This window comes from Nonomuraea marmarensis (genome assembly GCF_043197025.1).
GTDB classification, from domain to species: domain Bacteria; phylum Actinomycetota; class Actinomycetes; order Streptosporangiales; family Streptosporangiaceae; genus Nonomuraea; species Nonomuraea marmarensis.
In genome coordinates this window covers 1-114,059 of sequence record NZ_JBICRM010000015.1, presented here as the reverse complement: position 1 = coordinate 114,059, position 114,059 = coordinate 1, and the positions used below count along the sequence as shown (strand labels likewise).

103 protein-coding genes, 1 tRNA gene and 1 riboswitch (1 of these 105 running past the window's edge) are annotated in these 114,059 nt (G+C 68.6%); of the genes, 55 read left to right on the top strand and 49 right to left on the bottom strand.

From position 1 onward, the window contains the following. From ACFLIM_RS24760 to ACFLIM_RS24715, 10 genes are all read left to right on the top strand, one after another. Positions 1-955: the 3' portion of a substrate-binding domain-containing protein gene (locus ACFLIM_RS24760; RefSeq protein WP_393169239.1), read on the top strand. The gene continues 815 nt to the left of window position 1, outside the view; only the last 955 of its 1,770 coding nucleotides appear in the window; its start codon lies off the left edge, out of view; the stop codon is at positions 953-955. Between the two features lie 108 nt (positions 956-1,063). Beyond that, on the top strand, positions 1,064-2,626 hold the full coding sequence (locus ACFLIM_RS24755; protein WP_393169238.1) for an RNA polymerase sigma factor: 1,563 nt from the start codon (positions 1,064-1,066) through the stop codon (positions 2,624-2,626). Between the two features lie 286 nt (positions 2,627-2,912). Then, the gene (locus ACFLIM_RS24750) at positions 2,913-3,281 is read left to right on the top strand and encodes a hypothetical protein (protein WP_393169236.1); all 369 of its coding nucleotides are present in this window, start codon (positions 2,913-2,915) and stop codon (positions 3,279-3,281) included. 119 nt (positions 3,282-3,400) lie between these two features. Beyond that, the gene (locus ACFLIM_RS24745; protein ID WP_393169234.1) at positions 3,401-4,408 is read left to right on the top strand and encodes a GNAT family N-acetyltransferase; all 1,008 of its coding nucleotides are present in this window, start codon (positions 3,401-3,403) and stop codon (positions 4,406-4,408) included. Positions 4,409-4,550: 142 nt separating this feature from the next. Then, positions 4,551-5,384, top strand: a complete 834-nt coding sequence (locus ACFLIM_RS24740) for a glycosyltransferase family 2 protein (RefSeq protein WP_393169232.1) — start codon at positions 4,551-4,553, stop codon at positions 5,382-5,384. 13 nt (positions 5,385-5,397) lie between these two features. Further along, positions 5,398-6,339 (top strand): glycosyltransferase family 2 protein, encoded by a 942-nt coding sequence (locus ACFLIM_RS24735; protein ID WP_393169230.1) that lies wholly within the window; start codon positions 5,398-5,400, stop codon positions 6,337-6,339. Then, positions 6,336-7,139, top strand: coding sequence for a polysaccharide deacetylase family protein (locus ACFLIM_RS24730; protein WP_393169228.1), 804 nt, complete (start codon positions 6,336-6,338; stop codon positions 7,137-7,139). The genes ACFLIM_RS24735 and ACFLIM_RS24730 overlap by 4 nt, the downstream gene beginning before the upstream one ends. After that, positions 7,132-8,448: a lipopolysaccharide biosynthesis protein gene (locus ACFLIM_RS24725; RefSeq protein ID WP_393169226.1), complete on the top strand. Its 1,317-nt coding sequence runs from the start codon at positions 7,132-7,134 to the stop codon at positions 8,446-8,448. The genes ACFLIM_RS24730 and ACFLIM_RS24725 overlap by 8 nt, the downstream gene beginning before the upstream one ends. Positions 8,449-9,386: 938 nt before the next feature. Next, complete coding sequence (locus tag ACFLIM_RS24720; RefSeq protein WP_393169224.1) at positions 9,387-11,483, top strand: hypothetical protein; 2,097 nt, start codon at positions 9,387-9,389, stop codon at positions 11,481-11,483. Between the two features lie 44 nt (positions 11,484-11,527). Then, positions 11,528-12,745, top strand: coding sequence for a DUF418 domain-containing protein (locus ACFLIM_RS24715; RefSeq protein WP_393169222.1), 1,218 nt, complete (start codon positions 11,528-11,530; stop codon positions 12,743-12,745). 13 nt (positions 12,746-12,758) lie between these two features. Here ACFLIM_RS24715 and ACFLIM_RS24710 read toward each other — a convergent pair whose 3' ends face one another. From ACFLIM_RS24710 to ACFLIM_RS24700, 3 genes are all read right to left on the bottom strand, one after another. Beyond that, positions 12,759-13,013 carry a hypothetical protein gene (locus ACFLIM_RS24710; RefSeq protein WP_393169220.1) on the bottom strand — a complete coding sequence of 85 codons (255 nt, stop codon included), beginning with the start codon at positions 13,011-13,013 and terminating at the stop codon, positions 12,759-12,761. Between the two features lie 131 nt (positions 13,014-13,144). Further along, positions 13,145-13,801: a response regulator transcription factor gene (locus ACFLIM_RS24705; protein ID WP_393169218.1), complete on the bottom strand. Its 657-nt coding sequence runs from the start codon at positions 13,799-13,801 to the stop codon at positions 13,145-13,147. Then, positions 13,798-14,952 carry a sensor histidine kinase gene (locus tag ACFLIM_RS24700; protein WP_393169216.1) on the bottom strand — a complete coding sequence of 385 codons (1,155 nt, stop codon included), beginning with the start codon at positions 14,950-14,952 and terminating at the stop codon, positions 13,798-13,800. The genes ACFLIM_RS24705 and ACFLIM_RS24700 overlap by 4 nt, the downstream gene beginning before the upstream one ends. A gap of 112 nt (positions 14,953-15,064) precedes the next feature. Here ACFLIM_RS24700 and ACFLIM_RS24695 point away from each other — a divergent pair, with 112 nt between their 5' ends. From ACFLIM_RS24695 to ACFLIM_RS24685, 3 genes are read left to right on the top strand one after another with little or no spacing between them, the layout of a single operon-like run. Next, positions 15,065-15,991: an ABC transporter ATP-binding protein gene (locus ACFLIM_RS24695; protein WP_393169215.1), complete on the top strand. Its 927-nt coding sequence runs from the start codon at positions 15,065-15,067 to the stop codon at positions 15,989-15,991. Next, a complete protein-coding gene (locus tag ACFLIM_RS24690; protein WP_393169213.1) occupies positions 15,988-17,505 on the top strand; it encodes a hypothetical protein in 1,518 nt (505 codons plus the stop codon). Before ACFLIM_RS24695 ends, ACFLIM_RS24690 begins: the two co-directional genes overlap by 4 nt. A gap of 46 nt (positions 17,506-17,551) precedes the next feature. Next, complete coding sequence (locus ACFLIM_RS24685; RefSeq protein ID WP_393169211.1) at positions 17,552-18,310, top strand: ABC transporter permease subunit; 759 nt, start codon at positions 17,552-17,554, stop codon at positions 18,308-18,310. Here the strand turns inward: ACFLIM_RS24685 and ACFLIM_RS24680 are convergent. After that, the gene (locus tag ACFLIM_RS24680) at positions 18,269-18,745 is read right to left on the bottom strand and encodes an ATP-binding protein (RefSeq protein ID WP_393169209.1); all 477 of its coding nucleotides are present in this window, start codon (positions 18,743-18,745) and stop codon (positions 18,269-18,271) included. The two genes, ACFLIM_RS24685 and ACFLIM_RS24680, sit on opposite strands and share 42 nt — an antisense overlap. A 198-nt stretch (positions 18,746-18,943) precedes the next feature. On the opposite strand from ACFLIM_RS24680, the gene ACFLIM_RS24675 reads away from it, so the two are divergent. The 3 genes from ACFLIM_RS24675 (at position 18,944) to ACFLIM_RS24665 (ending at position 20,427) form a co-directional block, all read left to right on the top strand. After that, complete coding sequence (locus ACFLIM_RS24675) at positions 18,944-19,771, top strand: helix-turn-helix domain-containing protein (protein WP_393169433.1); 828 nt, start codon at positions 18,944-18,946, stop codon at positions 19,769-19,771. After that, positions 19,761-19,973, top strand: coding sequence for a DUF397 domain-containing protein (locus tag ACFLIM_RS24670; protein ID WP_393169207.1), 213 nt, complete (start codon positions 19,761-19,763; stop codon positions 19,971-19,973). The genes ACFLIM_RS24675 and ACFLIM_RS24670 overlap by 11 nt, the downstream gene beginning before the upstream one ends. A gap of 169 nt (positions 19,974-20,142) precedes the next feature. Beyond that, positions 20,143-20,427, top strand: a complete 285-nt coding sequence (locus tag ACFLIM_RS24665) for a hypothetical protein (RefSeq protein ID WP_393169205.1) — start codon at positions 20,143-20,145, stop codon at positions 20,425-20,427. Positions 20,428-20,509: 82 nt separating this feature from the next. Here the strand turns inward: ACFLIM_RS24665 and ACFLIM_RS24660 are convergent, their stop codons facing one another. Then, on the bottom strand, positions 20,510-22,111 hold the full coding sequence (locus ACFLIM_RS24660) for an FAD-dependent monooxygenase (RefSeq protein ID WP_393169203.1): 1,602 nt from the start codon (positions 22,109-22,111) through the stop codon (positions 20,510-20,512). Between the two features lie 108 nt (positions 22,112-22,219). On the opposite strand from ACFLIM_RS24660, the gene ACFLIM_RS24655 reads away from it, so the two are divergent. Then, the gene (locus ACFLIM_RS24655) at positions 22,220-22,519 is read left to right on the top strand and encodes an NUDIX domain-containing protein (protein WP_393169201.1); all 300 of its coding nucleotides are present in this window, start codon (positions 22,220-22,222) and stop codon (positions 22,517-22,519) included. Positions 22,520-22,832: 313 nt separating this feature from the next. On the opposite strand, the gene ACFLIM_RS24650 is transcribed toward ACFLIM_RS24655, so the two are convergent. Further along, on the bottom strand, positions 22,833-23,330 hold the full coding sequence (locus tag ACFLIM_RS24650) for a hypothetical protein (RefSeq protein ID WP_393169199.1): 498 nt from the start codon (positions 23,328-23,330) through the stop codon (positions 22,833-22,835). A gap of 1,270 nt (positions 23,331-24,600) precedes the next feature. Here ACFLIM_RS24650 and ACFLIM_RS24645 point away from each other — a divergent pair. Continuing rightward, on the top strand, positions 24,601-24,750 hold the full coding sequence (locus ACFLIM_RS24645) for a hypothetical protein (protein WP_393169197.1): 150 nt from the start codon (positions 24,601-24,603) through the stop codon (positions 24,748-24,750). Between the two features lie 23 nt (positions 24,751-24,773). Here ACFLIM_RS24645 and ACFLIM_RS24640 read toward each other — a convergent pair whose 3' ends face one another. From ACFLIM_RS24640 to ACFLIM_RS24615, 6 genes are all read right to left on the bottom strand, one after another. Beyond that, positions 24,774-25,178 (bottom strand): hypothetical protein, encoded by a 405-nt coding sequence (locus ACFLIM_RS24640; RefSeq protein WP_393169195.1) that lies wholly within the window; start codon positions 25,176-25,178, stop codon positions 24,774-24,776. 8 nt (positions 25,179-25,186) lie between these two features. Continuing rightward, a complete protein-coding gene (locus ACFLIM_RS24635; RefSeq protein WP_393169193.1) occupies positions 25,187-34,543 on the bottom strand; it encodes a DNRLRE domain-containing protein in 9,357 nt (3,118 codons plus the stop codon). Between the two features lie 386 nt (positions 34,544-34,929). Beyond that, positions 34,930-35,733: a hypothetical protein gene (locus ACFLIM_RS24630; RefSeq protein ID WP_393169191.1), complete on the bottom strand. Its 804-nt coding sequence runs from the start codon at positions 35,731-35,733 to the stop codon at positions 34,930-34,932. Between the two features lie 1,032 nt (positions 35,734-36,765). Next, the gene (locus ACFLIM_RS24625) at positions 36,766-38,154 is read right to left on the bottom strand and encodes a GH39 family glycosyl hydrolase (RefSeq protein WP_393169189.1); all 1,389 of its coding nucleotides are present in this window, start codon (positions 38,152-38,154) and stop codon (positions 36,766-36,768) included. 147 nt (positions 38,155-38,301) lie between these two features. Continuing rightward, the gene (locus ACFLIM_RS24620; protein ID WP_393169187.1) at positions 38,302-39,054 is read right to left on the bottom strand and encodes an SDR family oxidoreductase; all 753 of its coding nucleotides are present in this window, start codon (positions 39,052-39,054) and stop codon (positions 38,302-38,304) included. Between the two features lie 17 nt (positions 39,055-39,071). Next, positions 39,072-40,097 (bottom strand): phosphotransferase family protein, encoded by a 1,026-nt coding sequence (locus ACFLIM_RS24615; protein WP_393169186.1) that lies wholly within the window; start codon positions 40,095-40,097, stop codon positions 39,072-39,074. 157 nt (positions 40,098-40,254) lie between these two features. Here ACFLIM_RS24615 and ACFLIM_RS24610 point away from each other — a divergent pair, with 157 nt between their 5' ends. Further along, positions 40,255-41,337: a GNAT family N-acetyltransferase gene (locus ACFLIM_RS24610; RefSeq protein ID WP_393169184.1), complete on the top strand. Its 1,083-nt coding sequence runs from the start codon at positions 40,255-40,257 to the stop codon at positions 41,335-41,337. Continuing rightward, positions 41,334-42,455: a DegT/DnrJ/EryC1/StrS family aminotransferase gene (locus tag ACFLIM_RS24605; RefSeq protein ID WP_393169182.1), complete on the top strand. Its 1,122-nt coding sequence runs from the start codon at positions 41,334-41,336 to the stop codon at positions 42,453-42,455. Before ACFLIM_RS24610 ends, ACFLIM_RS24605 begins: the two co-directional genes overlap by 4 nt. Here the strand turns inward: ACFLIM_RS24605 and ACFLIM_RS24600 are convergent. Continuing rightward, complete coding sequence (locus ACFLIM_RS24600; RefSeq protein ID WP_393169180.1) at positions 42,436-43,155, bottom strand: hypothetical protein; 720 nt, start codon at positions 43,153-43,155, stop codon at positions 42,436-42,438. The two genes, ACFLIM_RS24605 and ACFLIM_RS24600, sit on opposite strands and share 20 nt — an antisense overlap. Before the next feature lie 45 nt (positions 43,156-43,200). Beyond that, positions 43,201-44,586: a MocR-like pyridoxine biosynthesis transcription factor PdxR gene (gene pdxR / locus ACFLIM_RS24595; protein ID WP_393169178.1), complete on the bottom strand. Its 1,386-nt coding sequence runs from the start codon at positions 44,584-44,586 to the stop codon at positions 43,201-43,203. A 71-nt stretch (positions 44,587-44,657) separates the two neighbouring features. On the opposite strand from pdxR, the gene ACFLIM_RS24590 reads away from it, so the two are divergent. The 8 genes from ACFLIM_RS24590 (at position 44,658) to ACFLIM_RS24555 (ending at position 53,135) form a co-directional block, all read left to right on the top strand. Further along, the gene (locus tag ACFLIM_RS24590) at positions 44,658-45,296 is read left to right on the top strand and encodes a pyridoxamine 5'-phosphate oxidase family protein (RefSeq protein ID WP_393169176.1); all 639 of its coding nucleotides are present in this window, start codon (positions 44,658-44,660) and stop codon (positions 45,294-45,296) included. 85 nt (positions 45,297-45,381) lie between these two features. Further along, a complete protein-coding gene (locus ACFLIM_RS24585; RefSeq protein ID WP_393169174.1) occupies positions 45,382-47,718 on the top strand; it encodes a serine/threonine-protein kinase in 2,337 nt (778 codons plus the stop codon). A gap of 107 nt (positions 47,719-47,825) precedes the next feature. Beyond that, complete coding sequence (locus ACFLIM_RS24580) at positions 47,826-49,445, top strand: serine/threonine-protein kinase (RefSeq protein ID WP_393169172.1); 1,620 nt, start codon at positions 47,826-47,828, stop codon at positions 49,443-49,445. 22 nt (positions 49,446-49,467) lie between these two features. Beyond that, positions 49,468-50,823 carry a hypothetical protein gene (locus ACFLIM_RS24575; RefSeq protein ID WP_393169170.1) on the top strand — a complete coding sequence of 452 codons (1,356 nt, stop codon included), beginning with the start codon at positions 49,468-49,470 and terminating at the stop codon, positions 50,821-50,823. 49 nt (positions 50,824-50,872) lie between these two features. Continuing rightward, entirely contained in the window at positions 50,873-51,952 is a 1,080-nt protein-coding gene (locus tag ACFLIM_RS24570) for a DUF2510 domain-containing protein (RefSeq protein ID WP_393169168.1), read from the top strand. Positions 51,953-52,021: 69 nt separating this feature from the next. Next, complete coding sequence (orn, locus tag ACFLIM_RS24565; RefSeq protein ID WP_393169166.1) at positions 52,022-52,615, top strand: oligoribonuclease; 594 nt, start codon at positions 52,022-52,024, stop codon at positions 52,613-52,615. A 67-nt stretch (positions 52,616-52,682) separates the two neighbouring features. Next, positions 52,683-52,758 (top strand) — tRNA-His (locus tag ACFLIM_RS24560). Between the two features lie 152 nt (positions 52,759-52,910). Then, positions 52,911-53,135, top strand: a complete 225-nt coding sequence (locus tag ACFLIM_RS24555) for a helix-turn-helix domain-containing protein (protein WP_393169164.1) — start codon at positions 52,911-52,913, stop codon at positions 53,133-53,135. Between the two features lie 45 nt (positions 53,136-53,180). Here ACFLIM_RS24555 and ACFLIM_RS24550 read toward each other — a convergent pair whose 3' ends face one another. Then, a complete protein-coding gene (locus ACFLIM_RS24550) occupies positions 53,181-53,834 on the bottom strand; it encodes a helix-turn-helix domain-containing protein (protein ID WP_393169163.1) in 654 nt (217 codons plus the stop codon). Between the two features lie 151 nt (positions 53,835-53,985). On the opposite strand from ACFLIM_RS24550, the gene ACFLIM_RS24545 reads away from it, so the two are divergent. Further along, on the top strand, positions 53,986-55,206 hold the full coding sequence (locus ACFLIM_RS24545; protein ID WP_393169161.1) for an NAD(P)/FAD-dependent oxidoreductase: 1,221 nt from the start codon (positions 53,986-53,988) through the stop codon (positions 55,204-55,206). Here the strand turns inward: ACFLIM_RS24545 and lat are convergent. The 4 genes from lat to ACFLIM_RS24525 all read right to left on the bottom strand — a co-directional run bounded on the left by lat (position 55,196) and on the right by ACFLIM_RS24525 (position 59,174). Continuing rightward, positions 55,196-56,470: an L-lysine 6-transaminase gene (lat, locus tag ACFLIM_RS24540; RefSeq protein ID WP_393169159.1), complete on the bottom strand. Its 1,275-nt coding sequence runs from the start codon at positions 56,468-56,470 to the stop codon at positions 55,196-55,198. The genes ACFLIM_RS24545 and lat overlap by 11 nt on opposite strands. Positions 56,471-56,677: 207 nt before the next feature. Then, complete coding sequence (locus ACFLIM_RS24535) at positions 56,678-57,043, bottom strand: PPOX class F420-dependent oxidoreductase (protein ID WP_393169158.1); 366 nt, start codon at positions 57,041-57,043, stop codon at positions 56,678-56,680. Beyond that, on the bottom strand, positions 57,043-57,690 hold the full coding sequence (trhA, locus tag ACFLIM_RS24530) for a PAQR family membrane homeostasis protein TrhA (RefSeq protein WP_393169156.1): 648 nt from the start codon (positions 57,688-57,690) through the stop codon (positions 57,043-57,045). The genes ACFLIM_RS24535 and trhA overlap by 1 nt, the downstream gene beginning before the upstream one ends. Before the next feature lie 20 nt (positions 57,691-57,710). Then, entirely contained in the window at positions 57,711-59,174 is a 1,464-nt protein-coding gene (locus ACFLIM_RS24525) for a penicillin-binding transpeptidase domain-containing protein (RefSeq protein WP_393169155.1), read from the bottom strand. Positions 59,175-59,272: 98 nt separating this feature from the next. Here ACFLIM_RS24525 and ACFLIM_RS24520 point away from each other — a divergent pair, with 98 nt between their 5' ends. Then, positions 59,273-60,118: a spermidine synthase gene (locus tag ACFLIM_RS24520; protein WP_393169154.1), complete on the top strand. Its 846-nt coding sequence runs from the start codon at positions 59,273-59,275 to the stop codon at positions 60,116-60,118. A gap of 324 nt (positions 60,119-60,442) precedes the next feature. Here ACFLIM_RS24520 and ACFLIM_RS24515 read toward each other — a convergent pair whose 3' ends face one another. After that, on the bottom strand, positions 60,443-61,300 hold the full coding sequence (locus ACFLIM_RS24515) for an alpha/beta fold hydrolase (protein ID WP_393169431.1): 858 nt from the start codon (positions 61,298-61,300) through the stop codon (positions 60,443-60,445). A 97-nt stretch (positions 61,301-61,397) separates the two neighbouring features. On the opposite strand from ACFLIM_RS24515, the gene ACFLIM_RS24510 reads away from it, so the two are divergent. The 7 genes from ACFLIM_RS24510 to ACFLIM_RS24480 all read left to right on the top strand — a co-directional run bounded on the left by ACFLIM_RS24510 (position 61,398) and on the right by ACFLIM_RS24480 (position 67,054). Further along, a complete protein-coding gene (locus tag ACFLIM_RS24510; protein ID WP_393169153.1) occupies positions 61,398-61,919 on the top strand; it encodes a CGNR zinc finger domain-containing protein in 522 nt (173 codons plus the stop codon). 53 nt (positions 61,920-61,972) lie between these two features. Continuing rightward, on the top strand, positions 61,973-62,152 hold the full coding sequence (locus ACFLIM_RS24505; protein WP_393169151.1) for a hypothetical protein: 180 nt from the start codon (positions 61,973-61,975) through the stop codon (positions 62,150-62,152). Between the two features lie 85 nt (positions 62,153-62,237). Next, positions 62,238-63,188: an SPFH domain-containing protein gene (locus ACFLIM_RS24500; protein ID WP_393169149.1), complete on the top strand. Its 951-nt coding sequence runs from the start codon at positions 62,238-62,240 to the stop codon at positions 63,186-63,188. A 5-nt stretch (positions 63,189-63,193) separates the two neighbouring features. Continuing rightward, on the top strand, positions 63,194-63,472 hold the full coding sequence (locus ACFLIM_RS24495) for a hypothetical protein (RefSeq protein ID WP_393169147.1): 279 nt from the start codon (positions 63,194-63,196) through the stop codon (positions 63,470-63,472). After that, complete coding sequence (locus ACFLIM_RS24490; protein WP_393169145.1) at positions 63,441-64,097, top strand: GPP34 family phosphoprotein; 657 nt, start codon at positions 63,441-63,443, stop codon at positions 64,095-64,097. The genes ACFLIM_RS24495 and ACFLIM_RS24490 overlap by 32 nt, the downstream gene beginning before the upstream one ends. 123 nt (positions 64,098-64,220) lie before the next feature. Further along, positions 64,221-64,745: a hypothetical protein gene (locus ACFLIM_RS24485; protein ID WP_393169143.1), complete on the top strand. Its 525-nt coding sequence runs from the start codon at positions 64,221-64,223 to the stop codon at positions 64,743-64,745. A gap of 113 nt (positions 64,746-64,858) precedes the next feature. Beyond that, positions 64,859-67,054 (top strand): bifunctional polysaccharide deacetylase/glycosyltransferase family 2 protein, encoded by a 2,196-nt coding sequence (locus tag ACFLIM_RS24480; protein ID WP_393169141.1) that lies wholly within the window; start codon positions 64,859-64,861, stop codon positions 67,052-67,054. 180 nt (positions 67,055-67,234) lie between these two features. Here the strand turns inward: ACFLIM_RS24480 and ACFLIM_RS24475 are convergent, their stop codons facing one another. From ACFLIM_RS24475 to ACFLIM_RS24460, 4 genes are all read right to left on the bottom strand, one after another. Continuing rightward, positions 67,235-67,894, bottom strand: coding sequence for a hypothetical protein (locus ACFLIM_RS24475; RefSeq protein WP_393169139.1), 660 nt, complete (start codon positions 67,892-67,894; stop codon positions 67,235-67,237). A gap of 97 nt (positions 67,895-67,991) precedes the next feature. After that, on the bottom strand, positions 67,992-68,717 hold the full coding sequence (locus ACFLIM_RS24470; RefSeq protein WP_393169137.1) for a helix-turn-helix domain-containing protein: 726 nt from the start codon (positions 68,715-68,717) through the stop codon (positions 67,992-67,994). A gap of 347 nt (positions 68,718-69,064) precedes the next feature. Next, positions 69,065-69,736 (bottom strand): response regulator transcription factor, encoded by a 672-nt coding sequence (locus tag ACFLIM_RS24465; protein ID WP_393169135.1) that lies wholly within the window; start codon positions 69,734-69,736, stop codon positions 69,065-69,067. Continuing rightward, a complete protein-coding gene (locus ACFLIM_RS24460; protein ID WP_393169133.1) occupies positions 69,729-71,444 on the bottom strand; it encodes a sensor histidine kinase in 1,716 nt (571 codons plus the stop codon). The genes ACFLIM_RS24465 and ACFLIM_RS24460 overlap by 8 nt, the downstream gene beginning before the upstream one ends. Positions 71,445-71,606: 162 nt before the next feature. Between ACFLIM_RS24460 and ACFLIM_RS24455 the strand changes: the two genes are divergently transcribed. The 5 genes from ACFLIM_RS24455 (at position 71,607) to ACFLIM_RS24435 (ending at position 76,500) form a co-directional block, all read left to right on the top strand. Continuing rightward, positions 71,607-72,953: a serine hydrolase gene (locus ACFLIM_RS24455; RefSeq protein WP_393169131.1), complete on the top strand. Its 1,347-nt coding sequence runs from the start codon at positions 71,607-71,609 to the stop codon at positions 72,951-72,953. A gap of 57 nt (positions 72,954-73,010) precedes the next feature. Next, positions 73,011-74,480 (top strand): AAA family ATPase, encoded by a 1,470-nt coding sequence (locus ACFLIM_RS24450; protein ID WP_393169129.1) that lies wholly within the window; start codon positions 73,011-73,013, stop codon positions 74,478-74,480. A gap of 65 nt (positions 74,481-74,545) precedes the next feature. Continuing rightward, positions 74,546-75,511 carry a pirin family protein gene (locus tag ACFLIM_RS24445; RefSeq protein WP_393169128.1) on the top strand — a complete coding sequence of 322 codons (966 nt, stop codon included), beginning with the start codon at positions 74,546-74,548 and terminating at the stop codon, positions 75,509-75,511. Positions 75,512-75,601: 90 nt separating this feature from the next. Then, positions 75,602-76,144: a MarR family winged helix-turn-helix transcriptional regulator gene (locus tag ACFLIM_RS24440; RefSeq protein ID WP_393169126.1), complete on the top strand. Its 543-nt coding sequence runs from the start codon at positions 75,602-75,604 to the stop codon at positions 76,142-76,144. Next, positions 76,141-76,500, top strand: a complete 360-nt coding sequence (locus tag ACFLIM_RS24435) for a nuclear transport factor 2 family protein (RefSeq protein ID WP_393169124.1) — start codon at positions 76,141-76,143, stop codon at positions 76,498-76,500. Before ACFLIM_RS24440 ends, ACFLIM_RS24435 begins: the two co-directional genes overlap by 4 nt. Here ACFLIM_RS24435 and ACFLIM_RS24430 read toward each other — a convergent pair. From ACFLIM_RS24430 to ngcE, 7 genes are all read right to left on the bottom strand, one after another. Further along, entirely contained in the window at positions 76,493-76,822 is a 330-nt protein-coding gene (locus ACFLIM_RS24430; RefSeq protein WP_393169122.1) for a nuclear transport factor 2 family protein, read from the bottom strand. The genes ACFLIM_RS24435 and ACFLIM_RS24430 overlap by 8 nt on opposite strands. Beyond that, positions 76,819-77,925 carry a low temperature requirement protein A gene (locus tag ACFLIM_RS24425; RefSeq protein WP_393169120.1) on the bottom strand — a complete coding sequence of 369 codons (1,107 nt, stop codon included), beginning with the start codon at positions 77,923-77,925 and terminating at the stop codon, positions 76,819-76,821. Before ACFLIM_RS24425 ends, ACFLIM_RS24430 begins: the two co-directional genes overlap by 4 nt. A gap of 56 nt (positions 77,926-77,981) precedes the next feature. Further along, on the bottom strand, positions 77,982-78,566 hold the full coding sequence (locus ACFLIM_RS24420) for a superoxide dismutase family protein (RefSeq protein ID WP_393169118.1): 585 nt from the start codon (positions 78,564-78,566) through the stop codon (positions 77,982-77,984). A gap of 76 nt (positions 78,567-78,642) precedes the next feature. Continuing rightward, positions 78,643-78,918 (bottom strand): 4a-hydroxytetrahydrobiopterin dehydratase, encoded by a 276-nt coding sequence (locus ACFLIM_RS24415; RefSeq protein WP_393169117.1) that lies wholly within the window; start codon positions 78,916-78,918, stop codon positions 78,643-78,645. 9 nt (positions 78,919-78,927) lie between these two features. Continuing rightward, a complete protein-coding gene (locus ACFLIM_RS24410) occupies positions 78,928-79,725 on the bottom strand; it encodes a carbohydrate ABC transporter permease (protein WP_393169115.1) in 798 nt (265 codons plus the stop codon). A 59-nt stretch (positions 79,726-79,784) separates the two neighbouring features. Continuing rightward, a complete protein-coding gene (locus tag ACFLIM_RS24405; RefSeq protein ID WP_393169113.1) occupies positions 79,785-80,699 on the bottom strand; it encodes a carbohydrate ABC transporter permease in 915 nt (304 codons plus the stop codon). A 4-nt stretch (positions 80,700-80,703) separates the two neighbouring features. Further along, positions 80,704-82,149: an N-acetylglucosamine/diacetylchitobiose ABC transporter substrate-binding protein gene (gene ngcE / locus ACFLIM_RS24400; RefSeq protein WP_393169111.1), complete on the bottom strand. Its 1,446-nt coding sequence runs from the start codon at positions 82,147-82,149 to the stop codon at positions 80,704-80,706. A 149-nt stretch (positions 82,150-82,298) separates the two neighbouring features. Here ngcE and ACFLIM_RS24395 point away from each other — a divergent pair, with 149 nt between their 5' ends. After that, entirely contained in the window at positions 82,299-83,531 is a 1,233-nt protein-coding gene (locus ACFLIM_RS24395) for an alkyl sulfatase dimerization domain-containing protein (RefSeq protein WP_393169109.1), read from the top strand. 3 nt (positions 83,532-83,534) lie between these two features. On the opposite strand, the gene ACFLIM_RS24390 is transcribed toward ACFLIM_RS24395, so the two are convergent. Continuing rightward, entirely contained in the window at positions 83,535-84,749 is a 1,215-nt protein-coding gene (locus ACFLIM_RS24390; protein ID WP_393169107.1) for an aminotransferase class III-fold pyridoxal phosphate-dependent enzyme, read from the bottom strand. Further along, the gene (locus ACFLIM_RS24385; protein ID WP_393169105.1) at positions 84,746-85,663 is read right to left on the bottom strand and encodes a carbohydrate kinase family protein; all 918 of its coding nucleotides are present in this window, start codon (positions 85,661-85,663) and stop codon (positions 84,746-84,748) included. Before ACFLIM_RS24385 ends, ACFLIM_RS24390 begins: the two co-directional genes overlap by 4 nt. Positions 85,664-85,711: 48 nt before the next feature. Here ACFLIM_RS24385 and ACFLIM_RS24380 point away from each other — a divergent pair, with 48 nt between their 5' ends. Together ACFLIM_RS24380 and ACFLIM_RS24375 are read left to right on the top strand one after the other, a co-directional pair. Next, positions 85,712-86,323: a TetR/AcrR family transcriptional regulator gene (locus tag ACFLIM_RS24380; protein ID WP_393169103.1), complete on the top strand. Its 612-nt coding sequence runs from the start codon at positions 85,712-85,714 to the stop codon at positions 86,321-86,323. Between the two features lie 10 nt (positions 86,324-86,333). Then, complete coding sequence (locus ACFLIM_RS24375) at positions 86,334-86,966, top strand: class II aldolase/adducin family protein (protein WP_393169101.1); 633 nt, start codon at positions 86,334-86,336, stop codon at positions 86,964-86,966. On the opposite strand, the gene ACFLIM_RS24370 is transcribed toward ACFLIM_RS24375, so the two are convergent. Next, the gene (locus ACFLIM_RS24370; protein WP_393169099.1) at positions 86,961-88,529 is read right to left on the bottom strand and encodes a DUF885 domain-containing protein; all 1,569 of its coding nucleotides are present in this window, start codon (positions 88,527-88,529) and stop codon (positions 86,961-86,963) included. The two genes, ACFLIM_RS24375 and ACFLIM_RS24370, sit on opposite strands and share 6 nt — an antisense overlap. Positions 88,530-88,551: 22 nt before the next feature. On the opposite strand from ACFLIM_RS24370, the gene ACFLIM_RS24365 reads away from it, so the two are divergent. Continuing rightward, on the top strand, positions 88,552-89,760 hold the full coding sequence (locus ACFLIM_RS24365; protein ID WP_393169097.1) for a DUF4032 domain-containing protein: 1,209 nt from the start codon (positions 88,552-88,554) through the stop codon (positions 89,758-89,760). A gap of 4 nt (positions 89,761-89,764) precedes the next feature. Here the strand turns inward: ACFLIM_RS24365 and ACFLIM_RS24360 are convergent, their stop codons facing one another. From ACFLIM_RS24360 to ACFLIM_RS24345, 4 genes are all read right to left on the bottom strand, one after another. After that, complete coding sequence (locus ACFLIM_RS24360; protein ID WP_393169095.1) at positions 89,765-90,610, bottom strand: alpha/beta fold hydrolase; 846 nt, start codon at positions 90,608-90,610, stop codon at positions 89,765-89,767. Positions 90,611-90,665: 55 nt separating this feature from the next. Further along, positions 90,666-91,205, bottom strand: a complete 540-nt coding sequence (locus tag ACFLIM_RS24355) for a hypothetical protein (protein WP_393169094.1) — start codon at positions 91,203-91,205, stop codon at positions 90,666-90,668. Between the two features lie 181 nt (positions 91,206-91,386). After that, positions 91,387-91,523, bottom strand: a riboswitch (cyclic di-AMP (ydaO/yuaA leader). 161 nt (positions 91,524-91,684) lie between these two features. Beyond that, a complete protein-coding gene (locus ACFLIM_RS24350; protein ID WP_160150423.1) occupies positions 91,685-91,837 on the bottom strand; it encodes a DUF5302 domain-containing protein in 153 nt (50 codons plus the stop codon). Positions 91,838-91,935: 98 nt separating this feature from the next. Beyond that, positions 91,936-93,387: an MDR family MFS transporter gene (locus ACFLIM_RS24345; protein WP_393169092.1), complete on the bottom strand. Its 1,452-nt coding sequence runs from the start codon at positions 93,385-93,387 to the stop codon at positions 91,936-91,938. 56 nt (positions 93,388-93,443) lie between these two features. Here ACFLIM_RS24345 and ACFLIM_RS24340 point away from each other — a divergent pair, with 56 nt between their 5' ends. The 3 genes from ACFLIM_RS24340 to ACFLIM_RS24330 all read left to right on the top strand — a co-directional run bounded on the left by ACFLIM_RS24340 (position 93,444) and on the right by ACFLIM_RS24330 (position 95,570). Next, on the top strand, positions 93,444-93,941 hold the full coding sequence (locus tag ACFLIM_RS24340; protein ID WP_393169090.1) for a PadR family transcriptional regulator: 498 nt from the start codon (positions 93,444-93,446) through the stop codon (positions 93,939-93,941). A 109-nt stretch (positions 93,942-94,050) separates the two neighbouring features. Continuing rightward, positions 94,051-95,046 carry a rod shape-determining protein gene (locus ACFLIM_RS24335; RefSeq protein WP_393169089.1) on the top strand — a complete coding sequence of 332 codons (996 nt, stop codon included), beginning with the start codon at positions 94,051-94,053 and terminating at the stop codon, positions 95,044-95,046. 83 nt (positions 95,047-95,129) lie between these two features. Beyond that, on the top strand, positions 95,130-95,570 hold the full coding sequence (locus ACFLIM_RS24330; protein ID WP_393169087.1) for a hypothetical protein: 441 nt from the start codon (positions 95,130-95,132) through the stop codon (positions 95,568-95,570). 5 nt (positions 95,571-95,575) lie between these two features. Here the strand turns inward: ACFLIM_RS24330 and ACFLIM_RS24325 are convergent, their stop codons facing one another. From ACFLIM_RS24325 to ACFLIM_RS24310, 4 genes are read right to left on the bottom strand one after another with little or no spacing between them, the layout of a single operon-like run. Further along, positions 95,576-96,796: an ABC transporter permease gene (locus ACFLIM_RS24325; protein WP_393169085.1), complete on the bottom strand. Its 1,221-nt coding sequence runs from the start codon at positions 96,794-96,796 to the stop codon at positions 95,576-95,578. Further along, the gene (locus tag ACFLIM_RS24320) at positions 96,796-97,518 is read right to left on the bottom strand and encodes an ABC transporter ATP-binding protein (protein WP_393169084.1); all 723 of its coding nucleotides are present in this window, start codon (positions 97,516-97,518) and stop codon (positions 96,796-96,798) included. The genes ACFLIM_RS24325 and ACFLIM_RS24320 overlap by 1 nt, the downstream gene beginning before the upstream one ends. Continuing rightward, on the bottom strand, positions 97,515-98,636 hold the full coding sequence (locus ACFLIM_RS24315) for an efflux RND transporter periplasmic adaptor subunit (protein ID WP_393169082.1): 1,122 nt from the start codon (positions 98,634-98,636) through the stop codon (positions 97,515-97,517). Before ACFLIM_RS24315 ends, ACFLIM_RS24320 begins: the two co-directional genes overlap by 4 nt. 5 nt (positions 98,637-98,641) lie before the next feature. After that, positions 98,642-99,154: a hypothetical protein gene (locus tag ACFLIM_RS24310; RefSeq protein ID WP_393169080.1), complete on the bottom strand. Its 513-nt coding sequence runs from the start codon at positions 99,152-99,154 to the stop codon at positions 98,642-98,644. A gap of 152 nt (positions 99,155-99,306) precedes the next feature. Here ACFLIM_RS24310 and ACFLIM_RS24305 point away from each other — a divergent pair, with 152 nt between their 5' ends. The 3 genes from ACFLIM_RS24305 (at position 99,307) to ACFLIM_RS24295 (ending at position 102,125) form a co-directional block, all read left to right on the top strand. Then, positions 99,307-99,963, top strand: coding sequence for a response regulator transcription factor (locus ACFLIM_RS24305; protein ID WP_393169078.1), 657 nt, complete (start codon positions 99,307-99,309; stop codon positions 99,961-99,963). Continuing rightward, positions 99,960-101,162: a sensor histidine kinase gene (locus ACFLIM_RS24300; protein ID WP_393169076.1), complete on the top strand. Its 1,203-nt coding sequence runs from the start codon at positions 99,960-99,962 to the stop codon at positions 101,160-101,162. Before ACFLIM_RS24305 ends, ACFLIM_RS24300 begins: the two co-directional genes overlap by 4 nt. A gap of 129 nt (positions 101,163-101,291) precedes the next feature. Then, entirely contained in the window at positions 101,292-102,125 is an 834-nt protein-coding gene (locus tag ACFLIM_RS24295; protein WP_393169074.1) for an NAD(P)H-binding protein, read from the top strand. Positions 102,126-102,152: 27 nt separating this feature from the next. On the opposite strand, the gene ACFLIM_RS24290 is transcribed toward ACFLIM_RS24295, so the two are convergent. The 3 genes from ACFLIM_RS24290 to ACFLIM_RS24280 form a co-directional block, all read right to left on the bottom strand. After that, positions 102,153-103,475: an MFS transporter gene (locus tag ACFLIM_RS24290; protein WP_393169072.1), complete on the bottom strand. Its 1,323-nt coding sequence runs from the start codon at positions 103,473-103,475 to the stop codon at positions 102,153-102,155. A 352-nt stretch (positions 103,476-103,827) separates the two neighbouring features. After that, on the bottom strand, positions 103,828-103,995 hold the full coding sequence (locus tag ACFLIM_RS24285) for an SEC-C metal-binding domain-containing protein (protein WP_393169429.1): 168 nt from the start codon (positions 103,993-103,995) through the stop codon (positions 103,828-103,830). A 699-nt stretch (positions 103,996-104,694) separates the two neighbouring features. After that, complete coding sequence (locus ACFLIM_RS24280) at positions 104,695-105,873, bottom strand: RNA-guided endonuclease InsQ/TnpB family protein (protein ID WP_393169070.1); 1,179 nt, start codon at positions 105,871-105,873, stop codon at positions 104,695-104,697. Positions 105,874-105,910: 37 nt separating this feature from the next. On the opposite strand from ACFLIM_RS24280, the gene ACFLIM_RS24275 reads away from it, so the two are divergent. Together ACFLIM_RS24275 and ACFLIM_RS24270 are read left to right on the top strand one after the other, a co-directional pair. Then, positions 105,911-107,614: a protein kinase domain-containing protein gene (locus tag ACFLIM_RS24275; RefSeq protein ID WP_393169427.1), complete on the top strand. Its 1,704-nt coding sequence runs from the start codon at positions 105,911-105,913 to the stop codon at positions 107,612-107,614. After that, positions 107,611-109,098 (top strand): serine/threonine protein kinase, encoded by a 1,488-nt coding sequence (locus ACFLIM_RS24270; protein ID WP_393169068.1) that lies wholly within the window; start codon positions 107,611-107,613, stop codon positions 109,096-109,098. Before ACFLIM_RS24275 ends, ACFLIM_RS24270 begins: the two co-directional genes overlap by 4 nt. A 1-nt stretch (position 109,099) precedes the next feature. Here ACFLIM_RS24270 and ACFLIM_RS24265 read toward each other — a convergent pair whose 3' ends face one another. Continuing rightward, positions 109,100-110,578 (bottom strand): IS1096 element passenger TnpR family protein, encoded by a 1,479-nt coding sequence (locus ACFLIM_RS24265; RefSeq protein WP_393169066.1) that lies wholly within the window; start codon positions 110,576-110,578, stop codon positions 109,100-109,102. Between the two features lie 120 nt (positions 110,579-110,698). On the opposite strand from ACFLIM_RS24265, the gene ACFLIM_RS24260 reads away from it, so the two are divergent. Then, the gene (locus tag ACFLIM_RS24260) at positions 110,699-111,118 is read left to right on the top strand and encodes a VOC family protein (protein ID WP_393169064.1); all 420 of its coding nucleotides are present in this window, start codon (positions 110,699-110,701) and stop codon (positions 111,116-111,118) included. Positions 111,119-111,185: 67 nt separating this feature from the next. Here the strand turns inward: ACFLIM_RS24260 and ACFLIM_RS24255 are convergent, their stop codons facing one another. The 3 genes from ACFLIM_RS24255 to ACFLIM_RS24245 form a co-directional block, all read right to left on the bottom strand. After that, on the bottom strand, positions 111,186-112,019 hold the full coding sequence (locus ACFLIM_RS24255) for an SDR family oxidoreductase (protein ID WP_393169062.1): 834 nt from the start codon (positions 112,017-112,019) through the stop codon (positions 111,186-111,188). A 54-nt stretch (positions 112,020-112,073) separates the two neighbouring features. Next, positions 112,074-112,706 carry a hypothetical protein gene (locus ACFLIM_RS24250; protein ID WP_393169060.1) on the bottom strand — a complete coding sequence of 211 codons (633 nt, stop codon included), beginning with the start codon at positions 112,704-112,706 and terminating at the stop codon, positions 112,074-112,076. Positions 112,707-112,785: 79 nt separating this feature from the next. Further along, positions 112,786-113,916 (bottom strand): MFS transporter, encoded by a 1,131-nt coding sequence (locus ACFLIM_RS24245; protein ID WP_393169425.1) that lies wholly within the window; start codon positions 113,914-113,916, stop codon positions 112,786-112,788. Between the last annotated feature and the right edge of the window lie 143 nt (positions 113,917-114,059).

Here is a 114,059-nt window from a genome sequence, read left to right as displayed (position 1 = left end):
GAAGCCGGAAGCGCCGGTGGTCGCGCTCTATCCGAAGGAAGGCACGCTGAGCCTGGACTACCCGGTCACGATCCTGGCCAAGGATCCGGCGGTGCTCAAGGCGGCGGCGGACTTCAAGCAGGACCTCACGACGGAGTCGGCCAAGAAGACGCTGCGCGACGCCGGTTTCCGCAGCTCGGACGGCAAGGCGGGCGACGCGTTGTCCAAGGACAAGGGGTTCACGCCCGAGACGCCGCAGGCGCTGCCGCCGCCCGACGGCGCGACCGTGGCCAGGATGGTGCAGACCTGGTCCAGGCTGAACCTCGGCAGCCGGCTGCTCACCCTGCTCGACGTCTCGGGCACGATGGCGCTGCCCGTGCCGGGCACGAACATGACCCGCATCCAGGCCATCAACAAGATCGCCACCGAGGGTCTCGGGCTCTTCCCCGCCGACTCCGAGCTCGGTTTGTGGACGTTCTCCACGCATCTGGACGGCAAGGGCAAGGACTGGAAGGAGCTGGTCTCCGTCGGGCCGGCCAGTGAGTCCATCAACGGGGTGCTCCGCAAGGAGCAACTGGTCCGGACGTTCGCCCAGATCCAGGCCAAGGCCACCGGCGACACCGGGCTGAACGACACGGTCAAGGCGGCCTACACGGAGCTGACCAAGACGTACCAGGAAGACAAGATCAACACCCTGTTGATCCTCACGGACGGCGCGGGCAACGACGACCCCGACGGCGGCGTCAAGAACGCCGAGATCCTGCAGTTCCTGAAGAAGACGTACAACCCGAAGCGGCCCATCAGCATCCTGCTGATCGCGTTCGGCCCGGAGGCCGAGAAGGGCAAGCAGCAGATGGACGCGCTGGCCAAGTCCACGGGCGGCGAGGCGTACATCGCCAAGAACATCCTCCAGGTACGCGACTTCTTCCTGCAGGGCATGGAGCGCCGCCTCTGCTCGCCCAACTGCGACGGGTGAGCCGCGCCCCCATGCCTGTTCGGCATGGGGGGCGAACCTGCCTGAATGAGGCGGCGTCCTCTCCGCGTGGGGCTTGAGTGCCTTGTCCTACCTGCGGGGAGGGAATCCGTGCCTGGATGGCCGACGGTCGGTCGCGCCGACGATCACGAGCTCGTTGAGGCTCTGCGGCGCGCGGATACCGACGCTCCCGCCAAGCTGTACGACTCCTACGCCGAGCGGTTGCACGACTACGCCTATTCCCTCTCCGGCGGAGAGGGAGACGTGGCGGCGGACGCCGTACACGATGCCCTGGTCACCGCGCAGGGGTGCGTGGACCGGCTGAAGGAGCCGGGCCGGCTGCGGGCCTGGTTGTACGCGCTGGCCAGGTTCCAGGTGCGGGCCAGAATGGCGCACAGGAGCGGGACCCCCGCCGACGGCCTGCCGCTGCCGGCGCTGGAGGAGCAGGACGACCCCGAGCTGGCCGACCTCGTCCACGAGACGCTGGGCGAGCTGAGCGAGAACGAGCGCGAGGTGCTGGAGCTCTCGCTGCGCCACGGCCTGATCCCTTCCGAGGTGGCCGCGGTGCTCGGGCTGACCTCGCGACAGGCGGCGGCCCGACTCGGCAGGGCGCGCGACCACCTGGAGAACGCCGCCGCGGCCGTGGTGCTGGCCAGGACAGGGCGGGCGCACTGCCCCGACCTGTCGGCGATGGTGGACTCGTGGGAGGGGCCGCTCACCCCGCTGCTGCGGCGGCGGTTGTCCGGGCACATCGGCGGATGCGAGGTGTGCACCGAGGGGCGGCACCGGCAGGTCTCGGCCGGGCGGCTGCTGGACATGGTGCCGGTCGCGTTCCCGGCGATCTCGTTGCGCCGCCGGATGATCGACACGTGCGTCAGCCCCGAACGCGACCAGACCCGTACGCTGATCATGGACCGGGGGGACAACTTCGACCGGGCGGGGTTCCCTGTGGCCGTCGAGCGCCGCTCGCGCCGGCGCCGGCCACGTCGCCTGGCGCCGGTGGTGCTGGCGGGCGCGTGCGTGCTGGCCGCGACCGGCGCCATGGTCGTGATCAACGGCCGCGGCGCCTCCAACAGCACCGCCCTGCGGCTCGCCCCCTCCCCCACGCTCTCCCTGGAGGAGGAAAGTCCGACGCCTGAGCCGGCGGTCGAGTCGGACGACCTCACGCCGTCGCCGACGCCGACCCCGAGCCTCACCCCACCCGGCAGGGTCACGCCGACCGGGCGGCCGGCCGCCGGACGGCCGAGCACCAGGCCCGCCGCCGAGCCCACGGCCTCCCGCCGCAGGCCCGCGCCGGGCGCCCGGCTCGGCACTGCGTGCCCGCAGGCGATCGACGGCGTGGCCAGGATCGGGCTCAGCGCCCGCAACGCCTCCGTCTCCTGGGTCGCGACCGCCTCGCAGGGGCTGGACGTGTACCCGGCGAGCGGGTCGATCAAGTCCGGCGGCTCCGTGCAGATCTGGGTGACGGTCCTCGACCCGAACGGCTCCGGCAGCGGCCGCGTCTCCTTCACCTCGAACGGCGGCACCGCCACCTGCTCGCTGTCCTGGCACGGCGGCACTCCCCAGACGTCCGAGCCGCCCGGCGACGAGCCCACGGCCTCCCCTGAGCCGACCGCGCCGCCCAGCGACGCGCCGCAGACCTCATCCGTGGACAGCGAGCCCCTGAACGAGTAAAGCTCGCCTCAACTCACAGTCGATCCACAGATTGAGACGACAAACAGGGATAAATAGGATCCTGGCTCGAAGAGACTAGGCCACATAGGGCATTCTGGTGTGCTTGGGGGCCGCATCGGGGCCGGAGACCACTTGACCGTGTGTTGGAACTCACACGAGAAATCTCTGCCTACCGGTAAACCGGAGCGCGCCGCCAAGCGTCGGCATTGACGTGTCCAGGCGGGATTGGTCCCATGAACTGCGATCAATCGCGCTTTTACCAGGAAGAGCAGGAGAGAAACAGGAGATGCTCAAGCACCGCAGAGCGCTGGCATGGTTGCTGGCGCTCGCCTGCATAGCGGGAGCGGCGGTCGCGTTGTTCGACATAGAGACGCCGCTGCGCCCGTTCTTGATCTCTCTGTTCCTTCTGGTGGTCCCAGGGGCAGCAGTGGTGGGACTGTTGCGTGATCGTGATCCCCTTGCCGCACTATCAGTAGGAGCCGCGGCAAGTCTCGTGCTGAACGTGCTCCTCGCCCAGGCGATGCTGCTCTTCGGCGCGTGGTCGCCCCGGGCGGGTGTGGCGACGGTCGCCGTGCTCGGAGGGTTCATGTACGTGCTTCGCGTGTTGTACCGGGGGAAGAGCATGCAGACCGAACAGGGGGCCAGGGCAAGGTGAACATCCAGGTAGTTCGGCCGGGAGAGCTCGGAGGCTCCGAGCGGGCCCGGTGGCGGGAGCTGCAGAAGGCCGACCCGAGTCTGGACAACCCGTTCCTGTCGGTCGAGTTCGCCGTGGCAATGGACCGCTTGCGCGACTACGTGAGGGTGGCGGTCATCTCCGACGGGAGCGGCATCACGGGATTCTTCCCGTACGAGCGGCACAGCTTCGGCATCGGCAAACCGCTCGGCGGCTTCCTCACTACGTGTCACGGTTTAATCTCGATTCCGGATCTGAAGCTCGACGCGAAGGCCCTGCTGCGGGCGTGCAAGCTCAGCGTGTTCGACTTCGATCACCTGGTGGCGGGGCAGCCGACGTTCGCCCCTTACGAGACGGACGTGCGCCCGGCGCCGGTGATGGACTTCACCGCCGGATTCGAGGCCTGGATCGAGCAGGTCAAGGCCAACTCGCCGAAGAACCTCAAGACGGTGCGCTACAAGGAGCGCAAGCTCGGCAGGGAGCAGGGCGGGCTGCGCTTGGAGTGGGCGTCGGCCGACCCCGAGGTGCTGCGCACGCTGCTCAACTGGAAGTCCGACCAGTATCGAAGAACTGGCCGGGTGGACAGGTTCGCCCAGCCGTGGATCGTCGAATTGACGGACATGATGCATGCCGAAAAGTCATCGGACTTCGCGGGCGTGCTCACCATGCTTTATGCCGGGGACGTGCCGGTGGCCGGGCATTTCGGCCTCCGCACGGCCACCACGCTTGTAGGGTGGTTCCCCGCCTACGACACCGAGTTCGCCCGCTATTCGCCGGGCATCGTCCATCACCTGCAGATGGCCGAGGCCGCCGCGCATGACGGGCTGCACATGGTCGACATGGGCAAGGGCGGCAAGGAGTACAAAGACTGGCTCAAGAGCGGGGTCCTGTACGTTGCCGAAGGCCGCATCTCGAGACCGTCCGCGACGGCGGCGGTCCACTGGATGGGCCGAACTCCTTTCAACAAAGCCCGAACAATTGTCATGGATCGGCCGTCTCTCTATAGAGCGGCTGACCGTGTCCTCAAGGGCTTCGGTCGGGTGCGCACTTCAGTGCAACAGCAGGAGTCACCCAACGCAGTAGCGAAAGAACCAACGGGAGCAGGCTGAGCGCTCCCGAGTCCCGGCACACCACCCTCACAGCACAGGACCCTTCAATGCACCGTTCACCGGCTTCGCCATTCCCGCAGCACCCGGGAGTGGCTCCGTCCGGACCGCAGCAGGGCGGGGTCCCGGAAGGATTTCCCTCGCCATGAGTCCCGAGATAACCAAGCACAACGGCAAGCTCCCAGGCGCGCCCCTGCGGTCGATGCCGCCGCCTTCGAGCTTCACGCCCGTCACGCCGCACCTGGCCATTTCCCCCACGGTGAGCGTGGTGGTGCCGGCGATGAACGAGGCCGAGAACCTGCCCCACGTGTTCGCCACGCTGCCGCAGTGGATCGACGAGATCGTGCTCGTCGACGGCAACTCCGTGGACGACACGGTGGCCGTGGCCAAGCGGCTGCGGCCCAACGTGAAGATCGTCACGCAGACCGGCAAGGGCAAGGGCGACGCCCTGGCCGCCGGTTTCGCCGCGTGCACCAGCGACATCATCGTGATGATCGACGCCGACGGCTCGACCGACGGCCACGAGATCATCTCGTTCGTGGGCGCGCTGGTGACGGGCGCCGACTTCGTCAAGGGCACGCGGTACGCCCCCGGCGGCGGCAGCGACGACCTGACGCTCAACCGGCGCCTCGGCAACAAGGTGCTGACCGGGATCGTCAACGTGATGTACCGCACCCAGTACACCGACCTCTGCTACGGCTACAACGCCTTCTGGGCCCGTCACCTCGACGTGCTCGACCTCGACTGCGACGGCTTCGAGGTGGAGACCCTGATGAACGTGCGCGCGGCCAAGGCCGGGCTGAAGGTGCACGAGGTGCCGAGTCACGAACGCAACCGCATTCACGGCGAGAGCAACCTGCGCGCCGTACGAGATGGCTTCCGCGTGCTCAAGACCATCCTGAAGGAGTGGCGTCGCCAGCCCTCTCCTCCGCAGCCTGAGCCGACAGCCACTCCCGCCGCTGACCGAGGCGTCGCATAAAAAAAGGACCGTTGTGAACACGTCTGTTGTCATCTGCGTCTACACCGACGAGCGGTGGGAGGACATCAGGCAGGCAGTCGAGTCGGTCGAGAACCAGACACGCCCGGCACACGAGCTGATCCTGGTGGTCGACCACAACCCGGACCTGCACCTCAAGCTCAAGCACGCATATCCACAGGCCATTGTGGTGGAGAACACGCACGAGCAGGGGCTCTCCGGGGGCAAGAACACCGGCGTGGCCACGGCCAACGGTGAGATCGTCGCGTTCTTGGACGACGACGCGGTCGCCGATGCCGGGTGGCTGGAGGCTTTGGAGGAGGGCTTCCAGGAATCCGGTGTGGTGGGCGTGGGGGGTCGTACCGAGCCGTTGTGGGCGTCTTCGCGGCGCCCTCGGTGGTTCCCGTACGAGTTCGACTGGACGGTCGGGTGCACCTACCGCGGCATGCCCGCGGTCAGGGCGCCGATCCGCAACGTGATGGGCGGCAACGCCGCCTTCCTGCGTGATGTCGTGTCCGAGGTCGGCGGGTTCCACAGCGGCATCGGGCGCAGCGTGCAGGGACGCAAGTCGCGCCCGCTGGGGTGCGAGGAGACCGAGTTCTGCATCAGGCTGAGCCAGCGCAAGCCGGGCTCGGTCATGCTGTTCGAGCCGCGCGCGATGATCGGGCACAAGGTGTCCAGGCAGCGCGAGCGGTTCGCCTACTTCAGGTCCAGGTGCTACGCGGAGGGGCTGTCGAAGGCCCTGGTGACGCAGGAGGTCGGCACCCAGGACGGGCTGGCCAGCGAGCGGGCGCACGCGCTCAAGACGCTGCCGCTCGGCGCGCTCCGGGGTGTCGGCGAGTCTCTGCGGGGCGACCTGGGCGGGCTCGGCCGGGCCGCCGCGATCGTGATCGGGCTGACCTGGACGACCTGGGGTTATGTGGTGGGTTCCGTACGGCTGAAGGCGGCACGCTCATGATCCGGGTCCCGATCCTGATGTACCACTCGGTCACCGACAACCCGACCGAGGAGACCAGGCCGCATTCCGTCCGGCCCTCCGACCTGGCCGAGCAGCTCGCGTACCTGTCGGAGAGCGGTTTCACCCCGCTCACGCTGGGTGACCTGGTGGCCTCGCTGAACAAGAACAACGGGCGCTCGGTGCCCGACAAGCCGATCGTGGTGACGTTCGACGACGGCTACGCCGACTTCCACAGCCACGCGCTGCCGCTGCTCGAACGCTACAACTTCCCCGCCACGGTCTTCCTGACCAGCGGCTGGGTGTCCGACGCGGGCAAGGACGCGGCGGGCAGGCCGCTGGACGACATGTTGTCCTGGGGCCAGGCCCGCGAGGCCGCGCAGACCGGCATCGAGATCGGCGGCCACAGCCACAGCCACCCCCAGCTCGACCAGCTCCGCATCGAGGAGCTGCGGCAGGAGCTGCGCAAGAACAAGGGCCTGCTGGAGGAGAAGATCGGCGCGCCGGTCGCCACCATGGCCTACCCCTATGGCTACTCCAGCGCCCGCGTGCGCCGCGAAGTGCGCAAGGCCGGATATTTCGCGGCTTGTGCCGTGAGCAACACCATCGCCGCCGACCGCCACGACATGCTCGCCATCCCCCGGTTGACGGTCGGCAAGGGCACGACCGTCAACATGTTCAAGCGCGCCGTAGAAGGCAACGCCGTACCGCTCATCTACCTGCGCGAGCGCATCCTCACCAAGGGGTACGCGGTCGTGCGCAGGACGAGGTACGGGCTGCAGCGGGTGCGCAGAAATGTCTAGGATCTGGGGGAAGATCCTCGTCGACCTCCGCAACCCGCTGTTCCGCCAGGGCTACTCGCTCATGGCGAACACCGTCATCACCGGCGTGCTCGGCATGGGCTACTGGCTGCTGGCGGCCCACTACTACACGCCCGAGGAGTTCGGCCGCGGGCAGGCGGTGATCACGGCGATGCGGCTGTTCGCGTCGCTGACCGCGCTGGGCTTCGTGGGCGCGCTCGCCCGCTACCTGCCGGTGGCGGGCCGCCGCACGCCCGAGCTGATCCTGCGCGGGTACGGCCTGGCCGCCGCCACGGGCGGAGTCGCCGCCGTCGGCTTCCTGCTGACATTACCGCTGTGGGGTCAGACGTACTCGGTGCTGGCCGGGTTCGGGCCGGGGCTGTTCTTCCTGGCGTCCGTGGTGGTGTGGGCCGTGTTCACGCTGCAGGACGTGGTGCTGACCGGGCTGCGCAAGGCCACCTTCGTACCCCTGAACAACCTCGTCTTCGGCGTGGTCAAGATGGGGTTGCTGGTCGCCCTGGCGGGCGCGCTGCCCACCGGCGGGATCTTCGTCTCCTGGGTCATCCCGACCGCGCTGGCGCTGATCCCGGTGAACTGGCTGATCTTCGGCGTAGTGGTGCCCAGGCACGTCAAACAGGCCGACGCCGAGGCCGAGCCGCCACGGCTGCGCGAAATCGGCAGGTTCCTGGCCGGTGACTTCCCCGGGACCTTGTCGATCCTGGCGATCGTCTATCTCGTGCCCGTGGTGATCGCCACGCAGGTGGGCGAGGCCACGTTCGGGCGCTTCTCGATGGCGCACACCCTGGCCAGCATGATCGAGCTGCTGGCCATGAACATGGCGGTGTCGCTCACCGTCGAGGGTTCCTTCGACCGTGCCCGCCTGGCCGAGAACAGCAAGCGGGCGCTGCGGCGAGCCTTCATGATCGTCACGCCGATCATCACGGTGGCCATCCTCGGGGCGCCGCTGATCCTGACCATCTTCGGGTCCGACTTCGCCGCGGAAGGCACGTTGTTGTTGCGGCTGATGGCGCTGGCCGTGCTGCCGCGGGTGCTGATCGAGGTCTACCTGAGCGCGCTGCGGGCACAGAGCAAGGCGCGCACGCTGGCGGTCGTGCAGATCGGGCTGGCGGTGCTGGTGCTGGTCTCCACCGTGGTGCTGTTCCCGTTCGCCGGGGTGAACGCGGTGGGGTTCGGGTTGCTCTTCAGCGAGCTACTCGTGGCACTTTTGATCTTCGGAAATCTACGCAAGATTCTCAACTTTGGCGAAACCGGTAGACCGACTGTCACCCAGGGGTCGTCCGGGGCTTCATGATGGTCAACGTGAGGCAACGGGACGACGATGGCATGACAACGGGGATCACCGGCTCCTCGGATGTGCGCGGGGACAAGGAGGAGTCAGACGTGCCCTTCGATCCGGACGCTACCGGGGTCATCCCGAGGCTGACGTTCGAATCCCCTCCCGAGCCGGAGGACTCCGGCTCGGCTGAGGGCACTTCGAAGGGTGCTTCGGACGATGCCTCGAAGGGTGCATCGGAGGCCGGCTCGAAGGGGACTTCGGACGGTGCTTCGGAGGAGGGCGGCGAGCCCAACGCGGACACGACGACGGCCTTCCGGCTGGCTGGGTCCGTACACATCGGGCATCCGCCTGCCGTGGACGAGGGGTCGGATCCCACCTCGACCGGCGGGACCGTGCCCACGCCCGTGCAGCGGCCGGGCACGCGACCACAACCGTCCAGCGGCGCCCAGCCGTCCGGCACAGGCCAGCCGCCCGTTGGGGGCCAGGCGTCCGTTGGGGGCCAGGCGTCCGTTGGGGGCCAGGCGTCGGGCGGGGCGCGGCCGTCCGGCAGGCCTCAGCCGGGTGCGCGGCCGCAACCAAAGAGCGGCGCGCAGCCCGCCGGTCGGCCGCAACCGGCTGGCGGCGCGCAACCTGCTGGCGGTGCGCAACCTGCTGGCGGGCCGCAACCAGCGAGTGGGCCGCAACCGGCCAGTGGGTCGCGGCAGGTCGCCGCGCAGAAGGCCGATGGCGGGAAGCCGGGTGCGGTCGCATCCAAGGCCACATCGCCCACGGGCGCGCCTGCCACTGCTCCCTCGCTCGCGCCGCGACAAGCTCCGGTTGGCGCGCCTCAGCAGAGCTCAGGCGGCACCCCTCAACAAGCCCCGGGGCTTGCGCCGCAGCAGGCGTCTGCCAGGCCGCAGGCCGCCGGAGGCCGGGTTGGGGCGTTGATTGCGAGTGCGCCCAAGTGGTTGCCCGTGTTGCTGGTCCTCGAGGGCCTGCTCATGTACATCCTGGCCATCAAAGTGGCCCCGGGGCCGCTGCGCGGCGTGGATCCCAACGACATCGACGGCCTGGGGCTGATCTCGGCGCTCCCGACGACCGCGTTCGTGGCCATCCTGATCATGATCGTGTCGTTCTTCGTCACGGTCGCCCAGAGCACGGACCGTAAGTTCCTCCTGCTGTTCCAGATCGCGGCCATCACGTTCGCGCTGCACGGTGCGGGGGCGCTCGTGGCGAGCGAGCCGCGGTTCCCCACGGCGTACATTCATGCGGGTTTTGTGGAGTTCATCGGCAGGACCGGTGAGACGGCGATCAACATCGACGCCCGCATGGGGTGGCCCGGGTTCTTCGCGTTGTTCGCCTTCGTGACGAAGGCCGCCGGGATCAGCGACATGACGACGATCCTGCAGTGGACGCCGCTCCTGTCCAACCTGCTCTACCTGCTGCCGTTCGTGCTGATCCTGCGCCAGGTCGTGGCGACCACGCGGGCGCGGTGGTTCGCGGCGCTGCTGTTCGTGCTGGTGCAGTGGATCGGGCAGGACTACTTCTCGCCGCAGGGCTTTACGTTCGCGTTGTATCTGGCTTTTGTCGCGATCCTGCTGCGATGGTTCGGGCGGGTGGAGCCGCGTACCAAGCCGATCCCGCCCAAGGGGCTGCGCAAGCTGCTCGGCAGGCTGGACGCGATGACGCCGGGCGAGCTGGCCAACACCGGGACGTTCCGGGCCGACAAGCTGCTCATGCTGATGATGCTGCTGGCGTTGTTCTTCGCGTCGGTGGCCTCGCACCAGATCACGCCGTTCATGATGCTCGGCGTCGTCACCGCGTTCCTGATCTTCAAGCGGACCACGCTGACGTGGGCGTTGCCGTTCTTCCTCGGGCTGCTGGTGCTGGCCTGGATCAGCTACATGACCGTGGGCTTCTGGTCCAGCCAGATCGACGCGATCTTCGGCGGGCTGGGCAACATCCTGCAGAACCTGCGCAGCAACACCGGCGACCGGATCGAGGGCAGCGACCCCGCGCACGCGATGGTGCTGCAGGCGCGGCTGGGCATCCTGGTAGTGATCCTCAGCCTGGCGGCCACCGGGCTGTTCCGGCGGTTGCGGCGCGGGGTGTTCGACCGGTCGGCGCTGATCCTGCTGTGCGTGCCGGTGCTGGCGCTGGGGTTGCAGAGCTACGGCGGCGAGATCGGGTTGCGGATCTACATGTTCGCGCTGCCGGGCGCGTGCCTGCTGGCCGCGTTCGCGTTCTTCCCCAACCTGCCGGCCGACAGCGCGGACGTGCGCGAGGAGACCGTGCCGCTGCGCAAGCGGAACGTGCGCTTCAACCCCGAGCTGACCAGGAAGATCTCGGTCGTGCTCGCGGCGTGCTTCGCGGTCGTGTTCGCGATGGCGTTCCTGCTGGCCAGGTACGGCAACGAGAAGTTCGAACGGGTCACCACCGGCGAGGTGGCCGCCATGCACTACATCTACGACCACGACAAGCCGAGCGCCAAGGTGCTCTACCTGGTGCCCAAGGTGGGACCCGAGGTCACGCCGACCATGCCGTGGGGCGAGCGGGACGTCGAACTGGTCAACTTCGGGGTGCAGGCCCTCGTGCACAAGGATCCGACGCAGATCGCGGACGCCGTCGCCAAGCTGAAGGGGGAGCCGCGTAACTCGTACCTGATGGTGAGCCGCGGCCAGGTGAGCTACCTGCAGCTCAACGAGGGTTATCCGGAGGACTGGGGTACGAGGTTCCGCGCGGCGCTGGACGCCTCGCCGGATCTGAAACGGGTGTTCTCCAGCGACGACGCGGCGCTCTACACCTGGAAGAAGTTCGTCAGGGGCACGGAGATCCCCGAGCCGAACCCGTACAAGGGGCGCGGCGACCCCACCTCGCCCTGGACGCCGGTGGGCATCGGCGCGCTGGGGGTGACCTGGGTCGCGCTGTTCGGCTACGAGATCATCCGGCTGAACGGCCCGAACCGGGCGCGGAAGGCCCGCAAACGCCTGTTGTTCCTGGCGGTGCCGGCTTTCGTGGTGGCCCTGGCGGTGATCGTCGAGCGGTTCATCTATATCGCGCAAATTAGCTAAATTCACAGGAAACCCTCAGCTTCTGCGGGATGATGTTCTCCGATATGAGGACACAGGAGACACATCCCGCCCCGCCAGACGCACGACTCGCGGCTGCGAGAATCGCTTCTGTCGACGCCTTACGCGGCTTCTCGCTGCTGGGCATCCTCGTCGTGAACATCGCCTTCCTGGCCTCCGGCTACCGGATGGCCGGGATGGCGGAGCCCGCGTTCGACTCGCCGCTGGACTGGGGCGTGCGGTGGGTTGTGACGATGTTCGTGGAGAACAAGTTCTACCTGCTGTTCTCCTTCCTGTTCGGCTACAGCTTCACGCTCCAGGTCGACTCGGCCGTGCGGCAGGGGCGGCGGTTCGCGCCGATGTTCCTGCGGCGACTGGCCGGGTTGTTCCTGCTCGGGCTGGCGCATGCCGTGCTGCTGTTCCCCGGGGACATCCTGACGACGTACGCGGCCGTGGGGCTGGCCCTGCTGATCTTCCGGAAGATCACGCCGAGGACGGCGGTGCTGCTGGCCGTGGCCCTGACCGTGCTGCTGGCGTTGGGGTTCGTGCTGCTGGCGGTGCTGGCCACGGCCGGGCTGGACGTGTCGGGCAGACTGGCCGACAGCGCTGCGGAGGCCACCAGGTCGGACTCGGCCCTGGTCGGGGCCTTCTGGCAGATCGTCACCGAGCACCTGCGGAAGTTGTCGCTGGTCATCGTGGCCCGCGTCCTCTTCCAAGGGCCCGCCGTGCTGGCCGCGTGCCTGATCGGGCTGGCGGTCGGCAAGCTGGGCGCCCTGCGCGACCTGTCCGCGTACACGGACACGTTGCGGAGGTTGCAGTGGACGGGGTTCACGGTCGGGTTGGCGGGCGCGTTCTTCTACACGCAGTCGGCCTGGAACGGGGCGGTGCACAAGTTCTGGGGCGAGGCGGTGGACCTGGTGACGGCTCCGCTGCTGGCGGCCGCCTACGCGGCTACGTTCTTGCGGGTGCTGCCGTACCTGCCGCGACTCGGCCGGGCGCTGACGGCGCCGGGCCGGATGGCGCTGTCGAACTACCTGGCGCAGTCGCTGATCTGCGCGCTGATCTTCACCGGGTACGGGCTGGCGCTCGTCGATCGGGTGAGCCCGCCGCTGGAGGTAGTGATCGCGCTCGGCATCTTCGTGGCCCAGGTCCTTTACAGCCGTTGGTGGCTGAAGGAGCACCGGTACGGGCCGGTGGAGTGGTTGTTGCGCTTCCTCACGTACTGGCGCAAACCGATCATCGGAAGCCGATCAGCGCCTCGTTGACCGCCATCACTCATCAGAAAATAACACTCAATCCATAGCCAAACAGATTGAATACGACACCCGCCGCAGCAAGGATCGCCCAGCCTGCGGGCGTATTCGGAACCTTGTCTGACAACACCCAGATAAGAAAAGCGGTGCTACCGACGATCAGGACGGTACCGATGGGGCTTCTTGCCCACATCGTGGAGAGGATACCGAACAGGATGCTCCCGGCGACGCTTTCGGCAAGGCGTACGGCCAAGGGCTGGCCTTGCTGCTGCTCTGACACGGGCCACCTCCGAGTACCGCTCCAACTCGCACGGTAGACCTGCAGCCGAGCGTTGGCATCGGGGAAGCGGCCTAGGGAAGTCCCTAGGCAGCGCGCGGGTGTGCTGGGCCACGTTCCGTGGGCACCGCTGATCAGGTGATGCGGTAGCCGACGCCGGGGGTGGTGGTGATGATCGGGGGGTCGCCGAGTTTGCGGCGCAGGCGGCCGATGGTCACGGTGACGGTGTTGGTGAGGGGGTCGGCGTGTTCGTCCCAGACCTGTTCGAGCAGGTCCTCGGTGCTGAGGAAGGCCGGGATGGCGCGCAGGAGGGCTTCCAGGAGGGCGAACTCCTTGACAGACAGGTCCAGGTGGCGGCCGTCGCGGGTGGCGGTGCGGCGTACCGGGTCGAGTTCGATGCCGGCCGCGCGCAGGGTGCGGGGGCGGGCTGAGGGCTGGCGGCGGGCCAGGGAGCGGATGCGCAGCACCAGTTCGGGGAAGTGGAAGGGCTTGGCGAGGTAGTCGTCGGCGCCCAGGGCCAGGCCGCTGACCCGGTCGCCGGGTGCGCCGGCCGCGGTCAGCATCAGGACCATGACGCGGTCGTCGCGTTCGGCGATCAGCCGGCAGAGGGTGTCGCCGTGGATGCCCGGCAGGTCGCGATCGAGCACGACCACGTCGTAGGCGTTGACATCGAGCTTGGCCGCCGCCTCCAGGCCGTCGTACGCCAGGTCCACCGCCATGCCCTGATCGCGCAGGCCCTCGGCCAGCACGGCGGCGAGGGAACGCGCGTCCTCCACGACGAGCACCCTCATGCCCCAACACCCGCCAGGGGCAGTGCGACGGCGACCCGGAGGCCGCCTCCCGGGCGGGCCCGGAGGTCCAGGGCGCCGCCGTGGGCGGTGGCGATGGCCGCGACGATCGACAGCCCCAGCCCCGACCCGTCGTCGGAGCCGGTACGATCCACGCCGAGCCGCTGGAACGGCTGCGCCAGCCGCGCCACCTGCTCCTGATCCAGCACGTCCCCACCCGTCTCCACGACGAGCGACGCCGTCGCGTCCGCGGCCGTGGCCGCGACCCGGATCCAGCCGCCATCGTGGTTGTGGCGGATCGCGTTGTCGATCACGTTGTCCACCATGCGGGACAACAACGTCCGGCTCCCCCGCGTCCAGGCGCCCTCATGAACGTCGGAGTGCACGGTCAGGCCCATGCTCGCGAGGTCGGCGGCCCTGGCGTCCAGCGCTGCGGACACCACCCGGCCGAGCGAGATCGCCGCCCGGTCGACCATCGCGCCGTGCTGCGCGCGGGCGAGCATGAGGAAGCCTTCCAGCAACCGATCGACCTGGTCCAACTCGGTACGCAGCCGACCGGCCAGCGAGACCGTCTGCTCCGGTACGGGCTCCGGCTTGGCCACGGCCACGTCCAGCGACGCCCGCATGGTCGCCAGCGGCGTACGCAACTCGTGGGAGGCGTCGGCCACGAACCGGCGTTGCGCGGCGAACGAGCCCTCCAGGCGTTCCAGCAGCCCGTCGATGGTGTCGGCCAGGTCCTTCACCTCGTCGGCGGGACCCGGTACGGCCAGCCGTTCGTGCAGGTTGTCGGCGGAGATGTGGCGGGTGGCGGCGGTGATCGTACGCAACGGGCGCAACACCCGGCCCGCGACGAAACGGCCCAGCACCACCGACACCACGGCCATGACACCGAGCGCGATCGCCGAGCCGAGCAGGAGCTGCCGCGACTGGTCCGCCTCCGCCCGCGTCAGCTCGGCCTGGAGCAGCTCGATCTGCTCGTTGGCGGCCGCGAGCGCGGACGACTGGTTCCCCATGGGTGCGGCCTGGCTGGTGTTCGACGGACCGCTGGCCACGAAGTAGGTGACGCCCAGCAGGCCGACGGCCGACAGGAGGAACAGGACACCGTACAGGGCGGTGAAGCGCAGTCGTACCGTGAGCACTCGCAGCTTCCTCATCGGTCCTCTCTCGTTCCCTTAGCCGGTCTCCAGGATGCCCTGCCTGGCCTAACAGCGGTATGACAGCCTCCGTTCGGCCCGTGTTAGGGGCGTGGCCGTACAACTCGGACTCATGCGAGCAACCATAGAAGTCATCGGCCTGCGCAAACGCTTCGGGCCGACCCTGGCCCTGGACGGGATGTCGTTCACGGTGCAGCCGGGGCAGGTCACCGGGTTCGTCGGCCCCAACGGCGCGGGCAAGTCCACCACGATGCGGGTGGTCCTCGGCCTGGACGCCGCCGACAAGGGGCGGGCGCTGGTGGGCGGGCGGCCGTACCGGAGCCTGAGCGACCCGCTGCGCCACGTCGGCGCGCTGCTGGACGCGGCCGCGCTGCAGCCCGGCCGCACCGCCCGCAACCATCTGCTGTGGCTGGCCCACTCGCAGGGCCTGGGCGCCGCGCGGGTCGACGAGGTCCTCGAACTGACCGGCCTGAGCGGGGTGGCGCGGCGCCGGGCGGGCGGGTATTCGCTGGGCATGCGTCAGCGGCTCGGGATCGCCGCGGCGCTGCTCGGTGATCCGCCGGTGCTCCTGCTGGACGAGCCGTTCAACGGGCTGGATCCCGAGGGGATCGTGTGGATGCGCGAGCTGCTGGCCGGGCTGGCCGGGCAGGGGCGGGCCGTGCTGGTGTCCAGCCACCTGATGAGCGAACTGCAGGACACCGCCACCCAGCTGGTGGTCGTCGGACGCGGCCGGGTCATCGCGGACACCAGCGTCGCGGCGCTCCTTTCGGCGGTGTCCGGTGACCGGGTGACGCTGCGGACTACTGCCGGGCCTGCGGCGGCGACTCTCCTGGAGGAGGCGGGAGCCTCCGTGGAGTTCCTCGGACAGGACACGTTGCGGGTGTCCGGGCTGGCGGCGGAGGAGATCGTGGGGGTGCTCGGGGCTCAGGCGGTGCCGTTCTCGGAGGTGGCGGCGCATCGGGCGACGCTCGAAGAGGCGTACATGACGCTCACCCGGGACGCGGTCGAGTTCCGCGCCGGGCGGGAGGTGACGCAGTGACGGCCTCCAGCGGCGTCCTTCGTCTCGTTCGCGCCGAATGGACCAAGTTCCGCACCGTACGCGGCTGGGTGATCACCCTCGTGGCCGCGGCCCTGGCCACCGTGCTGACCGGGATGATCTTCGCGGTGGGCAGCCACTCGTCCTGCAGCAACGGCCCGATCGAGGTCCCCTGCCCCGTGCCCCCGGTAGGGCCGGGCGGCGAAGCCGTGGAGGACCGGTTCTACTTCGTCCACCAGCCGCTGACCGGCGACGGCAGCATCACGGTCCGGCTGACCTCCATGACCGGCATCATCACCTACCCACCACCCGACCACGACAAGATCGTCCCCGGGCTGGTGCCGTGGGCGAAGGCCGGGATCATCGTCAAGGACGGCACGCGGCCGGGCTCGTCGTACGCGGCGCTGATGGTCACCGGCGCCAACGGGGTGCGGATGCAGCACGACTTCACCCACGACATCCCTGGCCGCCCGGGCAGCACCCCGCGCTGGCTGCGCCTGACCCGCACCGGCCAGGAGCTCACCGGCTACGAGTCGGCCGACGGCCGGCAGTGGACCAAGGTCGGCACGGCGCGGCTGGTGTTGCCGGACACGGTACGCGTCGGGCTGTTCGTCAACTCGCCCGGCGACCTGACCGTGAAGCAGGGCGACGTCGGCGGGAACATCGAGCAGAAGCGCTTCACCCAGACCACCGCCGTCTTCGACCAGGTCACCCTCCGGGGGTCCAGCGGCACGTGGAGCCGCGACGACGTGGGCGACCTCCCGGGACAAACCGACTGGGAGCGCTACCATCGCCCGAACGGCCTGGTCAAGTCCGGCGGCTCGTTCACCGTGACCGGCACCGGCGACATCGCGCCGTCCGTAGACGGCATGGCCATCGAGGACACCCTCCCAGGCGTGCCGACCGGGCTGGTCGTGGTGATGGTGGTGGCGGTGCTGTTCATCACGGTGGAGTACCGGCGGGGGCTGATCCGTACCACCCTGCTGGCCAGCCCGCGGCGAGGTCGCGCGCTGGCGGCGAAGGCCCTCGTGATCGGCGCGATGGCCTTCGCCGCGGGGCTGGCCGCCGCCGCCGTAACGGTCCCGGTCGGCACGCGGATGCTCAGCGCCAACGGCTTCCACCTCCTCCCGGCGTCCCTGCTCACCGAACTCCGGGTGATCGCCGGGGTGGGGGCGGTGTTCGCGCTGGCCGCCGTACTGGCCCTCGCCCTCGGCACCCTGTTCCGGCGCGCCACCGCAGCCGTCGTGGCCGCCATCGCGTTGATCATCCTCCCGTACGTCCTCGCGACCGCCACCCCGATACCCGACAGCGTGTCGCAGTGGCTGCTGCGGCTGACCCCGGCCGCCGGCCTGGCCATCAAGCAGAGCATCCCGGAATACCCGCAGGTGCTGAGCTATTACGCGCCGAGTGACGGGTACTTCCCGCTGCCGCCGTGGGCGGGCCTCGCGGTGATGTTCGGGTACGCCGCTCTCGCCCTCGGCCTGGCCGTCCTCAAGCTACGCAGGAGGGACGCATGAACGGCGACGCACCAGGCATTGGCATCGCGCCTGACCGGAGGGAACCATGAGGCGGGAACTGCGTGCGGAATGGACCAAGCTCCGCACCGTGCCAGGCGCGGGCCGGCTGCTCCTCGCCCTCATCACCCTCACCGTGGCCGCGGGCATCGCCCTGACCGCCTCCGTGACGTGCCCGTGGGGCCGCTGCACCCAGGACGCGGTCAAGCTCAGCCTCACCGGTGTCCAGCTTGGCCAGGCGTTCGTCGCCATGCTGGCCGTACAGCTGATCTCCGGCGAGTACGGCACCGGCATGATCCGCACCACCCTGACCGCGATGCCGCGCCGCGCCACCGTACTGACCGCCAAGGCGACCCTCCTCACCGGCCTGACACTGGCGGGAGGTACTGTCGCGGTCCTCGCGTCCGTGCTGGCCGGCGGCCTGATCCTCCCCGCACGCGGGTACCCACCGCTGTCCCTGACCGACGGCCCGACGCTCCGAGCGGCCATCGGCTCGATCCTCTACCTCGCCCTGATCGCCCTGCTCAGCCTGGGCATCGCCACGACCGTTCGGGACTCGGCGGCGGCCATCGGGGCGGTGCTCGGCCTGCTCTACCTGTTCCCGATCATCGTCCTGCTGACTCCGGACCCGGACTGGCAGCGGCTCATGTGGAGCATCTCCCCCATGAACGCCGGCCTCGCCATCCAGGCCACGACCGGCCTATCCACCCTCCCGCTGAGCCCGTGGGCGGGCCTGGCCGTACTGGCCGCCTGGGCTGCGGCGGCATTACTGGCCGGGGGGCTGGCGTTCCGCCGCCGCGACGCCTGACCGCCGAATGGGCACGTAGCACCAGACCACGCGCGTCTCATGGCGCGTAAGGTACGTGCCCCACACTCCCTCGCACATTTTCGCGATGGTGGCGATACCCAGGCCTCCAAGCTGTCCGGCCCAGGCATCCCAGTCGGTCGGGAGCGGGAGGCATCTCGGTGCCGACATCGGGTTGCCGGCATCGGTGACGACCAGGCGGACGTGAGCCGGGTCCTCGTCGAGGCGCAGCCGCACCCAATCGCGGCCGGGGCCTTGGAGAGCGTGTTTGACCGCGTTGGTCACGAGCTCCGAGGCGATCAACTCGGTGTCGTCCACCACGGGATGTCCCGGCCCCAGCCACGACCTGACGACGAGCCGGGCGCGGTGGGGCGTGTGCTCGTTCAGGCGCAGCGTGGTGCGCAGGAGTTGCCGGGGTACCGCCATGTCTGCCTGCATGAAACTCACCTCGTACCGCACAAAGATCGTCTGCCAGTTGAGGGCCACACGTTCCTAAAACCCTGTAGCCACTGCACAGCATGGCGTCATGCGGTTACTTTCTGTCGAGGAAGCGGGCCGCCAAATTCCGCCAAGTGCCGGTGAAGGTGTGCGGAGAACTGTAGGGGCGCGTGGGGACAGAAAGTGAAAGGGCGTGATATGACGGTAAACGGGCAGGAACCCGGCCTACGGGCACGAGCGGAGTATGGCGCACGGATGCGAAAGTTTCGGACAAGCCACGGCCTGTCGCAGGAACGCCTTGCCCACGCTCCCGGGGTCACCTATAGCGAGAGCCAGATAGGGGCCGTCGAGCGCGGGAAGCGTACTCCGACCGAGGCTTTCACCGAGGAGATCGAGCGGGTTCTCGGGCTGAACGGGGAGCTGAAGGAACTGCTTCCCGACATCCACACGGACCTGGGTCCCGCCTGGTTCAGACCGTGGCCCGGGATTGAAGCCGCAGCTCACAGCATACGGACGTCGGAGCCTTCGCTGATCCCAGGACTCCTCCAGACTGAAAGGTATGCCGAGCAGATTTTCCTCGGCGAGCCGGGCGTCACCAAGGATCAAGCGCAGAAATCCGTAAAAGTCCGGCTCAAGCGTCAGGCCGTATTCGATCGGCCGAAGCCACCCATGTATTCGACCCTGATCGACGAAAGCGTTCTGTCCCGGCCGGTCGGCGGGGCGGAGGTAATGAGGGAGCAGCTCGGTCACATCCTCACCATGATGCGGCATCCGTGCATCACAGTCCGGATCGTTCCCTTGTCCGCAGGATTGACCACCGGCCTGCTGGGTGCATTCGAGATCGCGCAGGCGGACGGCTCACCCGACACCGCCTACCTGGAGAGCTCCCTGACGGGAGAGGTGACCAATCGATTCGACAAGGTCCGGGCCCTTGGCGTGCGCTGGGACGCGTTGAGCAGCATGGCGCATCCCGTGAACGTCAGCGAGAAGATCATTCGCGAGGTGATGGAGAGGTATGGAGACTGACAAGGAACTGGCGACCGCCGCCTGGCGCAAGGCCAAAGCATCGGGCGGCAACGGCGGTAGCTGCGTCGAAGTGGCCCCCCTCAGCGGCGGACGCGTCGCCGTAAGAGACAGCAAAGACCGCAACGGCCCCGCCCTCGTGTTCACCCCATCCGAGTGGGCCGCCTTCAAGGACGGCATGTCCAAGGGAGAATTCGACTTCTAGCCGGAAATGATCCGAAAGAGGGGCTCGATCGGTTCCGAGCCCCTCTTTCATTGTCCGTCAAGATCCCTACACCGGGAAGATGGACGCACCCACACACACCCTGAGAGCTGTGTGAGCACGACGAATCCCCGTAACGTCGCAGGTGGGAAGACGTAGGAGGGGTTCGGTCGTGAGAATTTCCAAGGCGGTGCTGAAGGAAGTCGCGGACCTGAGGCAACAGGGTCTTGCTGTGCCGGAAATCGCCCAAGAAATGGCGACCAGCAAAGAACGGGTGGAGCATGCCCTCGCGCTCATTGCCGAACAGGCCGCCCAGCAGAACAGGCCAGTGTCGCCACATGGCCACGAACATCGGCCACCACGACCGAGGCGGTCGGCAGAGAATTCCGGCGCCACTCCGGCGGCCATGGAACTGCAGGAGAGCCTACGTTTTCTCGCCGAGCACGATCCACGCTAGTACAGCAACCGCCGGGGGCCGATCATAGCGGAGCGCTGCCGAACCCGATCTCGTTCCCGTCGGGATCGCGGTACGTGGCCCCTCAGCGGCTGAGGATCTGCCTCAGGACGCGCTCCAGGGTGGTCGCCGGGTTCGGGTCGGTGTCCGGGGAGCGCCAGGCCACGTATCCGTCCGGACGGACCAGGACGGCGCCGCCCCCGCTGACGCCGTACCGGTCCTGGAACCGTCCCTGCACGTCCAGCAGTTCCTCGTTCACCAGCAGTCGGGTGAGTTGGATGCCGAGGCGTTCCTTGAGTAGGCGGCCGGCGTCCATCCAGGCCTGGCCTGCCTGTTTGTCGGCCAGCAGGACGAAGCCGGAGCCGAACAAGTCGATGGTGGAGATGTGCTGTCCGTCCCAGTCGAGCACCACGTGGGGAGCGCGGCTGCCGGGGCGCCCGGTGGGCACGCGCGGGTCCTCCAGGATCGAGCCGTCGTCGCCCGGTTCCTCCAGGATTGCCGTGGAGTGGTACCGGTAGCCGAGGAGGGCGCCCAGCGGGTCCTCGATGGGCTCCGGGTAGCCGACGCGGGTCGCGGGAGGCATGCGTACGCCGAGGTTGGCGAGTTGGGCGTCGGCCGTGAGGGTGCCGATGGGGCGGCGTTCGGCGTCGTAGGTGTCGAGGAAGGCGGGCCCGGCTTGGCCTGTGAGGACCAGCCACAACCGCCAGGCGAGATCGCAGCCGTCCTGGAGCGCGGTGCTGCCGCCCTGCCCGCCGGTGGGCGGCATGGTGTGGGCGGCGTCGCCGGCGAGGAACACCCTTCCGGCTCGGTAGGTGTCGGCGACCACGTGCGCCATGGCGAACGTCGTCTTGTCCAGGATCCGGACGTCCAGGTCCGGCTGGCCGGTCGCGATCCGTACCAGCTCTGTACAGCGTTCCTGGGTGAAGTCGGCCTCGCTCTCGCCCTTCGAGACGTCGTAGTTGACCCCGAGCACGTGCGCCCCCACGCCGGTGCCGGTCACGATGACGCCGGTGAAGGCGTCGTTCTGCAGGTACCAGAGGGTGACCTCGCGTTGGCGTACCATCCCGGTCAGGTCGGCGTCGAACATGATCGAGCACATCTGGCCCAGCTCGCCCTTGCCCGAGGTGGGCACGCCCAGGAGGCGGCGCAACGGGCTGCGGTAGCCGTCGGCGGCCACGACGTAGTCGGCCCGTACGACGCGGTCCTCGCCGCCCGTGCGGATCACCGCCGTGACGCCGTCCGCGTCCTGCTCCAGCGAGCGTAGCTCGGTGGAGAAACGCAGGTCGGCGCCCAGTTCCTCGGCTTTGATGCGCAGGATGCGTTCGATCTCGGCCTGGGGGGCGCCGACGTTGGCGGCGGGGGTGAGGCCGGCCAGGAAGGCCGTCTCTTCGCGGTCATCGCCCATGATCATGTTCGGGTTGGGGTCGGCGAGGTCTTTGGCGATCGCGATGCGCATGTTGTCGCCGATGCCGGCCCAGATGTCGGTGAGTGCCTCTTCGACGCCGGGTACGGGGCGTAGCAGCTCGACCGCCCGTGGGCCGACGCCGAAGGCTTTGGGCTGGATCGAGGTGGTCGGATGCCGTTCGACCAGCATGACGGGGACTTCACGCCACGCGAGGAGCATCGCCGTGCTCAGGCCCGCGTATCCGCCGCCGACCACCAGGACGGGCACTCGCTCTTGCTCCATTGCTCTCCACCTCCGGGAACGCGTACTATCGCGTTTGCGGTCGAGCGACACGATATGTCGCGTATGGAGGACCGGTCAAGACATATCTCGAAATTCACGAGGGATGGCATGGACCAGCGCGAACGCAAAGCCCAGGTGCGCGCCATCGCCATCACCGAAGACGACCACCTGCTGACCATCAAACGCATCAAGCCTGGGCAGAACCCCTACTGGGTCCTGCCCGGCGGTGGCGTGGACGCACAGGACGCATCCCTGGAAGAGGCGCTACATCGCGAGATCCGCGAAGAGCTCGCCGGTGAGGCTGACCTGACGGCTCTGGTCAGCGTCCTCGAAACCGTACTTCTTCCTGGTCCGCATCCACGCCTACGATTTCACCGAGCGCAGCGGACCGGAGTTCGCCGAACATAACCGCGGGCAGTACGTCCCGCTGACCGCGACGGGGATCGACTCGATCGCCCTGAAACCCCCGCAGACCCCCCGCGTTTCTCAGAAACTGCCTGAGCACCGGACAAGACCTGTTCGGCCGACCGATCTGCGGGCTGACACAGGCAGGTCCGCGCACTGACCCGCCGACTACGCCCCCGCGCCCATGAAGTGAGCACTCGAGTTCGAGGCCGACGACCCGTCGAACACGTCCGCCAAGGCGGACACGGACGCTCCCCAGCCGTGCGCCGCGCCTTCGACTCCGGCCCTCTGGGCAGCCAATCGGCAATCCGTGAGGTCAGCGCCGCGCGTTCGGCAAGTCATGCCGACCATCTCCAGCCTCTATTGCGATCCAGCGCGGCAGCTTTGTTCTCAATGCGGTCACATTGGGCTCCGAGAGAGAAAGAAGCCGTTCGACCAATTGCTCGGACGGCTGATCTTCGGATTTCAATATGGCCGCCGCCTGTTGCTGTGCCTGCAATTCTGCGCGGACGACCGGGCCTTCGTCCGCTTCCATGTCCTCTACGTCCGGGTCCACGCGAATATCCACTTCTGAAAGCAGGTCGCAGGTAACGGACATGAGGCCGTCCACCGCCTCTTCCTGTTCGGAGGCAACTGCCGCTCGGACTGCGTACTCTACAATTGCCACAGCCTGGCCTGCCCAATAGCTCGAATCGTAGGAGTCGTCGGCCTCGTATTCCGGCAGGGCGGCGAGCTGGCCTTCCAGCCGTCTGGCCAAGACGGGGTCGAGGTTTCCCTGGCCCGAGTTCAGCTGCCGCAACACCTCGTTGACCACCGCTACGCTCTCTTGGTCCGCATGCGCCTCGACCAGGGGAAGCACTCGATAGGCGCAACAGTACGCGAAGACGCCGAGCCGCCATCCGCTCAGACCTAGTGCTCGGGTACGCGCAGTTTCAAACCAATCCATGACAATGCTCAGGCGCGCGCCCCCTCTCCTTCCCGAACTAATCTTATCTTATCTCAGGAGTCTCATCATAGCGCTTCGACTGAATAGACGAAACGCCCCGACCCCGCGCCGGCGATGACACGGGATCGGGGCTCTTATTTCATTGCTAGGCTATTCGACTCTCCAGAACATGCGATAATCGGTCTTGACTCCCGTGCGCGCGTTCCACCTCCATGGATACATCGGTCCGTTGAGCAGGACGCCCATATCTTCATCAGAGGCTCGCATCGGTCGACGCACACGTTTCTATACCAGTTACCAGTCCAGTAGCTTAGTTTCTCCTTAGTATAGGCCCGATGGGCCCATGCTCACGCCTATAGGGCACGGACAGGTCCGCGTCCCATAAACTGGCCAACCGTTCGCGCCGTTGTTTCTCTCGGTGGCTCTAATTTCTACTGCTGGGATGACCTAGTGAGCCATTCTGTGGCCTCAGCGCGTTCATACGCCGGAGTGTTTGGATTGGCCACGTACCGCGCGACATAGTCACGGATGATCTCTACGCGATCAGGATGTGGCACAACGAGAGATCCTATTTTCTGAGACCATACGGTCCCCGCACAGATCACCCCTCCGTCGAGGGACATCATAGTGAATCCAGGGCGTCCGAACGCCCATCCCATAATTCCAGTAGAAGCTCCGGCGCCCATGATGTCCCAGGAGTCGAGAAGTTGAACTCTTACCCAGCGCAAAATCGGAACCGCACCCTCATCTGCAAAGTCCACCTGTAGCAAAAACTCGTGATCGGCCGTGAACAAACCATGCTCGCTGGCCAAATTTATCCAGCCGGCGTTGGCTTTCGCGACGAGCTGGGGATCATTGATGTCCACGGCGTGGTCACGCCTGCCGTCCTCGGGCCGACAGCTCGTGGCGACACTGGCTCCTCTAGCAGGAAGCATCAGGGCCGTTCACTCCGCCCGCCGATGCACGACCCCAGCGAAGTGATCGACATGACCGCCCGGATCCACCGTCGAAGGACTGTCACTGGACTGATCAGCGAGTACCGCAGGGCAGCCTGACCGCCCTGTAAACGCCCAGCTCAGCAGCAGTATCCGCGTTTTGGCACCGCACACGAGGCTCGTGGCATTCCGTCTCTTTCTATATGATCTTCTGCCGCATGGTCGGCTGGCTGACACTGCTGCCTCGTAGCGACGCGTCCAAGTTCATGGAGATCCTCGTGCTACGTCACGAGGTCGCGGTGCTGAAGGTTCCGGTGAGCTGGTTGAACGTTTCGGGGGAGCCGGTCGCGTAGTAGCTGTCGGCGCCGACGCGGACTCATTCAACGCATTCGAGAATGATTCCGTAGCGGTCTTCCGCGTCGGCGCAGAATTCCTCGCCGGCGCGCGCGGGAACCCGCTTGCGCCACCAAGGCTCGCCAGCCGACGATGTCACGGGCTCCTCCGAGAGCAACGCGCGAAATCTGCGGTCGATTTCCTCCACTTCGGCCGAGAACCACTCGCGTTCCGGCGTCTCGGCGATGGTCGGGTCGTCGAGCACGCACTGCAGCAGGTCCCTGATACGGAGGTCGTGCTGGTATTCAACGAGGCCGAAGTCATAGCCGCGCTCGCAGTCCGCGACCAGATCCCTCCAGAGCGAGATCGCCCTGGAGGGATAAGGTGGCGACTGCCAGCCGAACTCATCGACCACTTGTAGGTAGCGTTTGACGAAGCCGACAGCCATTCAAATTCCTATTTCTTGAACTGACTCCAGAAGTAATCCACCGGGTCCATGTGCGTGACCCGGAAGAATGTGGATATTGTACCTGACGAGTTCATGTAGCCGAAGTAGCCCGTTTTCGGGTCCACCCTGAACATTCCTCCGCCCTTCGTGGCCAGGCTGATGGACCCTTCGGGTCCGGCCCCGCCCATGAAATTCCGTGCCGCGGACCGGTAGGCGGCGAACCCGCCGGACTTGAACTCCGGCATGCCGGGCGCTTCACCGGCCTTGATCTGCTTGCCCGTCTTCGAAATGAGTACGCCGAGGACGTGCTTGGCGTAGTGCCGGTACGCCGACATGAACGAATTGAAGTCCGGCAGCCGTACTGGGCATCCGGAGGAATTGTGAACGAGCACCGGCGTCTGCTGTGCCGCCACATAGTAGGTGTGATAGTCCGCCACCGACAGGTTTCTGACGATCTGGTTGCGTGACCATTTCCTAGTCGTGACGACCTGGACGTCCCCTGCCGTGGACGTGCGGAGGAGCATGCCCGGCCGGAGCTCCTCCGCGTCCAGCCAGTCGCCGAGTTCGGGAATCCAGAAGGGGTGCCGGTCGGTGGCAACGAGCTTGGACTTCTGGTCTCGGCCACGAGCGGACCGGATGGTGATCTCGATGAGCGTCTTCTTACCAGCGCTCATGAGAACGTCGATTACAGCCTTGCCTTCGGTCTCCCCGGTCCCGGTCTTGGTCGCCATGACTTCGTCGCCGGGCCGAACATCCTCGATGTTCTTGTAGGAGCCGTCGGCCATCAGCACCTTCGTACCCATCGGGAAGCTGCTGCACGGTCGCACGCCCCTCGCTTTCCCGCCTCGTGCGCCGATGGCCATCGAACCGGCGTACCAGAGAAAGTCTCCGAACTGCTCAGCTGCGGAGGGAGTCCAGGGCAGGATGTACTCCCCGGCCGCCTTGTCTCTGGCCAGGAACAGGTGCGACTTGCGGAAGAAGTTCCGCACGAGCTCCGGTGCTATCCCGTAGTTGATGAGAGCACTGCAGACCTTGCCCACCGCTCCGCTGCTCACCGATCCGCCGGGCCCGCAACTCATCGCCCAGCTCACGGCCTTGGGATCTTTCTTGTTAAGCCGTTTGAACGCCGCCTCGTTTCCTGAGCGCTTGGCGTTGATGACCGCTTCCAGCGCCTCCTTGGTGACGTCATCCAGCGCACTGTCCAGATACTCGTGCCCTGGGCTGCCGGTACACGGTGTCGCCAGGGTGTTCCCGCATTGGCCAGGATCGGGCGAGTGTCCGTCCAGTTCTATGCCGCCGATCGGGTTCCCGCCCGTGAAGGCGTAGCGGTTGGCGGTCCAGGGGTCCATGCTGAGAGAGAGATCATCGAGCGCGCCGTTGTAGCTGTCGAGGCTGAGGAACCTGTTGAGACCCGGGCTGTAGTCGCGGAACCCCATGTCGTACAGCCCGGTGGAGTTGTCCCAGCGTTTGGCGTTGAAGCGGTAGGGGTTGTACTCCTCCTTCGCCGTCGGATCGACCGGGTCGGGTTTGTCGACGCCGGTGAAGAGTTTGTCATCGTTCTTGCCGTAGGCGGTGTAGCCATAGGTGGCACGGGTGTCGCCGGCGTCGGTCGTGATCTGCTCGACATCGGTGTGCGAGTTGTAGCCGTAGTAGGAATTCTCCTCCGAACCATCCGCGCCGACCTTCACCTGCGACAGACGCGAGCCCCACGGGCTGTACTGGAAGGACCTGACGAGTTTGCCGGCCACCTCCTCGTCCAGGACCTCGCCGGACAGGCCCAAGTAGGAGAACTGGGTGGTCTTCGCTGCGGCGCTGCCTTCCTTCTCCGTCTTGCTGGTAGTGCGGTCGAGCGGGTCGTAGGTGTAGGTCGTCGTCGTGGTGGCGCCGTCTCCACCGAGCTTCTCGTGCTTGACGACGTGGTCGAAGCCGTCGTAGGTGTACTTCTCCAGCGTCTTGCCGCCGCCGATGATGGTGCGTAGCCGTCCGTACGGGTCGTAGTTGTAGACGCCGAGCTGCCCGTCGGTGACCGATGTCATCAACCGGTTGCGGTCATAGGTGAAGGTGGTCTTCCTGCCGAGGACCTCCTCCTCCCACACATTGCTGTTGGCATCGTGGGAGTAGGTCTCGGTCTCGACCGGACCGCCCCCGACCGGCGTCTTGACGGACTTGGCGATTCGATCTCGCGGGTCGTAGTTGTAGGCGTAGTCGTGTTCCAGGTAGGCGCTGGGGCTGTCGGCGTTCTGGATCTTGGCGTGGTCGGTGGCCTTCTGCAGGTTGCCCTGATAGCCGAGAGTGTGCTCCGCCACGATCGCGGCGTTGGGTTTCCTTTCCACGCTGTGACGCAGCACGCCGGACAGGAAGTAGTCGAAGTCGACGGTGTTTCCGTTGGCCTTGGTCTCCTTCAGCGTCTCGGCCCGGGGGGTGTACCTGTAGCTGGTGACCTTGGGCTTGGCCACCGAGGTGCTGCGGGCGTCCACGACACGCTGGACCAGATCACGCGTGTCGTAGCCGTAACCGGAGATGGTCTTGTCATGGCTACGCCAGATAGGAGCGCTGTTCTCGTTGTAGGCGTAGCGCGTGGTGTTCTTCAGATCGCCGTCGAGCTTCTCCAGGATCTGTTCGACCTGGTTGAGGCCCGTGTAGGAGATCTCCCAAGTATCGATCTTGGCGTTGGGCGAGGCATCGGTGATCTTGGTGAGGTTGGCATTCGTGTCGTAGCTGTAGGAAAAGGTGTTGTCCTCGGTGTCGGGGGTGTTGGTCGTGTCCCGGACCAGCATGATGGCGTCAGCCACGATGGTGCCGTCGGCGTCGTCGGTGAGCGTGACCGAGTGCGCCAGCCCGCCAGTGAAGGTGTAGTTGCCCAAGTCCACCCAGGACCCGGCGTTCTGGGTCTGGTCGACAGTGACGTGTGCTTCTCCCCCATCGTGTTTGATGGTGTACTTGGCGTTGGTGGCGCTGGCGCCTGGTGGGTAACTGACCTTCACCCTGTACGTTCCTGCGGAAGGCATGCTCAGATTCCAGGTGAAGGTGCCCTGCCCGGTGCCCGCCGGTGCTACGGCATAGTCGTAACCGACAAATCCCTCCGTCGCGGTCACGCTGGCTTGGGGGCCGACAATGCTGGATGACGGCGTGCCACCCGTGGTGACGGTCCACGAGCCGATGCTGGCGACCTGCCCCGTGTCGGAATTGTCGCCCATGACGACGTCCAGGCCGAGCGGGACGCCCTTGTCGGAATGAGCCTTGAGTTTGCCGTCTGGGTAGTATTCCCAGTCCAAGGCACGTTGGCTGGAGCCGCCCGCCGAAGTGATCGTGCGGTTGGTCTGCAGGCCGAGCTCGTTGTAGTCGTAGGTGGTCTTGATATCCCACGGGTCGGTGGTGGTCTTGGACCAGCCGTTGTCCCAGTAGGTCATCGTGGTGATATTGCGTACCGTCTGCCCATGCGAAGGCGGTGCGGAGATCTCCTTCAGTCTCGACAGGGCATCGTATGCGTATAACGTGCTGTCGGGTTGGTTGTAGACGGGGTCATCCTTGTCGAAGGGGTAGATCTCCTCGACCGGACGGTTGAGCTTGTCGTACCTGGTTTCGCTGACGAAGTCGTCCGCGTCGTCGGTGGTCTCGACGCCGCGCGGGGTAATGGTCTTGGTCTTGTTGCCGGCCTCGTCGTAATCGAAGCGCGTGGTGACGTACTTGATGTCCCCATTGGTCTCGGCATGCGGAGCCCTGGTCTCGATCACGTCTCCGCGCTTGTCATAGACAGTGAAGGAGGTATTGCCCTCCTCATCGGTGGTGGAGAGGGCCAGCCCGTCGAGGTCGTACTCGGTGGCGCTCTCGTACCCCGCAGCGTCCTTGACGCGCATGACGCGATGGTTGAGGTCGTGTGTGTAGGTCGCGGATGGCTGCGTGCCAGCGCTCTCCACCAGCCGGAAGTCGTCCACATACAGAACCGTGGAAGCGGACGGGGTACCGTCGATCAGGAGCCGCAACTGGCCGATGACCGCAGTGGCGGGCGCGGTGAATGAGACCCTCGCCTGTGTCCACGCACCCTGGTTCAGGTCGGGGGAGATGGAGTCGGTACGCAGGACCGTCCCCTCGGTGTCGATCCAGTTCACCCCCACATGCACCGGCACATCCGTGCTGGGCTGCTGAAGCTCAGCCGTGAGGGTGTAGATCTGCCCGCCGGTGACCGGGATGGTGCGCTCCGACCAGAGCTTGACCTCGGCGTCGCTACCCGACGGGGTGAGCTTGGCGGCGGCCTTGCCGGCCCAGATCTGGTCGGTGACCCGCTCCAGAGCGCCGCCTTCAACCGTCCACGGCACGGTGGCGGTGTCGGCGGTCCAAGCCTGTTCGAAGCTGGGGTTGGCGTTCAGCGTAGCGGTACCGGCGGTCTGGGCATTCTTGCGCGGGTCGATCACCGTACGAACGTTGCCGACGTTGTCGTAAGTGTAGGTGAGTTTCTGCTGATCGGCATTGATGACGTCGGTGAGCTGGTAGATCGGGTCGTAGCGGTAGTGGGTGACGAAATCATTGGGATCAGCAGAGGTCACGTTACCGGCCGGCTCAGTCTCTGATGAGAGGTTTCCGGCCAGGTCCCAGGTGTACGTGGTCTTTCGTTCTGGGGCGGTGTCGGTGTCCTTGGGCAGGAGCGACTCGGTCAGCTGGTCGGCCTCATCGTAGATCGCGGTGGCTACGGCGCCGTTGGGCGCGGTCGTCTTGGTGATGTTGTCGTTACGGTCGTAGACCGGCGCCGGGGTGACGATGAACTCGTTGTTGTCCTGATCCTTCGGGACCTTGGACTCGAGGGGGCGCTTGAAGATGTCGTAGGTCTGGGTGGTCTTCTTGCCCAGTGCGTCGGTGACCGACAGCACGTTGCCGCGCACGTCGTATTCGGTGGTGGTGGTGTGGTCGCCCTCAACTGCGGTTTCCACACCATAGGCATCGGTGATCTTCTGCGGGTAGCCGGTCGAGTGGTAGCCGCTCAACACGGTGGGGTTGCCGTTGGCGTCGATCGTCTTGGTCGGTTGGCCGAAGCTGTCGTACTCGTGGGTGGTGGCGTAATCGTCAGGATCGTCAGACGTTGAGACACCGAGTGGGTCGGTGACCTTCGTGAGGTTGCCGCGGGTGTCGTAGTCGAACTCCCACGTGCGGGCCTCTGGAGAGCTCTTGGACGTCAGGTCGGCGACGTAGCCCTTGAAGTTTTCCGGACGGTCGTACTCCAGGGTGGTGGGGGCAGTCTGGTGCTCGTTGGCCTCGGCATCCCAGATCTTTTCCGGGTAGCCGGTCTTCGGGTCGTACTGCCACGTGGTGGTGGCGCCGTTGGCCTCTTTCAGCGAGCGGACGTTGTGGTCTTCGTCCCACTCCAGATCGGTGATCTCCTCCTTGGCATTCGTGATCAGATCGGGCCGGCCGTAGGCGTCGAGCACGTACTTGGTGGCCTTGCCCGTGCTCTGCTGGATCGGGTCGGTGACGGTGACATGGATGACGGCGTCCTGCGGGCCGTCCAGATCCTCGTAGGCGAAGTCGGTCTCGCCGCCCTTGCGGTCGGTGAGAGTCTGGAGCTTCCACAGGTTCTTGGAGTCGACCTGCGCCGTGTAGTACGCCAGCTTCGTTTCGTGGCCGCGCGGGTCCTTGACGTTGACGAGCTTGACGTTCTTGTTGCCCTGGGTGGCGTCATATTCGAAGCCGAACGTCTTGGCCTGCTCGTCGCCAGCGCCGTCGATCATCCGTGCGAGCAGGCCCTTGTCGGTGTAGGCGAACGTCATCGTGCGGCCGGCGATGTCGGTGATCGACTCGACGGTGTCGATGATGTGCGGGTTGGTCAGCTTGGTGCCCTGGACCGGCTGCCAGTTCTCGTCGTCGATGTAGGTGTAGTCCTGGCCCTTGACGTGGTAGTCCAGGCTCAGCGTCTTACGGCCGGCGGCGTCGGTGATGTACTGCAGGAACTTGGTGGGCTTGTTGTTGGACTTGCGGCGTTCGTAGGTGAACGACATGGTGTTGCCGTTCTTGTCCACGATGGCGGACTGGAAGCCCTCGGTGTCGAAGAAGAACTGGGTGCGGTCGGGCTTGGTGAACACCCAGGTGCGTAGCGGGTCGGCCGAGCCGGTCTTTTGCAGGTACAGGTGCACGCCGCGCGGGTTCTTGTAGGCGCAGTTGGCGGTGCAGGTGGGCGGGTCGCGCAACCACGCGTGGGTGGTGCCGTCTCCGTCGGTGAGCCGGACCTGCTCGGGCCAGGTCTGGCCGGGCGGGTGGAAGTCCAGTTGCGAACCGAGCTTGGACAGCGTGGAGGTTTGCAGGCTCCAGCCGTAGCCGAGGGAGGCGCTGGAGGTGTCGAGGCTGTTGTAGGTGGTGCGGACGAAGGTCTGCACGCCGCGGGAGGGGTTGGAGAAGGCGTTGTAGCTCCACACCACGTTCCCGGCGTACGGGTTGACCAGCGCGGTGCCGCCGCCGCCGGTGTTCTTGCCGGTGTAGGCGTAGAACTTCTCCAGCCCGAGCAGGTTGCTGGTGGGGGAGTCGACGCGGATCTGCTGCGGTAGCTGCGGGATGTGGTGGCTGGCCGATTTCCAGTTGTTGGTTTCGGTGTCTTGGGTGTCCCACACCAGCGACACCGCTTCGGCCAGGTTCGGCGAGGCCAGGGTGGGCGCCTTGACGGTGGCCTTCACGGTGACGGTCGCGGCGGGCGCCAGGTCGGAGGGGAGCTGGGTGAGCATCTGGCTGTCGCCGGTCACGTCGGTGCCGTCGGGCAGCTTCCAGAAGTAGCCCAGCGCGGTCCTGGAAGCCAGCCACGTTTCGTCGGTGGAGTTCGTGACCGTCACCGGCACCGTCGTGGTCTGCCCCTGCGTCAGCTGCGGCGGCGTGGCCGGGGCGTGGTAGGCGACGGCCGGGTCCAGGTAGGTGATCTCCAGGCGGGGTCGTACCGTCGGCTCTTCCGCCTCGCCCGACAGGAACAGCGCGCCGTCACCGCTGGCCGGGCAGGACTTGGCCGGCTCCTGGATCAGCCGCATCATCATCCCGTGGTTGCTGCCAGGCTCATCCACCCAGCCCTGCGCGACGGTGGTGGGGATGTCCAGGGGCAGGAACGCAGATGTCGCCGTCGGCCCGATCGTGAAGGCCTCCATCGGGGTGGGGTTGATGTCCCCGCCCGGTGTTGTCCACGCGGTGCCGGGCGCGGCACCTACCCAGGAGGCGCTCGCCTCGTCCCAGTCGCGGGTCAGGGCGTGGGTGGCGTAGGAGACCGCCCTGCCCCGGTACCCCACCCGGTACACGATCGCCCGGGCGGAGGAGATCTTCGCTCCGGCGGGGATGAAGCCGGTGTCGAAGCGCAGCAGCATCCGGCCGTTGCCGTACGGGCCCGCCATGAACCCGGCCGCCAGTTGCGGCAGCCCGCTCAGCTGGTCGTGGCCGTTGGTGAAGTCGCAGGTGGTCAGGGTGGTGTCCGCGGCCGCCTCGACCAGCGCGGTGGTCCATCCCACCTCGGGCAGTTCCACCGTGAGCGGCGCCGACATCACCGGCGTCCCGTCCGCCAGCAGCGCCGCCACCTTGTACACCACGGTGGCGCCGGGGGTGGCGGTGGTGTCCTGGTAAGTGATTGCCTGCTTGTCGAGCGGCGCGATCATGGTGGCCGTGGTCGGGGTGAAGCCTGCCTCGCTGGCGCGGTGGACCTGGTAGCCGACCAGCTCGCCCGGCCCGTCGTAGGGTTCCCACGCCAGTTCGGCGCCGGTGGAGTGCCGGATCTGCGGTTGCTTGACCCGCATGCCCGGGCTGCCGTAGGTGAGGGTCAGCCTCGGCATCGGGATCGCGGCCACTTCGGATGCCTGGAACTCGCCCGCCCAGTAGATCGGCCCGCCGACGGGGACGCTCTCGTTCGCCGGTTTGATCATCACCCCGTAGTTGTGGTCGGGGTCGGTGGCCCAGCGCTGGGCCAGCGTGGTGACGTCCCAGGTGTTCCACACCGACGGGGTGGCCGGATCGAACGTGTCGGTCGAGAGCGGGGTAGCGCCCATCGCGGTGCTGATCGAGTTCCAGGTGACCGTAGACCAGTTCCAGGGCTGGGTCACCTCGCGGGCTTCCAGCGTCATCGGCGTGACCGATCCGCCCACCACCTGGTCGTAGTACAACCCGACCTCGGCCTGATCGATCACCGCGTCGGGCTCGACCACTCCGGCCAGGTCGAACCGGACCACGCTGCGCGCCGGCCCTGAGCCGTCCACTCCGGCTCCGAGCCGGACATCGGCGCCGAAGTTGACCGTCGGCGCGTACGAGACGATCATCGCGTCGTCGGAGGTCCAGTAGTCCGGCTGCACCACCACGGTCGGGTCGATCACCACCGGCCAGGACCGCTCAGCCGCGCCCAGCCAGCCCGCATCCGGGGTCAGCGTCAGCGTGACCTGGCTGCCCTGCTGGGCCACCGACTGCGAGACCGCCGTAGAGAAGCCGCCCGCGAACGAGGCCGCCTGCTTGTCTGCGCGCGAGGCGTCGGTCATGAACGGCCGCGGGATCACGAACACCGGCTCGCTGTCCGCGCCGGCGGCGGGATCGGTGAACGCCACCGACCCGTCCGGCCGTGCCTCGGCTCGAAGGCCGCCAGCCACCTGCACCGTGAAGGCATAGGAGGGCTGGATCGCCTGCGGGCCCGACAGCACGATCTGCTCTTTGACCCCCGCCGCTCCCACCTGATACACCAGGTCCGCGCCCGCGCCCAGCGCGCCCCGGTAGCGCACCGCCGACTTGCTCACCTCGGCCGGCACATCGCGTGCCGCCCCGGCCAGGCCGAGGGTCAGCTGCGCATCCCCCAACCCGACCCGGACCAGCCGGTCGGAGCGGGTACCGAACCGCGCTGCGAACCCGGCCCCGTCGCTGACCGCCGCGTCGCCGTCCTCGCCGATCGCGGTGATCGTGGTGTCCGCATCGGTCCAGCGGCCGTCCGGGCCCAGCACGTGCACCCGCTGCGAGGAGATCTCCACCTGACGGCGGCCGTCTTCCAGCTCGAACGTCTTGCTGACCGCGGTCCGCTCCGAGGTCAGCTCCTTGACCCGCTTGCCGGGCGCCTTCGGCGCCGCCACCTTCAACGCCGGGCTGGCACCGGCGCGGCCCGGCAACGTGATCTTCTGGCCGCTCGGGCGCATCTCGCCCTTCGGCTCCTCGGCGAACCAGCCCGCCACCGTGCCGGACAGCCAGGACGCGACGCGGGTGATCAGGCCCGGCTCGGCCGAGACCACCGACGGGCTCTGGGCCAGCACCGGAGTGGGCGGCGTCAGCGAGGCCAGCAGGGTGAATGCGATCGTCATGGCGATGGCGCGCCGCCACCGTGCGTGACGACGGCGGCGGCGCGACACCTGCTCGGGAAGCGTGTCGGAGGGTAATAGCGGCACGGGGCACTCCCATCTGCGCGCGACCCACCAGGGCCGCGGATAAGGAAGATCTAAAGAGCAAAAGCCCCGTAATCACGCCATGAAGGGACATAACCCGTCAATAGGCCACCCAGAGTAACCGTCATTCCGTTCGAAAGTTGAGCGATCCACCCGGGAAGGGTTATCCCTGCGCAGCTTGACGATCACCCTGCCGAACGGGCCGCCACGTCAGTCAAACGTTACTTTATGTAATCAATGCAGGTGGGCTTGAACTTCCGTTACTGAAAAGAGATCAGGAACTCACAGCTACCAGTCAGAAATCCCGCGACAGGCGGCAAACCTCACAGCCAACTCGCCGGCCGACCTGGCTTGACAAGGCCGCGTCCGGCTTCAGCGTGATCGTCGCCTCACCGCCCTGCTGTCCGGCCAGTTCCTGGGTGATGGCGCCGGTCCGCTTGCCGAACGGCGAGGCGGCATCCGCTGAAGGTGATCGACACGTCGCCGTTCTGCCCCGTCTGCAGTCCGCCACTTGTCTTGACGGTGAACGCGAACGTGGTGCCGGCGGCGGGCGGCTTGGTCAGCCGGATGTGCTCCGTCACTCCAGAGGCGGTGACCGTGTAGATCAGGTCCGCGCCGTCCCACACACCCGGATAGGTGACCGTCGAGCCGTTCACCTGCGGGGTGATCTGCCGGCTCTCTCCGGCCACGCCGATCGTGACGTGCCGGTTGCCCAATGCGATCTTGGCCAGCTTGTCGGTCCTGTCGCCGAACCGGGTCTCAAAGCCGGTCTTGTCGTTGCCGTGGACGAACCTGTCGCCCTCGGCCACGCCGACCGTGGTGTCGATGGGCTGCCAGGCGCCCGAGGAGTCCCGGTAGAACACCGGCCGGGTGGAGACCTCCGCCTGCGAGCGGCCGTCCTCCAGCTCGTACACGGTGCCGAACCGCCACCGCTTACCGGCCGCCTCCTTGACCCGCTTGCCCGGCGGCCGCGCCTGCCACGCCGCCGGGTGCGTATCCCGGCCGGGAAGGGAGATCTTCTGGTTGCTCGGGCGCATCTCACCCTTCGGCTCCTCGGCGAACCAGCCGACCACCTGCGCAGCCAGCCAGGTCGTTACCCGGGAAATCAGGTTCGGCTCTCCCGGGACCGAGGTGGCGGTCTGCGCGGTGCCGGCCGGTGCGGCAGCCATCGCGATCAGCAGCGTGGCCGCCACCACCACGCCCCTCAGCGCGCCCCCGATCCGATTCCCAGCGAACTCACAGCAACCAGCACAACCCGTAAACCTCCCCTTAACACGTCCCTGACCAGCGGAAAGACACACCCGACGGCGAATCTTTGCCCGGCGGCCTTGACCGCCGTCAGCATCCATGTCTAGATCGAGAGGGTTTGCCCCACCTCGACCCCCGAGAGGACACACCCATGGCAGCGGCCGGAACCCTCACACGGTGACGACCCACCCTCACGAGCCGACCACGGCGCACCGGCACAGCCGCGGACAAGCGTTACGGATCTCCACGCTCCTGGCCGGCCTCCTCCAACTCGTCCTCGCCGCCCTCCTGATCGGCATCCCCGCCAGCTCCCCCACCCTCGATGAGCTACCCACCCCGGAAAGCGACACCACCACACCACCCCCAGGCGCCCTCGCCCTCCACCCCACCGCCACACCAGCCACAACCACCTCACGCCCGCACCCCGCCACAGCCCCCGCCGCCAGCCCGGCAAGCGCCCCACGCGCGATCCCCACCACAGACCGAAACCGCACCAGACCGCCCGCCGCCGCCACCCGCATAACGCCTCCGCGACACAAACCGGCGACCGCGGCCCCGCTATCTGACACCCCTAAACCAACGAAACTCACCCCTCAAATCGTCAAAACCGAAATACAGCCGGCACCGCCAAGCACGCCTCCGGAAACAAGCCGCCGACACACCCCACCTGGCAAAACCAGAGAACCACCAGGACAAGCGGCTAAATCACCGCAAGGGCCCAGGATGAACACCCCACCGAGCACGCCAACACCTCACCCGGCCTGGCCCGAAATAACGTCGCCGCAGCGCAACTGGACGAACCTCCCGGCGTCGTAGGCGGGCCTGTGGCGATGGACCCCCGGCGGTAGTACTCTCCTGCCAGGCCAAGATCCTGGTGCGGATCGACGGTGCGGGTGCCATCCACGATTTGCTGAGCCATCTGGAGGGCTCGAACACCGCTCGCCGGACACCAGGGAACGGGATGCTCTTTTTGGGGTTTAGGCGCCGCCCCGGCCCGTCCATTTGATTTCGTACGGCGCCAAGGTCACCTGCTTGCCGTCCACCGTAGCCGTTACCGACCGGTCCGACGTGTTCACCATGACCGCCTGGCGTTCCTGTCCCAACGCCTTTATCTTCGCGTCCGAAGACGGTATAACTGCCACGCGCACGCCCGACGGGAACCATTTCGTGAAGCCGCTCAGCAGGCCCGCCATGGGCAGTTCACCGCCCACCTTCGGGGCCCACAGGCAGCCCGCGCACTCGCCCTCGTCCTTCAGTTGCGGGTTCCAGTAAAGGGCCGTCGTCACGCCGCTCTTCGCGAACTCCATCAGGGCCGTCGCCTGCACCGCCGTGCGCTTCTCCTCCGTCCAGCCCGAGTTCTCCGGCTCGACGTACCACTCCGCCCACCACACCGGCAGGTCATCGCTCTTGTGCCGCAACCACGTGGTGATAGCGCTGAACTTGGCCTGGGCCGCGAAATCGTTGGGGACATTCCCCTTGTCGTTGGTCATGGACGCGCCGTCCACCACGATGAAGTCGGCGCCCTTCTTGTGCTCGATCCAGTATTCGACCGCGTCCAGCGCGCGCTGGTCTATCGTCCCCCAGGGCCCGCTCAGTTCCGAAGGCCCGCCTCGGGAGTTACTCTCCACCGGAATGTACGGGCCCCCGACCTGGATATCCCGGTTCACCTTCTTCAAGGCCGTGTAGACCTTGTTGTACAACTCCGTGTAGCCCTCGGCGTCCCAGCGGTTCGTGCTCGGGTCCCAGAACCCCTTGAATTCGTTCCACACCATGTAGTGCTTGACCGTCGGATACTGCTTCGCCACCCGCACGGCCAGCCTGGCGTAGTCGTCGAAATGTTCCCGCTTCGGGGCGACCGTGTGGTTCTTGCTCCAGTCCGTACGCCCGGCCTGCCCGCCCTTCATCCAGTCCGGCGCGCAGCACAGCGTGATCACGGGCACCCCCCGCGACGACGACATGAACTTCAGCCGCCGATCCAGATCGCGGAAGTTGAACTGCCCGGGACTAGGCTCGGGGTTGCCGACTCCCCAGCCCATGATGTGCTGGTTCTGCAACATCGGGACCCGGCCGAGTACGCCCCTGGCCTCCTCCACGACCTGCCGCGGCTCGTTGTCCGCACTGAACTGGGTGTGCGTGACGCCCCAGCGCGGCCAGTTGGCGAGCGCCGGAGGCTGCTCCAACTGCGGCGCGGGCTCAGTGGGCACTGTCGTGGCGACGTCGTCGCCCTTGAACTCGCTGCGTGACTTGGTTCGGAGCGAGGCGTAGACCATGATGCCGGCCACGAGTACGACCGCCAGGATGCCTGCTCCAAGCGCGATCGGCCATGGCGATCGTCGGCGCGCATGTCGGCCGTCGGTCGGAATCACTGAATCGCTCCTCATCCTCACGAGACGTACGTGGGTTCACGAACCTACAAGGCATACACGGACAAGACTCATGAACGTGCGAAGGGCTGGGCATCACGCCCAGCCCTGAACACGCTAATCGTCCCGCTTGCAAGCCGCTTGCCTCCGTTAATCTGCGGCTGGCGGCCGCTGGCCTCCCGCGGGGCCGGGGACCCCGGCGTAACGGTACGGCACCGGCTGCCGCCCGGGCTGCACGATCAGCAGCGTGCCGGGCGTATCGGCGTAGAAGGCGGACTCGACGGCGGCGGCCACGTCCTCGACCGTGAGCAGGGGGAACCCGGCATTGACGAACATCTCCCGCGCCTCGGCCACCAGCGGCGTGTCCGTGAAGCCAGGGCAGACCGCGCCGATCCGGATCTTCTGCGCGGCCAGCGGCTCGGCCAGCGCCCTGACCAGGCCGACGACGGCGTGCTTGGTCATGGTGTAGATCGGGTCACCCGAGAAGGCGACCAGCCCGGCCAGCGACGAGGTGGCCACGATGGCGCCCCCGCCGGAGCGTACGAGCAGCGGGACGGCGGCGCGGACGCCGAAGACGACGCCGTCCACGTTCACCCCGACCACCTTGTGGTAGCGCGCCACGTCGAAGTCCGCCAGGTCCACCCGCCCCGAGATCCCGGCGTTCAGGTGGACCAGGTCGAGCCGGCCGTACCGCTGCTCGGCCAGCGCGACCGCCTCCAGCGACGCCTCCTCGTTGCTGACGTCGGCGGCCAGCCAGGCGCCGTCCACCTCCTTGGCCAGCCTCTCGACGCCTTCGCCGTTCAGGTCGACGAGGACGCATCGGACGCCGCCCGCCGACAGACGCCGCGCCACGGCGGCCCCGATGCCACTCGCCGCTCCGGTGATCAGTGCAACTGTGCTCATGACGCTCCTCAGGGGGTTCAGGGCTGGTCGAGCGTGCGGTGTGCGCGGGAGATCAGCGTGGGTACGGCGGAGCCGATGCGGTCGAATCCCTCCCCAACGGTCTTACCTTGCCGGAACCGGGCGTGAATACCCTCCACGATGACCGCGAGCTTGAAATTGCCAAAAGCCACATAAAACCCAAGATCGGAAATATCCCGCCCCGACACTTTCGTGTAGTGCCCCGCGAACTCCGCGGCGCTCATGAACCCGGGCGCCACCGTCACATCCCCCGCCACCGGGATCCCGGCCCGCTCCTCGTCCCCCCGATCGTGCCAGTACGTCAGCGTCAACCCCAGGTCGGCCAGCGGATCCCCGAGCGTGGACATCTCCCAGTCGACCACCGCCAGGATGTCCAGGTCCCGCGGCCCGATCAGGGTGTTGTCCAGCCGGTAGTCGCCGTGCACCAGCGTGTTGGCGGACTCGGTGGGCACCCGCTCCCGCAGCCGCTCCACCAGCCGGTAGTACTCCGGCAGATCGGCCGTCTTCGACCGCTCCCACTGCTGGCACCACCGGTCGAGCTGCCTGGCCATATATCCCTCGGGCCGCCCGAAGTCCCCGAGCCCCACCTCGCGATAGTCCACGGCGTGGATGGCGGCCAGCACCTCGGCCAGCCGCTCCGACAACCGCCGCGTCTGCGCGGGGTCCGCGTCCCCCAGCTGCTCGCGCGTCCGTACGGCGACCCCGTCCACGTACCCCATGAGATAGAACGGCGCCCCGATGACGGATTCGTCCCCGCAGAACGCGACCGGCTCCGGCACCGGCACCGGCGTCGGCGCCAGGGCCGAGATGACCCGCCACTCCCGCCGCATGTCGTGGGCCGTGGGCAGCACATGACCGAGCGGCGGCCGGCGCAGCACCAGGCGGCGTTCGCGGGCCTCGACCAGATAGGTCAGGTTGGACCGGCCGCCCGAGATCAGCGAGACGGACTGAGGCTCGCCCGCGTCGGGCACATGACGGCCCATCCACGAAACCAGGCTGGGCCGGTCAATGCCAGGTACGGTCATGAACACAGGTTAGAACGTCACTCTGTCCTGAAAGCCAGCTGGCAGTTCTGTAACGTTCCGGAGCTGCGTAGATGAGCATCGGGCGAGATCCTTTACCCTGGCTGTACACGTCTGCCCGCACGCTGGACAGGTAGTGGCATGCCGACAGTAGGAGCCCATGCACGTCACCCTTGCCCTCCCCCGTGAGCTGGGACAACACGAAGTGAGCCGATGGCGGGCTCTGCAGGAGTCGGACTCCGCCCTCGACAACCCCTTCCTGTCCCCGGAGTTCACGATCACCGTGGGCGAACTCCGCGACGTCGTACGAGTCGCCGTGCTTTACGACGGGCCCGACATCGTGGGGTTCTTTCCCTTCGAGCGGCATCCGATGGGCATCGGCAAACCGGTCGCCGCGGGGCTGACCGACGCGCAGGGGCTGGTCCACGTCAAGGACCTGGAGCTCGACCCGCGCCGGTTGATCAAGGACTGCGGGCTTTCGGTCTACGAGTTCGACCACCTGGTGTCCGGGCAGCCGCTGCTGGCCGCGCGGCACGAGAGGTACCCTTCACCAATCATCGACCTGCGTGACGGCTTCGACCAGTACACCGACTCGCTCAAGCAGCATTCCGGCAAGACGTACAAGTCCACTCTGGCCAAGTCCCGCAAGCTGCAGCGTGAGGCGGGGGCGATGCGTCACGACTACGCGACCACCGACCTGGCGCCGCTGCACACGTTGCTCGGCTGGAAGACCGATCAATACCGGCGCACCGGGCGCACCGACAGGTTCGCGCACAAGTGGATCGTGGAGCTGGTGGAGCGGCTGCTGGCGACGCAGTCGGAGAGCTTCGCCGGGGTGCTGGACATGGTCTACGTGGACGACGAGCCGGTGGCCGGGCATTTCGGGGTGCGCACCCGTACGACGCTCGCCGGGTGGTTTCCCGCCTACGACACCCATTTCGCCAAATACTCCCCCGGCCTCATCCAGCACCTGGCGATGGCCGAGAAGGCCGCCGAGTCCGGGATCCAGGTGATCGACATGGGCCGGGGCCAGAAGGAGTACAAGGACAAGCTCAAGAACGGCGAGCTGGAAGTGGCCGAGGGGCGGGTGGCCAGGGTCGGCGCGGCGGCGGGCGTGCACTGGATGATGCGGGTGCCGGTGCGCAAGACGCGCGCCACGGTGATGGCCAACCCGTTGCTGCTCAAAACCGCCGACAAGGCATTGAAAACCTACGGACGGCTGCGTACTGTCCTACAAGGGTGAAGCTCATCGCAGAGCGCACGGGTCGTCACTGCCTGTCGCTCCCTTCCAACCGCCTCGGCCTCTATCTGGCCCTGCGTCACTGGTGCGTGCCAGGGCAGCGGCTGCTCATGTCGCCCATCTCGGCCGACGAGATCCTGTTCCTGGTGCTCGCGGCCGGCCTGCGCCCGGTGATCGCGCCGCTCTCCCCCCGTGACGGCAACATCGACGTCTCCCGGATCGACCTCGAAACGGTGGACGCCGTCCTGACGACCAACCTGTACGGCCTCCCCGACCACGCCCCCGCCTTCACCGGGAAGATCCTGATCGAAGACGTGGCCCACGCCATGGAGACGAGCATCGACGGCCGCCCGCTGGGCACGTTCGGGCAGGCCGGGGTCTTCAGCCTGGCCAAGCACCCGGAGGCGGGCTCGGGCGGCGTCCTGGCCGTCGAGGACATCTCCGACCTGCAAGCCCTGACCCGCGCCCGCGACGCCCTGCTCACCCGCGGCTCGCTGCGGGCCGACCTGATCAGCGTGGCCACCTCGATGGCCCGCCAGGCCGCGCTCAAACTCGACCTCGTCCGCCCCGCGCTCACGCTCATGCGCGCCCTCGGCCTGCAGGAGGACCGGGAGGGCTACCGCATCGCGGTCAACCCCCAGGACCTCGAACTGGCGCTCAAGCAGGTCCCCTCGCTGCCCCCCTTCGACCCCTGGGTACGCGCCGACCTGCACCACTACCGCGCCCGCCGCGGCCGCCTGTCCCGCTGGTACCAGTCCAGGCGCCTGGCCAAGGTCCCCGCGGACCGCGCGCGCCGGCTGGCGGGCGTGCGGCGCCTGGCCGAGCTGCCCACGGTGGCCCCCGCCGTGCGCGACGACCTCGCCCGGCCCCTGTTCCGGGTGCCGCTGCTGGTGCGCGACCGGGACGCCGCCATCGCCGAGCTGGAACGGCGCGGGGTCGCGACCGGCTACCTGTACGACCCGCCGTACGACGACTACGCCCCCGCCTTCACCGAGCCGTCACCCGACCCCGAGCCCGCCAGATGGTGGGCCCGGCACGTCCTCCCCGTGGACCCCATGTACGCCGCCCGCTCCCTCCCCATCCTGCGCCACCTGGAGCCCCCTATGCAGGATCCGCCCTGACCAGCCGCAGGAACGCCTTCAACCCCGTGATCACCTCCTGGTTGTCGCCCAGCCCGTCCACCGTCTCGTCGAAGCGCCGGGCCATGAGCGTCATCCGGCGCCCCAGATCGTGGTCGGCCAGTTCCAGCCCCTGCCGGGCGGCGGCCAGCTCCGCGGCGACCTGCTCGACCTCCTGCCCGAGACGTTCGGTCGTGGCGTTCAGCGCGGCCACCTGGTCACGCAGGGCGATCACGTCCACGCGCGGGTAGCGCACCTCCAGCTCCAGCGTCCCGACCCGGTCGCGCAGGTGCGACGTGTACGCCCCGATCGGCCGGAAGCAGGTCGCGAGCAGGTAGAACCCGGCGAGGTAGTAGCCCACCTGAGCCCCGGAGAAGTACGTGATGACCGCGATCACCGCGGCCGACACGACGTGGCCGGAGATCGCGAGCGCGAGCATGCGGCGGGCGATGCTCCTGGCCTCGTCCTCGCGGCGCTGGGCCACCTCGATGCCGACCTCCCTGGACACGTGGATCTCGTGGACCACGTGGCGGGCGGCGAAGCACAGGTCCCACGGGACGGTCAGGATGACGAGCAGCCAGAGCAGGCTGATCGCGCCGAGGCCCAGCGAGATGAGCGTGGACAGCGCCACGCCCGCGTAGAGGATCAGCCAGGCGGTGAGCAGCGTGACGAGCAGGGAAGCGAGCAGTAACCACCATTTCATACGTCTCAGCGTGCGATGACGGCATACCCGGCCGCGAGAGCTGATCTACTCAAATGACGCCTGAGCATCCCGGATCAGGCCGGCCAGGATGCGGCAGCCGCGCCGGACGTCGGTCAGCGAGGCGGAGCCGTACCCGATCACCAGGCCGTGCAGGCGCTCGCGGCCGTGGTGGTGGCGCTCGGTGGAGTCGAGCAGGACGCCGCGTTCCCTGGCCCGCCCGACCAGGGCGGGCATCACGTCCGCGGGCAGCTCGGCGAGCACGTGCAGTCCGGCGGTGTCGCCGCGCAGGCGGCAGACCGGCCCGAGGAGGTCCACGACGGCGGCGCGGCGGCGCGCGTATTCCAGCCGCATCCTGCGCAGGTGCCGGTCGAGGTCGCCGCGCTCCAGGAGGGTGGCCACGGCCTGCTGCACGGGGCCGCTGGTGCGGTCGGCGACGGCCTGACGCAGGACGGCGATCCCGCTCACCAGCTCGGCGTCGCCCACCAGCCACCCCACGCCCACGTCGGGCGCGAGGATCTTGGACAGCGTGCCCAGGAGCACCACCCGCGAGGGGTCGAGGCCGTAGAGGGCGGGCAGCGGCGCGACGTCGTAGCGGAACTCGGCGTCGTAGTCGTCCTCGATGATCGACGCGCCCGTGCTCCTGGCCCAGGCCAGCAACCGCTCCCTGCGCGGGATCGGCAACCGCCCGCCCAGCGGATATTGGTGCGCGGGCGTCGTGTAGAGCACGCGCAGATCGGCGGGAAGCCCGTCCACGATCACGCCGTCCTCGTCCACCGGGCACGGCACCACCTCGGCCCCCCGCGCCGCGAACACCGTCCGCGCAACGTGGTAGCCCGGATCCTCGACCCCGGCCCGGACGCCCCGGCCGAGCAGGGCCTGCGCGCACAGGTCGAGCCCGTTGCCGGTGCCCCTGGTGACCAGGATGTTCTCCGGGCCGACGGCTATCCCCCTGGCCCGCCTGAGGTGGTCGGCCAGCAGCTCCCTGAGGTGCGGCAGGCCGTACGGGTCGGGCGATTCGCCGGGCGGCAGGTCGGCGGCCTTGCGCCAGGCCCGCTTCCACGCCGCCCGGTCGTAGTCGCGGACCCAGGGCCGGCCCGGCGTGAGGTCGATCCAGTCGGCCGGTGGCGGCGGCGGGGCGGGGACGTAGGGGCTCTCGCGGGGCGGCCTGGGCGTCTCCATGTCGGCCACGAACGTCCCCGAGCCGTGCCGCCCGTCCAGCCACCCCTCGGCGTACAGCTGCTGGTACGCCTCCGTGACCACCGTCCTGCTCACCGCGAGCTGGGCCGCCAGGGCCCGCGTGGACGGCAGCCGCTCGCCCGGCGCCAGGGTGCCGTCCAGCATGGCGCGGCGCAGCCAGTCCGCGAGCTGCGTGGTGAGCGGCGCGACCGAGTCGCGCGACAGGGATACGGGCAGGTCGGCATGGGTACGCACGTAAGTGGTCTCTACAAAGGGCTCGATAGTGGCCCTACAGCATAGGTCCACTTCGCCGTTACGGTCGAATCATGCTCTCCACCACACCCCGCACCACGCTCGGCCGTGAGAAGCAGCGCGGCAGCACCGACAGGAACGATCTCTACGAGGTGCTCGACTCCGGACTGGTCTGCCACCTGGGCGTGGTGGTGAACGGTCACCCGATGGTCGTGCCCACCGGCTACGGGCGCATCGGCGAGACCCTCTACCTGCACGGCTCCACCGGCGCCACGTCGCTGCGCACCGGGGACGGCGGCGAGGTGTGCGTCACGGTCACGCACGTGGACGGCATCGTGCTGGCCCGCTCGATCTTCCACCACTCCGTCAACTACCGCTCGGCGATCATCTACGGGCGGGCCAGGCTGGTGACGGACCCCGACGAGCGTATGGAGGGGTTGCGGGCCCTGGCGGAGCAGCTCGCGCCGGGCCAGTGGGACTACGTCAGGCGTCCGTCGCGCAAGGAACTGGCCGCCACGGCCGTGCTGGCGCTGTCGCTGGAGGAGGCGTCGGTCAAGATCCGGCGCGGCGGGCCGAAGGACGAGGAGGAGGACTACGAGCTGCCGGTATGGGCCGGCGTGCTGCCCCTGGTCACGTCATGGGGCGAACCAGAGCCGGATTCGGTGCTCCCAGAAGGTATCGGTACCCCTGTTCACATCCTCCATCGGGAGTAGTTCCATAAATCAGGTACCACCTGGCAAACCCGACTCCTTGATCGCACGTCTCATCAGGTGGGCCGGCTCCTGATGGGAGAGGGCAATGGAGTGGAGCGCTCCTGGTTACACCGAGATCAAGCAGCTCGGGGCGGGCGCCAGCGGGCGGGTGGCGCTGGCCGTACACGATGAGACCGGCGTGCAGGTCGCCATCAAGTACCTCTCCGAGGCGTTGTTGCGCGATCCTGCCGCGCTGGCCAGGTTCCAGACGGAGGCGCGGCTGCTGACCACGCTCCGCGACCCGAACATCGCCACGATGTGGGAGTACGTCCAGGACGCCGGCGGCGCGGCCATCGTGATGGAGTTGGTCAACGGCGTCTCCTTACGTGCGCTGATGCGCGAGCACGGCACGACGGAGCCTGAGGCGGCGCTGGTCGTGCTGAAGGGCTCGCTGCTCGGCCTGGCCAAGGCGCACGGGCTGGGCCTGGTGCACCGGGACTACAAGCCGGAGAACGTGCTCGTCAGGGACGACGGGGTGAGCAAGCTCGTCGACTTCGGCATCGCCGTGAGCCAGGGCACGGTCGCGCACCCGGAGGGCACGCCTCCCTACATGGCGCCCGAGTTGTGGGAGGGGCTGCCCGCCTCGCCCGCCACCGACGTGTACGCGGCCACGGCGGTCTTCTTCGAGTGCCTGACCGGGCACCGGCCGTACCGTTCGACGGAGCCGAGCGTACTGGGCTACCAGCACGTGCACGCCCCCGTGCCCTTCCACGACGCGCCCGAGCCGGTGCGCGGGCTGATCCGGCGCGGGCTGGCCAAGGACCCGGCGCAACGACCGTCGAGCGCGCTGGCGTTCGTGGCCGAACTGGAGTCCACGGCCAGGGCGGCGTACGGCGAGGACTGGGAGGAACGCGGCAGGCGGCGGCTGGCCGCGCTGGTGGCCCTGCTCGCGCTGCTGCTGCCCACGCCCCAGACGCCCACGCCCGAGGTCACCACGTCGCTGGCCAGGACGATGTTCCGCGGCCTGCGCTCGAACGCGGCCCGCGCGGCGCGGTCCACCCCGGTGCGCCTGGCCACGGCCGGCGCCCTGGTCGCGGCGGTGACGGTGGCGATGGTGATCGTGCTGACCAACCGGCAGTCGCCGCCCACGGAGCCGATCGGCGCGGCGGCGGCCGTGCCGCCCAGCCAGCTGACGACGGAGCCGGTCTCGGCCCCGCCGACCACACCCGAGTCCACGCCGGAGCCCACGCCGGAGCCCACGCCCGAGACGACTCCCGAGGTCACGCCTGAGGTCACGCCGCAGAGCTCGCCCGAGGCGATCGTGCCCAAGGCGGACCCCACGTCGCCCACTGCCACCAAGCCGGTCAAGAGCCCCAAGCCCACCAAGAAGGCCACCCCGACGAAGTCCGCGACCCCGACGCCGACCCCCAGTCCGACCCCGACCCCGACCCCGACGCCGACGCCGACGCCGACCGAAACCGAGACGCCGTCGCCGGTCACGTCGGTGCTCGGGGTGAGCGTGGGCGGCCTCACGGTCGACGCGGACGGGGTCGCCACCGGCACCGTCACCCTCCGCGCCAGCGGCACCGGCGCCGTCACCGCCACCGCGACCTGGACGGCCCCCGGCACGAACGGCCGCACCCAGCGGTTGCGCCTGAGCGGCGCCAGGTCCTACACCCGCACGCTCACCTGGTCCATCGGCGAACGCCCGTGCGGCAGCACCGTCACGCTGGCCGTCACCACCTCCCCGGCAGCGCCCGGCGGCGCCAGGTCGGCCTCCGTGTCCGTGCCGCCCTGCCCGACCAGGGTGACGGGGCTCCGGGTGAGCCTCGACCTGCCCGCCGCGCCGGGCCGTACCGCGAGCGCCCGCGTGCGGGTGACCGCGAGCGGCACCGCGGAGATCCCCGTCGAGGCCCGGTTCGCGGTCAACGGCGACTCCGTCGGCACCCGCACCGCGACCCTGTCGGGCCGGACCTCCTACGCCAGGACGTTCACGCACACCTTCAGGTCCCGCCCCTGCGGCTCGACGCTCTCGGTGACGGTGCGCGCGGGCGGCCGGACGGCCACCGCGCGGACCTCGGCGCCCTGCCCTCCGGCGGTGGAGCGGGTGTCGATCGTACGGGCAGGTCCCGGTGAGGGCGGGCTCGTCGCGACGGTCTCCGTCACCACGGCGAACACCCAGCCGGTACGTCTCAACGTCACGTTCTCGGCCGGCGAGGTCACCCGTACCGAGTCGGTCACCCTGTCCGGCGAGACGTCGTACAGCAGGACCCTGAGCGGCGCCGTCAAGCTGCCCTGCGGCACGAAGTGGTCCGTGACCGCATCCACCGACCCGGCGGCGGGCAACGGGAGCGACAGCGCGAGCGGCAGCACGGGTGAATGCCCTCGCGAAGAGGAGCCGACCAAGACCCCGAAACCAGACTCACCTAGCACCATTAAGTGACAATCCTGACTTATCGGGATATCAGTAGCGGGAAAGCGGTTCCCTCTGGTTAAGCTACGGACCGTTTGATGAGGGTGGGGGCCCAAGCAACTGCAGAGGAGACCGTTATGTACGGTGATGGGCAGTGGGGGGTCCCTGGCTACACCGAGGTTCGCGAGCTCGGCTCGGGATCCGCCGGGCGCGTGATGCTGGCCAGGCGCGACTACGACGGCGCCCATGTGGCGATCAAATATCTCAGTGACGAGCTGAGATCCGACGTGGGGTTCGTCGCCCGGTTCCGGCACGAGGCGAGGCTGCTCGGCACGCTGCAGAGCGCGTACCACGCCCGGTTGATCGACTACGTCGAGACCGGCCAGGGCGCGGCGATCATCATGGAGCTGATCGACGGGGTTTCGCTGCGCGAGATCCTCAGGTCCGAGGGGCCCACCGGCCCTGAGGCGGCGCTGACCGTGCTCAAGGGCTCGCTCCAGGGCCTGGCCTCGGCGCACGCGATCGGGGTCGTGCACCGCGACTTCAAGCCCGAGAACGTCATGGTCGAGGGCGACGGCACCAGCAAGCTCGTGGACTTCGGCATCGCGGTCCGGGCTGGCGAGGGCGCCAGTGCCGCGGGCACGCCGCCGTACATGGCGCCCGAGCAGTGGGCGGGCGGGCCCACGGGACCCGCAACCGACGTGTACGCGGCCACCGTGGTGTTCTTCGAGTGCCTGACCGGCACCCGCCCCTACCGGGCGCCCAACATCGCCGCGCTGGCCCGCCAGCACCAGAGCTCGCCGCCCCCCGTGGACGAGGTGCCGACGCCGCTGCGCGGCCTGATCGAGCGCGGCCTGGCCAAGGATCCCGCCGAGCGGCCGCCGTCGGCGGAGGCATTCCTGACCGAACTGGAGGCCGTCGCCGCGGAGGGGTACGGCGCCGACTGGGAGGAGCGCGGGCGCCGCCGCCTGGCCGCCCTCGCGGGCTTGCTGGTGCTGCTCTTCCCGAGCGCGCTCGACGAACCCGTCGAGACACAGACCTCGCTCGCCGAGACCCGCTTCCGCAACCCGTCCCGCATCCTCAGCAAGTTGTCCACCAAGATCGCCATCGGCGCGACCGCCTCCGTCGTGCTGGTCGCCGTGGTCGTGATCATCATGAACTCCTCCGCCGGCGAACCCGTGTTACAGGCACAGACCAGCCAGGTCACGCCGACCACCGCCGTCCCCGCGACGCCCGAGCCGGTGGAGACGGAGGAGGAGCCGGCCCCCACTCCCGAGGCGACCACGCCGGAGCCGGCGCCGACGGCCACCGAGAGCGCCGCGCCGCCGCCCGTCCAGCCGGTGGCCACCCAGCCCACCAAGAAGCCGGCCCCCAAGCCCACGCCGACCACGGTCAAGACCAAGACCAAGAAGCCGACCCCGACGCCGACCGAGACGCCGGAGCCGGACATCACCATCCGGATCGACGAGACCAACGGCGGCACCCAGCCGCCCACGTCCGCGCCTCCCTCCACGTCCGCGCCCACGTTCACGCCCCCGACCAGGGTTCCGCCGACCCGGCCGAGCCCGTCCACGGAGAGCCCGGAGGGAGGCCAGAGCCCTCAGGGCGGCGACCCGACGACTGAAGAGCCCCGGCTCGACGGCGTCGGCAAGGCGCAGGCCGGGTTGATCGCGCTCGGACTGATGACGTCAGGCGCGGTTCCCGTCACACTTGCGGTGAAACGCCGCATGGCGGGACGCCACAGAAGGAAGCGCTAAGACGCGCCGGGGGGCAACGGCGATGAACAACCCTGGAAACGGTATCGCCGGGTTCCGGCTCACCGAACACACCTGGATGACCGAACTCGGCAACTGGATCGACGCCATCTCACCCGATGGGCGCAGGGCGGGGGCGCTGCTGTTCGATCCGAAGATCATCGGCCTGCCCGGCGTGCGCGACCGCGTGGTGCACACGGTCATGACCGACCAGCGGCTCGTGCTGGGCGGGCTGACCGGGCTGATCCCGGTGGCGGACGTGGTCGCGGCGGGCGACCAGGTGTGGCTGCTCACCGCGCAGGCGGTCAGCCCCACCGTGGGCGACCTGCTCGCCACCGGGCCGATCGATCCCGGCGGCGCGGCCGCCGTGCTGGTGGAGACCGCTCAGACGCTGGCGGCGCTGCACGCCGCCGGGGTGACGCACGGCTCCGTGCACCCGGGCACCGTGGTGATCACCGCGGAGGGTGCCGCGCTGCTGTCGGAACGCGGCCTGGCCGACGCCATCCGCGGCCAGGTCTCCCCGCGCGAACGGGACGCGGCCGGCTGGGCGTCGCTGGCCCGCGGGCTCGCCGCCTCCTTCGGGCAGGGCGCGCCGCGGGCCGCCGAGTTGTTCGAACGTGCCGCGGCCGCGGCCGGCACCCTGGGCCTGGCCGCCGCCCGCGACCTGCTGGTCAACGAGCGGTCGGCACTGCCCGGTGGCCTGATCAGCAGGGACGGGCCGGCCCAGGCGGCGCGGGGCAGGTCGGCGTTCGCGCAGCCGCCCGGGTACGCACCGCCGCCGGTCGTGCCCAAGGACGAGGGCGACATCGTCACGCTGCTGCACGTCCCCGGCCGCTCGGCGGGACCCGTGCAGTTCGGGCCCGGGGTCGGCACGCAGGTGCAGCGGCCGGAGACGACCGCCGAGCGGATCTGGCGGGCCGGGCGCGACGGGGCCGCCACCGAGCACCGCCCCGGCACCAGGCTGGCCCGGGCCTCGCGGGCCCGGCGGCGGCGGACGATCTTCGCCACGGCCATCTTCGCGGTCATCATGGCGGGGGCGATCCTGGCCTGGTTCAGGCTGGGCGGCTCACCGGACCTGGCGGTCAAGTCGATCAACGTGGTCGCGCCGAAGAAGACCCAGGGTTGCGGCAGCGCCGTCGTGATCACGGGCACGGTCATCACCAACGGAGCGCCCGGGGAGATCACCTATGAATGGCGCAAGAACCTGGACAAGGACGTCGTCAAGGGAACGCTGCGCACGAACTCCGATCAGACGTCCTACAAGGTGCCGCTGAGATGGACGCTGCAGGGGAAGAGCAACGTCAAAGCAACTGCTACGCTGCGAATCCTGACGCCGGGCCCGGTGCGTACGGACAAGGCGACCTTCACCTACAAGTGTTGAAACCCGCCCGGAAATGCATATCAAAGCGGTTCTTACTAATCTGGCGAATATGACCACGCAGACCCCCGCAGGCTGGTACCCGGACCCCTACGGAGAGCCCCAGCTCCGCTGGTGGGACGGCAGCCAGTGGACCGACGCCACCCACGCGCAGGAGCAGGGGCCGGGGCAGCCCCAGCAGCCGGCCTCCGGGCCGCAACCGCAACCCCAACCGCAACCTCAGTCGGACCCCGACTGGTCGGCGACACCGGCGAACCCCACGCTCCAGTTCGGCCAGCCCACATACGGCCAGTCGGCCTACGGCCAGCCCACGCCGCCCACCCAGCAGTGGGGCGGCAATCAGCTGCCCGGGCCTGGTTACGGGGCGCCGCCGCCCAGGCAGGGCAATCCGCTGCCGTGGGTGTTCGGCGGGCTGGCGGCGCTGGTGGTGGTCGCGCTGATCGTGGTGGCCGGCATCTTCTTCATCAACAGGAACACCACGAATACCGCGTCGCCCCCGGAGCCGACCGACACGTTCGAGCCGCAACAGCCGCCCAGCAACGAGCCGCCGTCCAACGAGCCGCCCAGCCAGGGCGTCACCGAGTTCCCCCAGCCGGCCAGTGGCGTCGTCTCCGACCCGCGGAGCGGCATCTCGTACAAGGTGCCGGACGGCTGGACGGTGCCCAAGCCGGACCAGGTCAACGGCACGGACCCGACCCAGCAGGCGTACACGAGCGCGGTGCAGGCCACCTCGCAGGACAACTACGAGGGCGAGTCCGACTGGATCGGCAACGTCTACACGGGGCTGCTCAACGAGCTCTATCCCTATTCCGGCGCCGCGGGCCTGGGCGACACCGCGAAGGCCGTGTTCGTGGACTTCTCCACTAAGTATTACCAGCTCGCGCACGAGAGCAAGGTCGTGGCGGACAAGGCCATGAAGATCGGCGACCGGGACGCGTGGGTGCTGCAGTTCGAGCTCGACTTCAGCAAGGTGTCGGAGGAGAAGGGCTACAAGTGGAAGAAGGAGAACGGCGCGATCGTGCTGATGGATCGCGGCGAGGGCGAGTCTCCGGCGATCGTGTACGTCTCCGTACCCGACAATCTGGGCACCGACGTGGTCGGCAAGGTTCTCAGCTCGCTCAAGCCCGCGTAACCGGTGGCACTAGGCTGGTGGAGGTAACAAGCGGGCGGATTGCTCCGAGCCGCTGGGCGAGGAGATCGAATGAGTGACTTGCTGGTCTGGATCGACTGCGAGATGACCGGGCTCGACCTTAGCCGCGACGCGCTCGTCGAGGTGGCGTGCGTGATCACCGACAGCGAGCTCAATCAGCTGGACGAGGGCGTCGACGTGGTCATCAAACCGCCGCCGGAGTCGCTGGAGCAGATGTCGCAGGTCGTACGCGAGATGCACACCGCCTCCGGGCTGCTCCCCGAGCTGGCGGGCGGCGTGACGCTGGCGGAGGCCGAGTCGCTCGTGCTCGACTACATCCGCCGGCACGTCCCCGAGCCGAAGAAGGCGCCGCTGTGCGGCAACTCGATCGGCACCGACCGCACGTTCATCTCGCGGGACATGCCCGGGGTCGACGCCTACTTGCACTACCGGATGATCGACGTCTCTTCGATCAAGGAGCTGGTCCGCCGCTGGTATCCACGGGTCTACTTCGCCGCGCCGGAAAAGCAGGGCGGGCACCGGGCGCTGGCCGACATCACGGAGAGCATCAGGGAGTTGCGCTACTATCGCGCCGCGATCTTCGTGGACCAGCCGGGGCCCGACTCGGCCACCGCGAGATCGCTGGCAGAGCGTGTCACGGGCTAAACCTGTGGCGTAAAGACTCCCGATCCCCGCTACACTTTTCCTGTACCCCTACGCAGGGGTGGCAATGGTGGGTGTAGCTCAGCTGGTAGAGCGCCAGGTTGTGGTCCTGGATGCCGAGGGTTCAAGTCCCTTCACTCACCCCAGCGCGGCCGGTCCTTCGGGACCGGCCGTTGTCGTTTTCTCCCGACAACGGCCCCAAATCATGACAATGCGAGTTATGCTCGCTGTCTACCGCTAACGCCGGAAGCACGGGGGCCATCGGCGATCTGACCGTCTGCGCGCCCCCGGAGGCCGGATGAGAGTCGACGACGCAGCGTTCGATAGCGTGCCCACGTCCCTGAGCAAACGCGAAGCCGAGGTCATGGACCTGATCGCGACGGGCCAGTCCAACGGCCAGATCGCGCAACGGCTGTTCCTGAGCGAGAAAACCGTCAAGAACCACGTCAACCGCATCTACGCCAAGCTCGGCGTCGACTCCCGGGTCACCGCCATCGGCCTGTGGCGCTCCCGCCAGGAGTAGCCCTCCCGCCGTCGCCGGAACCGCCGCACGCAGAGTCGGAACGGCTCAGCGGGGCTCGACGCGGCGGCCCGTCATGCGGCAGGGGATGATCTTCAGGTACTGCTGCCGGTCACCGCCCGCCCACGGATCCACTCCGGTGGCCGCCGCCGAGGCCAGTTCCTCGTCGGTGGTGACGTGGTGCAACGAGCCCTGCACGAGCACGCTCCAGCCGCCGCTCGTCAGCTCCTCGATGCGGTCCACCTCGAACGCCACCTTGTACTCGACGTCCCGCACGCCCGTACGCAGGTCCTCGTCGGTGGAGCCGCCCGTGGCGGTACGGAAGACGATCGTGCCTTCGAGCAGGCGGAAGTTCACCGGCAACACGGTCGGCCCGTAGCGGCCGTCGAAGGCGAGCCTGCCGACGCCGCCGGGTTGGAGCAGGTGCAGGCACTCGCTCTCGTCCAGCGTGACCAGCTCCGGATGGGGAGCGGGCGGGCCGGCCCCCATGGGGGTCTCTCCGAGCAGCTCCTCCACGGTCGTCTCCAGCACCCGTGCGATCCTGGCGAGCGACTCGCGTACGGACTCCCCCTCCAGCCAGGCGACGTAAGCCACCTCGACGCCCGCCCGTTCGGACAGCTCCTCCCGGGTGAGGCTCAGCGCGGCGCGCCGCCGCGCGATCCGCAGGCCGAGGCGCTCGATGGTGGTCACTTGCTGGGACATGCGGCGAATCCCCCCTCTCCTGCGGCACGCTAGCCGCGGTTCGACGCGCGGCCCGGGAGGCGCGGAATCCCGGGCGCTTCCCGGCAAGTGGTTTAAGAGTGGGTGGTGGTGCCATAGACATCCATGACGGCGTTCATCGGAAGGACCGGTCATGGTGCAGAGAGCTCGGGTCGTGGTCGTGGGTGCGGGGTTCGCCGGGCTGGCCGCCACGAAGGAGCTGGCCAGAGCCGGAGTGCTGGTGACGCTCGTCGACCGCAACCCGTACGCGACGTTCCAGCCCCTGCTCTACCAGGTCGCCACGGCCGGGATGGGCTCGGCGGACGTGTCGTACCCCATCCGCACCTACGCCGCCAAGTGGCCCAACGTGCGGGCGCGCCAGGGCGCGGTGAGCAAGGTGCTGGCCGGGGAGCGGCGGGTGGAGTTCGAGGACGGCAGCGGGCTGGACTACGACTATCTGGTGCTGGCCACGGGCGTCACCACCAACTGGCTCAAGATCGAGGGGGCTCGGGAGAACGCGCTGCCGATCTACTCGCTCCGCGACGCGGCGGTGTTGCGGCGGCGGCTGCAGCAGTACCTGGAGGACACGGCGGCGGGCCGGCGCGAGAGCACGCACGTCGTGGTCGTGGGCGCGGGCGCGACCGGGGTCGAGATGGCGGGCACGCTGGCCGAGCTGCGGCGGCGTACGCTGCCGTTGACGCATCCCGAGATCAAGCCCAGCCAGACCAGCGTGACGTTGGTGGAGCGGTTCGACTTCGTGCTGGCGCCGTACAAGCCGCGGTTGCGGGACGCGGCGGCCGCGGCGCTGCGTAAGAGAGGGGTGCGGCTGCGGCTGGGGGCCACGGTGGCGGCCGTGGAGCCGGACGCGGTGATGCTGGCCGACGGGACGCGGCTGCCGAGCGACGTGACCGTGTGGGCGCTCGGCGTCACCGCGCCCAAGGAGGTGGCCGACTGGGGTCTGCCGCAGGGCGAGGGCGGCAGGATCGCGCTCACGCAGGCGCTGAACGTACCGGATCATCCGGAGATCTTCGTGGCCGGCGACCTGTCCGGGCCGCCCGCGACGCTGCCGCAGCTCGCCCAGCCGGCGATCCAGATGGGCCGGCACGTGGGCAGGCAGATCGTCGCGGCCGCTCAGGGGAGGCCGCTGAGCCCGTTCTCGTACCGGGATCCCGGCATCATGGCCACCGTGGGCAAGGCGGAGGCGGTGTTGCAGCTACAGAACGGGCTGACCATGCGCGGGCTGCCCGCCTGGCTGGTGTGGATCTTCGTGCACGTGGCCTACCTGCTGGGCGGGCGCAACCGGGCCAGCGTGCTGCTCAACTTCCTCTGGCGCTACGCCGGGCCGCGCCGCAGCGCCACCAGCGTCACGCAGTGAGGGCTTCCGACAGGGCCCGCAGGCCGTGGTCGACGTCGGACTCCGGAATGTTCAGCGCCGGGCGCAGGCGGATCGAACGGGGGCCGCAGGGCAACATCAGCACCCCGTGATCCTCCCTGAGCCTGGTCACCAGGGCGTCGCGGGCGGCCTGGTCGGGCAGGTCGAACGCGCACATCAGGCCTCGGCCGCGGACGTTGGACAACGACCGGGGGAGCTCGGCCTCCAGCTTGGTGAGGCCTTCGAGCAGCACGTTGCCCAGGGTCGCGGCGCGGTCGATCAGGCCGTCGCGTTCGATGATCTCCAGGAGGCCGCGGCTGCGGACCATGTCCACCAGGCCGCCGCCCCACGTGGAGTTGATGCGGCCGCTCTGCTGGAACACGTTGTCCGTCACCAGGTCGACCCGGCGGCCCGCCATGATCCCGCCCACCTGGACCTTTTTGGCGAACGCCACCACATCCGGAGAAAGCCCCAGCTGCTGGTACGCCCAGGGCGTCCCGGTGGTGCCGCCGCCCGTCTGGACCTCGTCCAGGACGAAGAGGGCGTCGTACTCGTGGCACATGTGCTGCATGGCCTGCAGGAACTGGGGCCGCATGTGGTTGTCGCCGCCCTCCCCCTGGATGGGCTCGGCGATGAAGCACGCGATGTCGTGCGGATAGCGCTCGAACGCCTCCCGTGCCTGGCCCAGCGCGCGTTCCTCGGCCGCCTCGACGTCGCCGAAGTGGATGGCGGGCACGTCGATCCGGGGCCAGTCGAACTTCGGGAATCGGTCGGTCTTGGCCGGCTCGGTGTTGGTCAGGCTCAGGGTGTAGCCGCTGCGACCGTGGAAGGCCCTCGTCAGGTGCAGGACCTTGGTGCCCAGGTCGCGTGACCTGCCCGCGGCCTCGTTACGGCGGCTCTTCCAGTCGAAGGCGGTCTTGAGGGCGTTCTCGACGGCGAGGGCGCCGCCTTCGACGAAGAACAGGTGCGGCAGCTCGGGGTCGCCGAGCACGCGGGCGAAGGTGTCGACGAAGTCCGCCAGGTGCTCGGTGTACATGTCGGGATTGGCCGGTTTGTTGCGGGCGACCTGGCCGAGGAGCTGGGCGAAGTCGGGGTCGAAGGGCGGGTTCACGCCCAGCGGGGCCGAGGCGAAGAAGGTGTAGAAGTCGAGGTAGCGGTGGCCGTTTCGGGCGTCGACGAGCCAGGAGCCGCGGCTGAGCTCCAGGTCGAGCACGAGGTGGTATCCGTCGATGAGCAGGTGGCGGGCAAGGCGGGTGTGTACGTCCATGGCGCCTCCAGGTCAGCTGTTCGTTCCTACGGGAGAACGGCGATATATATGCAAAATTTACGGTACCTCAAGCCTGCGAGAGAAGTTCTTCACGCGCAACGACAGGGCGACCATGGCGATGCCGTAGCAGCGGCCACCGCGATCGAGCGATTTCCCCCCATGTTGGTCTGCTTTCCGGGACGTACCCGAAAACAGACCAGTACCGGGTCAAATGTCGGTGATCCGCACGCCTACGGTCCCGGTGCTCCCCCTGCGCAGCTTGCTGCCGAACAACGTGATCCGCCCTATTAGCCCGTACTTGCGCCGCAGCAGCCCCCGCACCCGCTCGGTCTCGACGGCGTCCAGCACCTCGGCCCGCCCCATGACCGGCGCGGTCCTGAGGTTGCCCCTCAAGTCACATCCCGCCACGCTGACCTCGGGATTGTTCCTGATCCGCTTGATCTTCCACGAGTCGGCAGGGGTCCAGAAGACCACCGCGTCACCGTCCTGGGCCACCCAGACGGGGGTGGCGACCGGCGTGCCGTCCCTGCGGTAGGTGGTCACCGAGACGTACTGCTCTGTCCCGAGGTTCATCACGCGTGGGAGTAGACCACGATCGACACCGCGATGTACTGCACCAGGTACGCGGCGATGGTGCAGGCGTGGAACACCTCGTGGAACCCGAACCAGCGGGGTGACGGGTCGGGGCGGCGCAGGCCGTACACGATCGCGCCGGCCGAGTAGAACACGCCGCCGACGGCCACCAGCACGACGGCGGCCACGCCCGCGCCGTCGAGCAGTTGCGGCATGATGAAGATCGCCGTCCAGCCCAGCGTCAGGTAGAGCACGGTGTAGAGCCACCGCGGCGCGCCCATCCAGAACACCCGGAACAACACCCCGGCCAGGGCCCCGCCCCAGATGACCGACAACACCGCGATCCTGGCCGGCCCTTCGAGAGCCAGCAGCGCGAAAGGCGTGTAGGTCCCGGCGATGATCAGATAGATGTTGGCGTGGTCGAACCTGCGCAGGAACTCCGCCAGCCGGGGGCCGAGCGTGCTGCGGTGATAGGTGGCCGAGATCCCGAACAACAACGCCGAGGTGATCGCATAGATGGAGGAGGCGAGGCGGGCCTGAAGGGTGGGGCCGAGCGCCACGAGCACGAACCCCGCGACCAGCGTCACGGGCAGCGCTCCAGTGTGCAACCAGCCTCGCAGCCTGGGCTTAACGGTGATGGTCGTCATGTAACCTACGGTACCGTAGGTTAGAGTCCGTTGAGGAAGCGGGCGGCGATGGGAACGGCGGCCGTACGACCCGAGCCGCCGTGCCGTACGAACACGCAGAAGGCCAGGTCGTCGCGGTAACCGATGAACCAGCCGTGCGATCCCTCGCCGTCCACCTCGGCGGTCCCCGTCTTGCCCGCCACGCCCTCCGGCAGCCCCGCGTCGCTGGCCGTGCCGTGGTCGACCACGGCCACCATCATGTCCCGGATCGGGGCCACGATCGCCTCGTCGAGCGGGGCGGCCTTGCCCGGGACGCCGTCGATGCGGCGTACCTGCTGCTCCGACAGCAGCCGGGGCGAGCGCCAGGTACCGCTCTGCACGGCGGCGGCGACGGCGGCCATGCACAGCGGCGTGGCGACGACCTGGCCCTGGCCGATCGCGTCCTCGCCGAACATGTTCGGGTCGTCGGTCTCCGGCATGCTGCCGCAGGTCCCGCCGACGCCGGTGGCGATCGCGCGGCCGAACCCCCATTCGTCCGCCGTCTGGCGCAGCTCGTCCGGGTTGAGCCTGGTCGTGGCCTGCTCGACGAACGTGGTGTTGCAGGAGTAGGCGAACGCGTCGGTGAAGCTGACCAGGCCCCGATCCACTTCGCCGTCGTTGTGGAAGGGCCGGTGGAACGGGATCGTGTACGTGCCTGGGCACTGGAGCTGCTCTGCCGGGTCGAGCCCGTTCCTGATCAGCGCCGCCGCGGTGATCGTCTTGAAGGTGGAGCCGGGCGGGAAGACGTCACGTACGGCGCTGAAGTTGTCCTCCAGGCGGTCGGCCAGGGCGAGGATCTCGCCGGTGCTCGGCCGGATGGCGATGATCGCGGAATCGTCGGCCCCGTCCAGCGCCCTGGCGGCCGCCGCCTGGACGGGGCGTGACAGGGTGGTGCGCTCGATGTTCGCCTCGGGTTTCCTGGTCAGCAACTGCCGATCGGGCTGTCCCGGCACCTTCGACACCAGCTCCCAGCCGTGGCTGGCCTGCTCGAACTCGGGCTTGAGCTGGTTGAGGTAGGCGTCCGCGTAGCTGTCGTTCGGGATCTTGTCGCCCTCGCTGGTGACCAGCTCGGCCGCGGAGGCGTCGATCTCGGCCAGCTCCAGCGTGCCGCCGTCCTTGAGCAGGGGGTGCAGCGTCTCGGGCGCCCAGGTCACCTTCCAGGCCCGATCCCGTACGGCGAGCCGCAACGTGCCGTCGAACGGCCACGCCCCGAACTCGGCGAGCTGCCTGACCCCCGCGAACGGCACCTCCGCGGCCCCGTCCCCCGTGCTCTTCAACGCGCCGGGGGTGAGCTGGATGGACTCGACGTGCAGTTCCTCGGTCAGCTCGTGATGTCTGACAACGAAGTCGGAGGGCGGCTGGTACACCAGGCGGGCCATGGCCGCCACGTCCCCTTTGCGCCACGCCGCGAAGTACGCGGCCGCGGTCTGGGAAGCACTCCCCTTGATCCGGTTCGTCGACGCCATAACAGCGAAAGCACCCGCCCCAACTACCGCGACAACCGCGATAACGAGCACAATCAGCCTTCGTCGTCGCATACGGTTTCTCCCAGGAGGGGATCAGCGTGGCACGTGGACAGCGGGAACCGATGCCTGGCCAGTATCCGGTGACGTTCGGCGAGATCGAACTTCTCCGGGACCTGGACAGGCAGGACGGCTGGGTGCTGTCCAAAGATGGCGTACCTCAGTCGTACGTTGATCTACAAGACCCGACATTTCTGGAATTCGAGTATGTCCGACTCATGGCGGACGTGATCGACCTTCTGGAGGATGGCCCGCTGAGCTGTGTGCACGTGGGCGGGGGTGCCTGCACGATCCCCCGCTACATCGCCGCCACCCGCCCCGGCTCCCGGCACATCGTGATCGAACCGGACGGTTTGCTGGTCAATCTGGTACGTGAGCAGTTGGACCTCCGGTCGGTGCCGCGGTTGAAGGTGATCGTGGCGGGCGGCCGAGAGGGCACGGCCAAGGTGTGGGACGCGTCGGCGGACCTGGTGGTCCTGGACGCTTTCACGGGGGCGACGATGCCGGTGGAGCTGGCGACTGCAGAGTACATGGGCGACATTGCGAGGATCCTCCGCCCCGGGGGCACCTTGTTGATCAACATGGCCGACGGCAAGGGGCTGGCTTTTGCCAAGCGCTTGCTCGCGACGGTGACGGACACGTTCCGCCACGTGGCCTTGCTGGCGGAACCGGGGATCATGCGCGGGCGCCGCTTCGGCAACCTGATCGTGGCGGCCTCACGTACGGACTTGCCGGTCGATATGCTGACGCGCCGCGCGGCGGGGGGGCTGACGCAGGCGAGGTGCGTGCATGGGGAAGCCCTGACGAATTTCATCGCGGGGGCCCACCCCATCAAGGACGGCGACGCCGTACTGGCCCCGGTGCCTCCCCCAGCCGTCTTCGGCTGATGAACACCCCGAGATCGGCCCAGGAAGTGCTGCTCATCGGAGGCCGGGCCGGGGTCGGAAAGTCCACCACGCTGTCATCGACGCCCTGACCGCCTTTCTCGGCTGACGTACGCGACCACCCCGCCCGCCGGCGTTCCTTCGCCGGCGGGCGGGGGTGTCGCGGCGCCCGTCAGCGCCAGTAGAGCGGATAGCGATGACCCGGCAGGATCCTGCCGAGCAGCACGCCGCCCGCGATCACGACGGCGTGGCCAGCAGCACTTCACTGAGCGATGCGCGCGGAGGGCGCACGGTCATCAACGGCTCCACGAGGTCACGAGCGGGGGTTCAGTCCGACAGGCGGCGGAGGAAGTCGCGCACCAGGGCCGCGATCTGGGCGCCGCGGGTCTCCAGGGCGAAGTGACCGGCGTCCAGGAGCTGGACGCGAGCGTCCTTCACGTCACGGGCGAAGGCCAAGGCGCCGTCCGGACCGAAGATCTCGTCGTGGCGGCCCCAGACGGCCAGCAGCGGCGGCTGGTGGGTACGCAGGAATTCCTGCCACTTCGGGTACTGCGGCGGGTTGGTGGCGTAGTCGCGGAAGAGCGCGAGCTGGATGGCGTGGCTGCCGGGCCGGTCGAGCACGGCCTGGTCCAGGGCCGCCTTGTCCGGGTTGACGAGCGAGGTGTCGCGCACGCCGTGCGTGTACTGCCAGCGCGTGGCCTCCTCGGTGTAGAAGCCGAGCAGCGCGGTCGTGTCGGCCTCGGAGGAGTCGTCCGCCCAGGCCTTCTTGAACGGCTCCCAGAACGGGGTCAGGCCCTCCTCGTAGGCGTTGCCGTTCTGGGTGACGATGCCGGTGATCCGCTCCGGGTGGCGTAGGGCGAGGCGGAAGCCGACCGGGGCGCCGTAGTCGTGCACGTAGATCGCGTACGTGGTGATGCCGAGCGAGTCCAGCAACCGTTCCACCACGTCGGCGAGGTGGTCGAAGGTGTACTCCCACTCCCCGGCGGCAGGGGCGGAGCTGTGGCCGAAGCCCGGGTAGTCGGGCGCGATCAGGTGGAACTCGTCCGACAGCTCCGCCATCAGCTCCTGGTAGGCCACCGACGAGGTGGGGAAGCCGTGCAGCAGGACCAGCGTGGGCGCGGACGGATCCCCGGCCTCGCGGTAGAAGACGCCCAGCCCGTCGATCGTCGCGGTGCGGTAGCGCATGCTCACAATCATCTCCCTTAACCTGTTATATCCGTTTTGGTAGTTAAGTGGTAGCATTGCCATCGATAACCTGTCAAACCTGCTTTGGAGGTTAGGAATGAGAGTCCGGCCCTTGAGGGGCGAGCCGGTCGCGCTGGACCTGGTCGACACCGTCTGGGTGGAGCACGGGCAGTTGGCCGACCAGTTCGACGACCCCGAAGGGGTGCGCGCCTGGCTGGCGGACCACGCCCTCGAAAGCGAGGGCGGATTAGAGCGGGTGCGCGACGGGCTGGTGGAGACGCGCGCCGCGCTGCGGGAGGTGCTCGAAGGGCGGCGTCCCGACCGGCTCAACGCCGTGCTCGACCGGGGCGGCAGGCGGCCGAAGATGCGCGGCGGCGAGCCGTACGAGCTGGTGGTCGTGGACGATCCGGCCTGGCTGCCGGCCTGGGTGGCGGCGGCGGACTTCGTACGGATGATGGGCCAGCGGCCCGAGCGGGTGCGCAAGTGCGCCAACCCGCAGTGCGTGCTGTGGTTCCTCGACGTGAGCAAGAACGGCAGCCGCAGGTGGTGCTCGATGGAGGTGTGCGGGAACCGGGCCAAGGTCGGCCGGTTCAACCAGCGCCACAAGGACGCCGGCTGATCCGCGGGCGCATGCCGCGGCAGCCGGCCAGGCCTGGCACGGAATAGCACCGGATGCGCCCCCCGCGCGCGGATGCGACCGACTCCGCCGCTGACACCGGCACGGACACGGGCACCGGCACCGGCGACGGCGACGGGGACGGCGACGGGGACGGGGACGGCGACGGGGACGGGGACGGCGACGGGGACGGGGACGGGGACGGCGACGGCGACGGCCCATCGATCGGAGACTGATTCCCGAAATCGCCCGCTTCCCTCTTCGCCGAAAAAGTGATATCACTTTGATAGCAACGTGAAGTCACGGAGAAAGGGACAGACGATGGCGGACACATCGGGCGGGGTCGCGCTTGAGGGCACCGTCGTGGACATGCCTGCGCCGCACACAAACGAGCGCCCGGTGCGGGCGGCCAACGGGTTCATGATGCTGGGGATAGCGTCGCTGCTGGCCCTGGCCGGGATCGTGCTGCTCGTCGCAGGGATCGCCATGCTCGCCGCGGGGGCCGGGCAGGGCGGGCTGTGGCTGATGCTGGTGGCCAGCCTGTTGATCATCATCGGGGTGGTGCTGCTCTGCGGCCTCACCGCGGTGGCGCCCGGCGAGGCGAGGGTCGTGCAACTGCTCGGCCGCTACGTCGGCACGCTGCGGACGCCCGGCCTGCAGTGGGTCAACCCGTTCACGGTACGGCGGCGGGTGTCCACCAGGATCCGCAACCACGAGACGGAAGTGACGAAGGTCAACGAAGCGGACGGCAACCCCATCCAGATCGCGACCGTGGTGGTCTGGCAGGTGCAGGACACGGCGCAGGCGGTCTTCGAGGTGGACGACTTCGTGGAGTTCGTCGCCATCCAGGCGGAGACGGCCGTGCGGCACATCGCGAGCAGCTATCCGTACGATTCGCACGGCGAGCCGAGGTTGTCGCTGCGGGACAACGCCGACGAGATCAACGAGAGGTTGTCCACGGAGATCGGGGCCAGGGTGGCCTCGGCCGGGGTGAAGATCATCGAGTCCCGCATCGTCCACCTGGCGTACGCGCCCGAGATCGCCCACGCCATGTTGCGGCGCCAGCAGGCCGGCGCGGTGGTGGCGGCCCGGCAGCGGATCGTCGAAGGGGCGGTCGGCATGGTCGAGATGGCCCTGGCCAAGCTCGCCGAGCACGATGTGGTCGAGCTGGACGAGGAGCGCAAGGCGGCCATGGTCAGCAATCTGCTCGTGGTGCTTGTCGGAGACCGGGACACCCAGCCCGTCGTCAACACCGGCACGCTCTACCAGTAACCGTCGTGGAGAGGAAGAAGATCCTCCTGCGGCTCGACCCGGTGGTCCACGACGCGCTGGCCCGGTGGGCGTCCGACGAGCTGCGCAGTACGAACTCACAGATCGAGTTCCTGCTACGCCGGGCCCTGACCGAGGCCGGGCGCCTGCCCGATGGCGTGGGGCGGATGCGCCCGCGCGGGCGGCCGAGAAAGACCCCAGAGGAAGTCCTGGAATCAGCCCTGGAAGAAGCATTGGAAGGAGGGGAGACGGCGGATGGAGACACGGACGAGAGCGAAGCGGGGTGAGTCCCTGCCGAGATCGGCCTTCTTGCTGGCCTTCGACCTCCGCAAGGAAAAGCTGGCCAACCGCCGCGAGCTGGGTTACCTCCTGCGCGCGGCGGCACTCGCCGAGCTCATGATGGGCGGCAATCTGGCGGACGAGTCGGGCAAGGCACGCGCGGTGACCGCCCCTGCTGCCGATGCCGGTTCCCTGCAGGTGGCCGTGTGGGAGCAGATCGCGAGCTCCCCGCCTCGGTCGTGGCGGGGATGGATCGGCAAGGACCGCTCGCACGCGTACCGTCTGGTCCGCGACGAGTTGGCGGCCGCCGGACTGATCCGCGTGGAGCGACGCCGAATCCTGCTGTTCCCGGTCGAGAGGATCACGCCACGGCGGCCGTACGTCTCGCGCCGGCTCGCCGAGCGCGTCGGCCGGGCGGTCCGCGGCAGCCAACCCATCGGCCGTCTGGGGCCGGACGTCCGCGTCCTGGCCGCACTCGCCATCGCGGCCCGGCTCAAAGCGGCCCTGTCGAGGCGGGAGCGGCACCTCCACAAAGAGCGGATCGAGCAGCTGTCCAAGCCCGTCGGGCCGATCGCCACAGCGCTGCGCAAGAGCGTGGAGGCCGCGAGGAGGGATGCAAGCGGCGGCGGCTGACGACTCGGGAGAAAGATGATCTCGGCGGCCGCTCGGGGTGGGGCGGTCACACTTCCAGAGCGCAGCCCCACCAGTCGAATATCCCAATTCCCATACGTTATCCAGAATCACTACCATTTCCGCGTGCCCCCTGAGCAACACCACCCGACAGCCGTCTTCGTCAACCAGAGCGGCCGCCGCCGAAAGCTGATCATGATCGGCTCGATCGCGTCGAGCGTCCTGGCTCTCGCGCTGCTCGCGTTCGTGATCGGCGGCATGTTCTCCAGCACGACGCTATCGGTGAACGGCTGGCCAGGTGATCGCCCAGGCGCGGCAGACAGCACGGCTTCACCCGACCGTACGCCGACGCCTCGGCCGAAGCTGTCCGAGCAACCGACGCCCTCCGTGACGGCGGTGACGCGCTCGCCGTCAGGCCGTCCGAGCACCACCGGCCCGGCCAGGCCATCGGCGACGCCTCAGCCGGAGCGGACCACGCCGCGGCCCGCGCGGACCACGTCGCGACCGAGCGCGGCACCGAGCCCGGACGCCACCGCCGAGCCCACGACCGGCCCCACCGCCGACCCCACGGATGTCGGCACCGAGCCGCCCGGCCAGGACAAGACGCCCCCGGGACTCGACCCGAACCGGACCAAGGGCCCGAAGAAGTGAACGGCCCCTCCAATGGCGACAAACGGGTCTGGCCGGCCACCCCAGTCCCGGCCTGGCAGGACTTCCGCTCGGCTCGGCCGCGGGACGAACTCGCGCCCGCAGCTCCATCCCCGGTGTCACCGCCACCGACGCACCCAGCCGCGAGGCCGCCGGCCGATCCCAAGGGCCACTGGTTCCCGCTCGCCGTCTGCCTCCTGCTGGCCGCCATCGCGCTGGTGCTCAACGGGTACGTGACCAACGTCGTAGGCGAGACCCACACGCCCCCGCCCTCCGCCGACCAGCCGTCCCCCGAGCTGGACAAGGTACGCGCCGGCGGCCCCGTCCTCAACATCACGGGAGGCGAGCCCGCCAGCGCCCGCCTGCCGAGCAAGACCATCGCACTGACCTTCGACGACGGCCCCGACCCCACCTGGACCCCGCAGGTGCTCGACACGCTGAAGAAGTACGGCGCCAAGGCCACTTTCTTCACCGTCGGTTCCAAGGTGGCGAAGTACCCCGAGCTGGCGCGGCGCATCGTCGCCGAAGGCCACGAGCTCGGCAACCACACCTACTCCCACGCCGACCTGGCGGCGGTGCCCGGCTGGCGGCTCAAGCTGGAGCTGTCGCTGACGCAGCGGGCGCTGGCCGGCGCGACCGGGCTGCACACGACGCTGGCCCGCCCGCCCTACTCCTCCACCCCCGACGCGATCACCGGCCCTCAATGGGCGAGCATGAAGGAGCTGGCGGCCGAGGGCTACCTCGTCACACTGACAGACCTCGACACGAAGGACTGGAGCCGCCCCGGCACAGCGAAGATCGTGACGTCGTCGCTCCCAGCCAGGGGCCGGGGCGCCATCGTCATGATGCACGACTCGGGTGGCGACAGGCGGCAGACCGTCGAGGCCGTCGAGGCCGTCCTGCGTGAGCTGACCGGCAAGGGCTACCGGGCAGTCACGGTGACCAAGGCGCTCGGCATGCCCTCGGCACACCAGCGGGCCGACGGGGCGGACCGGTTCATCGGCTCCGCGCTCAGCCTGGCCCAGCGTGCCTCGGAGACGTTCACCGGCGCGCTGTCGTGGGTGCTGTTCGCCGCGGGAGCGCTCACCCTGGGGCGGCTCGGCTTCTTCGCCGTGCTCGCGTGGGTGCACGCGGCCCGTACGAGGGGCGGGAAACGGCGAAAGGGCCGCGCGCCCGTGTGGCCTGCGCCCCCGCCGGTGACCGTGATCGTGCCCGCCTACAACGAGGCGGCCGGGATCCAGGCGACGGTACGCTCGCTGGTCGCCACCACCTACCAGGGCGAGCTCGAGATCCTCGTCGTCGACGACGGCTCGACCGACGACACCGCCCAGCTGGCGGCGGCGCTGGGGCTCCCCGGCGTACGCGTGATCCGCCGGCCCAACGGCGGCAAGCCGGCCGCGCTCAACACCGGCATCGCACAGGCCGCCCACGAACTGCTCATCATGGTGGACGGCGACACCGTCTTCGAACCCGCCACGATCGGCCACCTGCTCCGCCAGCTCGCCGACCCGGCGGTCGGCGCGGTGAGCGGCAACACCAAGGTCGGCAACCGGCGCGGCATGATCGGACGCTGGCAGCACATCGAGTACGTCATCGGCTTCAACCTCGACCGGCGCGCCTTCGAGCTGCTCGACTGCATGGCGACCGTACCCGGTGCGATCGGGGCGTTCCGGCGTTCGGCGCTCGTGGCACTGGGCGGGGTCAGCACGGACACGCTGGCCGAGGACACCGACCTCACCATGGCGCTGTGCCGCGCCGGCTGGCGCGTGGTCTACGAGGAGAAGGCGCTGGCCTGGACCGAGGCGCCGACCTCGCTCGGCCAGTTGTGGAAGCAGCGCTACCGCTGGTGCTACGGCACCCTGCAGGCGATGTGGAAACATCGGCGCGCCATCCGCGAACGCGGCCCGTTCGGCCGCCGCTGCCTCGGCTACCTTGCGCTGTTCCAGGTGCTGCTGCCCTTGCTGGCCCCCGTAGTCGACCTCATGGCGATCTACAGCACGGTCCTGGGCGATCCCCTCCCGGTCGTCGCGGTATGGGCGGGTTTCGTGGCGGTGCAGGCACTGACCGGCTGGTACGCCCTCCGCCTGGACGCCGAACGCGCCTCCGCGCTGTGGGTGCTGCCGCTACAGCAGTTCGTCTACCGCCAGCTCATGTACCTCGTGGTCATCCAGTCGCTGGCGACGGCCCTGCTGGGCGTGCGACTGCGCTGGCACACCGTACGCAGGGAGGGCACGTTCAACGATCCCGCCCACCCCGCCGAGCAACCACCACCAACGCCCGCCCTGGCTCACGCCCCCGACGGGACACACTAGAAGACGATCTCGACAGAGGCGTCGTGGAAGGCCGACCTCACTTTCAAGGTGATCAAACGACAGATGTACGGACGCGCCAACTTCGACCTCCTCCGTATTCGGCTACTCCACACTCAGTCGCCCTCCACATGTTGTGCGCGGCAGCGCCCGGGCTTGGGACCACTCCGACTCATCTGGATTTCAGTGTCGTGTCAGAGACAGGTATGCCTCGGCGGCGTTGCTTCGGTCAGTCCCGTCACGGAGCATGATCCAAGGCAGCTGGCGTGTGTCACCATCAAGGGCGAGGCATCGTAGATGCGTACGGTCGCGAGCTGTAAACCGCTCGCGTAGCCGTCGGGGGTTGTCGACAAGGCTGAGCAGGAAGGCCAGGTCAAGTAGATGCCTCTGGGGATCACGCGAGTCGGCCAAGGCGGCACGGGCTTTGATGACGAGTGCACCACCAAGATCCGGCATCGGAACCTGGCCCTGCCGGTAATCGAACATGACGGGCATGACACCCGTGCTTTGCAGCGCACGCCATCCGCCATCGATCTCGATGGCGTCCTTGCCCGCGATCCGCAGGGGAAGCAGGCGCCGGGGTGGGTGGTCCGGCGCCACGATGTCGATGACCAGGTTGTCATGGATGAAGCGGTGCAGTCGCTTGCCGTCCGCAGTGGGTGCAGGTGTGAAGCCCAGAGAACGGATGTGGGCGGCGCATGTGGTCAAACTGGATGGGCTGAGCGCGAGGTTGGCGATGACGTCGAGGTCCGATGAGAAGCGGATGGGAGGCTTGCCCATGGCCAGGCCGTGAAGCGCGACCATCTGGCCCCCGATGAGCGCCCATGAGCGCTCTTCCAGCAACTCCGAAAGGTCCAGCAGGGTCGGCTACAGGCGATCGTCTGGCAGGCGGATCTGGCCGAGGTCGACGGGCTGGTCTCTGAGGCAGGGGAGCGCAGTTTCAGTCATGGAGAGGTGCTTCCAGGAGTCGTTCGATGATCTGGAGGGCGGTGCGTCGAGAGCGTGGATCGCCGCTGTCAAGAAGATCCACCGCGACCACCGCGACGGGCATGACCTCACGAGCAAGGACGACCGGCACGTGGGTTTCAGAGACGGCGGGGATGCGTAGCACCAGGTTGCCTGATGGGTGGGGGGCGAGATGGAACTCCCGCTGAAGCAGCCGCCACGTTTCCTCGCTGACGTAGGCGTCTCCCTCCTCCGCAGCGATGAGGTCGAGTCCATATCTAGCGGTCGCGGCGATACCGGATCGGACGACGCCTTTCCACTGCAGGATCTCCTCCAGGTAGGCGGGACGGGCTCGAACCCTGTAGGCAATGGCCCGGGCTTTCGCCAGCGCGTCCCAACTCTCGGGCGGGGTTCGGGCGATCAGTCGCTTGAGGTTGTAGCGTTGCTGCGACGACATCCCCAGAGATCTGGTGATCTCGATCCAGTTCATGGTCCCCAGATCGCTAAGCAGCGCGGCCCACGCAGACACGGGAACCAGCGGACGCCCAGCCCGCCGCCGAGTGGTCGCGAGGAGCCGGTGGACTGACACGGGATCGATGAGCCGGGTGCGGCCCGCCATCCGGTAGACCAGCTCTCCCGACTTGGCGAGGGCATGGACTCTCCCGGCCGTGACCCCAAGCACCCTGGCCGCCTCATCACTCGTCAGCCAATCCTCGGGCATATCATCAACTATAATCTCGAGAAGCTAATAGATTATATGTCTGCGCCAAACTCCCGGCGAGATCTCCTCTTAGCGATGAAGCCGGGGCGCCCAGCACCAGCCACCGGCGGTGACCGAAATTCGATCACACTGACACATCACCGTCTGGCGGCGTCCGTCCCAAGCCAAGGCCGATAACGATCTCAACCATGCGGTACTCAGCCCACGCTCCGGGGGTCCGGGGGCCGGTAGGCCGCCCGGCAAGGGGGCGTGCGGGAGCTTGGCTCCCCCACACAAGCTAACCCGAAGCCGCAGAAACGCGGAGCGCCCTCTTTGCGGAGACCCATGCAGTTGGGGACGAACTAGGGCTAATCGGGGCCCAGGTAGGCGAGGACTGCGGCCACTCGCCGATGCACGTCGCCGCTGTTCTCCAGGCCGAGCTTGGTGAAGATGGCGTTGACGTTCTTCTCCACCGAGGAGATCGACAGGTGCAGTGCCCTGGCGATGGCCGAGTTCGAGCGGCCGTGCGCCATCTCCCCGAGCACGTCCCGCTCCCGTGCGGTCAACGCCTCCCGCTGACCGCGTACGTCACGCCTGGCCAGGAGCCCCTCCACGACCTTGGGGTCGATGACCGAGCCGCCCGAGGCGACCGCTCTGATCGCGCCCAGCAACTCGTCCAGGTCCCCCACCCGGTCCTTGAGCAAATACGCGTAACCCTCCGTACCGTGCTTGAACAGCTCGAACGCAAACAACGCGTCCGCGAACTGCGACAGCACCACTACCCCGACCCCAGGATGCGCAGAACGGATGCGGTGGGCGGCGTCTATGCCCTCGAAGCCCTGCCGCCATTCCCCGCCGGGCATCCGGATGTCGGTGATCACGACGTCGGGGGCGAGTCTGCGGACGGCGTCCAGGAGTTCGTCGGCGTTGCCGACCGCGCCCACGACCGATACCTCGCCCGACATTTCAAGCAATTGGCGGGTTCCTTCGCGCACGAGGTAATGGTCGTCGGCCACCACCGTACGGATGCACTCACTCATCGACCGGCACCCACGCGTTGATCCGTGTCCCCTTCCTCTGCTCGCCGTCGACCACCAGGCCGCCGCCGAGGGCGTCCAGCCGGTCGGACAACATCGCCAGTCCCCTGCGGCCGGTGGCCGACGGGTCGAAGCCCTTCCCGTCGTCGGCGACCGTGGCCCGCAGCCGGCCTTCCGACTGCGACAGGCGTACCTCTATGTTGGCCGCGCCCGCGTGCTTCAGCGCGTTGGCCACGGCCTCGCTCACCGTGAAGTACATCGCCCCCTCGATCTCGTCCGGGAAGCGCCTCGCCCGCAACGAAGGGGACGACGTCACCGTGGTGCGCACGGGCAGGCGGGAACAACGTTCCTCCACGGCCTCCACCAGGCCGCCCTGGCTGAGCGACGACGGATGGATGCCGGCCGCCAGCTCGCGCAGGTCGGTGAGCGTCTGACGGGCCTGTTCGCGCAGGTGGGCGAGCATGTCGGGGCCCGCTCCCGTGGCGCGGGCCAGCTCCAGTCCCGCGATGAGGGCGACGAGTTGTTGTTGTACGCCGTCGTGGATGTTGCGTTCGATGCGCCGGCGTTCGGCCTCCTGGGCGTTGACCAGGCGGGTGACCAGGCCGGCGCTCTGGATGGCCAGGCCGGCGGGCACCGCCAGCGCCTCCAGGAGCCGCCGGTCCTCGCGGGTCAGCGGGCCGGCATCCCTGGGGCCGCATTCGATGTGCCCGCCGCGTACCGGCACCGTCAGCACGGCCTGGCCCTCCTCCCTGCCCGCGACCACGCGTGGCCCGTCCGCGAGCGTCACGGCCGCCCACCTGGTCTCCAGCCCGGCACGTACGGCCGCAGCCAGCTTGCCCAGTTGCTCCACCGGCTCGGGCGTGTGCTCCAGTGCCGTGCCGAGCTCGGACAACACCTCGTCAACCGTCGGCCGTACGTCGAACACCAGGTGCAACCGCGATCCCCTGATGACGATCCGGATGTCGAACAGCCGGTGCCGTACGATCGCCACCCCGATGGCGGTGGGCAGCGAGCCCAGCATCGTCACCACCCCGAGCATCGAGAACACCGACAACTCCGAGCCGAACAACAACAGCAGCACACCCCCCGCCAGGGTCACGGCCGTGCCCCCGACCATCCAGGCGTACTGCCCGCGCTCGGCCCGCGCGCTGCGCCGCCAGCGGACCACGAGCCCGCAGAACACGATCGCCGCCATGATCCACGTGACGAGCTGCCCGAGCGCGCCCATGAGCGCTCCGACGATCCCGGCGCTCGACAACGGCGAGCCCGGCACCGCCTGCGGGGCGAAACCCATCATCGCGAGCCCGGTGGTGTGCGCCGCGATCGCGAGGCCCGAGATCCACGCGACGGCACGCCACCGGCGCGAGGGCAGCCGCCCGTCGGGGAAGAGCAGCGGGACGAAGATCCAGGTCAGGCCGTAGTACACGGCGGACGCGGAGGAGAGGAGGTTCGATTGCCCGGTGCGTACGGACAGGCCGATGCCGAGGGTGACGATCCCGAGGCTGAGCCCGCAGGCCAGGAGCAGCCAGCCGTAGCGGATGTCGGGACGCCTGGACACCAGCAACCAGCCCAGCGCGGGCAGGGTCAGGCCGGGCACGATGAACGCCCACTGCGTCGCCGGGGCAGGCAGGCCGCTCTCCATGAGCGCGCCGGCCACGACACCCCCGGCCGCGATCACCGCCAGCAGCCCGGCCATCAGCCTGGAACTCATAAGTCTCCATCGTCATGGGCGATCCCGAGGGCGTCTATGAGGTTATCCGCATATTTCCTACGGCCATCCCCACCTGCGGAACGGCGGCCTGCTTGGTGGTTCGCGGCCCCTCGCGGGCGATTGCCTGGAAAGCACAACAAGCCTGATGCGAGGAGTCCTGCCATGAACACCCCGTCCAAGCCTGTCCGAGTCCTGGCGGCGGCCTCGGTGGCGGTCACGCTGACGGCCTGCGTGGGTCAACCCGTTCCCGCGCAGGCCACACCACGAGCCGCCACCGCCGTCGCCGCGCCCGAGATCCCCGACACGCCCGCAGGCCGGCAGTTGCGCTGGCTGCTCGACGCCGCCGCCCGCCCGCCGATCCCGGAGAACGAGCTGACGCAGCACTTCGCCGCCGACTTCCTCCAGGCGATTCCCGCCGCCCAGATCAACCAGGTCCTGGCCGGCTACCAGGGCATGCGGCTGGAGCGGCTGACGCAGGCTCAGGACAGGTCGCTGGTCGCCCTGGTCGTGGCGGGCGAGGCGCCGTACGAGGTCATGCTCTTGGTGGACGGCGCGGGCCTGATCAACGGCCTGCAGTTCCGCCCGCCCGCTCCCAAGAGCTGGACCGAGCTGGACGAACGGCTGCGCGAGGCGGCCCCGCAGGCGGGCTTCCTCGCGGCCGAGCTGACCAAGAGCGGCGACTGCCGTCCCGCGCACACGCTCGCCGCCGGCCAGGCGCGCCCGCTAGGGTCCATGTTCAAGTTGTACGTGCTGGGCGCCGTGGCCGAGCGCATCCGGAGCGGCGCGTTCGACTGGGACACCCAGCTCACGATCACGGCGGAGCTGAAGAGCCTGCCGAGCGGACAACTCCAGGACCGGCCCGACGGCAGCAAGGTGTCCGTGCTGGAGGCCGCCAAACTGATGATCTCCATCAGCGACAACACGGCCACGGACCTGCTGATCCACCAGGCGGGCCGCAAGGCGGTCGAGCGCACGATGCGGGCGTGGGGCGGCCACGATAAGCGCAACGTGCCGTTCCTGACGACGAGGGAGCTGTTCGTGCTCAAGGGGGCCGACTATCCCCGGCACGCCAAGCGGTACCTGTCGCTGAGCACCGCGAAGAAGCGGGATTACCTGGACAAGGTCGTCGCCAAGGTGCCGCTGTCCGGCATCAAGGCGTGGACCGCGCCGCGCGAGCTGGACACGCTCGAGTGGTTCGGCTCACCCGCCGACGTCTGCCAGATCTATGCGCGGCTGGCGAAGTCGCCCGACCGGCGGATCGGCGAGGTGTTGTCCATCAACAACGCCGGGCTCGGGCTGCCCAGTGACCAGTGGCCGACGGTGTGGCACAAGGGCGGCTCGGAGCCGGGCCTGCTCGACGTGAGCTTCCTCGCCCGCACGGCGGGCGGCAGGACGTACGTGGTGACGGCGATGGCGGTCAACCCGACCGCGCCGTTCGACGCCGGGCCAGTGACCCAGGAACTCATCGCGCTGGCACGGGGCGCGTTCACCCTGGTCAAGAGTCCCTGAAATCGATCCCCTTTTAGGAGTCCACTCCTTATAATTGGACTCCTAAAGGAGGCCGCCATGCATCTTCCAAAGCCTGCCGACATGTTCGACCGCACGTGGGAGTGGACTCAGCTCACCAGGTTCGTCTTGGACGAGCAGCCGGGCGCCAGCCTCGGCATCGTGTCGGGCCGACGACGCCAGGGAAAGACATTCCTCCTGGAGGCTCTGTGCGAGGCCACCGGAGGCTTCTACTACGCGGCGACCGAGGTCCTGTCGCGTGCGGAGGCGCTCAGGCAGCTCGGTGACGCGATGGGGCGGCATGTCGGCTCACCTGGGACGATTCGCTTCGCGGACTGGGATGAGGCCATCGATGCCCTGCTCGCATTGGGCAACGACCGCCCGGCTCCCGTGGTCCTCGACGAGTTTCCCTATCTGGTGCACGGGACACACGAACTGCCCTCGCTGATCCAGCGAGCGTTGTCCCCGCGGCGCAGGGAACGCCTCCGGTCCCGTGCGCGGATCCTGCTCTGCGGGTCGTCGATTTCATTCATGGGCAATCTCCTGATGGGAAACGCCCCGCTCCGCGGCCGGGCGGCCCTGGAGATGATCGTGCCGACCTTCGACTTCCGGGCGGCCAGGGAGTTCTGGGGAGTGGATGACCCGCGGCTCGCCGCGCTGGTCTATCTCATCGTGGGCGGGACGCCCGCCTACAAGTCGGAGTTCCTCCGGGGCGTCGTGCCCGCGTCTGTGGCGGACTTCGACGACTGGGTGATCGAGCACGTCCTCAGCCCGGCGAGCCCGCTGTTCCGGGAGGTCAGGGCCCTCCTGGCAGAAGATCCGACGCTCAGGGACACCGGCGCCTATCACACCGTGCTCGCCGCGGTCGCCGAGGGGAACTGCACCCGGGGTTCCATCGCGAGCAGGATCGAGCGCAAGGCGACGGACATCTCCCACCATCTGACCGTCCTCGCGGACGCGGGGCTCCTCACCGTCGAGCCGGACGCGTTCCGGCAGAACCGCTCGGCGTACCGAATCACCGAGCCGCTGGTCCGCTTCTACCACTCGGTTATGAGGCCGATGTACGCCCAGCTCGAACAGGTGCGCCCAGGCCGGACCGAGCGCATCTGGAAGGGAGCCCAGCCTCGCTTTCGCAGCGCTGTGGCAGGGCCGGTCTTCGAGCACATGTGCAGAACCTGGACACATGACATGGCGGCCGACGAGACGCTCGGCGGCATGGCCATACGGGTTCTGTCAGGTGTCGTTCACGACCCTGCTTCCCGCAACAGCCACGAGGTCGATCTCGTCTCATTCGACCCCGACGGGAACCTCCTGGCCATCGGCGAGGCGAAGTGGGGCGACGTGGTGGGGATGGCCCATCTGGAACGCATGGAGAAGATCGCGGCCATCCTGAAAGCCCGTGACCAGGAGCCCAAGGTCATCACGCTCTTCAGCGGCACCGGGTTCATGCCCGCGCTGGAGGAGGCCGCCGCGAAGAGCGGCGGGCGGGTTCAGCTGGTGGATCTGGAACGGCTCTATGCGGGTGAGTGAGCGGCGCGGAATAGTTGAAAAGTAAATCGAGTTGAGTCGGGCAGATCCGCTGGAAGGAGCGCGACATGCCTGCCGTGACCGTAGAGAACCCGCTCAGCCTCCCACGTCTCCCCGAGCCCGCGGCCGGGAGTCCCGAGCGTAAGGTGCTCGCCGTCGAGACCGCGCCCAGCGGGTTCGAGGGGGAGGGCTTCCCTGTCCGTAGAGCCCTCGCGGCGATCAAACCCGAGTATCTTGACCCGTTCGTGATGATGGACCAGATGGGTGAGGTGGACTACGCGGCGGGCGAGCCGAAGGGCACGCCGTGGCATCCGCACCGGGGGTTCGAGACCGTCACCTACATGATCGACGGCGTGATCGATCACCTCGACTCCAACGGTGGGGGTGGCACGATCACCAACGGGGACACGCAGTGGATGACCGCCGGGTCCGGAATTCTTCACAAAGAAGCGCCTCCTGAGTGGCTGGTGCAGCAGGGCGGGCTGTTTCACGGGATCCAGTTGTGGGTGAACCTGCCGGGGGCCAAAAAGATGATTACCCCGAAATATCAGGACATCGGGAGCTCTAGCGTCACGCTGCTGAGCAGTCATGACGGTGGGGCGCTGGTGCGGCTCATCGCGGGGGATCTCGCCGGGAACGTCGGGCCCGGGAGCACGCAGACGCCGATCACGCTGCTGCACGCCACCGTCTCCCCCGGTGCGCGGCTGATCCTGCCGTGGCGGAAGGACTTCAACGCGCTCGCGTACGTGCTGTCAGGAAGAGGGACGGCAGGGGCTGAGCGGCGGCCGTTCCATGATGGGCAGCTTGCGGTGTTCGAGGGGTTCGGGAACCGGCCGGGGCTCGCCACGTCCGGCGAGAGCATCACGATCTCGGCCAAGGACGCGCTCGAAGTGATCATCCTGGGCGGCGAGCCCATCGGCGAGCCGGTCGCGCACTACGGGCCGTTCGTCATGAACACCCGCGACGAGCTGGTCCAGGCCTTCGAGGACTTCCAGGCCGGCAAGCTCGGCACGATCCCCGCGCAGCACGCCTGAACACCACCTCCAGAGGCCCGTGCCCCCTGTCGGCACGGGCCTCTTTGCGCAATCTGGAAGTACGTAATAAAGTGCTGCTTCATTATGAAGATGGAACATGATTCAGCCGGGTTGCTCTTCGATCCTCGGGCGAGGGCGGCCATGTCAGAGTTCGCCGGAGGTGACGGCACGCTCGCGTTCGAGGCCGCGGCCGCCGTCCGCACCGCGTTTCAGGCCGTCGAACGGATGCGCTCCCACGGCAGCGAGGGCCGCGGGCTCAGCTCGGGGGCGATGGACCTGCTGCTCCGCCTGAGCTCGGCAGGCGAGGACGGCGTCAGCATCGGCGAGCTGGCCCAGTCGGCGGGCGTGAGCTCCAGGAACGTCACCGGTCTCGTCGACACCCTCGAACGGGACGGACTCGTGCGGCGGGTGCCCGACCGGCGTGACCGGCGCTCGGTGCTGGCGCAGATCACCCAGGACGGGCGGGCCTGGATCGAGGCGTTCAGGAAACCTTCGCAACTCGCCATGGCGGCGATGTTCAGGGGGTTCTCGGCGGAGGAGCTGACCACGTTGCGGCACCTGTGCCTGCGGCTGGCCGAGAACCAGCGGCAACTGGCCGAGCACCTGAGCGCTCAGGAGGTGACCGAACGATGAGCACGAGAGAGGTCGTCCGGGGTTATCACGACGCCCGGTTCCGCGGTGACGTCGCCGCCGCGGCGGCACTGCTGGCCGAGGAGTTCTCGTTCAGGAGCCCGTTCATCTCCTCCGCCGACCGCACCGGGCACCTGGCGGGGCTGGAGGGCTTCCTGCAGGTGGTGACCGGGGTGGAGCTGATCAGCGAGCTGTACGGGGAGTCGGAGGCGACGCTGGTCTACGACGTGCACACGGCAACGCCCGCCGGGACCCAGCGCACGGCGGAGCACTTCCGGCTCCAGGACGGGAAGATCACCACGATCATGCTGATCTTCGATGCGGCGCCGTGGCAGCCGATGGCGGCCGTGATCAGCTGAGCGGGAGCGCGGCCGCCGTCTGGCGCCAGATCCTGCCGTCCTTGACCACCAGGGTGCCGAAGGTCGTGACGTGGTTCGCGCCGATGGTCATCAATGCGTTGTAGAAGATCACGTCGTCGGTCGTCTGGAGCGAGACGATCTCCTCCACCTGGGGCTTCGCCGACAGGTACGCGGTGAACAGTTGCCTGATCTCGGCGGGGCCCCTGGCGACGCGGTCGAAGCGGACGACCGTGGCGTCCTCGTGGTATTGGCCGAGCAGGGCCTCCAGGTCCTGGTCGGCGATGGCGGCCAGCTGGCGGTCGAACACGTCCTTGATGGTCATGCGGCCCCTTCGGGAAGCGGGCGGGACAGGTCATAGGCCACCTGCGCCGCCCCGAACAGCAGGATGAGCGGCAACGCCGCCGCGACCGGCAGCGCGGACGCGGCCAGCGTGAGCGCGGCGGCACTCAGGCGGATGGCACCCGCGCGGCGGTCGCGCGAGCACAGGTGCTGCAGACCGAGTACGGCGAGCACCAGCGCGGCCGGCACCCCGACGGACCAACTGGTGGCGGACGGGTGCGCGATCGCGTGCTCGATCCCGATCCCGAACGCCACCAGGCCCAGCGAGAGCGGCAGATGCGAATAGACCCACACCTGCCCGGCCAGTTGGGTACGGAGCACGACGGACTCGTCGATGTGGCCGAAGTACAACCACCAGAATCCCATCGCGATCGCCACCCCGGCCAGGGCGATCAGCAACGTGCCCGGCGTGACGTCGTGACCCTTGAGCCCGATGACGACCGCGGCGACGACCTCCCCGAGCACGATCACCACGAACAGCCCGAAACGCTCGGGCAGGTGCTCGCTCTGCGGCGGCAACTTGCCCTGGTACCGACGGGCGAGCAGGGGCGTGGCGAGGTCGATCACGAGGGCGACGGCCCAGAACGCGTACCGCTGCGGCGGGTCCACGGCGAGCGAGGCCAGCCAGATGAGCGCGGCCACGGTGAACCCGGCGGCATAGCGCACGGTCAGCGGCCTGGCCTCGGGTACGTGGCGACCGACCCGAACATAAGCCACGATCAGCAGCACTCTGGCCACGACATACGAGATGGCGAAAAGTCCGGAACGCTCCCCGATATCCCCCACGCTCGCCGCCATGGTCGCGACCGCCAGGATCTGCGGCAACGCGAGGAGCCGGTGGCTGACGTCGTCCGTGTCGAACCTGTTGGCATAGAAGACGTATCCCGCCCAAGCCCACCAGACCGGTACGAACAGCCCCACGAACGTGAGGACCCGGCCGAGATCGGCGCCCCCGGCGAGCACGTCGGCCAGCTCGGCGACGGCCACGACGAAGACCAGGTCGTAGAGCAGCTCGAGCCAGGTCGCCCGGCGGTGCGCGTCTTCGAACAACCGTAACCGGGGCGGCTGCCACTGGCGGCTGGTCACGAGTCCTCATACCTCCGCTATGTAATTGTGTAATTATGCCCCAGATTATCTACCGCTCATGACGACTTCTTGAGGGTCAGGCAGGCTATGCGGGCTCCGGCCGTACCGACTTGGGGGCCTGAGGTCTTGGTGGGCTGGGCGTGGATCACGAGCGAGCCCGGCAGCTTGGCCGGGTCGAGCGCCCAGTCGTGGCGGGCCGTGGAGCGGCCCGCGCCGTCGTCGTTGGTGGTGACGTCGAGCCAGACCTCGCTGTCCGGGTTGATCTGGCCGGCATGGTGCTGATAGTGGGGGCCTGAGTCGTCCGGCTTCTTGCCGCAGGCCTTGGCGTGCAGGTGGGCGCCGTAGTGGCGCCTGGGGAGCAGCCCCTCGACGACGAGCGAGGTGCGGGTCTTGTTCCCGGTGGACTCGGTGGTGAGGCTGGCCTGGGACCCCTTCGGGGCCAGCCTGCGGTCGTAGGCGATGGCTCCAGTGCCGGTCCCAGTGTCGGACGCGGTGAACTCGCCGCCGCCGGACAGCGTGATCGCGCCGTCAGAAGATCGCTCGGCGGGAGCGGGGGCGTTCTGGAGCGGGGCGGGAGGACCCGCACACCCCCCGGCGCCGGCTGCGGTCAACAGGATGAGCAGGAATGCGGGCACGCGCATAAGACCCCCCATGGTTTGAGCTCCAAGAGGGCACCCACTCTAACGAGTGATCGGCCGGATACGGTGAGTATTCGCCTCAGGCGCCGTGTTTCGCCGCGATGTCGTCGATCAGGGCGGCCAGCGTGAAGTCGCGGTCGGTGAGTCCGCCCTGGTCGTGGGTGGTCAGGGCCAGGTGCAGGGTACGCCAGCGGATGTCGATGTCGGGGTGGTGGTTGAGCTCCTCGGCCCTCACCGCGATCTCGTCGACGATGCGGATGGCGGCGGGGAAGTCGGGCGCGGTGACCGAGCGCCGGATCTCGTTGCCCTCTAGCCGCCATTCGGGCAGGTCGTTGAGCTTGCCTTCGATATCCATGGGGCCACGTTACTTCAGCGCGCCGGAGCTGAGCCCCGACTGGATCTGGCGCTGGAAGATGATGTAAATGACCATGACGGGCAGGATCGTCATGCTCAACGCTGCGAACAATCCCGGCCAGTCCGCTTCATATCCCGCCAAAGTGGATATTTTCGCTATTCCTTGAGTGAGGACCCATTTGTCCGGGTCGCCGGCCAGGAGCACGAGCGGCAGGAGGTACTGGTTCCACTGGCCCAGGATGTTGAAGATGGTGATGCTGATCAGGCCGGGCTTGGCCATGGGGACCATGATCTGGAAGAACGTGCGAGTGTGGGAGGCGCCGTCGATCGTGGCGGCTTCGGCGACGGCTTCCGGCAACGTCCGGAAAAATGCCGCTAAAAAGAAGACGGTGAACGGGAGGGAATAGGCGATATATACGAGGACGAGGCCGAAATGGGAGTTCAACAGGCCGACCTGCTGGACGACGAAGAAGAGCGGCCCCAGCGCCAGGAAGACCGGAAACGCCAAACCGGCCACAAAATAGTAATAAATCAGCTTATGGCCGAAGAACTGATACCGAGCCAGTACGTACGCCGCCATCGACCCGAACACCATCGTGCCCGCCGTCCCGAAGAAGACGACGATGACCGTGTTGAGCATGTACTGCCCGATGTGCGCCTTGTCCCACGCCCGACCCCACGAGTCGAGCCGCAGCGCCCCGGGTAGTTGTAGCGGGTCGCCGAAGATCTCGGTGTTGTTCTTGAACGACGCCAGGAACGTCCACAGCAGCGGCAGGATGATCAGCAGCGCCCAGACGGCCAGCGCCACGTGCGAGAGCCCACTGAGCACGCTCGGCCGCGGCCTGCCCATGTCACGCGAGGCCATTTCTACAGCTCAACCCTCTCACGCCTGGTCGTACGCAATGTCAGCACGGCGAATGTCACGGTCAGGAAGAACAGCGCCACGCCCATCGCGGACGCGTAACCGACCTTCTGATAGGAGAAGGCGTTCTTGTAGATGGTGATCGGAAGAATGGTGGTGGCCCCGTCGGGCTCTCCTTTGTCCCCCACCAGCACCTGGATCAGCGCGAACCCGTCGAAGGCCGCGATCCCCAGATAGATCCAGCCGACCTGGATGGTGTCCCGCAGCAGCGGCAACGTGATCGAGAAGAACAGCCGCAGGCGGCCCGCCCCGTCTATCGCCGCCGCCTCGAAATAGTCCTTGGGAATGGCGGCCATACCCGCCGAGAACAGCACGACATAGAACCCGACGCCCTGCCAGACCATCACCGCGATGACCGACCAGAGCGCCAGTCCCGGCTCGATGAGCCAGCCGACGGGTTCGATGCCGAGCCGGGCCAGCGCCCCGTTGATGACCCCGTCCTCGTCCGGCCGGTAAATGGCCTGGAAGAGCACCCCGACCACGGCCACGGCGAGGACCTGGGGGAAGAAGAACACCACCCGGTAGAACCTCGACCCCCAGACTCCCCTCATTCCGGCCCCGCGCGTGCCCCCGCCGAGATTCAGCAGGAAGGACAGGAACAACGCGATGACGATCGTCGCGAGCGGCAGCACGAGCAGCAGGATCGCGTGATTACGCAGGGCCTGCCAGAACACCTCGTCCTCGAACAACCGGCCGAAGTTGTCCAGCCCCACGTACCGGACGATCGAGCTGTATCCGTTCCAGCTCGTCAGCGAGAGCTGGAACGCCTGGATGTAGGGGCTGATGACGAAGACCGAATAGAGCGTGAGCGGGACGATGAGAAATCCGGCGACGAACCCGTACTTGCGCAACCGCTCCATGTGCTTACTGGCTCCGCGTCTGCTTGGCGACCGCGTCGTCCTGCTTGATGCCGTCGGCCTTCTTCTGCATGTTGGCGCAGAACTTCTCCGGGGTGATGCGGCCGGCCATGACCACGTTGATCTGCTCGGTGCCGTAGTCGAACAGCTCCTTGTACCAGCCCTCGAAACGCGCGTCGGTGATGATGTTCTGGCCGGCCGCGTCCTGGGCCTTGGCGGCGCTCACCAGGCCGGCGGGCAGGTCGAGGCCCGTGGCGGCGCCGTTCACCGCAGTGAGGTTCTTGGTCTTCTCGGTGAATCCCCGCGCGCCTTCCTGGGACAACATGATGCGCAGGTATTCGAGTCCGCCCTGCGGGTTCTTGCCCTTGGCCGCGACGACGAAGTTCTCGCCGACGCCGACCTGGATGGCGCCGTACGCCATCTTGTCGGCCGCGGTGACGTCGGGAATGGGGGCGATGGCGTATTCGAAGTCCGCCGGCTTGTCCTTGGCCATCTCGTTCTCGACCCAGGAGCCGACAGGATAGAACAGGAGCTCGTTCTGGAGCTGCTTGACCTGGGTCTGGGTGTGGTCGAGGCCGAAGTACGCTTTGTCGCCATATTTCGTCTGAATGTCCACCCAGGCGGTGACCGCCTGCCTCATCGGCTCGGCGTTCCAGGCGTTGTCGACCAGGTTGTCGATGTCGATGATGACCTGGTTGCCGCCGATCTTGGCGGCGGTGTAGAGGACGTTCCAGAGCTGGTAGTACGGGCCCTTCTGCCCCGGGTACGCGAAGAGCAGGATGCCCTCCTGCTTCGCCGTGTCTCCCAGCGCCGTGAACTCGGCCCACGTCTTCGGCAGCGCCCAGCCCTTGGTCGCGAACAGCTTGGCGTTGTACCAGAGCGCGCGGTGGGACACGGTGTAGTTCAGCACCAGGTCCCTGCCGTTGATCTTGGCGTTGTCGATCACGGCGGGCGTGACGGTGTCGCGGACCTTCTTGGCCGGGTCGTCGATCGAGGGCGCGTCGAACAACACGCTCAGGTCGGCCAGGTGCCCCTCCGCCGCCAGCGCCGCCAGGTCCATCGACTCCGGGCCGGAGTTGTTGAGCACGTCGGGGACGTCGCCGCCGACGAAGCGCGGGCGGAGCTGGGTGCCGATCTGCTGGGTGGCGTTGTGCTTGATCGACACGCCGGGGAACGCCTTCTTGTAGAGCTCCTCGTGCAGGTCCTTGGCGTACGCGTCGCCGTACCCGCCGCTGAAGATGACCACTTCGAGCGGCTTCTTGGCGTCGACGCCGAACGGGTTCTTCGCATCCGCGGAGGCCGCGATCGACGTGGACGGCGCGGCCGAGGGCTCGCCTCCGGTGCCGGCGGTGGCGCAGGCGCTCAACAAGCCCGCGCCGGGACCGGCGACGAACGCGGTCATGCCGATGCGGCGGAGCAGCTGACGCCGTGTGATCTCGCCCGGGTGGGTCATGGGGGGCTCCTGATGAATTAGGAAAGTTTCCTAAACGTTTGCCCGAACGTACGAATGGCCACCGACGCGCGTCAAGGGGGCGCAATCGAGACGTGACCTTCACGTGATTCCCTTGCCTAGAACGACGTTCTAGAAGCAGGGTGGGTCACATGATTGTCGAGTACGCGGAGCGCGTGTGGCGCGGGGAATCAGACGACAGCATCGTGGACGCGGGCATGGAGGGCAAGGGCGTCCAGACAGTAACGGATGGATTGGGCTGGTGGTCAGGGTTCGGAAATGTCATCGCATTCGAGACCGAGGGGGAGTTGGTGCTGTTCGACACGAGCAGTCCGTTCTCGGCCTCGCAACTGCACGAGGACGTGCGCCGATGGAGCCGGGCACCGCTGACGACCGCGTTCTACTCGCACGGACATATTGATCATGTGTTCGGGACGGGGCCGTTCGAGGAGGCGGGGCCGCGCGCCACGGTTTATGCCCATAAAGCCGTAGTTGACCGGTTTGAGCGTTATTTGGTGACAAATGGCTACAATGCGGTGATCAACCAGCGGCAGTTCCAGGCCCCCAACCTCCGCTGGCCCACCGACTACCGTTACCCCGACGTCACGTACACCTCCAGCCTGACCGTGCGGCGGGGCGGCCTGACGTTCGACCTCCTGCACGCCAAGGGCGAGACGGACGACGCGACCATCGGGTACGTGCCCGAGCACCGCCTGCTGCTCCCCGGCGACCTGTTCATCTGGGTGACGCCCAATTGCGGCAACCCGCAGAAGGTCCAGCGTTATCCCCGGGAATGGGTGCACGCCCTGAACCTCATGGCCGCCATGGACGCCGAAATCATGCTCCCCAGCCACGGCGCCCCGATCTTCGGCCGCGACCGCATCCGTAAAGCACTGCTGGAAACCGCCGAATGGCTGGAATCGCTCGTCACGCAAACCCTGGAGCTGCTCAACGCGGGCGCACGGCTCGACGAGATCGTCCATTCCGTGCAGCCGCCCGCCCACCTGTCCGACCGCCCGTATCTGCGCGCCCGCTACGACGAGCCGGAATTCATCGTACGGAATCTGTGGCGGCTCTACGGCGGCTGGTACGACGGCAATCCGGCCAATCTCAAACCCGCACCCGACGCGGTTCTCGCGAAATCGGTCGCGGATTTGGCGGGCGGCCCCGCGGCCCTCGCGGACGCGGCACTCAAGGCCCTTTCCGGCGGCGACGAACGCCTGGCCGGGCATTTGGCGGAAATGGCCGCCCTGGCGGCTCCGGACGACGCGGGCGTGCATCGCGTACGCGCGGAGGTCTTTTCCACCAGGGCGGCCAATGAGTTGTCGCTCATGGCGAAAGGCATTTTCACCTGGGCCGCTTCGGAGTCCAGGCGGCGCTCATGAACGTCAGCCGAAGTGGGCGCGGGTCTCGGCGAAGGCCTGGTCCGTACCCTCCAGTGCCCTCGTTACGTCCGCCTCCGTATGCGCGGCCGACATGAACCAGTTGTGCCACGGGTGGATATAGACCCCGTGCCGCAAACAGGCATCGCTCCAGTACAGCGCGACCGACAGATCCGCGTCCCCGTCGAAGCTGAGCCACGGGATCGTCACCGGACCCGTCTGGTTCACCACGAAGCCATGGGACTTGGCCTGCGCGTACAGGCCCTCCCTGAGCTGGGTGCCCGCCCTCTCCATGGAGCCGATGCCGCCGGTGTCGCGCAGGGTCTCGATGGTGGCCTTGGCCGCGGCCATCGCCACCGCCGAGAACCAGAACGAGCCCGTCGAGTACAGCGTCTGCGCCGCCCCGCGCAACGCGTCCGTGCCCGTTACGGCCGCGATCGGGTAGCCGTTCGCCATGGCCTTGGACCAGGCCGTCAGGTCGGGGCGTACCCCATAGGGCTCCCACGACCCCCGCAGGTCGATCCGGAAGCCCGCCCGCACGTCGTCGATCACCAGCGCGGCCCCGAGCCGGTCGGCCAGGGCGCGGGCGCCGCGGGCGAAGGCCGGCTCCACCAGCTCCTGGTCCTCGAACGAGTCGTGCTTGAACGGGGTCACGATGATCGCCGCCACGTCCCCCTCGACGGTCGCCGCCGCGGCCTCCAAAGACGTCAGGGAGTTGTACGTGAACTCCACCAGGTCGGCCCGCTCGTTCGGCGTGGTCCCCGACAGGGATGGGGTACACCAGGGGTCCGCCCCGTGATAGGCCCCGTGGGCCACCAGCACTTTCGTGCGCCCGGTGGCGGCGCGGGCGACCATGAGGGCCTGCGTGGTGGCGTCGGTGCCGTTCTTGGAGAACATCGCCCAGTCGGCGCTGGGCACGGTGTCCACGAGGAGTTCGGCCAGCTCGACCATGATCGGGCCGGGACCGTTGAGGCAGTCGCCGAGGGCCGCCTGCTCGGCGGCGGCCGCCTCCACGCGCGGGTGCCGGTGACCGAGCACGACCGGGCCCCAGCTGCACATGAAGTCGATGTACTCGCGCCCGTCCACGTCCCACTGCCGGCATCCCTCGCCCCGTGCGAAGAACTGGGGGAAGCCGGGGGCGAAGAGGGCGGCGTTGAGGTGGCCGTACATGCCGCCGGGGACCACCTTCATGGCCCGCCGGCGGAGCTCTGCGTCAGTCATCCGAGGATCCTTAGGGTGGAGTCGAGGTCGGTGAGGCCGGCGTCGGAGCCGAGCCCGGTGGCGACGCGGGCGGCGGCGGCCGTGCCCCAGCGGGCGGCGGTCAGGATGTCCTGAGCGTGGAGGAGACCCGTGAGGAACCCGGCGCAGTACGCGTCGCCGCAGCCGGTCGTGTCCGAGACGTCCGTCTTCAGGGCGGGTACGCGTTCGGAACCATCCCCGGTCACCACGAGGCTGCCCGACTCCCCCAGTGTGACCAGGACGCCGCGGGGTCCGTCGGCCAGCAGGGCAGCCGCAGCCTCCTCGATCCCCAGCGCCCCGGTCATGAGCAGGGCCTGGGCCTCGTTCGGGAGGACGTAGTCCACGTGGGGCAGGAAGGCTCGGGCCATTCCCAATAAGTCGGGCATCTCCGAGAGGAGGTCCATGGTGACGATGGTGCCCGCCGAGCGGAGCGAGTCCAGGAGGGCGAAGAACGCCGGGTCCCCCAGGCCGAACGTGACGTCCATGCCGCCCAGATGGATCGCCCGCGCCGCGCGCAACACCGAGACGTCCAGGTCCGCGTACGTCACCCCGAGGTTCGCCCCGGGCACGTGGAAGCTGGGACGCCCGCCGTCGGGCCTGATGGGCAGGATCGAGGCGGCCGTCTGCGCCCCCGCCTTGCGCACCAGGCAGGAGACGTCCACGCCCCGCTTGGCCAGCACCGCCACCAGGAAGTCGCCCAGCTCGTCGTCGCCGATCGCCCCCATGGTGACCACGGAGTTGCCCAGCTTGACCAGGTCCACCGCCGTGCCCGCGGCGGCCCCGGCGGCGGTGAGGCGGATCTGGTCCACCAGTACGGTGTCCTGGCCCTCGGGGATGTGCTCGATGGGCCGGGCGAGGATGTCGACGATGTGGACGCCGACGGTGACGACGGTCATAGTCTAAATAGACAGACGTCCGAATAAAAAGTCAACGGGAGGCAGCGGATGCCGAAGATCGTCGATCACGACGAGCGCAGGCGGGAGGTTCTGTCAGCGGCCCGCCGGGTGATCGTCAGGGACGGCATCGACGCCGCCACCACGCGGGCCATCGCCAAGGAGGCCGGATATTCCAACGGGGTGCTGGCCCACTATTTCGCCGACAAGGACGAGATCCTTTTGTCGGCGTTGCGCCAGTCGCACCAGCGCATCAGGGCCCGGCTGACCAGGAAGGTCGAGGGGGTGACAGGGCTGGCGGCGCTGCGCGAGCTGCTGCTGGACAACCTGCCGCTGGACGCCGAGCGTACTCAGGAGAGCCGGTTGGAGGTCAGCTTCTGGAGCCGGAGCCTGGCCTCGGAGCGGCTGGCCGAGGTGCAGCGGGCGGAGGCTGGCGAGTTGCGCGCCGCCGTACGCGACCTGCTCGGGCAGGCCCGCGCGGCCGGAGAGCTGCGCGCGGACGACAACCTGGATGACCTGACCGAACACCTGCTCGCCCTGGTCGACGGCCTCAGCCTGCACCTGCTCCTCTACCCGGACCGCCTCACCCGCGTCGATCTCGGACGTCTCATGCTGCGCGCCCTCGACGCATTCCGGCCCGCCGCCGGCCAAACGACCGACTAAGTTCGACCGCATGAGCCTGCGTGAGCAGTTGTGCGAGTACGGCCGGCGCGCCGCCGAGCTGGGCCTGGTCATCGGCACCTCCGGCAACCTGAGCGTGCGCCACGGCGATCTGGTCGCGGTCACCCCGTCGGGGGTGGCGCTCGACCGGCTGACCCCGGAGGTGTGCCCCATCGTGGACACAGAGGGGCATCTCGTGGAGGGCGAGCTCCAGCCGTCCAGCGAGACCCCCATGCACCTGGCCGTCTACGAGGCCACGGACGCCCAGGCCATCGTGCACACGCACTCGGTGTTCGGGACGGTGGTGGCCACGACGATGACGGAGCTGCCGCCGGTGCACTACAACGCGCTGCTGCTCGGCGGGGTGGTCAAGGTGGCCGAGTACGCCACCTACGGCACCCCCGAACTGGCCGCCAACGTGCGCGAGGCGCTGCGGGGCAAGCAGGCCGCCCTGCTGGCCAGCCATGGCGGGGTGACCATCGGGGCGACGCTGGAGCAGGCGTTCGAGGCGACCCGGCTGCTGGAGTGGCTCTGCGAGGTGTACGTGCGGGGGCTCGGCGTCGGCAAACCGGCGATCCTGACGGAGGAGCAGCTCACGGCCGTGCTGGACCGCGCGCTGAACCCCCCGACGTTCCCCCGGCTATGAGAGCGCGACCTGCTCCGCCAGCCCCAGCGGCAGCCCGCCGGAGCCCGCGATCCGGTCGTGGAACTCCTTCAAGGACCCCCGGAACGACTCACGGATGCGCCCGATCTCGATCGCGCCCGTCAGGTAGGAGGGCGCCTGCGTGGGCCAGGCGCAGTAGCGGTTCACCTCACCCTGCGCCGTGCCGGGCGACAACGACGCCTTCGTGGCCATGAACGTCTCCGCCTGCTCGATCGACATGTCCTCGCAGTGCAGCGCCGTGTCCACCACGATCCTGGCGGCGCGGAAGATCCGGCAGTCCAGGTGGGCCAGCTCGGTGGCCGGCGTGTCGAAGTAGCCCTGCTCGTGCAGCAGCTTCTCGACGTAGAGGGCCCAGCCCTCGGTGAAGTACGAGGTCCTGAAGACCTTCCTGACGGTACGGGGGTTGCCCGCCATGTACGACAGATGCCAGTGATGCCCCGGGTATGCCTCGTGCACGGAGATCGACGGCATCTGGGCCCGCGAATTCGTGCGCAGGCGCTGGCGTACCTGCTCGGGGGTGAAGTCGTCAGGCGTGTAGGGGACGAAGAAGACGCCCGTGCGCGAGGCGCTCAAAGGCGGCGGCGAGAGGTAGTGGGCGACGGACAACACCGGCCGGCTGTACTCGGCCGACGGCAGCACCAGGCACTCCTCGCCGTCCGCGAACGTCACCAGGTCCCGCTCGCGCACGAACTCCCGTGCCCGCTGGGTCTCCGCCTCGTACTCGGCCCGCATGTCGGCCAAGGTCGGCGGATGGTCGTCCATGAGGACCTCCATCGCCGCCCGCCAGTCCGCGCCGCCGTTGACCTGGACCGCCACCTCACGCATGCGCGCGTCCAGCTCCGCCCAGGCGACCTTGCCCTTCTCGTGCAGCTCGGCGGCGCCGTACCCGAGCAGCTCGCGCTCGCGCAGGAGGGTGGAGTAGAGCCGCTCCCCCATCCGCCAGGTGCCGCCGCACTCGAAGCCCTCCAGGAACGTGACGAGCTCGTCGAACGCCCGCGCGGCCGGCTCGGCGGCCTCGGCCAGCTTGGCGCGCAGGCCGGGGTCGTCGACCATGGACGGGATCGTGCGGGTGAGGAAGTTGCGGCCGGTGCGCGCCTGGCCGAGCCCGCGCTTGATCAGCAGCGGCGCCGCCAGGTCGGGGTCCAGGTTCGCCCGGCAGGCGGCCAGCACCCCGGGCACCTCGGCCAGCCGGGAGATCGCGGCCGCCACCAACTCGGGCTCCGGCTTGAGCCGGCGCTGGAACGGCGTGTACATCGCGGTGAAGATCGTCTGGAGGTAGGGCGCCGGGTCGCGGCGCCACTCGGGCCAGGACGCCAGCGCGATCGAGCCCCTCAGCTGCGAGAGGACAAGATCTCTGTCGATCGCGTCCTCGAAAGACGTGGCCTCGGTCGCCGACAGTCGTTCGAGCCAGCGGACCTGCTCGCGCTCGCGGGCGGTCCAGGCAGTGGCGGTGAAGTCGCCGAGTGTGTGATCGTAACCGTCTGCCCCCAATATGCTGGCGAAGACGGGGCGGCCGGAAAAGTACCACTTGAGAAACTCGTCCACCGATGCACCTTATCCTGAGCAAATGCCCCTTCAGATCACCGGCGCGCTAGGCGACCCTGACCTGATCCGCCTCCCCTGGGAGGTCCCCCTGCAAGACTGGCCGCAGCATCACCTGGTCGATCTGCCGCGCGGCATCTCGCGGCACGTCGTGCGGTTCGCGCGGCTGTCCGGCAAGGTGTACGCGATCAAGGAGATCAGCGAGCGCTACGCCAAGCGGGAGTACCAGTTGTTGTGGGACCTCGCCCGGATCGACGCGCCCTCCGTGCAGCCCGTGGCGTACGTCACCGGCCGCGACAACGACCTGGACGCGGCACTGATCACCAGGCACCTGCAGTTCTCCCTCCCCTACCGCGCGGTCATGTCGGGCACGCTCCGGCCCGACACGCTCACCCGGCTGCTCGACGCGCTGGCCGTGCTGCTGGTGCGGCTGCACCTGAACGGCTTCTACTGGGGCGACTGCTCGTTGTCCAACACGTTGTTCCGAAGGGACGCGGGGGCGTTCGCGGCCTACCTGGTGGACGCCGAGACCGGCGAGATGCACCCGATGATCAGCGAGGGCCAGCGGCTCGGCGACATCGACGTCGCGCACACGAACATCTTCGGCGAGATGCTCGACCTGGAGGCCGGCGGGTTGCTACACCCGTCGATCGACCCCATGGACACCGCCGAGGACGTCGTCACCCGCTACCACCGCCTGTGGGACGAGATCACCCAGAGCGAGATCATCGAGGAGGTGGACTGGCACCGGGTGGAGCAGCGGATCAGGCGGCTCAACCTGCTGGGCTTCGACGTGGCCGAGATGATGGTGCGGCGCAAGGTCGGCACCGGGCGGCTGATCGTCCGCCCGAAGGTCGTGGACGCCGGGCACCACCAGCGGCGGCTGCTCAGGCTGACCGGGCTCGACGTGGAGGAGAACCAGGCGCGGCGGCTGCTGAACGACCTCGACGGGTTCCGGGTGGCCAAGGGGCTGCGGCACGAGGACGAGGCCATCGTGGCGCACCGGTGGCTGGCGGAGGTGTTCCAGCCGACGGTCGAGGCCATCCCCGCAGAGCTGCGCGGCAAGCTGGAGCCCGCGCAGCTCTTCCACGAGATCCTCGACCACCGCTGGTACCTGTCTGAGGAGGCCGGCGCCGACGTGGGCCTGACCACGGCGGTGAAGTCGTACGTGGACAACGTGCTGGTCCACAAGCCCGACGAGCAGGCGTTGCTGCCCGACGAAGCCGCAGAGTAGGCACTCAGGCGGTGGTCAGCTTGGTGATCTCAGCCACGATCTGGGGCCACAGCGGCTGCGGCAGATCGTGCCCCATGCCCGGATACGTCACCAGCCGGGCGCCGGGGATGGCCGCCGCCGTGGCCCGGCCGCCCACGATCGGAACGAGCTGGTCGGCCTCTCCGTGCATGACGAGAGTGGGCACGCTCACCCCGGCCAGCGACTCCGTACGGTCGCCGGAGGCCATGATGGCGGCCAGTTGCCGGGCCGTGCCCGCGGGGTCGAAGCACCGGTCGTAGGCCAGCCCCGCCATCGCCATCACCTTCTCCCGGTCCAGCTCGTAGCCGGGCGAGCCGATGGTCGACCAGGTCGTCACCGCCTGCGCCCGCACGGATTCGCGGTCGGCGGGGGGCCGGGCCATCAGCACGGCGAGCGCGGCCTCGGACGGCGGGGCGATCGACGGGCCGGGCGTGGACATGATGGAGGTCAGGGTCAGCAGTCGTCCGGGATGCCGGATGGCCAGCGTCTGGGCGATCATTCCGCCCATCGAGGCGCCGACCACGTGGGCGGCGGGCCAGCCGAGGGCGTCCATGAGCCCGGCGACGTCGTCGGCCAGGTCGTCCAGCAGGTACGCCGACGGCGCCCCCTGCTCCGGAACGCCGTGGTCGTGGAAGTGGGTGGACAGGCCGGTGTCGCGGTTGTCGAACCGTACGACGTGGTGTCCCTGCTCCGCCAGGAGCTCGCAGAGCCCTTCGTCCCAGTGGATGAGCTGGGCGCCGAGCCCCATGATGAGGAGCAGCGGCCGTGCTGCGGGCGAGCCGAAGCTCTCGTAGGCGATTTCGATGCCGTTCGCGGCTACGCGGGTGGTCACGAGGACCAGAATGTCATTCTGGTCCTGCTCTCGTAAAGGCGCCGGGATGCCGGTCCTACTCGGACCACGCGCCGGTGGAGAAGGGGACCGGATAGTTCTTCTTGCCCGGGCCGTCGCCCCACTTGGTGATGACGTAGTCGATGTCGATGTGGCCCTGCCCGCCGACGCCGTCGACGCCCAGCGTGTCGGAGTTGAACGAGCCACCGGTCAGCTCGGCGAACGTCTTGGCGTCGAGGTCCAGCATGACGCCGCGGCTGGAGGGCTCACCAGGCCCGCGATCTCCTACGAAGAAGGGCAGCTTCTTGCCCTTGTAGATCACGTACCCCTCGGTCAGCAGCGGCCAGCTCGGGCTGGCGGCCAGCCCCTTCTGCATGGGCTTGCCGCTGGCCGGCAGTCCCGTGTCACCGGCGCGACCGGAGGAGTCGTCCCAGAAGTAGGACGCCGTGGTCGAGCCCTTGAGCAGCACCTTGTCGTCGGTGCCGGAGTCGGCGCGGGCCGCGGCGCAACAGGTGACGGTCAGCACGCAGGTGGTGGAGGCGGTGAGCAGAGCGAGGGAACGCAGAGCGAGGGAACGCAGGCCAGAGCAAGCAGACATGGAGCATCGAATCCTTCGCGCAGGGGATGGGGGATTGCGCTCGCCTGGCGGAATGCCTGGCCGGACACGAGGCCCGATGCCGGCTACGCGGAGCGCACAGGGGGGAACCTAGGGAAGGGGGCCGCTCAGTGAACGGCCGGCACTACGTCTCCTGGGGGTACGCCGCTGCTGTCCATGGGGCACGTCCTCTCCCTCACGCCTACCGGGTTAGCTGACGGGTTCGGGCGTGGAGATGCCCTACCGACACGCGGTCGGATTCACCCCACAATCAGGTGGGTCCCCGGTTCCCGACTGCTCGGGATTCGGCGCCAGCGGCGGTCCCTCTTTGGTAAGGGCCAGGTCACCGGCTGGTAATGGGCAAAAACATAGCACCGATTCGGACAAACGCCAATGATTCACCATGAACCGGGCAAAGATCTACCTTTGGTCGGGAATGAGAAAGGGGGCACGGCATGCCGTACCCCCTGCGGACCCGAGCCTCAGCCGCCGCTCTTGCGCCTGAACGATCTTTTACTCGCAGCCGGACCGTGCGCCCCGTGGATCTTCGATGGGTCGCCGCCCCTGCCACCCGCGCCCGAGTCGGCATGCTGGTTACGCTTTCGCTCCAGCGCCTCACGGAACTTGCGCTTCATTTCGTCCTCGGGAGTTTCGTCGGTTTCCGGCTCCGGTGTTTCCGCCATGAGAGGACCTCCGTGGTGTTGGGGACAATCACAGCTTCGCACGCCACCGCTTATGACGCGAAACCGACCTCGACCTTGTTCTCCGGTACGGCCGGCGCATCCAGCCTCTTGGCCGGCATCGCTACCAGCGCCACCAGGGCGACCAGCGCCCCCACCACCCCGATCGACGGGATGACGAGGGCCGCCGCGGAGGCATGCGCCGCGGCCACGCCGTGCACGAGGGCGTTGGCGGTGACCGTGGAGGTGTAGAGCGTGCCGCCCACGGCCAGCGCCACGGAGCCGCCGATCTGGCGGAAGAAGGTCAGGTTGGCCGAGGCGGTGCCGATGTACTGCGGCTCGACGGACTGCTGCGCGGCCATGGTCAGCCCGGACAACATCGGCCCCATCCCCAGCCCTATCAGCGACATCCATCCCGCCAGCGCCACGGCACCGGTCTGCAGGGTCAGGTTCAGGCACAGGAGGGTGCCCGCGACGAGGAGGAACGGGGCGGCGACGAGCCACGGCTTGTAGACCCTGGTCCTGGACGTGAGCACGCCCATGAGAACGCTGCCCACGACCATCGCCAGCGTCATCGGGTAGATCCGCAGCCCCGACTCGGTGGCGCTGACGCCGAGGGCCTCCTGGAAGTAACGCGGCAGGAACACGACTCCGGCGTACATGCAGAAGGCGGTGAAGAAGGAGGTCAAGTTCACCAGCGTGTACGTGCGGTTCCCGAACAGGTGCATGGGCATGATCGGACTGGCCGCCCGCCGCTCCACCAGCACGAACACCGCCAGCAACGCCAGCGCGAGCACGATCGGCCCGGCCACGGCCGCGTCGGTCCACGCGTTCCCGTCGAGCCCCTTCTCCGTCAGCCCCAGCAACAACGCGGTGATGGCCACGGTGAACACGGCGATGCCCGCGTAGTCCGGCCGGCCGCCGCCGACGCCTGGCCGGTTCGGCAAGCGCAGCACCACGATCGCGATCAGGACCAGGCCGAGCGGCACGTTCACGTAGAAGGCCCAGCGCCAGGTCGCGTGGTCGGTGAACAGCCCGCCGAGGAACGGCCCCGCCAGGTACGTCAGCCCCATCACGCCGCCGAGCGCGCCCTGGACGCGGGCTCCGTTCGTACTCGGCGGGAACAGCTCCATCACCAGCGCGATCGACAGCGGCAGCAGCGCGCCCGCGCCGAGCCCCTGGAGCGCGCGGAAGGCGATGAGCTGCACCATGTCCTGGGCCACCCCGCACAACGCCGAGCCCGCCACGAACACCACCATCCCGACCAGCAACAACGGCTTCCTGCCGTGCTGGTCGGACAACCTGCCGTAGAGGGGGACCGTCACCGTGGAGGTGAGCAGGTAGGCGGTCACCACCCAGACGTAAAGGGACGAGCCGCCCAGCTCGCTCGTGATGCGTGGCAGCGCCGTGCCGACGATCGTCTGGTCGAGCAGCGCCAGGAACATCCCGCCGAGCGCGGCGAGCAACACCAGTCCCTTGCCCTTGGGATTCATGTCAGTAGTCACAGGTAAATGTTTATATGTAAGCTCTGACATGTCAAATCTTCGATATGCTGGCAGGCATGTCCCTACGGATCGCGCTGCTCGGGCTGTTGTCGGGTGTGGGCCCGGCCAGCGGCTATGACCTGGCCAAGAAGTTCGAGCACTCGCTCAACCACGTCTGGCAGGCCGGGCACACGCAGATCTATCCGGAGCTGGTGAAGATGGCCTCCGACGGGTTGGTGGCGGTGGAGTCGGAGGGCGCCAGGGGGCGCAAGATCTACACGATCACGCCGGAGGGCACGCGCGAGTTGCACGAGTGGATGGTGGATCACGCGCCGTCGCTGACCATCCGCAGCGAGATCGCGCTCCAGGCGTTCCTGCTCCCGCTGCTCGACAGGGACGAGGCGATCGCGACGGTCGAACGGATCAGGGCCGGCTACCAGGCCCGGCTGGCGGTGCTGGAATGCAAGGGGGGCGAGGCCGGGCTCGGCAAATATGCGCTGAGACTCGGCTTGAGCCAGCTCCGCACCAGCATCCAGTGGGCCGACGAGACGCTGGCCGACCTCAAACGCGCCTGAACGCCAGCAGGCGGAACACCGGGTAAAGGGGTTCCGTTCCGTTCATGGTGTTGTGTTGGAGCCGCTCAGGAAATAGACCCGGCATGATGCTCGAGCCCCCGGTACCGCCATGAGTCTCCTCGGTCGTGACCTGGCGATGGACCTGGGCACGGCCAGCACCCGAATCTACGTCAAGCGCAAGGGCATCGTGCTCGACGAGCCCTCCGCCGTCATCCGCGACACCCTCACGGGCAAGGTCATCGGGTACGGCGCGGAAGCGGCCGACGGCGCCGACGCCGACGCCGACGCCGAGACGTGCTGGCCGGTCAGCGGCGGCCTGCCGGTCGACAACGAGCTGGCCCGGCGCATGATCCGGCATTTCCTGCGCAAGGTGCACCGGCATCCGTTCTCCAGGCCGCGCATCGTCATGGCGCTGCCCGAGGACTCCACCCCGATCGCGCAGCTGGCGCTGCGCGACATGGCGTTCGAGGCGGAGGCCAGGGGGATCCTGCTGATCCCGCACGCGCTGGCGGCGGCGCTCGGGGCGGGCCTGCCGGTCATGGACTGCGTCGGGAGCATGGTGATCGACATCGGCTGCGACACCGCCAGGGTCGCGGTGGTGTCGAGCGGGGCCGTGGTGGCGGCCGGCGCCGTTCCCTACGGCGGCCGGACCATGAACAGGTCCATCGTCCGGTGGGTGGAGTGCGAGTACGGGCTGCTGCTCGACGAGCCGGAGGTGGAGGCGGCCAAGCGGCACGCGAGCAGCTGGAAGCCGCTGGACCGGGCGGTGCCGGTCCGCGGGCACGACCCGCACGCCGGTTTCGAACGCACGGCGGCGTTGCCCGTACAGGGGATCTACGAGGCGACCAGGCAGCCGGTCGAGTCCATCGTGCGCGCGGCGGTCGAGACCGTGGAGCGTTGCCCCGCCGAGCTGGCCGCGGACCTCGTGGAGCGGGGTGCGGTGCTGGTGGGGGGAGGTTCGTTGCTGCGAGGGCTGGGGCGGCGGCTGCGTTCGGCGCTGTCCATGCCGGTTCGCAGGGCGGAGCGCCCGCTGGACTCCGTGGCCCTCGGACTGGGCCGGTGCGCGGAGGACCTCGGCCTGATCTCGAGGCTCCGGCGCCGATGAGCGACGTCCAGCGCCGCGCGGCATAATTGTGCATTTGCGTGATTTGCCCGATAGGCTCGGATGATCTCGGATATCGTCCCAACGTGCACGCCGGCCGTCACGCTGTTTCCGCGATTCTCTTTTGCGTCGCGGCGATAACGGCCTGCGCGGCGGCCTCCGAGTTACCCACCCTCGAAGAGGCCACCAGGCAGCTCGACCTCGACGCCGGCACCCTGCTCAGCGCCGCCGAACTCGGCTTGTCGGCCGTCGAGCGGGCCGAGGACGACACCTGCGTATCCGGCCAGGTGCGGCACTTCTTCCGCGCGGAGAGCGACCTCGCCGACGCCTCCGAAGGGCTGCTGGACAAGCTCCAGGTGATGGGCTACAGCGAGGTGGTCGACGACGTGGACCTCCGCGACGAGGACCAGGACGTGTCGGTGCTGCGTAATCCGAAGACCCGCCTGACGTTCGAGCTGACCGTGCTCGCCGGAGAGAAACCCGGGGTCCGGATCGTCGGCAAGACGACCTGCTACGCGACCGAATAACCACCCTACGGCGTTGCCAGGGCCTCTGTCGGGGACAGGCGGGCGGCGCGGATGGCCGGATACAGGCCCGCCACGGCGCCGATCAGCAGGGTCGCCGCGAGGCCGCCGATCGTGGCCCAGGCGGGCACCACGGAGGGCCAGCCGCTGTAGAACGCGTAGCCCATCGTGACCCCCATGCCCAGGAGCACACCGCCGCCTCCGCCCATGGCCGACAGCAGGAGCGACTCCGCCAGGAACTGCGTGCGGATCTGGCCGCGGGTGGCCCCCAGCGAGCGGCGCAACCCTATCTCCGCCCGGCGTTCCAGGACCGAGATGACCATCGTGTTGGCCACGCCGACCCCGCCCACCAGCAGCGCCACCGCCCCGACCCCGAGCAGGAGGTTGGCGAACGCCTGGCTGGTCGCCTGCTTGGCCGCCAGCGCGTCCGACGGGCGGGAGACGTCCACCTCGTTCGGCGCCTCCGGGTTGGCCGTGCCGGCCAGCACCTGGCGTACGGACTCCAGCCTGGCCTCCTCCGAACGCGTGTAGAGCGTGGTCGGATGCCCGTCGAAGCCCAGCCTGGACTCCGCCACCGGCCAGCCGACCAGGACGCCGCTGTCCAGGTCCGTGGCCAGTGCCACCGGGGCCAGCACGCCGACGACCGTGAAGCGGATGCCGCCGACGATGACCTGGGTGTCCGGGCCCGCCGCGCCCACCCCGAGCCGCTGGGCCGCGGTGGCGCCGAGCACGGCGGCCGGGTAGCGTTCGGTGGCCGCGTTGAGCCAGGTCCCGCTCTGGAGCGTCGCCCCCACGGTGGCGGGCAGGTCGAGGCGGACGGCGTACGTGCTGAGGCCGCCCGTCTGGGCCTCCGGGATCTGCTCGGAGCGGTAGACCTTGGCCTCCCCGATCTTCCCGGTCGACGAGGCGGCCTCGACCGGGCCGATGCGCTCGATCATCGCCTCCGCGTCCTTCGGCATCTGCGCCGCCTCGCCCATGAGCGTGGTGCCCGACGAGACGGTGAGCAGGTTGGTGCCGAGCGCGGAGAGCGTACGGTCGAGCTCGGCGCCCGACGAGGACGACAGCCCGACCACGCCGACCATGGCCGCGATGCCGATGGCGATGCCGAGCGCGGACAGGAACGCCCGCAGCGGACGCGTGCGCAGGCCGATCGCGCCGACCCGCATGATGTCGCGCGGCCGCATTCTCGCCGGGGCCAACTTCGGCCGGCGCACCTCGACTACTCCCATCACGCCACTCCTGTTTCCACTGGTTTCGCGGGCAGGGACTCGGGGCTCACCGCGGAGTCCGAGATGATCCGGCCGTCTCGCATGCGTACCTGCCGGGGCAGGCTCGCGGCGATCTCCCGGTCGTGGGTGATGATCACGATGGTGGTGCCGCCGGCGTTCAGCTCGTGCAGCAGCTCCATCACCCCCGTGCCCGAGACCGAGTCCAGGGCGCCGGTGGGCTCGTCCGCCAGCACCAGCGGCGGGTCCCCCGCCACGGCCCTGGCGATGGCCACGCGTTGCCGCTCGCCGCCGGACAACTCGTGCGGCTCGTGGTCCAGCCGGTGCCCGAGCCCCACCCGTTCCAGCGCCGCGGTCGCGCGGCGGCGCCGTTCGGACCTGCTCAGGCCGGTGTAGACGAGGCCGTCGGCCACGTTGTCCAGCGCCGGGACCTTCGCGGCCAGGTGGAACGACTGGAAGACGAAGCCGATCGTGGTGGCCCGCAACGCGGAGAGCTGGTTGTCCGACAGCTTCGACACGTCGTACCCGTCGATGTGGATGGTCCCCGCCGACGGCCGGTCGAGGGTGCCGACGACGTTGAGCATCGTCGACTTCCCCGAGCCGGACGGGCCGGCGATGGCGACCAGCTCGCCGTGCTGGACCCGGAGAGACACCTCCGTCAGCGCCGCCACGCCGCCGGGGTAGGTCCTGGAGACATCCGTCAGGGCGATCATGGGGTACGTCATTTCGGCATCCCCACGGTCATACCCTCGGTGAGCCCGTCGCCGGTGACCTCGACCCGGCCCCCGGCGAACAGACCCGTCTTAACACCGATATATCGGGACCTGCCGCCTTCGACCACTTCCAGGCCGTACCCGCCCTCCTGGAGCGCCACCAGCGCCGCGACCGGCACCGTGAGCACGTCCTTGCGTTTGGAGGCCGTGAACGTCACATCCACCGCGGCCTTGTCCAGCCCGCGCGCGGACTTGGTGTTGCCGATCGACACGAGCGCCTCCAGCCGGGTCTCCGGCTCGGCGTTCTGGCCCTCGCCCGGCTCGATGACCGTGGCCACGTCGGTGATCTTGCCGTTCACGCTCTTGCCGTCCGGCAGCGTCACCTCGACCTTGGAGCCCTTCTTGGCCATGCGCTGGTCCTCGGCCTCCAGCCGTACCGTGACAACCTTGGACGTGCCGGTATACGTCAGGACCTTCTGACCGGGGGTGGCCGGCTGGCCCTCCTCGGACTCCAGGCTCTCCACCCGTACCTTGCCGGGGGCGAAGACGATCCGGCCCAGCTCGACCACGCCGGTCTCGTCCAGGCCCCGGTCCTCCTGCCATTCCCTGACGGCCTCGGCCGTGTCGTAGGTGTACTCGTCGTCGACCGTGAAGCCGTCGTAGCCGAGCTTGCTGAGGTTGCGTTCCAGGTTCTCGACGTCCTTGCCCTCCGTACCGATCTTGAGGTCGCGGTAGGCGGGCGGGGAGCCGTACATGAGCATGACCGGCTTGTTGTCCACCCGGTACAGCGACTTGCCGCGGGTGATCTGCGCGCCGCTGTCGGGCAGCCAGGTGATCGTGCCGGGCTGCCGGCTCACCGCCGTGGTCACCGGGCCGTAGCCGAGTTCGCCGTCGGCGTCCCTGGTGTCGTTCAGGGTCTGCTTGGTCACCGGGGTCGTGGCCGGGGGCAGGGCGCTGGCCGACTGGGTCGGGCCGGCGTTCCCGTCGAGCAGGCCCGCGCTGTTCACGGCCACCAGCCCGCCGGCCGCGGCGGCCACCACGACCAGGAGCCCGGCGGCCACCTTGCCCCGGCCGCGGCGGCGGCGCGGGCGCGCCGCGTCCGGCTCCGCCTTCCCGTCAAGGGTGGCCATACCCATCAAGAACCCCCCATGCCGGCCTCGGCGGCTTCCTTCTGGCACTTCTCCTGGGCGGTCTTGAAGTCGGGGTCCTCGGCGACGTCGCCGGTGATGCGCATCATGCCGCCGTCGGGGTCGGGGTAGCTCTCCACGCCGTTGTCGCGCATGCACTGGGCGAGCTTGCGCAGGTTCTCGGCCATCTTGGGGTCGGCCTGGCCGGACCGCTGGCCGCTCGGGGCGTACTGCTTGCACGCCGCCTGGGCCTGCTCGACCTTCTCTCTGGGAACGCTCCCGTCGAACTTCATCATCATGCCCTTGCCCGGCTCGGGGTCGGGGACGTCCACGCCGTTCTCGCGCATGCACTGGGCGAACTTGAGGTTCCTCTGGTGCGGGTCTTCGCTGGGCTTCGCGCTGGCCGCGGCCTGGTTGCCGGTGCCGTTCACGGACGCCACGTCGGAGCCGCCTTCTCCCCCGCCACAACCTGACAGGAACAGGGCGGCCGCTGACAGCGCGATGAGGACTCGTCCTCGCATGAATTTCTCCTCCATCGAATGAACGTCGTACGAGGGGAGATGCAATACGGCACCCTGTTTCTTCAGCGTTTCCACCGGCATCTGTCGCGGTTTATCCGGACCAAATGCCTCCTCGGCCACACTCGGCTCTGCAAGCGGATGAAAGGTGCGCCATGCGGGTGCTGGTGGTTGAGGACGAGCGTTTGCTCGCCGACGCGATAGCCGAGTGGCTGCGCGGCGAGACCCACGCGGTCGATCTCGCGCACGACGGCGCGGCGGCGCTGGAGCGGATCGCGGTCAACGACTACGACGTGGTCGTGCTGGACCGCGACCTGCCGCGCGTCCACGGTGACCAGGTGTGCAGGGAGTTGGTCGAGTCAGAACGCGACGCGCGGGTGCTGATGCTCACGGCCGCCGCCCAGCTCGACGACCGGGTGACCGGCCTGTCCATCGGGGCCGACGACTACCTGTCGAAGCCGTTCGCGTTCCCCGAGCTGGCCGCCCGCGTCCTGGCGCTGGGACGGCGCTCGCGACCGGCCGTGCCGCCCGTGTTGCGGCGGGCCGGGATCACGCTCGACCCGGCGCGGCGGGAGGTGTTCAGGAACGGGCGGTTCGTACCGTTGTCGAAGAAGGAGTTCGCGGTGCTGGCCGAGCTGATGCGGGCGAACGGGAGTGTCGTCTCGGCCGAGCAACTGCTGGAGAAGGCGTGGGACGAGCACGCGGACCCGTTCACCGGCGCGGTCCGGCTCACCATCCTCAAGCTGCGCCGCAAGCTCGCCGACCCGCCGGTCGTGGAGACCGTGCCGGGGGTGGGGTACCAGATCGCATGAACCTGCCGTGGCGTCCTCGTCCGCAGCCGACGCTGCGGCTGCGGCTCACCCTCGTGTACGGCGCCCTGTTCTTCGTCGCCGGGCTGACCCTGCTCGGCGTCACCTACCTGCTGTTCAACCAGCAGCTGACCCAGTCCTTCGAGAAACGGGTCGCGTCGGAACCGGGCAAGACCAAGAACTTGTTCTTCGTCCAGGACGGCGTCCTCCTGACGGGCCCCGACGCGGTGGAGTGGCTGCGGCGGCAGGAGCTGGAATTGCGCACCGCGGCCGTCACCTCGCTGCTCACCGAGGGCGCGATCGCCCTGGTCGTGGTCGGCGGGGCGGCGGTGGGGCTCGGGTGGGTGGTCGCGGGGCGGGTGCTCGCCCCCCTGCACCAGGTGACCGACACCGCGCGCAAGATCGCCGCCGCCCCGATGGCCGAGCGCGGCCTGCACGAGCGGATCGCGCTGAACGGACCCCCGGACGAGGTCAAGGAGCTCGCCGACACGTTCGACACCATGGTGGAGCGGCTCGACCACTCCTTCGACGGGCAGCGCAGGTTCGTGGCGAACGCCTCGCACGAGCTGCGTACGCCGCTGACGCTCAACCGGGCGCTGGTCGAGCTGGCCATGCACCGGCGTACCGCCTCGCCCGACGTCAAGGAGCTGGGCGAGAGCCTGCTGGAGATCAACGCCCGGCACGAACGCCTCATCTCGGGCCTGCTCCTGCTCGCCAGGTCCGAACAGGAGATCGCGGACCGGTCGCCGCTGGACCTGGCGGACGTGGTGACGCACGTGGTCGAGCAGACCGCCGGGGAAGCCTTCGACTCCAAGATCACCGTGTACGAGGTCGCCGCGCAGGCACCCACCACCGGCGACGCGCTGCTGCTCGAACGGCTGGTGCACAACCTGGTCGAGAACGGCATCCGGTACAACCTGGACGACGGCACCGGATGGGTGCGGGTCGTGAGCCGTACCGTGGGGGATGGCAAGGTCGAGGTGGAGGTCAGCAACACCGGGCCGAGCGTGCCGCCGTACGATATTCCGCAGCTGTTCAAGCCCTTCCACCGGCACGCCGCCGAGCGGGTGGTCACGGGCAGCAGCGCGGGGCTGGGGTTGTCGATCGTACGGTCGGTGGCGATCGCGCACGGCGGAGACGTCCGGGCGAAGCCCCGCGACGGCGGCGGCCTGATCGTGACCGCCTCCCTCCCCCGCCGCTAATCGCGCATTCGTCACCACGATTGCCCTCAGCGAAGAGACTGCCCTGAACCGGGACGTTCGCCCGCAGGATTGAGGCGCGGGAGTGGGGCCGTAACGTGTTAGACGTCCAGATATGTGCGAGGAGCAGCGATGACGGCGGAGCCGATTGTGGTCGTGGGTGCGACGGGCAAGACCGGTCGGCGGGTCACGTCCCTGCTGCGGCAGCGCGACGCGGACGTCCGCGCGGCCTCGCGCCGCGGCCCGACGCGTTTCGACTGGAACGACCCCGGCACCTGGGAGCCGGCCGTGCGCGGGGCAGGAGCCGCCTTCCTGGTGGACTCCCAGGGCGCCGACGCTCCGGCCCAGTTGCGCGCCTTCGGGAAGTTCGCCCTGGCCAACGGCATGCGGCGGCTGGTGTTGCTGTCGTCCCGCGACTGGGCGGTGTCGGGCGGCGACGAGGCCCTGGCCAGCGAGCGCGCGATCCAGGAGTCGGGCGCGGAGTGGACGATCCTGCGGGCGACCTGGTTCGCCCAGAACTTCAGCGAAGACCCCCTCCTGAGCGACCCGATCATGGCGGGCGAGGTCAGGCTGCCGACCGGCGACGGCCTCGAACCGTTCATCGACGCCGACGACATCGCCGACGTCGCGGTCGCCACGCTCGTCGAGGACGGCCACGCGCAACAGGTCTACGAGTTGTCGGGGCCGCGACTGCTGTCGTTCGGGGCCGCGGTCGCCGAGATCGCCCGGGCCACGGGACGCGACATCGCCTACGTCCCCGTGACTCCTGAGGAGTACGCGGCGCACCTGACAGGACGCGGCGGCGCACCTGATCACGTGGAGCTGGCGAACACGTTGTTCGGCTGGATCAGGGACGGCCACAACGCGCACCTGTCGGATGGAGTGCGGCGCGTCCTGGGCCGCGAGCCACGCGACTTCACCGACTACGTCAAGGCCACGGCCGCCACCGGCATCTGGAACCCCTGACGGCCATCGGATCGACCTGCGCGTGCCCTACGACCGGATCGAGGAATCCTTCGCGGGGATCGTGTCTCCATTCGAGAGATCTCCCGCGCGGGCCGTGTCTTCGTTCGTGCCAGGCGTGTCCGGATTCGCCGCCGAAGAGCCGTCGTGTCGAATCCGCCAGACCGCGGGCACCAGCAGTGTGCTGACTGTGCCGAGCACGGCTACGGCGGCGCTGGTCAGGAGCACGGGGCCGGTGCCGAACGTGGCCGCCGCCGGCCCCGCCAACGCCATGCCGAGCGGTGCGGCCACGATCCCGCCGAGCATGCCGACGGAGCTCGCCCGCGCCACGAACTCTTCGGGGAGGTGCTGCTGGATGGCAGTGGTCTGGATGACGTTGTGGACCACCAGTTGCAGACCCGCCGCGACGCCCGCGATGGCCAGTTGCCAGACGGCGGCGGGTAACGCCAGCAGTGCGGGGAGCGGGGCCATCAGCAGGAACACCAGGACGGCCGCGACCATAGGCCGCGCGGGCCGCCAGCGCGCGCTGAGCAAACCCCCGGCCAGACCCCCGACGGCGTAGGCGATGCCGATCGCCGACCAGGCCGGGGCTCCGCCGAGGTGCTGGTCGGCGACGTACGGGCCGAGCACCAGGATCGGAGAGATCACGAGCGCGTTCGTGAGCGCGACGTGGACGATCCAGACCGACAACCAGGGGCGCCTGCCGACCTCGGCGAGCCCTCCTGCGACGCTCGCCAGCAGCCCGCGGGCCGCCTGCGGCCGTTCGGCGGCGAGGGCTCGGGGCAGGCGGTAGAGGAAGGCCACGCTCACCAAGAACGTCAGCGCGTCGATCAGGACCGCCCACCCCGGCCCGACCAGCGCCACCAGTGCTCCGGCGACGCCCAGGGCCAACATCGAGGTCGTGCTCCTGGAGATCGAGATCAGGGAGTTGGCCGCCTGCAGCTGCTCCTTGCCGGCCAGTGAGGCGATGAGTCCCACGGCGGCCGGGTTGAAGAAGGCCGATCCCGCGCCGGCGACGAGTTGCAGGACCACCAGCATCCAGATCTGCGCGGTGCCCGTGAGCAGCAACACCGCCGTGACGCCGTGCGCCGCGAACCTCGCCAGGTCGGCGAGCAGCATGACGGTACGGCGGGCGAACCGGTCGCCGATCGCGCCGCCCAGCAGGGTGAGCAGGATGACGGGCAACCGGGTGCTCAGCACCACGATGCCCAGGTCGACCGGCGATCCCGTGAGATGCAGCACGGCGAACGCGATCGCGAGGGGCGTCAGCGAGTCCCCGAACGCGGACGCCGTCTGGCCCAGGTAGTAGCGGCGGAAATCCCCGGCGGCCAATGGCGAGAAGATCGACCTCACCGGCCGCCGCCCATCCCCCCGGGCACCGGACGCTCCGCCGGCATCCCACCCACTCGACACCCACCCTCACCGCCGACGTTGAGAGTGTCGGACACGCCGGCCTCGCCGCCGGCGCTTGGCACACCGGGCGCGCCGCCTCGCGGTCGTTGCCGGGCGGCTGCGGCTCGGCTGTGGTCGAACAGCCGGGGTCGGGCACGGGGCACCTCTTTCCGAACGGTCCCATCGGCACGCGACCGTGGTGGCCGGCGCTGGTCGGGAAGATCCGGTGGCTACCTTGCCAGTCGCCACCGACAATCTGGGGTTCGGTGAGCGCCGGCGGTCCGGATCTGCCTGGAGGTGCCCGGCCTCGTGCTCACGGCGGCGGCGAAGGCTCACCGTGAGCGCGTGGTCTTCCTAAGAACGGTCTCGGACGTAGTAGTGGCCGAGAGTGTCGTCGTACCGGCCGGTTGGACGGCAGCAGCGGCGGAAAGCGCCGTCCTGAGCCGCAGGGGCACGGGTCGTTGCCGCCGAGCTTCTCGATCAGCTCCTTGTCGCGGCCGACGCGCCGGTCGCCGCGCTTGACCTGGGTCTCGCTAGAGGGAACCCCCGGCGGCGCTTGCTGGTCGGCTCAAAAGGACATCTCGTCGCGGTGCATGGCGGGCCTCCTCGGGTCCGTGGTCAACGCCTGTCACGATAGATCGTCCGTACGCGGCGGCGCGATCGTTTTTCCGGTCGCGGCGTAGTGCGAGTCGACGGCGGGCTGGCCGGTGTAGTTGGGTCCGGCCTGGTCGTTCGCGCCCAGGTAGCGGTACGGAAGGTCGATGGGGCCGCGGCCGTGGCGGCTGATTCTCCGGGTACGCCCGTCGTACTCTCCCTGAACCCCCTGAACCCCTCTGAACCGCTCTGAACGCAGTGCGGCCAGAGCGCGCCCCGCAGGGGTGCCGTCAGTGAGGCGGATGCTCCAGAGGTCGAGGTTCGCGACGAAGAGTCCTCGGTGAGCCAGTCGGCGGCCCTTGTCAGGATGCCTAGCTTGTCACCCACGTAGTGCAGGCCGTGTATGCAGGTGATGAGGTCGAACGGGGTGTCCGGGCGCCAGCTCGCGGTTGTAGCTCGGGGGGCGGCGCTCGCGGTTCATGAGGGAGTTGGCCACCACCGAAGATCGTTCCAGCTCGTCATCCGTGGCCAGGGGCATGATCTCGCCACTCTACGGCCCTGCGGGCGGGGTTTGGCGGAAGATTTCCTACAGGTGGATAACTTCACTACAAATGCGGAAATGAGTCGCTATCGTACGTAAAGATCCACCGCACCCGTCGCAGGAGTCACTTCTCTCGTGACTCCTCCGCTCCCTGAAGGGAGAGGCTTCTCGCGATGCCGCTTGCGCAGCCTGGCGAAGGGCAAGCCCTGCCCTCAAGATGTTGATCGCCGCGTTGACGTCGGCGTGCGCCACGTGGCCGCACGCCGTACACCGGAACTCGGCCTGGGTTGGGCGGTTGTCCTTCGCGCAGTGCCCGCACCGGGCACAGCTGCGAGAGGTGTTGCGGGGATTCACTGCGATCAGCTCTCGACCGGCGTTCACGATACGAAGGTCCTCATGCACGATCACGTCGTAGGCACGCACCAGCGCCAGCGCCGCCTTGTGCGCCCCGTCGAGCCGTTGCCGCCGAACCTTCGCATGCAGCGCGGCCACCCCGACCACGGCCTTACGCCGCCGTCTGCCGCCGCGCTTCTTACGGGCGAGATCTCGTTGCGCGACGGCCAGCCGATCGGCGGTCGCGGCCAGGTGGCGCGGGTTGGCCACCTGGCCGCCGTCGCTGGTGGTGACCAGCGACGCCACGCCCATGTCGATCCCGGCCACAGCGCCGCTCGCCGCAAGCGGCTCGGCGGGAACGTCCTCACACGACAGCACGACGTACCAGCGGGAGCCCTCCCGCTTGGCGCTGATCGTCTTGACCCGGCCGCGCACCGTGCGGTGCTGGTGGACGCGCACGTGGCCGATGCCCTGCAGCCGCACGAACGTCGCCGTGGGGTGCTCCGGCCGGGAGTCCCAGCGGCAACCGTCACCGTCCTTCGGCCACTCCACCGTGTCGAACCAGCCGCGCCCCTTAAAGCGCGGGAAACCAGGCGCACGGCCCTGGCGGACCCGCTTGAAGAACGCGCCGAACGCCTTGTCCAGGCGGCGCAGCGTGGCCTGCTGGGAGGAGAACGACCACCGGCCCAGCCCGCCCGGGTCGTCGGCCCGGATGTGCTTCAACTCCCCGGACTGATCACCGTAGCGGACGGTGACGCCCGCCTTGCGGTAGGCCGTGCGCCAGTGCTCCAGCGCGGCGTTGTACAACTCCCGATGATCTTCGACGCACGCGGCGAGCGCAGCGGCCTGCTTGCTGGTGGGACGCAGCAAGAACTTGAACGACCTGCGCACACCCACCTCCCATGCTCGGTAACGAGATCACCACGCTATCGGCAGGCACCGACAAAATCCGAAGGGAGGGAGCGCGGACTCCGCCGCCAGCCGAAGCAGGCGATCCCCTCCGCGCAAACTTGATGGCGCATGTCGAACCGCTGCGGGAGGACGATCCGGCGGCGGTAGGGGTATACCGTCTGCTCGGCCGGTTGGGCGCGGGCAGGGGACCGTTTACCTCGGTCAGGCGCCTGACGGCCGGCCGGTGGCGGTCAAGGTGCTGCGCCACAGCGCGGGGTTCGACGACAGGTTCGCCAAGGAGATCGCCGCGGCGCGCCGGGTGGAGCCGTTCTGCATCGCGCAGGTGCTGGACGCGTCGCTGGGGCGGCAGCCGTACATCGTGACCGAGTACGTCGAGGGCCCCTCCCTCCAGCAGGCGGGCCGTCACACCGGGGCGGACCTGCAGCGGCTGGCGGTCGCCACGGCCACGGCGCTGGCCGCCATCCACCAGGCGGGCGTCGTGCACCGGGACTTCAAACCCGCGAACGTACTGCTCGGCCCCGGCGGACCCCGCGTCATCGACTTCGGCATCGCCCGCGCCATGGACGACGCCGTGACCCATACCAGCGGCATCGTGGGGACGCCCGCGTACATGGCGCCCGAACAGCTGGCGGGCCAGGGGGTCGGGGCGCCGGCCGATGTGTTCGCGTGGGCGTCGGTCATGGTGTGGGCGGCCAATGAGACGCCGCCGTTCGGGCAGGACACGCTGCCTGCGATCATCAACCGGATCCTGCACAACGAACCGCAGCTCGGGGATCTGCCGCATCCGCTGCGTTCGATCGTGTACGACTGCCTGGCGAAGGATCCGCGGGCCCGGCCGACGATGCGGGACGTGCTGCTGCGGTTGTTGAGCGGGCAGAACGCTCAGCCGCCCATGTCTGCGCCAGGGGCGGCGCCGGGGCAGGGGCAAGGGTGGTCAGGACCTGGACCAGGGCCGACACCAGGGCTGTGGCCGGGGCCGACCCCGATGGCGGGGCCCGGACCGGCACCGATGGCGGGCCCTGGGCTCGGACCGGGACCGATGCCTGGGCCGATGGCGGGTGGTCGGAAGCGGAGCGGCATCCCCACGGCCGTGGCCGTGAGCGTCGGCGTGTCGGGCGTCGTGGTGGCGGCCCTGGTCGGCGGCGTCGTGTGGCTGGCCCCCTGGTCGACCCGACCGGACTCATCGCTCGCCGCCGCCTCCCCGAGCCCCTCCGCCCAGCTCACGACAGGCCCGGAGACCACACGCCCGGAGACAACAACCCCGAAGACGACACGACCACCGCGCAAATCCACCCGCAAACCGACAAGCACCCCCACGAGTAAGGCCACCCCCAAGACCACGCCCTCGTCCGAACGCCCAACCCCCACCCGAACCACCAAGAAACCGGTCACCGTCGCCAAAGTCAGCATTCTCGCGATCGAGCTGTCCGGGGGCCCGGGCCAGGCTGACGCGGACGGCTGCTACATGCCTCCCCTGCACTTCCAGACGCGCGTGGAGTCGAGCCGTCCAGGCATATGGCTCTCGTACGCGTGGGATGTGGACGGCAAGACGGTAGATGGCAGCAGAATATGGGTGCCGAGGGACGACTACACGGCGTTCGTGACCTCAGGGCAGTACATGCTCAAAGCCGGCACCCACACGGTCACCCTGCGGGTCACGTCCCCGTCCACGGCGCGGAAGAGCGTCTCGGTCAACGTCTGTGCCCTGGAAACCTGGTGACGTCGCAAGCCATCGGCCCCTACAAGATCGTCAGGCAGCTAGGCGAGGGCGGCCAGGGGGTGGTCTACCTGGCCTCCGCCCCCGACGGCACACCGGTCGCCATCAAGGTGCTGCGCGAAGGCGTTCCCGGGGACGGCCGCTTCGCCAAGGAGATCGCGGCCGCGCGGCGGGTGGAGCCGTTCTGCATCGCGCAGGTGCTGGACGCCTCGCTGGGCGCGCGGCCGTACATCGTGACCGAGTACGTCGAAGGCCCCTCCCTCCAGCGGGCGGGCCGCCACACCGGGGCCGACCTGCAACGACTGGCCGTAGCCACCGCCACCGCCCTGGCCGCCATCCACCGGGCCGGAGTCGTGCACCGCGACTTCAAACCGGCGAACGTCCTGCTCGGACGCGACGGGCCGCGCGTCATCGACTTCGGCATCGCGCGGGCCATGGACGACGCGGTCACCCGTACCAGCAGCATTGTGGGCACGCCCGCGTACATGGCGCCCGAGCAGTTCGCGGGCGCGGCCGTCGGCCCGCCCGCCGACGCGTTCGCCTGGGGCTCCGTCATGGTGTACGCGGCCACCGGCACCCCGCCGTTCGGCAACGACTCCCTGCCCGCGGTGCTCAGACGGATCCAGTACGACGAACCGCGGCTGGGCACCGTGCCCGAGCCGACGCGCTCGATCGTGTACGCCTGCCTGGCCAAGAACCCCGCCGCCCGCCCGACCATGCAGGACGTCCTCTTCCACCTCATCGGCGGCCACACCCCCACACCGGTCGGCCCCGCCCAGGCACCGTCCCAAGCCGCTTGGCCCTCCCAGCCCCAGGCCGGTCCGGCGTGGGGCGGCCCCGGGCAGGCACCGCCACTGGCCGGTCCGGCCGACCGCACCGGCCCCACGCACCCGCCCTCCCGCGGCCGACGAGGTCCCGCCTTCCTGGCGGCCGGGATCGCGCTCACCGTAACCGGCGCCCTGGCCGCCGCCTGGGTCTGGCTACCCATCTCGCCAGGTCAGACCAGCACCACCCCAACCCCTTCCCACACCTCCTCCCCCTCGGCCACCCGGGCGAAGGAGTCCGCCAGAGCCCTGAGCCCGACCTCCCACCCTCCAACCACCGAACCCACCAAAAGACCCACCTCGGAGCCCACCGCAAAACCCACCACCGCAAAGCCCACCACCGCCAAACCGACCACGACTGCCAAGGCAGGCGGCGTGAAATCGGTGTCCTTCACCTACGAGGGCATCAGGCTGGGAGACTGCTGGCGCTACGACATGAACATCTGGGCCAACGTCTCGGCCACCGGCACCTACAGCTACCGCTGGCTGGTCAACGGCCAGAACCAGGGCAGAAAGGTAGGCACGTCGTCGTCGAGACCCCTGCTCCCCTCGATCGTGTGGAAGCAGGCCGGTACGTACCGAGTGGTTTTCCAGGTGGTCACCCCGACGAGCACCCAGAAGAGCGTCACCGTGAACATCTGCGACTTCGACAAAGGCTGGTGACTCAGCGCCGCCACTCGGTGGCGTCCCAGTCCTTGCCCAGGAGTTCCGCCGCGTCCGCGTGGTCAGGGGAGTCCTGGCCGGCCAGGGCCTCCAGGAGGTGGCGGTAGGCGTGTACGCCGCCGCAGTCCTCCGGCGGGCAGGCGCCCTGTCCCGCCAGCACCCGCGGCGTGTTCGACGACGGATCCACCACCGCGACCTCCTCCACGGTCACCGTGTGCGTCCAATCGTCGCCGAAGTCGTAGCGGTAGACCAGGGACTGGCCGGGTTCGTTCGCCAGCATCGGGAGCACGGTCTCGTCCGCACGCGGCTCCTCCCCGGCTCGCGGGTCGAGGATCTGGGCGCCGTCGATCTCGAACGCGTACATATGGTCGCCGTCCCAGCCCATCGCGTCGACGAGCACCTCGTGCAGGGAGTCCAGGCGGATCCTGGACGGCACCGCCACCTGCCGCCACACCGGCGGCTCGCAGTGGTCGAGTTCCACCCTGAGCGTCAGCCGCCCGCGGTCGGGCACGCTCGCCTGGCCGAAACCCGGGCGGCCGCAACACTTCTTGTACTTGGCTCCCGTGCCGCACCAGCAGGGCTGGTTACGCTCGGGCGGCCATCGTACGTCGCCCGCCTCGTCCACCTCCTCCACCAGCGCCACCCTGGTGCTGCGGCGGGCCGGATCGGCACCCGTCGTGCCGGCGAACTCCAGCAGCGCGTCGATGGTGAGCGGCACCACCGACACCTGCCCCATCTCGGACGTGTCGGCCAAGGCCGCCTGGAGCTCACGCCGGTAGTCCTCGTGGGCGTCGGGATAGGTGCCGTCCAGCAGGTTCTCGGCCAGTCCCCTGGTGAACTCGGCCAGGGGGAGGTAGGCCACCCTGAACCTGTGCTTGTCTGGCGGCATCGCGCGCTTGCCCCGCGGGGTCGAGCCGAGCCGCGAGCGCGTCACCTCCTCCAGGATGTTCCGGAGGCGTTCGGCGGCGGCCCGCGCGTGCTCCGGGTCGGGGCTGCGGTCCATGATCTCGGTTGCCTCGTCGGGCAGGCCGAGCTCGGTCATCAGCTCGATGCCTTCCCTGGCCAGCGCGATGCCCTGCTCTTCCGCGCCGCCGTCGGCCAGGGCCGAAGGGGCGATCAGGTAGAAGTGCGGGTCCCGCTCCGCGGGGGGCAGCAGGCTCAGGGACGCGTGCAGAGAGGTCAACTCCTTGACCGCTTCGTCGCCTTCCCGCAACGACGCTCGCAGTGCGCCGAGCCCGAACCGTTCCCGGGGATGTGCGTCGATCACCGCGGTCAGCATCTCCACAGCCTCGGCGGGCTCCTCGTAGAGCTCCACGCCGTCCCATGCGTAGGAGAACACGCTGGAATCTCCCTGCGCGCGCGGGTCCAGCAGGGCCTCCAGCAGCACGTCGCGTGCGGCCTCGACGTCCTCGTCCGCGCCGAACGCCTCGTCGATGAGGTCGTGGAGATCCAGGGGGTGGAAGAATTCATCGGGAATCACGCGAACAGTTTTCCACGCCCTCTGCCCGCCCATGCCGGGTTCCGTGACAGCTCGCCAGGGGTAATTATCGGTCGTTCAGGGCAAATATCGCATCATGTCCGGAAAGGCGGATACCCCTTCATGACCACGATCCCCCGGTTCCATCTGGCCGTCCCCGTCGACGACCTGGACGCGGCCCGCCACTTCTACGGCGACCTCATGGGTTGCGCGCAGGGCCGCAGCTCCGACACGTGGATCGACTGGAACCTGCACGGACACCAGTTCGTCACCCACCTGGCGCCGGGCCGCTCGGCGCAGGTGCACAACCCGGTCGACGGCCACGACGTGCCCGTCCCGCATTTCGGACTAATCCTGACAATTCCGGAATTTCATAAATTGGCCGACAGGTTCCGCGAGGCGGGCACCGCGTTCGTCATCGAGCCGTATCTGCGCTTCGAGGGGTTGCCCGGTGAGCAGTGGACGATGTTCCTGCTCGATCCGGCGGGCAACGCCATGGAGTTCAAGGCGTTCGCGGACGATTCGCAGGTGTTCGCCGTATAGCCGAGACCATCGCCCTGGTCGCCCTAAGATCACCCTCGAACCGTTCGCCCGGAGCACCCCGCTTCCGTCACCGTGTGAGCAGTTCCTCGAACGTGGTGGCGGGGTGCCCGGTAAGGGCGGGGATGCCGTCGCTGACCCCTTCGAGCTCCCCGGCCGCGATCGCGAGATACGTCGACACCCACGCCTCCACCTGCCAGTCGGGCGCGTTGTAGGACTCGCGGGAGGCGTACGCCTCTTGGAGGGTCTCGGGGTGGTACGTGATGGTCCGGCCGGTCGCTTTGCTCAGCGTGGCGGCGACCTCGTCCAACGTCAGCGCCTGCGGCCCGGTGAGGTCGTAGGTGGCGCCTTCGTGCTCACCCGGGCTCAGCAGGACCGTGGTCGCCGCCTCGGCGATGTCGTCCTGGGCCACGGCCGCGACCCTCCCCTGCCCGGCGGGGCCACGGATCACGCCGTCGTCGCCGGCCATGAGGGGCAGGAAGTCGGCGTACAGGTTGTCGCGCAGGAACGTGAACGGCAGGCCGCTGTCGCGGATGTACTGCTCGGTCGCCCAGTGGTCACGTGCCAGCGTGAACGCCGCCTGCTGCGCGGCGCCGTAGAACGAGGTGTAGACCAGGTGTGTCACGCCGGCGTCGCGGGCGGCGTCGACGAACGTACGGTGCCGATCGAGGCGGTCGGCACTCTCCGCCGCGGACACGAACAACACCGTCGAGGCGCCTTCGAGAGCTTGCCGCATCGCCTCCGGGTCGCCGTAGTCGGCGCTGACCGCGGTCGCGCGTTCGAGCGGGGCGACGCGGTCGGCGTGTCGCGAGACGAGCCGCTGCTCGACTCCGGCGGACGCGAGCAGCGCGGCGACCCGGCCGCCGAGCCGACCGGTGGCGCCCGTGGTGACGATGAAGCTCATACGGTCACCCTATTTTCCGTGCGCCACCGACCACTCGACCGGCGTCCGGGCATGTCAAAGTGCGAACGCCGCTTTGGTCCACGTGTACTGGGCGTCGAGCACCTCTCCCAGCAGGTCGAACAGCTCTCCCTGCGGCTCCCCCTCGATTCGGGAGGGCGCGCCGTACCGGCCTGACGGGTCCTGCTCGGCCACCAGCACCACCTGCGTGCCCGCCCGGTCCGTCCCCAGCGCCACCGCCACCTCCCGCGCGTCCACGCACGACTGCGCATCGCCCTCGCGGTAATAGCCCTCGATCAGGTTCGCCAGCAGCGCGCGGGCCGCCTGACTGTGCTCCGGTGCCATCGCTCGCGCCGGGACCACGAGCACCGTCGCGTCCACCCGCATGGCGGCCGCCACCCGTTGACGCGACGCATCGAACGACTCCTTCGGCGGCACCGGGTGCGCCCGCATCGAGTCGGCGACGATCCGGAGCATGGTCGCCGGGTCGAGGGCCGCCGCCTGCGGGGGAAGGTCACAACGTAGGTACCCCACCAGCGGAAACGGCGGATCCGGCAGCGTGTTGTAACCGAGGAAGAGCCTCGGCCCGTCATCCGCGTCGGACGGGGAGGTCAGCGCGCCGTGCGCCACCTGCCCCAGTCCCCCACGCTCATGGTCAGGAAGGCCATTGGCCGACTGCAACATCGACATGCACATATTGTTGCAGATCGATTACCTAGAGTTGACTCTTCCATGCGCAACTCGTACCCGACGTCTGAGAGCGCGAACGCTAGTCGCGCATAGCACGGATCAGTACGGGCATCGCGACCAGCAGGGCGATCCCGCGCAGCACACCGGCGACGGGGTAGGCCACGCGCAACCCGAACGCGTGCGCCACCAGCCCCCCGACCAGCGCGCCGAGTGGGATCAATCCCCATCCGAGCATCCTGTAGACGCTGTTCACCCGGCCGAGCATCTCGGACGGGACCGTCTGCTGCCGGAGGCTGACGGTCACGACGTTCCAGAGCGTGATGACGAAACCGTTGCAGGCCAGCAGGACGCCGAGCACGATCGCGTTCGGGCTCAACCCGATCCCGACGAAAATGACCACGTTCGTGGCGAGCGCAGCGAGTAGTGCGGGAAGCGCACCGAACCTCGTGATGATGCGCGCACTGACCAGGCCGCCGAGCAGGCTGCCTATCGCCGCGCCGGCGAGCAGCAAGCCGTAGCCACGCTCGTCGAGGTGCAGCGTCTGGGTCGCCAGCAGGACGAGTGTCGCGTTACCGAGTTGGAAGCAGAAGGTGTTGACACCGAGCAGCACCGCGAGGGTGCGCAGCAGCCGGTGACGGGCCAGCCAGCGCAAACCCTCCGCGATCGCCGTGCGCATCGGATGGTGCGTGATCCGCTGGGGCGGGCGCCTGGGCAGCGTCGCCAGCAGCGCGGCGGACAGGGCGAACGAGCCGGCGTCCATCCCGAACGGCACCGCCACGGCCACCGCGAAGAGCAGGCTACCGATCGGTGGGCCCAGGAATTGCAGGCCGATCGTGATGATCGTCTGCTGGTGACCGTTCGCCCTGTGCAGCAGGGGCTTCGCGACGATGTCCGGCAGGATCGCCTGCGCCGCGTTGGCGAAAACGATCTCGCACGCCCCCAGCCCGAACGCCATGATCGCGAGCACCGGAATGCCGATGTGACCGAACGCGGCAAGGACCGCGATGACGCCGACGATCACTCCCTGGATCGCCTGCGAGCGCCACATGAGGCCGACGCGGTCGTACCGGTCGACGAGCGCGCCGGCGGGGAGGGACAGCAGCAACCAGGGCAGGTACGTCGCGGCGGATATGACCGACACGAGCCGTGGATCGCGCGTGATCGTGACGGCCAGCAGCGGAACAGCCGCGGCGAACGCCCCATTACCGATGTTGTTGATACCCGTCGGACCCTGGTGGCTTATTCGTGATCACGAGGCAAGGGCGAGTTCCAGCCGGGCGAGGTGGCTGGTGCGGGTCCGATCGAGTGGGTGGTCGTTCCACCAGGCGTCCAGCCGGATCAGGTTTAACGCGA

Excerpts from the sequence above, each read along its gene's own strand:
- ACFLIM_RS24500 (WP_393169149.1), top strand. The coding sequence starts at position 62,238 with ATGGCGGACACATCGGGCGGGGTCGCGCTTGAGGGCACCGTCGTGGAC.
- ACFLIM_RS24725 (WP_393169226.1), top strand. The coding sequence starts at position 7,132 with ATGTCTAGGATCTGGGGGAAGATCCTCGTCGACCTCCGCAACCCGCTG.
- ACFLIM_RS24435 (WP_393169124.1), top strand. The coding sequence starts at position 76,141 with ATGAGCACGAGAGAGGTCGTCCGGGGTTATCACGACGCCCGGTTCCGC.
- ACFLIM_RS24570 (WP_393169168.1), top strand. The coding sequence starts at position 50,873 with ATGACCACGCAGACCCCCGCAGGCTGGTACCCGGACCCCTACGGAGAG.
- ACFLIM_RS24505 (WP_393169151.1), top strand. The coding sequence starts at position 61,973 with ATGCGCCCCCCGCGCGCGGATGCGACCGACTCCGCCGCTGACACCGGC.
- ACFLIM_RS24555 (WP_393169164.1), top strand. The coding sequence starts at position 52,911 with ATGAGAGTCGACGACGCAGCGTTCGATAGCGTGCCCACGTCCCTGAGC.
- ACFLIM_RS24585 (WP_393169174.1), top strand. The coding sequence starts at position 45,382 with ATGGAGTGGAGCGCTCCTGGTTACACCGAGATCAAGCAGCTCGGGGCG.
- ACFLIM_RS24250 (WP_393169060.1), bottom strand. The coding sequence starts at position 112,706 with ATGTCGATGTTGCAGTCGGCCAATGGCCTTCCTGACCATGAGCGTGGG.
- ACFLIM_RS24310 (WP_393169080.1), bottom strand. The coding sequence starts at position 99,154 with ATGCGAGGACGAGTCCTCATCGCGCTGTCAGCGGCCGCCCTGTTCCTG.
- ACFLIM_RS24700 (WP_393169216.1), bottom strand. The coding sequence starts at position 14,952 with ATGAGGAAGCTGCGAGTGCTCACGGTACGACTGCGCTTCACCGCCCTG.
- ACFLIM_RS24385 (WP_393169105.1), bottom strand. The coding sequence starts at position 85,663 with ATGACCGTCGTCACCGTCGGCGTCCACATCGTCGACATCCTCGCCCGG.
- ACFLIM_RS24750 (WP_393169236.1), top strand. The coding sequence starts at position 2,913 with ATGCTCAAGCACCGCAGAGCGCTGGCATGGTTGCTGGCGCTCGCCTGC.
- ACFLIM_RS24395 (WP_393169109.1), top strand. The coding sequence starts at position 82,299 with ATGATTGTCGAGTACGCGGAGCGCGTGTGGCGCGGGGAATCAGACGAC.
- ACFLIM_RS24355 (WP_393169094.1), bottom strand. The coding sequence starts at position 91,205 with ATGTCTGCTTGCTCTGGCCTGCGTTCCCTCGCTCTGCGTTCCCTCGCT.
- ACFLIM_RS24730 (WP_393169228.1), top strand. The coding sequence starts at position 6,336 with ATGATCCGGGTCCCGATCCTGATGTACCACTCGGTCACCGACAACCCG.
- ACFLIM_RS24460 (WP_393169133.1), bottom strand. The coding sequence starts at position 71,444 with ATGAGTTCCAGGCTGATGGCCGGGCTGCTGGCGGTGATCGCGGCCGGG.
- ACFLIM_RS24525 (WP_393169155.1), bottom strand. The coding sequence starts at position 59,174 with ATGGCGTCGACGAACCGGATCAAGGGGAGTGCTTCCCAGACCGCGGCC.
- ACFLIM_RS24620 (WP_393169187.1), bottom strand. The coding sequence starts at position 39,054 with ATGAGCACAGTTGCACTGATCACCGGAGCGGCGAGTGGCATCGGGGCC.
- ACFLIM_RS24590 (WP_393169176.1), top strand. The coding sequence starts at position 44,658 with ATGCTCTCCACCACACCCCGCACCACGCTCGGCCGTGAGAAGCAGCGC.
- ACFLIM_RS24255 (WP_393169062.1), bottom strand. The coding sequence starts at position 112,019 with ATGAGCTTCATCGTCACCACGGGCGCCACCGGTCGGCTCGGCGGCCGG.
- ACFLIM_RS24715 (WP_393169222.1), top strand. The coding sequence starts at position 11,528 with ATGAGGACACAGGAGACACATCCCGCCCCGCCAGACGCACGACTCGCG.
- ACFLIM_RS24450 (WP_393169129.1), top strand. The coding sequence starts at position 73,011 with ATGCATCTTCCAAAGCCTGCCGACATGTTCGACCGCACGTGGGAGTGG.
- ACFLIM_RS24550 (WP_393169163.1), bottom strand. The coding sequence starts at position 53,834 with ATGTCCCAGCAAGTGACCACCATCGAGCGCCTCGGCCTGCGGATCGCG.
- ACFLIM_RS24470 (WP_393169137.1), bottom strand. The coding sequence starts at position 68,717 with ATGCCCGAGGATTGGCTGACGAGTGATGAGGCGGCCAGGGTGCTTGGG.
- ACFLIM_RS24640 (WP_393169195.1), bottom strand. The coding sequence starts at position 25,178 with ATGGCTGTCGGCTTCGTCAAACGCTACCTACAAGTGGTCGATGAGTTC.
- ACFLIM_RS24335 (WP_393169089.1), top strand. The coding sequence starts at position 94,051 with ATGAGTCTCCTCGGTCGTGACCTGGCGATGGACCTGGGCACGGCCAGC.
- ACFLIM_RS24455 (WP_393169131.1), top strand. The coding sequence starts at position 71,607 with ATGAACACCCCGTCCAAGCCTGTCCGAGTCCTGGCGGCGGCCTCGGTG.
- ACFLIM_RS24340 (WP_393169090.1), top strand. The coding sequence starts at position 93,444 with ATGTCCCTACGGATCGCGCTGCTCGGGCTGTTGTCGGGTGTGGGCCCG.
- ACFLIM_RS24705 (WP_393169218.1), bottom strand. The coding sequence starts at position 13,801 with ATGAGGGTGCTCGTCGTGGAGGACGCGCGTTCCCTCGCCGCCGTGCTG.
- ACFLIM_RS24445 (WP_393169128.1), top strand. The coding sequence starts at position 74,546 with ATGCCTGCCGTGACCGTAGAGAACCCGCTCAGCCTCCCACGTCTCCCC.
- ACFLIM_RS24490 (WP_393169145.1), top strand. The coding sequence starts at position 63,441 with ATGGAGACACGGACGAGAGCGAAGCGGGGTGAGTCCCTGCCGAGATCG.
- ACFLIM_RS24670 (WP_393169207.1), top strand. The coding sequence starts at position 19,761 with ATGGAGACTGACAAGGAACTGGCGACCGCCGCCTGGCGCAAGGCCAAA.
- ACFLIM_RS24740 (WP_393169232.1), top strand. The coding sequence starts at position 4,551 with ATGAGTCCCGAGATAACCAAGCACAACGGCAAGCTCCCAGGCGCGCCC.
- ACFLIM_RS24645 (WP_393169197.1), top strand. The coding sequence starts at position 24,601 with ATGATCTTCTGCCGCATGGTCGGCTGGCTGACACTGCTGCCTCGTAGC.
- ACFLIM_RS24660 (WP_393169203.1), bottom strand. The coding sequence starts at position 22,111 with ATGGAGCAAGAGCGAGTGCCCGTCCTGGTGGTCGGCGGCGGATACGCG.
- ACFLIM_RS24615 (WP_393169186.1), bottom strand. The coding sequence starts at position 40,097 with ATGACCGTACCTGGCATTGACCGGCCCAGCCTGGTTTCGTGGATGGGC.
- ACFLIM_RS24415 (WP_393169117.1), bottom strand. The coding sequence starts at position 78,918 with ATGGATATCGAAGGCAAGCTCAACGACCTGCCCGAATGGCGGCTAGAG.
- ACFLIM_RS24380 (WP_393169103.1), top strand. The coding sequence starts at position 85,712 with ATGCCGAAGATCGTCGATCACGACGAGCGCAGGCGGGAGGTTCTGTCA.
- ACFLIM_RS24575 (WP_393169170.1), top strand. The coding sequence starts at position 49,468 with ATGAACAACCCTGGAAACGGTATCGCCGGGTTCCGGCTCACCGAACAC.
- ACFLIM_RS24685 (WP_393169211.1), top strand. The coding sequence starts at position 17,552 with ATGAGGCGGGAACTGCGTGCGGAATGGACCAAGCTCCGCACCGTGCCA.
- ACFLIM_RS24430 (WP_393169122.1), bottom strand. The coding sequence starts at position 76,822 with ATGACCATCAAGGACGTGTTCGACCGCCAGCTGGCCGCCATCGCCGAC.
- ACFLIM_RS24295 (WP_393169074.1), top strand. The coding sequence starts at position 101,292 with ATGACGGCGGAGCCGATTGTGGTCGTGGGTGCGACGGGCAAGACCGGT.
- orn (WP_393169166.1), top strand. The coding sequence starts at position 52,022 with ATGAGTGACTTGCTGGTCTGGATCGACTGCGAGATGACCGGGCTCGAC.
- ACFLIM_RS24610 (WP_393169184.1), top strand. The coding sequence starts at position 40,255 with ATGCACGTCACCCTTGCCCTCCCCCGTGAGCTGGGACAACACGAAGTG.
- ACFLIM_RS24515 (WP_393169431.1), bottom strand. The coding sequence starts at position 61,300 with ATGCGCTACCGCACCGCGACGATCGACGGGCTGGGCGTCTTCTACCGC.
- ACFLIM_RS24535 (WP_393169158.1), bottom strand. The coding sequence starts at position 57,043 with ATGAACCTCGGGACAGAGCAGTACGTCTCGGTGACCACCTACCGCAGG.
- ACFLIM_RS24680 (WP_393169209.1), bottom strand. The coding sequence starts at position 18,745 with ATGCAGGCAGACATGGCGGTACCCCGGCAACTCCTGCGCACCACGCTG.
- ACFLIM_RS24405 (WP_393169113.1), bottom strand. The coding sequence starts at position 80,699 with ATGGAGCGGTTGCGCAAGTACGGGTTCGTCGCCGGATTTCTCATCGTC.
- ACFLIM_RS24655 (WP_393169201.1), top strand. The coding sequence starts at position 22,220 with ATGGACCAGCGCGAACGCAAAGCCCAGGTGCGCGCCATCGCCATCACC.
- ACFLIM_RS24390 (WP_393169107.1), bottom strand. The coding sequence starts at position 84,749 with ATGACTGACGCAGAGCTCCGCCGGCGGGCCATGAAGGTGGTCCCCGGC.
- ACFLIM_RS24510 (WP_393169153.1), top strand. The coding sequence starts at position 61,398 with ATGAGAGTCCGGCCCTTGAGGGGCGAGCCGGTCGCGCTGGACCTGGTC.
- ACFLIM_RS24675 (WP_393169433.1), top strand. The coding sequence starts at position 18,944 with ATGACGGTAAACGGGCAGGAACCCGGCCTACGGGCACGAGCGGAGTAT.
- ACFLIM_RS24440 (WP_393169126.1), top strand. The coding sequence starts at position 75,602 with ATGGAACATGATTCAGCCGGGTTGCTCTTCGATCCTCGGGCGAGGGCG.
- lat (WP_393169159.1), bottom strand. The coding sequence starts at position 56,470 with ATGGACGTACACACCCGCCTTGCCCGCCACCTGCTCATCGACGGATAC.
- ACFLIM_RS24350 (WP_160150423.1), bottom strand. The coding sequence starts at position 91,837 with ATGAAGCGCAAGTTCCGTGAGGCGCTGGAGCGAAAGCGTAACCAGCAT.
- ACFLIM_RS24465 (WP_393169135.1), bottom strand. The coding sequence starts at position 69,736 with ATGAGTGAGTGCATCCGTACGGTGGTGGCCGACGACCATTACCTCGTG.
- ACFLIM_RS24365 (WP_393169097.1), top strand. The coding sequence starts at position 88,552 with ATGCCCCTTCAGATCACCGGCGCGCTAGGCGACCCTGACCTGATCCGC.
- ACFLIM_RS24300 (WP_393169076.1), top strand. The coding sequence starts at position 99,960 with ATGAACCTGCCGTGGCGTCCTCGTCCGCAGCCGACGCTGCGGCTGCGG.
- ACFLIM_RS24375 (WP_393169101.1), top strand. The coding sequence starts at position 86,334 with ATGAGCCTGCGTGAGCAGTTGTGCGAGTACGGCCGGCGCGCCGCCGAG.
- ACFLIM_RS24420 (WP_393169118.1), bottom strand. The coding sequence starts at position 78,566 with ATGCGCGTGCCCGCATTCCTGCTCATCCTGTTGACCGCAGCCGGCGCC.
- ngcE (WP_393169111.1), bottom strand. The coding sequence starts at position 82,149 with ATGACCCACCCGGGCGAGATCACACGGCGTCAGCTGCTCCGCCGCATC.
- ACFLIM_RS24580 (WP_393169172.1), top strand. The coding sequence starts at position 47,826 with ATGTACGGTGATGGGCAGTGGGGGGTCCCTGGCTACACCGAGGTTCGC.
- ACFLIM_RS24600 (WP_393169180.1), bottom strand. The coding sequence starts at position 43,155 with ATGAAATGGTGGTTACTGCTCGCTTCCCTGCTCGTCACGCTGCTCACC.
- ACFLIM_RS24545 (WP_393169161.1), top strand. The coding sequence starts at position 53,986 with ATGGTGCAGAGAGCTCGGGTCGTGGTCGTGGGTGCGGGGTTCGCCGGG.
- ACFLIM_RS24695 (WP_393169215.1), top strand. The coding sequence starts at position 15,065 with ATGCGAGCAACCATAGAAGTCATCGGCCTGCGCAAACGCTTCGGGCCG.
- ACFLIM_RS24315 (WP_393169082.1), bottom strand. The coding sequence starts at position 98,636 with ATGGCCACCCTTGACGGGAAGGCGGAGCCGGACGCGGCGCGCCCGCGC.
- ACFLIM_RS24745 (WP_393169234.1), top strand. The coding sequence starts at position 3,401 with ATGGACCGCTTGCGCGACTACGTGAGGGTGGCGGTCATCTCCGACGGG.
- trhA (WP_393169156.1), bottom strand. The coding sequence starts at position 57,690 with ATGACGACCATCACCGTTAAGCCCAGGCTGCGAGGCTGGTTGCACACT.
- ACFLIM_RS24320 (WP_393169084.1), bottom strand. The coding sequence starts at position 97,518 with ATGACGTACCCCATGATCGCCCTGACGGATGTCTCCAGGACCTACCCC.
- ACFLIM_RS24325 (WP_393169085.1), bottom strand. The coding sequence starts at position 96,796 with ATGGGAGTAGTCGAGGTGCGCCGGCCGAAGTTGGCCCCGGCGAGAATG.
- ACFLIM_RS24260 (WP_393169064.1), top strand. The coding sequence starts at position 110,699 with ATGACCACGATCCCCCGGTTCCATCTGGCCGTCCCCGTCGACGACCTG.
- ACFLIM_RS24305 (WP_393169078.1), top strand. The coding sequence starts at position 99,307 with ATGCGGGTGCTGGTGGTTGAGGACGAGCGTTTGCTCGCCGACGCGATA.